Consider the following 87329-nt stretch of genomic DNA (forward strand, 5'->3'; position numbering starts at 1 on the left):
TCCAATGCATATAGCAGCGGCTTATAACGTGCCGATTGTTGCGGTTTTTGGACCTACGAATTACAAAGAAACCTCTCCCTGGAGCAGTAATTACAAAATCGTTACAAAAGATTTGGAGTGTGCTCCCTGTATGAAAAGGGAGTGTCCTTTGGGACATCATGAGTGTATGAAAGAGATAAAAGCCGAAGATGTGTTAAAAGCTGTAAAGGAGCTTGTGTGAAAGCGGCGTTTTTAGATAGAGACGGAGTTATAAATATCGATACGGGATATGTCGGGAGAATAAAAGATTTTAAGTTTAAAGACGGAATATTTGAGCTTTTAAAACTGCTTCAAAATTTTGGATTTACCCTTTTTATAGTGACAAATCAAAGTGGAATAGCCAGGGGTTATTACAGCGAAGAAGATTTTTATAAATTAACTGAATGGATGAAAGAAGAATTTAAAAAAGAAGGCATTGAAATAAAAGACGTCCGGTTTTGTCCTCATCATCCCGACATTACGGGAGAGTGTGAATGTAGAAAACCCAAACCCGGAATGATTTTGGATCTGGCTAAAGAATATGGAATTGATCTAAAAAATTCGATAATGATAGGCGACAGTGACAGGGATATAGAAGCGGCTAAGCGAGCCGGAATAGAAAAAACGTTTAAAGTTGAAGAAAGCTTATATGATATAATTAAAAAAATAAAAAAGGAGTTTTTGTGAAATACTCTGATATAGATTTTAATAATAAAACCGTTGTAGTTACGGGCGGTGCCGGATTTATAGGAAGCAATCTCGCTTTTTATTTTCAGGAAAACTATCCGAACTGTAAAGTTATAGTATTTGATAAATTCAGAAGTGAAGAGACGTTTAGCAACGGAAATCTTAAAAGTTTCGGGCATTTTAAAAATTTGCTCGGATTTAACGGCATTATTATAAGCGGAGATATAAATAATAAAGACGATTTGGCAAGACTTGAAGAGTATGATATAGATTATATATTCCATGAAGCCGCTATATCCGATACTACGGTTGCCGATCAAAAAATAATGATTGATACGAACGTAAACGCTTTTAAGGATTTATGCGATTTAGCCGTTAAAAAAAACGCTTCCATGATTTATGCTTCTTCTGCAGCGACTTACGGAAACAGTGATAAATTTAGCGTGGGATTTGAAAAACCGAACAATGTATACGGATTCAGTAAACTGATGATGGACAATCTTGCAAAAGAATATTACGATAAAATCAGAATAGTAGGGCTAAGGTATTTTAACGTTTACGGTCCGAGAGAGTATTTCAAAAACAAAACGGCATCGATGGTTCTTCAGTTCGGGCTTCAGCTTTTAAGGGGTGAAAGTGCCAAACTGTTTGAGGGAAGCGATAAAATACTTAGGGATTTTATATTTATTGAAGACGTTATTCAGGCAAATATTAAATCGTGTGAAACTGAGAAAAACGGAGTTTATAACGTAGGCACAGGCAAAGCCAGAAGCTTTCAGGATATTGTGGATATTCTCAAAAGAGAGCTTAACATAAAAAGGGATGATACGTATATTCCTAATCCATATATAGGGCAGTATCAGTTTTTCACCCAGGCCGATATAGAAGATACGAAAAAATATTTAGGTTATGAGCCGAAATTTGAACTGGAAGAAGGTATAAAAGCGTATCTGCCTGAAATTATCAGGATATATGAAGAAGAGATTAGATAGTGAGGGTGAAGGTAGAAGAATGAAGGGGAAAAGAAATATCACTTTAGGCTCTTTATATTCATTACAAACGCAGTTGGAACTAACTTATGAACTTGGCTTTGTTAAAAGTATTGATGCAATTGATACTTTATCGATAGAAATAGAAAAAATGACTAATGCATTGATTAATTCTAAAAAGGATAATAATGAATAACAACCTTCAACCTTCAACCTTGGAACTTAAACCTAAAATTGCTGTAATAGGTGATTTTATGATAGACCACTACCTGTGGGGCAGGAGTGAGAGGATTTCACCCGAAGCTCCCGTGCCTGTAGTGGAAGTGCTTAAAGAAGAAGACAGGCTCGGAGGTGCCGGAAATGTCGTAAATAATCTTTTGGCACTCGGAAGCGATGTGCTTGTTTCAACCGTAGTGGGTAAAAATTCTGAAAGGCTTGTTAATCTTTTAAAAGAAAAAAACATAGATACCGCAGGTATATTTACGGATTTAAGCAGGGAGACTATTGTAAAAAGCAGGGTGATTGCAAGTAATCATCAGGTAATAAGATACGACAGGGAAACAAAAACTCCGATAACTTCCGAATATGAAGAAAAAATATTAAATTATCTCAATGAAAATATTGAAAAAATAGATTTGATACTTTTAAGCGATTACGAAAAAGGCGTTTTGACGAAATCATTAACGCAGAAAATAATTAAACTCGCAAACAGAAATAATAAAAAACTTATAATCGATCCTAAAAAAGATTTTTCTAAATATATAAACGCATGGATGATTAAACCTAATAAAAAAGAATTATCAACCGCTGCGGGGATGGAAATAAATTCTGAAGAAGATTTGATTAAAGCCGGATGGAAAGTTAAAAAAGAACTGAATCTAGATTTTCTGCTTGTGACACTCAGTGAAGAGGGAATGGCGCTTTTCGGAGATGAATATATAAAAATCCCTACGATTGCTAAGGAAGTGTATGACGTAACGGGTGCGGGCGATACGGTTTTGGCGAGTCTAGGGTATTATCTGAGTAAAAGCGGAGATTTAAGAAAAGCCATGAATTTTGCAAATGCGGCGGCGGCTGTTGTAGTAAGCAAAATTGGAAGCGCAACCGTTACGCTTGAGGAAATTGAAGAAACAGAAAGAAGAATAGACAACAGTGTGGATTATAAAATAGTGGATTTTGAAAAAATAACCCATATCGCAAATGACTTAAGGGCTCAAAACAAAAAAATCGTTTTTACAAACGGGTGTTTTGACATATTGCATTTGGGACATGTTAAGTATCTTCAAAAAGCAAAAGCCCTCGGGGATAAATTGATAGTCGGGGTAAATTCAAACGCTTCTGTGAGCAGACTGAAAGGGCCTGAAAGACCGGTAAATGACGAATATGACAGGGCTTATTTGCTGGCCAGTCTTGAAGTGGTGGATTTTGTGGTTATATTTGAAGAGGATACGCCATATGAGCTTATAAAACAGATTAAGCCGGATATTTTAGTAAAAGGAAAAGACTACGAAGGCAAAACTGTAGTCGGAAGCGATATAGCAAAAGAAGTAAAACTTATAGATTTTGTAGACGGAAAAAGCACCACGAATATAATTAAAAAAATGAAAAATGAAAAGTGAATTGAAGGATAGAAAATGGAAATGTTAAAAAACTGTTTGGACGAACATATAGAAACGGCAAAAAAAATGGAAGAGCTGCTGCCTCTTATATTAAGAGCCGGAAGCATGTGTGTTGATGCCTTAAAAAACGGGAATAAAATACTTCTTTGCGGTAACGGGGGAAGTGCTGCGGACGCTCAGCATATAGCGGCGGAGCTTAGCGGAAGATTTAAAAAAGAGCGCCGGGGCCTTGCCGGTATTGCACTGACTACCGACACTTCGGCTTTGACCGCAATAGGAAACGATTATGGATTTGAATATATATTTTCAAGACAGGTGGAAGCTATAGCGAAAAAAGGCGATGTACTGATCGGAATTTCTACAAGCGGAAATTCAGCAAACGTGCTAAACGCAATCGATAAAGCAAAAGACATGGGCTGTAATATTATAACCCTTACGGGAAAAGACGGCGGGAAAATGGCAAAAGCCGGAGATGTTAATATTGTAATACCTTCGGATGATACGCCTAGAATTCAGGAAATGCATATAATGGTCGGGCATATGATATGCGCGTTAATCGATAAGGGATTTTAATATTTCATCTACAATAATTTCCGCTCCCTTTTTTTGATTTATATTTTTTAGGTTTTCGGATATTTGATTTAGATCGGCTTCAAATATTAATTTTTCTGTTTTTTCAATGTCAATATCGTTTTGTCTTATTACGAACCCGGCGTTTTTATCGGCTAAAAATTTAGCGTTGTAATACTGGTGGTCTCCTGCTGCATACGGATAAGGTATAAAAAGAGTCGGAATCAGGTTTGCCGCAAGTTCGAACAGAGTCGAGGCTCCGGCCCTTGAGATAGCAAAGTCCGCTGTTGATATTTTATTTACCAGGTGTTTGTCAAAATCAAACACATCTGCTTTTATGTTTTCTTTTTCGTAAAATTTTTTGACTCTTTCAAAGTCCCTTTTGCCTGTCTGATGAATAATACTGATATTTTTTTCTTTTAGTTTTGGAGCGAGTTTCAATGCAAGGTCGTTTATCGCCAGAGCGCCCTGGCTGCCTCCGAGGAAAATCACGGTTTTTAGTTCATTTCTTATCCTTGCCGTATCAAAAAATATATCTTCCACAGGATACGGATCGTTATAAAGAAAAGTGTTAAAAAATCTCCTGCTAAAAGGTTTAAGCAGTCTGTTCAGTGAGCCTATGTGTGCGTTTTGTTCGTGTATAAAAAGAGGGGTTTTTGACATAACCGCCGCGAAACTTGCAGGGGCGGCAGAATATCCTCCTACACTGAAAACAGCCTGAACATTGTGCTGTTTTAACAGTTTTTTGGTCTGGTTTGCAAGCTTTAGAATATGTAAAAATGATGAAATTTTTCCGAGCCCTTTTTTGTTTACGACTCCTCTTGAAGGTAAAAAATAGCTTTTTTCAAATCCGCCGTCGTTTTCAAACCAGTCTTTGTCCGCACCGCTTGTGGAGCCGATATATATTGGTTTTATGCCTCTTTTGTTCAGTTCTTCTTTTATAACTTTTGCGATTTTAAGGTGCCCTCCGGTCCCTCCCCCGGTTATTGCAATTTTTTTAATTTTCAATTCTCCATTCTCCATTCTCAATTCTCAATTCAGTTTGGCTTTTTTACTGATCATTAAAACCATTCCGATTGCGGTGCATAAGGCCACAAGGGAACTTCCCCCGTAACTTAGAAAAGGGACGGTCAGACCTTTGATCGGGATTAAAGAAGTCACACCAAGTCCGTTAAAAATAAACTGAATCATTATAAGCGTTCCTACTCCGAAAGCAAAGAGCTGGTATTCTTTTTTTTCGTTTCTGTTGGCTATTTTGTATATTCTGTAAACGAGAGCGAGCATCAGTATAACGATTACGCTTATGCCGATAATACCCGTTTCTTCCGCTATTCCGGCTAATACGAAGTCCGTATGTACGTCTGAAAGAAATCCCAGCTTAAAAATACCGTTTCCTATTCCCTGGCCGATTATACCTCCGTGGTATATAGCGTTTAATGACTGCTCCACCTGTCCGTAGCTCATTTTGCTTTCCACAGTTACATTCGGGAAAAAGTTGTTTGTCATTAAATGAAGCCATGCTTTAAATCTGGCGTATCTGTATCCGGAAGATAGTACTGCCGCTATGAATACGAAAATACCGCCGGCGAGTATAAGGGTAAATGTCTGAAATCTTCCACCCGCTATTAAAAGCATAAACGCAAACAGCAGCCCCATAACCATTACCTGTCCTAAATCTGACTGGTATGCCAAAATCAGATACCAAAAACCTCCAAGTATAATAAAATAAGGCAGTATAAGTTTAAATTCTTCCTTTAAAGAAGGAATTGCCTCTTTTTTAACTTTTCTCGTAAACGACCATGAAAGAAAGAAAATTACTCCTAGTTTAAAAAACTCTACCGGTGCGAATTTAAAAGGACCGATTTTTATCCATCTTTTGGCGCCGTTAATAATAGGCGCGACGCTTTCAGGAAGAAAAGGCATCGCAATTACCAGTATGGCCGAAGTTATTAATATAAACCAGCCTATTTTCTCAAACCATTTATCAGGATCAAGTTTTGCGAATAAAACCATTATTCCAAATCCCAGTATTCCGAATCCTATGTATCTTACAACAAAGTGGTATTCGCTTAAATGTTTGGCGTGTTCGAGATATACGGGCAGGGAATATGAAAAAAGAGCGCCTATTAACATCAAGATTCCGACAATAATGAATATCAGGGAGTCCACTTTTTGCAAAATTAACCTTTATGAAGTATAATATTGATAGAATTTTAACAAAAATTTATATTAAAAACAGTTATAAAAATACGGAATAGAAATTGCTTGTAAAAATAAAAAGGAGTAAATGTGGCATTTGAAATATCAAAAAGCTTTGATATCTTAGAGCAGTCTTTACATTATCGCAAAATAAGACAGGATATGATTGCCAGTAATATTGCAAATGCCGATACTCCTTATTACAGACCGAAAGATATAAGATTTGAAGATGCGCTTCAGGAAGAAGTGGATCAGAAATTCGGAATTCACAATGGAACGCCTAAACTAAAACTGGCTCAAACAGAACCGGGGCATTTAGCGGGATTTGACGATAGCGAAGATGTGAAACCGGTTGTTTTTTACAGAGACGGCCATTTGGCGAGAAACGACGGCAACAGTGTGGATATTGACGTGGAAACTACCGAAATGGCAAAAAACAATATCGCTTACAACGCTACAATTCAGGCGTTAAGAAAAGATATAGATATTTTCAAAGCGGTAATTGATTCAAGTAAAAATATATAAAGGCTGAGTAATGGGATTTTTTAACAGTTTTGATATTTCGGGATACGGTCTTTCGGCGGAAAGATTCAGAATTAATATAATTTCCGAAAACATCGCAAATGCAAATACAACCAGAACTCCGGAAGGAGGACCGTACAGAAGAAAAGAGGTTATCTTTAAAGCGGTGCCTTTTGAAGATCAGTTAAATCAAGAAATTGATAAAACTGCCGATTTTCATCAGTATGAAAATCCGTTAGATGAGCCGGGGGAAGATAATGCGGTTGCAAAACCTCCTATTGAGACAGTAGTTGTCGATAAGGTGGTAAGGGACGATTCAAAACCTATATTAAAATACGACCCAAGCAATCCGGATGCGAATGCTCAGGGGTATGTGGCGTATCCTAATATTAATCCGGTTATAGAAATGTCCGATTTATTAGAAGCGACAAGGGCTTATCAGGCAAACGTGGCGGCTTTTCAAAGTGCCAAATCAATGGCGAATAACGCTATAAGCATATTACAAAGTTAAGGATAGATAATGGCTTTTATAAACAAAGTTGACAATACTGGCAGTATCGGAAATGTTGCTAATAATAAAAACAAAGCCGACGGCAGTTTTGAAGATCTGTTAAAAAAAGAAATAGATACAACCAATAATATGATGGAAGACGCGGATAAAGCGCAGGCAGATATAGCAACAGGAAATGTCGAAGATTTGGCAAAAGCTTCAATTACAATTCAAAAAGCCGAGATGCAGATGAAAATGGTTTTGGAAGTAAGAAACAAAGCCATTAACGCTTACAAAGAGCTGCTTAAAACTCAGATTTAATGAAAAACAATAAAATCCCTTTAATATACATTCTCTTTTTTCTTCTTGTTATGGCGCTGTTCGGTGCATTTTTGTTTTTCAGCGTAAGCAGACCCAAAAATTATTTTAATCCGAAAATTACTAAAATAGAAAGCGCCGTAAGAGGAAATATTAAAACAAAAAATTTTACTCTCGCAAAAAGCGAAAAAGTATACAGCGTATATATTAACCCGGCTTATATATCAAGCGATAAAAAAAGAATGTTTGTGGATCTTTTCAGTATTTACACCGGAATTGACAAAAGAACTCTTTACAGAAAATTAAGATCCCATAAAAAAAGAGTTCTTCTTGCAAAGGTGGATTTAAAAACGAAACAGCAGCTGGTATATCTCAGACGTATACTGGATCATTACAGGGTATTTAATTCGTTTAACGGTGTAAGAAGGGCATACGATATAGAAAGCGTAATATACGTATCGAAAGATAAAGTTGAGGGACTTTTTAAAAGAATATATCCTTACGGCAATACGTTTGAGCCGTTTTTGGGCAGATACCTTAAGGATCAGGGCAGAGGCGACAACGGTATCGAAGAATATTACGACAATATATTAAGACCTCAAAGAAACGGTAAAATAGAAGGATACAGAGATGTTAGCGGCAATATAATTTACGATAAAAATTCGGTTGTCGTATACCCTGTAAACGGTAAAAATATTACACTTAACATTAACCTGATTTTACAAAAAAGAATAGAAAAACTGCTTGACGAAGCAAAATCTCTGTATCAGGCAAAAGAAGTAATGGCTGCCGTAATGGATTCAAGAACCGGCAAAATTCTGGCAATTGCATCTTCAAACAGATTTGATCCGAACCATATTACGAAAAAAGACATACCGAATATGAAAATAAGCGCCGTAAGGTATCTTTATGAGCCTGGGTCTGTGATGAAACCGATTACTTTTGCGATCCTTTTGGAACACGGAAAGGTAAATCCTTACGAAGTATTAAACGCATATAACGGTAAATGGAAACCGAAATGGAGAAAAACGTATATAAGGGATGACGACCCTTTCCAATGGCTAAGCGCTGAAAACGCCCTTGTTTATTCAAGTAATATCGTAATGTCCCAGCTCGCACTGAGATTAACGCCTAGCGAATTTTATAACGGCCTTAAAAGTTTCGGATTTTCGGAATACAGCGGAATAGATCTTCCTTATGAACTTAAAGGTGTTATCAGAAGCATGAAGGAGCTTCAGTATCCTATATACAAATCAACTACGGCATACGGATACGGTATTATGGTGAATTTCGTTCAGCTTCTCAAAGCATATAACGTATTTAACAATAACGGAATAGAAGTTACGCCGAAAATTGCCGATGTAAAAACTACGTATAAAAGAGTTTTAAAAGCTAAAACGGCAAATGAAATGTTGAGGATTTTAAGAAAAATCGTATTAAAAGGGACTGCTAAAAACGCTTATATAGACGGTATCTTTACAGCGGGTAAAACCGGTACCGCGCACGTAAGCGTTCATAATAAATATGAAAAAATATACAATTCTTCATTTTTCGGTTTTGCTGATGACAATACCCATAAATACACTATAGGAGTGACCTTTTTAGACATTAAAGCCCCTTTTCCGAATTACTTCGCTTCACAGAGCGCTGTACCATTATTCAAAAAAATTGTTATAATAATGAAGGATGAAAAATTAATAGGGGATTAATATGGAAAAAAATCTTCCACAAGCTCTGCTTGATATACTCAATTACCAGTTTCTGTCGTTGCCTTTATATAAGATTTTAACAGCTTTTTTTATATTCTTTTTGTTCCTGTTCGCCAGGAAGTTTTTTACTCTGATAGTTTTGTCTTTTTTTAAAAAACTGGTCTCTAAAACAAAAACTGAAGTTGATGATAAATTTTTAAATGCGATAAAAGAGCCGGTAAGATTTATATTTATAATAGCGGGTATTTATTTTCTGCTTTATTTTTTGGAAATAAACAGTTCATTATTAAATCACGTATTAAAAGGTCTGTTGATCTTTGATCTCTTTTGGATGATTTATAACGTAATTACCGAGTTTGAAGATTATGTATACCGTTTTTTGGGCAAATTCGGCAAAGCCTCAAGAGAACTTGCTTCGTTTTTAATCAAAATAACGAAGGTGTTTGTAGTAACAGTCGGTGTTGTGGCTCTGCTTCAGGACTGGGGCATTAACGTTACCGGATTTTTGGCTTCATTGGGTCTCGGAGGTTTGGCTTTTGCTCTTGCAGCAAAAGATACGGCGGCTAATATTTTCGGAGGCATCGCTATTTTAACGGATAATATATTTAAAATAGGAGAATGGGTAAAAATAGGGAGTGCTGAAGGAATAGTGGAAGATATAGGAATGCGAACCACTAAAATCAGAGCCTTTGACAAAAGACTTATCGTAGTTCCTAATTCCGTAATAGCCAATTCGGATGTGGAGAATTTCAGCCGCAGAGACAGACGCAGAATCATGATGCGTCTCGGGCTTACATACGACACTACACTTGAAACGATGGAAAAAATACTCAATGAAATAAGAAAAATGCTTTTAGAACATCCAGATATTCATAATGATCCTATATTAATTTATTTCGATGAATATCAGGACAGCAGTTTGAGTATTTTTTGTTATTTTTTTACAAAAACTGCGGTTTGGGACGATTATTTAAAAATAAGGGAGGATGTTAACTTTAAAATAAAAGAAATAGTAGAAAAAAACGGTGCTTCATTTGCGTTCCCTTCTAACAGTTTGTATGTTGAAACACCGGTAAGGATCGAACATGTTTAAAAAGTTTAAAAAATTACATAAAAAAACATTAAAATATAAAGTATTGTTAGGTTTTTTGGTAGGTATAGGAATAGCTTTGTTTTTAATAATGTTAATGCTTACACCGGTGGGAAGCGCCGTTTTGAAAAAAGTAATAGAAACGAAAATAGACAAATATATGCCCGGTACGGAAATAACGTATCTGGATTACGGAGTTAATAATTTTTCACTTGTTGCAAAAAAAGGACACAACGTTGTTAAAATTTACGGTGCCTTATTCCCTTTTAATGCAATGTTTGAAGGGAATGTGCAAAAATTAAGTGATTTGTCTCCGTATTTTCAGGGGAAAATGAATTTAAGCGGAAAAATATATACCAACAGAGACAATGTTGTAATAGACGGTATGTCTTTTTTTGCAAACGGATATATGAATTTTAAAGTTAACATTGACGATAAAGTAGATATGGATGCTAAAGGAAGCGATTTTAATCTGCAGAAAATTTTATATATGCTGAAAATAGACTATCCATGGGTAAGCGGACAGACTGATATGCAAATTAACAAACATAATTCAGTTTATAAAGCGGTTTTTAAAACTGCAGGGGAATATAAAAACCGTATAAAAACCGATTTTAGAGCCGTTACCGATTTAAATATTAAAAATCATAATGTTTCTTTTAATTCAAATATAGAGTCCGGTATCGGAAATATTATTTTGAACGGAAGAATTTTTAATGATTACTGGGAGTCTAAATTTAAAGCTGAGAATCTCGATTTAAGCAAACTGCAGCCGATTTTATTATATCCTTTTAAAGAAAAAACCGATATGCACGGTATTTACGAGTCTTCAAACGGCGTTTTGAAATTTAAAGGAGACAACTTTGAAGGATTTGCCGATTCAAGAATAGAATTAACATTTAAAATGAACGGTAAACAGTTTTTCAGGCATATAGGTGTTATGCAGATATTAGATGGAGATATATCCGGAACTGTTAAAATATATGACAAATTAGGCACTTTCGATATTGTCAGCAATAATACGAAATTTCTAAATAATAAACTGATCAAAAAAATATATTACCTGACAGGAATTAATCTTTCCAAAGAAAATACCGGAAAAGTGTTTTTTAAAGGTATGTTTGATAATAAACATGCGGTATTTGATATGCTCAGTACCAATCAGAATATATCAATCAGTATAAAAAAAGGCGAATTTACATATCCTGATAAGTATCACATTATAGTTTATCTCAGAAAAGGAAACAATGTATTTAAACTGTTGTTGGAAAACGGAAAAATAAAAGTATTGGAAAAAAGAGACTTTAGGCAGGTGGATAATAAAATATTAGTCTTTTAATATCAACTTTATTGACAAAATATTGTAAATTTTGTATAATTACAATGTTAAAATTCTTTAAAAGGAGGGGACAATGTGGCCAACAGTGTTCGATCCGTTTAGAGAATTACAAGATATCGAAAGAAGACTCGGAGCTGTATTAAATACAAACAGACCGGTTCAAAAAGTAGAAACCTTTACACCGGCAGTTAATGAAAAAGTAGATGAAAAAGGTTATTATTTAGAAATAGACCTTCCGGGTGTTAATAAAGAAAATATAGAAATTTCTGTAAATGAGGGTATTTTAACAATTTCCGGTGAAAGAAAACTTGAAAGAAAAGAAGAAAAAGAAAACTATACAAGAATAGAGAGCTTTTTCGGAAGATTTGAAAGAAGCTTTAAATTACCTGCGGATGCGGACAGCGAAAATATTGAAGCTAAATATGAAAACGGTGTATTGAAACTATTTATTCCAAGACGCAAAAAACCGGAAGGTAAAAAAATCGAAATTAAATAATCTTTCACCTTCCGCCTTCTGCTTTCATCCTTTAATTCCTTACTAAATAAGACTTTTTTTGTAGCCATTTAATATCAGTTTCATATTTGTTATAATCTCCTTGAAATTAATCAAGGAGTAAAAATGTTTGAAAAACTCTTCAAGCTATCTAAGCATAATACTACCGTGGGGACGGAAGTAAGAGCTGGATTTACAACTTTTCTTGCTATGATGTATATAGTGCCTGTGAATGCGGGTATTATGAGTATTACAGGTATGCCGTTTGACGCGTTGATTACTGCTACGGCGGTAGTGACGATTATTGCTACTATATTAAACGGTTTTTGGTCAAATACGCCTGTTGCAATGAGTGTCGGAATGGGCTTAAACGCCTATTTTACATTCGGTTTGGTTAAAGGAATGGGTATTCCTTGGCAGACAGCTTTAGGTGTAGTTATGATAAGCGGTTTAATCTTCCTTGTGCTTTCTCTAACACGTTTCAGAGCCTGGGTGTTTGAATCGGTGCCTGATGATTTAAGAAGAGCAATCAGTGCCGGTATCGGTGCGTTTATTGCTTTTATCGGACTTAAAGGTATGGGTGTGATTGTTTCAAACAAAGCTACTTTTGTCGCGCTTGGAACAATTCATAATCCGGAAGTTTTATTAGGAATTTTAGGCTTTTTTGTTGCTGCAGTTTTATATGCATACAGGGTAAAAGGAGCTTTTATAATCTCAATTGCGGTGACATCGATTATCGCATGGGTGTTCGGACTTGCCCAAATGCCTCAGGGCATAGTTTCAATGCCTGCAAGTATGGCGCCTATAGCGTTTCATTTTGATATTATGAGCGCTTTAAAACTCTCACTGCTTCCTGTAATAGTAACGTTCTTGGTTACGGATTTGTTTGATACTATAGGAACGCTTGCCGGTATCGGTATGAGAGCCGGACTTTTTAAAGAACCTGTAGAACTTGAGAAAACTCTTCAGGCAGACGCAGCTGCGACAGTTATCGGTGCGACTCTCGGTACATCTACTACAACTTCTTTTATTGAAAGCGCAGCAGGAGTTGAAGAAGGGGGAAGAACAGGTCTTACAGCTATAGTTACCGGATTACTGTTTGTAACAACTCTGTTTTTCCTTCCAATATATAAAGCTATTCCTGATAACGCAATTTACCCGATTCTTGTAATGGTCGGTGTTTTAATGTTCGGTGAGCTTAAAAATATTAATTTTTCTGATACTACAACGGCTGTGAGCGTATTTATTACAGTACTTTTAATGCCTTTAACTTTTTCAATTACTATAGGATTAAGCGCAGGGTTTGTAGCTTATTTCATATTGGCTTTATGCAGAGGAGAAAAAGAAAAACTTACACTCGGAACGCTTTCTATTGCTATAATCGGACTCTTAATGTTTATAGTTCATCCTTAATTTCCTTTAATTAAGGAAATAATAGAACTATTTTTTCTTCTCTTTTTTACTTTTCACTTTTCACTTTTCACTTTCAAACATATTTATATGGTATAATTCCATCCCCCTGAACGTAAAAGAGGTTTTGCAATTAGTAAGTAGTTTAGTTGTGGGGTTGTGAAGTTGTGAAGCTGTTTCACAAACTTTGCAAAATCGCAGCTGACTAATTGCAAGAGCTGGTCTTTGTACCTAAGGGGCGTTTAAACGGAAAACGTATTTTCCTAAAATTTAAGGAGAAGTTATGAAAGTTAGAGCATCAGTTAAGAAAATTTGCCCTAAATGTAAAGTGGTAAAAAGAAAAGGGATTGTAAGAGTTATTTGTGAAAATCCTAGACATAAACAAAGACAAGGATAAAACATGGCAAGAATTGCAGGGATAGACTTACCTAAAAAGAAAAAAATCGAGTATGCACTTCCGTATATTTACGGAATCGGACTTACAACAAGCAGAAAAATTTTAAAAGACACAGGAATTGATCCTGAAAAAAGAGTTTACGAACTTACTGAAGACGAAGTTTCTACATTAAATAAAGAAATTCAGTCAAATTATATTGTTGAAGGTGAACTAAGAAAAATCGTTCAGCTTAACATTAAAGAACTTATGGACCTTGGGTGCTACAGAGGTTTAAGACACAGAAGAGGACTTCCTGTTAGAGGTCAGAGAACTAAAACCAATGCACGTACTAGAAAAGGTAAAAAGAAAACTGTTGGCGCAAAAGCTAAATAAAGGGTGAGAGATGGCTAAAAGAAAAGTAACTAAAAAGAAAAAAATTAAAAAACAGGTTGGTCGCGGGGTTGTTTATATTTCAGCGACATTCAACAACACAATGATTACTGTAACTGATGAAATGGGTAACGCATTATGCTGGAGCAGTGCGGGTGCGCTTGGATTCAAAGGTAGTAAAAAATCTACACCTTTCGCAGCACAGCAGGCAGTAGAAGACGTAATGGCTAAAGCCAAAGAATACGGAATTAAAGAAGTAGGTATTAAAGTACAAGGACCTGGTGGAGGTAGAGAAACTGCAGTAAAAACTGTTGGTGCTATTGAAGGTATTAAAGTACTTTGGATGAAAGACGTAACTCCGTTACCTCACAACGGATGTAGACCAAGAAAAAGAAGAAGGGTGTAACGATGGCAAGATATACAGGACCAGTTGAAAAAATTGAAAGAAGATTAGGTGTTTCACTTGAACTTAAAGGTGAAAGAAGATTAGCTGGAAAATCAGCGCTTGACAAAAGACCTTATGCACCAGGACAGCATGGACAAAGAAGAACTAAAATTTCTGAATACGGCCTACAGCTTAGAGAAAAACAAAAAATTAAATTCTATTACGGTGTATTAGAAAAACAATTTAGAAAATTCTTTAAAGAAGCAAATAGACAAGAAGGTAACACAGGGGAAAACCTAATTAAGTTACTTGAAAGAAGACTTGACAACGTAGTTTACAGAATGGGATTTGCATCTACTAGAAGATTTGCAAGACAGCTTGTAACACACGGGCACGTTTTAGTAAACGGTAAAAAAGTAAACATTCCTTCTTATTTAGTAAAAGAAGGCGACAGAATCGAAATTAGAGAAAAATCAAAAAATAACGTACAAATTCAAAGAGCTCTTGAACTGTCACAGCAAACTGGTATAGCACCATGGGTTGACGTAGACAGAGAAAAACTAGTTGGTGTATTCCAAAGAGTTCCAGAAAGAGAAGAAGTAAATATTCCGGTAGAAGAAAGACTAGTAGTTGAGTTGTACTCTAAATAATAGGGGCTAAAAAATGAATAAAATAAAAACAGAAGTTTTAATTCCAAGCGATGTTTCTTTCAAAGAAGAAGGAAACAAAGCTACAATCGAAGTATATCCTTTCGAAGCCGGGTTCGGCGTTAGCGTTGCTCATCCGATCAGAAGAACGCTTATCGCATCAACTCCCGGTTTTGCACCTATCGCACTTAAAATAGAAGGTGTAAAACACGAGTTTGATTCACTGAAAGGTATGCTTGAAGATGTTGCAAGTTTTATTATTAACCTTAAAAACATCAGATTTAAAATAAAAGAGGGCGATGAAGCAGTAGTTGACTATGTATTTGTAGGTCCTAAAGAAATTAAAGGCAGCGATCTTGCTAATGATTTAGTAGACGTTGTTACACCTGATGAATATATTGCAACATTAAATGAAGAGGCAGAGCTTAAATTAACTTTAATTATCAGAAAAGGTATGGGATTTGTTGCCGTTGAAAACTTCAGAGATGAAATTCCTGAAGGATTTATAGGTCTTGACGCATATTTCAGCCCTGTAAAAAAAGTAGTTTATAATATTGAAAATATTCTTGTTGAAGACGATCCTAATTTTGAAAAGGTAATTTTTGAAGTAGTAACTGACGGACAGATAAGTCCGATTGAAGCATTCAAAAATGCCGTTAATAATTATTTAAATCAATTCAGCGTATTTTCTAAAGAGTTTAAATTAGAACAGAAAACATCACAAAGCGTAGAGCTTGACGAAGTTTACAATGTACTTTTTGAACCTATTGAAAATCTGAACTTAAGAAGCAGAAGCTTTAATGCTCTTGACAGAGCAGGTATCAGATTTGTAGGTGAGCTTGTACTTATGGGTAAAGAAAAAATTTCAAATATTAAAAATCTTGGAACTAAATCTTTAGAAGAGATTTTTGACAAACTTGAAGAAATCGGATTCCCGTTAAACAAAACATTGCCGCTTGATATTAAAAAAGCAATCGAAGATAAATTATCACAACTTAAGGAGAATTAATGAGACATAAACACGGATACAGAAAGCTTGGTCGTGTTAGTGAGCACAGACTTGCGCTTCTTAAAAACTTGGCATGCGATTTAATCGAAAATGAAAAAATCGAAACAACAGTTCCAAAAGCAAAAGAACTTAGAAAATATATCGAAAGAATTATCACAAGAGCTAAAAAAGCTGATTTTAATACACACAGACATGTATACTCAAAACTAGGATCAAACGAAAGAGCAAAAGCGGCTACTAGAAAAGTTATTGAAGAAATTGCTCCTAAGTTTGAAAACAGAAACGGCGGATATACTAGAATTATTAAAACAAGATTCAGAAGAGGTGACGCAGCTGAAATGTGTATAATCGAATTCGTTGGAGAATAATATGGCTGATATTCCTTTTTCTAACGAAGAACTGAAAGAAGCAGTGGCTGGCGTACTTGATGAAGTCAGACCTATGCTTCAGATGGACGGCGGCGATGTAACGCTTATTGATGTTAGAAAACCTGTAGTTTTTGTACAGCTTCAGGGTGGCTGTGTAGGATGTGCAAGTGCCGGTGCAACACTTAAATACGGTATCGAAAAAGCATTGAAAGAAAAAATACACCCTGAACTTGTAGTTATGAACGTACCTCATGGATATGAGGATAAATTGGATGAGCTTGTCAAATATTCATTTTGATTTAAAAGAACTCCTTAAATCTGCAATAGAAAAAAAGGAGTATGAAAAAGTTATGAAGCTTATGGAAAAGCTCGTAACTGATTCTTCTTCTCCTTTTAATTCTGAAGAAATTAACGGTATACTTTTTAGCGATGTCAAGCAGATTGTCAAAACAAAAGAAGATTTGGAAAATATTTTATTATCTACAAAAGTTGTTTTTGAAACAAAAGAGGACTTATTGGAATTTTTTGAAATGCTTTTAAATTACGGCTACAAAGACAGCGCAATAAGCTATTTTGAAGATATGCTTTCAAAAATAAGCGATTATGAATTAATCGAAGGTTTCAATACACTGCTGCAGTAATGTGTGATATAATTTGGTATGAATTATAAAAAACTGTTATTAAACGGATCGATTACAGATAACACACAGGACCTTGATGATAGTAAAATATTTTTAAAAACCGCTCAAAACAGTAAATACGCTGATAATATTCAAAATTTTCTAACACCTGCAGAACTTCTAAAATCATTAAATCTTAAAACCAAATTTATCGGTATAACCGGAACAAACGGTAAAACAACTACCGCATTCGTTTTAGGGTATCTGTTACATCAGCTGGGTTACAGTGTAGGAATACAGGGAACCGAAGGATTTTATTTAAACGGTGAAAAAAAAGAAATCAAAACACTTACAACTCCTCCTATAATCACAACTCTCAAAAGAGCCGTACAATACGAACCGGACTTTTACATTATGGAAGTAAGCTCGCATGCAATAGTTCAGCAAAGGGCTGAAGGTATTGAGTTTACGGCTAAAATACTGACTTCGTTTTCCCAGGACCATCTTGATTTTCATAAAACAATGGAAGAATATAAAAAAGTTAAAGAGAGCTTTTTAAAAGATGATGCTCTGAAAGTGGTTAATGGAAAATTAGAAATTAAAAATGAAAAGTGTAAAGTGAAAAGTGGAGGATATGAATTTAATTTAAACTGTAATAATTTGTATGTTTTAGACAAACCTATTGTCGATGATATTCCTATGGCGGGAGAATTCAATAAAATGAATTTTTCTCTTGCTTTAAAAACCGCTTCGTTACTTACAAATTCTTCACTTTCAACTTTTAACTTTTCATTTTTTGAGGGTGTCCCCGGCAGAATGGAAATAGTGTCGAAAAATCCCATGTCAATTGTTGACTTTGCACATACGCCGGACGGAATGGAAAAAGTGCTAAGCGCCGTAGAAGGCAAAAAAATAGTTGTTTTCGGAGCGGGAGGAGACAGGGATAAAGATAAACGGCCTTTAATGGGCGAGGTTGCCGATAAATATGGCGATTATATAATTATTACGGAAGATAATCCAAGATGTGAAAAAGCGGAAGATATATGTAAAGAAATCGCAAAGGGTATAAAAAGCAAACCGTTTGAGATTATTACCGATAGAAAAGAAGCTGTTAAGAGGGCTGTAGAGCTAGCTAAAGAAAAAGGGTATATTTTAATGGTTTTAGGCAAAGGCGATGAAAATTACATCCAGTATTGCAATAAAAAAGTAGATTATAGCGATAGGGAAGTTATAAAAAGTTTAATAAAAAATTTGTAAAATAAAGAAAAATATGATATAAGTCGCAAAAAATTTAAGGAGCGTAATATGCAAATGCCAAAACCAAAAAATATAATATATATGTGTCAGGTAAAAAGACCGCCTAGTTTTCCAAAACCTAGCTGTGTAAGAGAAGGGAAGGAAGATCTTTTTCCGTATACGCAACAAAAAATGATGGAACTAGGGATTGACCCTATGGTGAACTGGATTGTACCTACAGGATGTCTTAACAGATGTAATTTTGGACCTGTAATGCTGGTAGAGCCGGGTCAGTATATGTATGTTGATCTTGACAAAGAAAAAATAGACAGAATATTAAAAGAACATATAATTGAAGGTAATCCAGTAAAAGAATATTTAATTCCGGAGGAATTCTGGGCATAAGGAATAGCTATGACAATAGAAATGCTTTATTCTAAAATTCACAGAGCAACGGTAACCGATGCAAACCTTAATTATGTCGGTTCCATTACGATTGATGAAGAGCTTATGGAAGAAGCGAATCTTCTTGTTGGACAAAAAGTCGATATAGTGAATATCAATAACGGAGAAAGATTTTCAACGTATGTTATTAAAGGCGAAAGAGGCAAAAGAGATATATGTCTAAACGGCGCAGCTGCGAGGAAAGTACATCCCGGAGATAAAATCATTATAATTGCTTACGCCTCAATGACACCTGATGAAGCCAAAGAATTCAAGCCTTCTGTATTGATTGTAAATGATAATAATGATATAATCGAAAAAACCACATATTTGCAGGAGGGGTAATGCTTGGAAATTTAGATTTGAATGAAATGCTTCAAAAACTTCAGGAACAGATGCAGGAAGCCGATAATAAAACATATACCGCAACCAGCGGCGGTGGATTGGTCGAAGTTACTGTTAACGGCAAATTTGAAGTTATAGATATAAAAATCGACGATTCTCTGCTTGAAGACAAAGAATCTCTTCAGATTTTATTAATGAGCGCCGTTAACGACGCGATAAAAATGGCCGTTGAAGATAAAAAATCTCAGGCTATGAATATGTTTGGAGGTTTGAATTTAGGGCAATGAAAAAACTGTTTTTTTTAATTATTCCTTTTTTTCTTTTTGCTTTTGCCTATCCTGACTTCAGACCGTGCTATAAAAAATATTCTTATATTAAAACCCTTATTCCTGTTGCTAAAGATAAAAGTGTAACTTTTAATAAAAAAGAGTGCTTCCGGTACGATCCTTTTACCGGAATATGCGTTATAAAACATAAAAACAAAAGATATATAAGCTTTTTTACTTCTCCAAAACTGGGATGGTGGGCTGCCAGTATAAAACACAATGAAATTTACGTAGGTAATTTTGCAAAAGACGAAGTGTATTTTATTCCTGCCAAATTAAGCGTGGAATCGGAAAAAAACAGTGTAATAACCGATATGTTCTGCAGGGCTATAGGTGTCGGCACGGGCAACGGGTTTATAAAAGGCGATATGGTAAAACATTTTGTGAAATACGGTTACTGGGGAGATATCGGTATAGAAGTTGATGAAGATATGAATATCGTCAGTTTTGATCCTTTTTATATTAAAGGAATAAAACTGAATGAAAAAATTACATATATAAACGGTAAAAAAGCGACTCCCGCACTCTTTTCAAAATATATTCTGCAAAACACAATCGGCAAAACGGTTAAAATCGTTATAAATTCTAAAAAATACAGTTTAAAAATCAGAAAAAAAATATATGAATATACGCCTTTGGAACATTTTGGAATTAAAGTAAATAAAAACCTTGAAATAACGTCTCTTCCGAAAAAACTGCAGCAGATATACTTTATAAGACCCGGAGCTAAAATTATTAAAGTAAACGGCATGGAAATTAAAACTTTTGAAGAGCTTAAAAAAGCGCTTTCAACCTACAAAAATGTTACAATTTCATTATTACAGCAGGGTATAACAGCTACAATACCATTAAGGTAGGAAATGGAAGAATTTATAAAAAAAAATTTGATAAAAGCGGAGAGTTTTCACCCTTATTATGAAAAAGCTTTAAATGAGATGCTTTTAGCCGGAGGTAAAAGATTCAGGCCAAAACTTTTACTATCTGTAGTAAACGCATATGAGCCTTTACTTGTGGAAAACGCAAAATATGCGGCTTTTGCGCTGGAGCTTATACATACATACTCTTTAATTCACGACGATCTTCCGAGTATGGATAATGCGGATTTGAGACGGGGACATCCTACGCTTCACGTAACTTATGACGAAGTGACTGCTCTTTTAGCGGGAGACGCACTGAACACTTACGCGTTTGAAGTATTAAGCAAAGCGCCATTCAGTAGTGACGTTAAAGTCGAACTTATAAAAGTTCTGGCTCAAAATGCGGGTCCTGCCGGAATGGTGCTCGGTCAGGCAATAGACTGTTATTATGAAAATAAAAAATTAAATCTTGAAGAGCTTAAATTTTTGCATTTAAATAAAACCGGCAAACTTATCGCAGCTTCTCTTAAAATGGGAGCTTTAATCGTAAATAAAAACGATTTAGCCGACAGGCTTTACGATTTCGGTTTAAAGCTTGGGCTTCTTTTTCAGATTCAGGATGACCTTTTAGATCTTTTAGAGAGTGAAGAAACGGGTAAGACAACAGGAGTGGATGAAAACAAAAACACTTTTGTGACACTGCTTGGAGAAAAAGAAACGCATAAAGAAGCGGATGCATTGGCAGCGGAGCTGGAAAATGAGTTAAACGGATTTGACGAAGAGTTAAAAAACGAATTAAACAAAGTTTTAAGCAAATATTTATACCGACACAAAAAATAATAGAAAACAAGGAGCAGACATAATGGAACTTAGAAAAAAAATGGCGGATACGATAAGATTTTTGGCAGCTGATATGGTGCAAAAGGCAAATTCAGGGCATCCGGGTGCAGCTTTGGGATTAGCTGACGTTATGACGGTTTTTAGCGAAATTGTTAACGTTACACCTCATAATCCGGATTTTGTAAACAGAGACAGGGTTGTGTTTTCGGGAGGACATGCTACACCTCTTATTTATTCTCTTTTACATCTTTGGGGATATGACTTGAGTCTTGAAGATCTTAAAAACTTCAGACAGCTAGGAAGCAAAACTCCGGGACATCCGGAATACGGACACACACCGGGTATTGAAGTGACAACCGGGCCTTTAGGGCAAGGTGTGGCAAATGCCGTAGGTTTTGCAATGGCTAAAAAATTTGTTTCTAAAAAATTTCCGGAAATAGATCATAAAGTATGGTGTTTCTGCGGTGACGGAGACCTGGAAGAGGGTATTTCATACGAAGCGTGTTCTTTGGCCGGAAAACATAAACTTGAAGATCTGATTATCATATATGACAGCAACAACATATCAATCGAAGGCGAAGTGACTATCGCTTTTGAAGAAGACGTAAGAGAAAGATTCGAATCTCAGGGATTCAGAGTTCTTGAAATGAACGGACACGATTATGAAGATATAGAAGCGAAACTGACTGAAGCTAAAAACAGTGACGGAAGACCTACTTTAATTATCGCAAAAACCGTAATAGCAAGAGGAGCGGTAGGGCTTGAAGGAAGTGAAAAAACTCATGGGGCGCCTTTAGGCGAGGATGTAATTAAAAAATCAAAAGAAGCGGCAGGCTTTGATCCTGAAAAAACTTTTGTGGTTCCTGATGATGTATTAGTCAGATTCAGATGTGTAAAAGAAAGAGGGGAGCTTTTAGAAGCAGAATTCAATAAAAAAGCTAATTTAGGTGAAATTAAAGCGTTTTTTGAAAAAGACTTCAGCAAAATAGAGTGGCCTGAGTTCGAAGAAGGCGCAAGTATAGCCACCAGAAAAAGCAACGGAGAAATTTTAAACGCCATAGCAAAAGCAGTGCCTAGTTTCTTGGGCGGAAGTGCGGATCTGGCACCTTCAAACAACACAACCCTTAAAGGCGAAGACGATTTTCCTCACGGAAGAAATATTCATTTCGGAATTAGAGAGCATGCAATGGCGGCTATTACGAATGCGTTCAGCGCGTACGGCTTCCTGCCTTTTGCGGCTACGTTTTTGGTATTCAGTGATTATTTAAGAGGCGCTCTTAGAATTGCAGCTCTCAGCAGCCATAAAAACTACTGGATATTCACACATGACAGCATAGTTGTAGGCGAAGACGGGCCTACTCACGAACCGGTTGAACATATTACGTCTCTAAGAGCCGTTCCGAATCTGTACGTATTCAGACCGGCAGATGCGAACGAAAACGTAAATTCATGGAAAGCGGCTTTAAATATCGATGCTCCGGTAGTGTTTGCGCTAAGCAGACAGGGACTTAGAAATATTACGCCAAAAGATATAGATTTAAGCAAAGGCGCATATGTTTTAAGAGAAGGAAACGCCGATATTACGCTTGTTGCAAGCGGAAGCGAAGTAAATCTTGCCGTAGAAGTCGCTAAAAGGCTTGAAGCAAGAGTTGTAAGCGTTCCGTGTTTTGATTTGTTAGACGAGCAGTCAGATGAATTTAAAAAATCTCTTTTTAAAGGAAGAGTGATAGCAATAGAAGCAAACAGAGGGTTTGAATGGTATAAGTATGCGGATGAAGTAATCGGAATGGATACATTCGGCGCAAGCGGAAAAGGAAGCGAAGTATATAAACATTTCGGATTTGACGCAGATGCAATTATAAAAAGGATTGAAAAATGATATTAGCGACTCCGGGACCTGTTGAAATTCCCTATTTCGTGAGGGAGACTTATTTAAAAGATACAATTCATCACAGAACGCCTGAATTTAAAGAAATACTGCTTGATACGCTGAGCAGATTTAAAAATATTACCAAACTGCCTTTCAATGTATTTTTAAGCTCTTCCGGAACGGGGGCCATGGAAGCTGCTCTAATCAATACGGTAAAAAGCAAAGCCCTTACAATAAACGCCGGCAAGTTTGGTGAAAGATGGGGTAAAATAGCTAAAGCCCACGGTATAGAGTTCAGTGAAATAAAATACGACTGGGATACACCGGCAGCCGTTGACGATGTAATTGCTGCAATAAAAGAAGACAGCACTATCGATACGTTTTTTATTCAGATAAGCGAGAGCGCCGGTGGACTAAGACATCCTGTAGAAGAAATAGCGGCGGAAATCAAGCTTATAAATCCGGATATTATAGTGGTGGCCGACGGTATTACCGCTCTTGGAGTGGAAGATCTGGATACTAGCAATATAGATATCGTAGTCGGAGGAAGCCAAAAAGCGTTTATGCTGCCTCCGGGGCTAAGTATGCTTGGAATCAGCGAAGCGGCAATGAACAGAATCGGAAGCGGAAAAGGCTTTTATTTCAACCTTGCAAACGAAATAAAAAAACAAAGCGAGGGAACTACCGCGTTTACTCCGGCAACGGGGCTTATTATAGCGTTAAACGAAGTTCTTAAAAAATTAGAAGAGATAGGGCTTGAAAAACATTATGAAAATACCGCAAAAAGACATAATGCCCTAATTGCTTCAATAGAAGCATTAGGTTTAAGTATTTTTCCTCAAAACCCGGCAAGATCAATGGCTGCGGTTTACAGTGAAAAAGCGGAAGAAATCAGAAAGATTCTTAAAACGAAATATGAAATAAACGTAGCAGGCGGACAGGACCATATGAAAGGCAGACTCTTCAGAATAAACAACATGGGTATTATAGAAGATTACAAAATGGAATATATTCTAAATTCTTTGGAGCTTGCTCTGGATGAGCTCGGAATCAGAGAATATGACGCAACGGCTGTGAAAGTTTACACTAAAGAGAAACTATGATATTAAAACACGACATACCTCAGGGAGCCAAATTATATTTTGGCAAAGAAGCCAAAATAAAAAGAGAAATAGAAAATATAGCGGCGGAAGTTTTCGAAACGCTTGAATACGAAGAAATTATTACGCCGTTTTTTTCTTATCACCAGTTAGAAGCGCTTGATGAAAAAGAACTTATCAGATTTACCGACTCTAAAAACAGAAGTCTTGCTTTAAGGGGAGACAGTTCAATTGACGTTATCAGACTTGTAATTAAAAGATTAAAAAGCGAAGCAAAAAAGTGGTTTTATATACAGCCGGTATTCAGAGCTCCCAGCAGCGAAATGTATCAGATAGGCGCTGAAAGCCTTGGCGGAGATCTGGTTGATACGTTAAAAACAAACAATCTTATTTTTGAAAGACTGGGTAAAAACTACACGCTTCAGCTTTCACATATAAAAATACCTCAAATGGCGGCTGAACTTACAGGGCTTGAACTTGAAGATATAAAAAAGATGAGACTTTATAAATTCAATGAAGAATGGCTGAAAAAACTTGCCTCTGTGCATACGATCGAGGATTTAAATGATCTTAGTGTGTTTCCTGAGGAAATAGCAGTGCACTTAAAAGAGCTAAAAAACATAGCCGTTAACTTTGAAAATGCTATAATTGCACCGTTATATGTAGCAAATCTCAGATATTATACAGGTGTGTTTTATAGATTTATTAAAAATAACACGGTTTACGCAAAAGGCGGAGAATATATAGTCGAAGGCGAAAAAAGCGTAGGTTTTTCAATATATACGGATAATTTATTAAAGGATATAAATGGTTGATTTGATTGTCGGACTTCAGTGGGGTGATGAAGGTAAGGGGAAAATAGTTGATCTGGTTGCAAAAAACTATGATATCGTAATACGAAGCCAGGGAGGACATAACGCGGGGCATACGGTTGTGGTTGACGGCAAAAAATACGCGCTTCACCTGCTTCCGAGCGGTGTATTAAATCCTAACGCTACAAATGTTATCGGAAACGGCGTAGTTGTTTATCCTAAACAGCTTATTAAAGAGATAAACAGTTTCGGGCATGATATTAAAAAAAAGCTTTTGATTTCAGATAAAGCCCATATGATCCTTGATCATCACATAGCCATAGACCAGGCAAGGGAAAAATTAAGAGGCAAAAACGCAATAGGCACTACCGGCAGAGGAATAGGACCTGCGTATGCGGATAAAATAGCAAGAGTCGGTGTAAGAATGGGAGAACTTAAAAATATAGACAAACTTATAGACAAACTTACTCATTATTATGAAATGAATAAGGGTTATTTCGATTATCTTGGTGTTAAAATCCCGAGCACCGAGGATTTAAAGGCGGAACTTCAGGAATGGCAGGACGAGCTGGGAGAACTTATTGTAAACACTACAAATTATCTTTGGGACAATATGGATAAAAATATGCTCCTTGAAGGTGCGCAGGCTACGCTTTTGGATATAGACCACGGAACTTATCCGTATGTTACAAGCTCCAATACAATTGCAAGCGGTGCGCTTACGGGAAGCGGTATTGCTCCTAAAAATCTCAATAAAGTAATAGGAATAGCAAAAGCATATACCACAAGAGTCGGAAACGGACCTTTTCCTACTGAAGATTTCGGTGAAGCCGGAGACAAAATCAGAGAACAGGGCGGAGAATACGGAACAACTACAGGAAGACCCAGAAGATGCGGATGGTTTGACGTTGTGGCCGCAAGATACGCTGTTACATTAAACGGCTGTGACGAAGTGGCTATTATGAAACTTGACGTATTAGACGGTTTTGATAAAGTAAAAGTATGCGTAGGATATGAAATAGACGGCAAAAAAATAGACTATTTTCCAAGTGAGCTTGATGAGGTTAAACCCGTTTATGTGGAGCTTGACGGGTGGAACGGCAGCGCCCACGTGACAAAATGGGAAGATTTGCCTGAAAACGCTCAGAAATATATTGAATTTATTGAAGAAAATATTGGCACAAAAATAAAATACGTTTCAACCGGCGCGGAAAGAAATGCAACGGTAATCAGATGAAAACCAAATTCGACAGCGTTGTTAAAGTAAAAAAACAGGCGGTCGATAAAATAGAAAGAAATCTTCAAAAACTAAACTCAACAATTCAAAAATTAAATTCGACAATAGAAGAGCACAATAAAACTCTTCTTTCTTTTACTTTTCCAAAAGAAGGGAATTTTGCACTTCTTAATCAGATAAAACACCAGCAGCATATTTTAAGGGAAGAAATACAGAAACTCAAAAACCAGATAATGGTTTTGGAAAGCAGAAAAAGAGAGCTTTTGGAAGAGCTTAAAAAAGCAAATATTGAATATGAAAAAATGAAATATCTCCAGGCGGAGGAAATAAAAAAGCTGCTTAGGGAACAAAAGCTCAAAGAATCCAGGGATTTGGACGAAATTGCTATTTTGCTAAGGAAAAATAATGAATCCGAATAAAGTTTATCTGACTCAGACGGATACTACGGTCGGTTTTTTATCGCAAAACAGAGAAAAACTTAACAAAATTAAAAACAGACCTTTGCGTCAGCCTGTATTAAGAGAAGTGGACAGTTTAAAGACTCTTAAAGAATTTGCAAGAGTTCCGGATAAATATAAAAAAATGATAAGAAGAGCAAAAAAAACAACGTTTATTTTTCCAAACGGCGAGAGTTACAGGGTGGTTAAGGATGAGAGACATCTGGAATTTTTAAGGAAATTCAAATGGATGTATTCGACTTCGGCGAATCAACATGGAAAAAAGTTTGACTTAATTTGGGCAAGAGAACAGGTTGATATTATTGTGGAAGATAAAAGAGGTCTGTTTGAAGGAGAACCTTCAAGAATTTATAAAATTTCAAAAAATAGGATAAGGAAACTTAGATAAATGGAAAATTATTCAATAGAAAATGGAAAATTGAATATAAAAACAATCTCATTATTCATTTTACATTTTTCATTTTACATTCTTGTAGTCGGTTGCAGCACAAAAACCACACCCATATATGCCGTAATAAAAACACCGAAATTTAAAGCTGCGGACGAAGGTTTTTTGGAAAAAGGATTCGGATATAAAAAGCTTACCATTTATAAAGCCGGAAACGTACCTGTGGTAATAACGCTGAAAAATTCGTTTGTGTGTCTTAACGGCAGATGTATGGATAAAGAAAAATTTATTAAAGAATATCTGCCAAAAGGCTATCCGAGCGACTTTTTTGATAAAATTTTAGACTATAAATGTCCGAAAAACTTTTTCTGTAAAACGGACGGTCAAAAAATTTTGTTTAAAGATAAAAAAAACAATATACTGATTATGATTAAAAATATTGATAGATTAAATTAATTATTTTAATAAACGGCGTTTGATATAATTTTTTATTTAGGAAAAAGGATATTCATTGAAAATATTAATAACGGGCGGGGCGGGTTATATAGGCAGCCATGTAGTTAAGATGCTTTTGGAAAACAGTGATTATGAAGTGAGTGTGTTAGACAGTCTGGTTACAGGGTTTGAGTCCACTATTGAAGAGCTGGCAAAAATAAGGAAATTTCAATTTATAAAAGAAGATTTAAGCAACTGGAATAAAGTTGAAGAAATTTTTAAAAAAGAAAAGTTTGACGCTGTAATACATTTCGCGGCAAGTCTGATTGTGCCTGAAAGCGTGGAAAAACCTCTTAAATATTATCTGAACAATACTGCAAACACTGCTAATTTAGTCCGCATTGCAAACGAAAGCGGTGTTAAAAAATTTATATTTTCTTCTACGGCCGCTGTATACGGAGAGCCGGATATCAGTGAAATCGGAAGCGGAATAAAAGAAGATTTTCCTGCAAATCCGATTAACCCTTACGGACAGAGTAAGTTATTTAGTGAAAAGATAATACAAGATGTGGCAAAAGCAAACCCAAAATTTAAATATGTGATTTTCAGATATTTTAACGTAGCGGGAGCTGCACCGGATCTGAGTATAGGACAAAAAACGAAAAATGCAACGCATCTGATTAAAGTGGCAAGCGAATGTGCTGTAGGAAAAAGAGACGGAATGTATATATTCGGTACGGATTATCCTACGCCTGACGGGACATGTATAAGAGACTATATACATGTTATGGATCTTGCGGATGCACATATAAAAGCACTTGATTATCTTGATGAAAACGAGAGTGATGTTTTTAATATCGGATACGGCAGTGGAGCAAGCGTAAAAGAAGTGGTTGATACCGTTAAAAAAGTAAGCGGAGTTGATTTTAATGTAGAAACAGCACCGAGAAGAGCAGGTGATCCGGCGATGCTTATAGCTGACAGTTCGAAAATAAAAGAAAAAATGAAATGGCAACCGAAATACGACAATTTGGAGACTATATGCAAAACGGCATATGAGTGGGAAAAAAGGCTAATTTGATATAATTTTAAAAAAGGGCGGGGATGAAAAAGTTTTTTATTTTATTTTTATTTGTAATGAGTTTGTTTGCTAAAATAAATATTAATACGGCAACGATGCAAGAGCTGCATTCTTTAAAAGGAATAGGTCATACAAAAGCCGTGGCGATTATGGAATATAGAAAAAAACATCCTTTAAAAAAAATAGAGGATATTATGAAAGTAAAAGGCATAGGTGTTAAAACATTTGAAAAAATAAAAGATGAAATAGAAGTAAAGGATAACGATTGAAGATAACTATAGCCGGAACAGGATATGTAGGACTTAGTAATGCGGTATTGTTGGCACAGAATAATGAAGTTGTGGCGCTTGATATAATTCCTGAAAAAGTGGAACTTATAAATAAAAGAATCAGTCCTATTGAAGATAAGGAAATTACGGAATTTTTCCAGACAAAAAATTTAAATCTTAAAGCTACAACCGATAAAAAAGAAGCATATGAGGGAGCAGAATATGTGGTGGTTGCAACTCCTACCGATTATGATCCGGTAACCAATTATTTCAATACCAAATCAATAGAAAGCGTAATAAAAGACGTAATTGAAATAAATCCGAAAGCCACAATTGTTATCCGTTCTACTATTCCAATCGGATATACTGAGAGAATTAAAAAAGAATTTAATTATCCAAATATTTTCTTCGTACCGGAATTTTTAAGAGAAGGAAAAGCCCTTTTTGACAGCCTTTATCCAAGCAGAATTATTGTAGGAGAAAAATCAACGAAAGCTGAAATATTTGCAAATTTACTCAGAGACGGAGCTTTTAAAGAAACAATTCCACTGTTGTTTACAAATAACACGGAAGCGGAAGCGGTTAAACTGTTTGCTAATACATATCTGGCTATGAGGGTTTCATTTTTTAACGAGCTTGATACGTTTGCGGAAATGAAAAATCTTAATACCAAAGATATAATCGAAGGCGTATGTCTTGATCCAAGAATCGGAAACCATTACAATAATCCAAGTTTCGGATACGGAGGATACTGTCTTCCAAAAGACACCAAACAGCTTGTAGCAAATTATACAATAGAAAACATTCCTCAAAAACTAATGGAAGCAATTGTGGATAGTAATACGACAAGAAAAGAATTTATTGCTAAAAGAGTACTTGATAAACTATCAACCATCAACAATCAGCCATCAACCGGTACTGTAGGAGTATACAGACTTATAATGAAAGCCGGAAGTGATAATTTCAGAAGCTCTGCCATATTTGACGTAATGGAAATGTTAAAACCGTTCGTAAAACTTGTAATATATGAGCCGATGGCAAAAGGTGATGAAATTGAAGGGGTTGAATTTGTGAGTGATTTTGAAGAATTTGCCAAAAAATCAGATGTGATACTTGCAAACAGAATTGATGAAAACCTTCAAAAAGTAAAAGATAAAGTTTATACAAGAGATATTTATTCAAGGGATTAATATGAAAATACTAATTACAGGAACAGCGGGATTTATTGGGTTTCATTTAGCTAAAAGACTAATCGAAAGAGGTGATGAAGTAGTCGGACTTGATAATATTAGTGATTATTATGATGTAAATTTAAAATATGGAAGACTAAAAGAGACAGGGGTTGATAAAGAAAACATAGAATATGGAAAAATAGTTGAAAGTAAAAAACATCCTAATTACAAATTTATTAAACTAAATCTTGAAGATAAGGCCGGTGTAGATAAACTTTTTAAAGAAGAAAAATTTAATAAAGTTTGTCACCTTGCTGCACAGGCTGGAGTAAGATATTCTATTGAAAATCCGTATTCTTATATTAACAGTAATATTGTGGGATTTATGAATTTATTGGAAGCATCACGATTTAATGATATAAATCACTTGTGTTATGCAAGCAGTTCCAGTGTATACGGACTTAATAAAAAACAGCCCTTTTCAACAGATGACAATGTAGATCATCCGATAAGCCTTTATGCGGCTACAAAAAAATCAAATGAATTAATGGCTCACACTTATTCGTATCTTTATAATATTCCTACTACAGGACTTAGATTTTTTACCGTTTACGGACCGTGGGGAAGACCGGATATGGCACTGTTTAAGTTTGTAAAAAACATACTTGAAGATAAGCCGATTGATGTGTATAACTATGGAGAAATGCAAAGAGATTTTACTTATATTGACGATATAGTAGAAGGTGTGGTAAGAGTGATTGATAATCCTCCTAGGGGTAATCCAAACTGGAACGGAAGAGCCAGTGAAAGTATTGCTCCTTATAAGGTTTACAATATTGGAAACGGAAGTCCCGTTAAACTTATGGATTTTATAGAAGCGATAGAAGAATCTCTTGGTAAAAAAGCTAAAAAGAACCTTCTTCCGATGCAACCCGGTGACGTACCGAGTACATGGGCGGATACTACTGATCTTGAAAAAGATTTGGGATATAAGCCGTATACCGATGTGAAAGTTGGAATTAATAAGTTTATAAATTGGTATAGGAAGTTTTATAGAATATAATTTTTTGTTAAAATATCGAATAATTATGGAGAAAAGAGGAAGAAGAGAATAACTTCATATATTTACTAATGCTTTTAATTAAATCTATTTGTTAAATTAAGGAGAGATGATGAAAGGTATTATTTTAGCAGGGGGTAGTGGTACGAGACTATATCCTATTACAAGAGGTATTAGTAAACAGTTACTACCAATATACGATAAACCAATGATATATTATCCATTATCAATTTTAATGTTAAGTGGAATAAGAGAGATATTAATTATTTCAAATCCAGAGTATATTGATAATTATAAACAAATATTTGGAAATGGAAGTCAATTAGGACTAAAACTAGAATATAAAATTCAAGAAGAGCCAAGAGGGCTTGCCGAAGCATTTTTACTTGGAGAAGAGTTTATAGGTGATGATGACGTTTGTTTGGTACTTGGTGATAATATATTTTACGGACATGGTCTTACAGAACTTTTAAAACGTTCAAGAGAAACTGTAAAGAGCGAAAACAAAGCTGTTGTATTCGGATATTACGTTAGCAATCCTACGGCATACGGAGTAGTTGAATTTGATGAGAATATGAACGCAATAAGTATCGAAGAAAAGCCTAAAAACCCTAAAAGCAATTATGCGGTAGTTGGGCTATATTTTTACCCAAATGACGTAGTAAAAAAAGCTCATGATGTGAAACCAAGTGATAGAGGTGAGCTTGAAATTACTACTATTAATGAAATGTATTTAAAAGAAGACAGATTAAAAGTAGAGCTTATGGGTAGAGGATATGCGTGGCTTGATACCGGTACTCATGAAAATTTACTAGAAGCTAGTCATTTTATTGCTACGATTGAGAGAAGAACAGGGCTTAAAGTAGCATGTATTGAAGAGATTGCATATCAAAATGACTGGATAAGCAAAGAAACTCTTCAAAAATTAGGAGAAGAGCTTAAAAAGACAGGATACGGACAGTATCTTTTAAAAGTTGCGGGAGAATAGTGTGAAATTTATAAAGACTGAAATACCGGAAGTTGTGATAATCGAGCCGAAAGTTTTCGGAGATGACAGGGGTTATTTTATGGAAACATTCCGTCGGGATTTATTTGAAAATAATGTAAGAAAAATAAACTTCATTCAAGATAACGAATCTAAAAGTAAAAGAGGAGTACTTAGAGGTCTTCATTATCAATTACCACCATTTGCTCAAAGTAAACTTGTTAGAGTAATAAAAGGTAGCGTAATAGACGTAGCTGTGGATATAAGAAAAGGAAGTCCGACGTTTGGAAAATACGTAGCGGTAGAGCTTAGTGAAGAAAATAAAAGGCAGCTATTTATCCCAAGAGGATTTGCTCACGGATTTTTAGTAACAAGTGATGAAGCTATATTTGTATATAAAGTAGATAATTACTATTCATCTGAATGTGATAGAAGTATTAGATTTGATGACCCGGACATTAATATCAACTGGAATTTTCCAAAAGATGAAATTCTTGTATCAGATAAAGATAAAAATGCTCCTTATTTGAAAGACGCAGAAATTTTTGAATATATTGATCTATATGGAGATAATAAATGAATATCTTAGTTACAGGCTCAAACGGACAGCTTGGAGGCGAGATAAAATATTTAGTTATGAATTATGAGTTAGGAGTTATAAATAAAGAAAAAAATAAAAATAATTCAAAATTCAAAATTCAAAATTCAAAATTTTTTTTCACTGATGTAAACGATTTAGATATTTCAAAAGAAGCTGATATTAAAAAATATGTAAATAAAAAAGATATTGATTTAATTATAAACTGTGCGGCATATACGGCGGTTGATAGGGCGGAAGAAGAGAAAGAAAAAGCCGATTTAGTAAATCATAAAGCGATAGAGTACCTTTCACATGCCGCAAAAGAAAAAGAAATTCCTCTCATTCACATTTCGACAGATTACGTATTTGACGGGAAAAATTATAGGCCTTACGTCGAAGATGATCCAGTAAACCCTCAAGGAGTTTACGGACTTACAAAACTTAAAGGTGAAGAAGCTTTTAAAGCTTCAGGTGCTAGTGGGATAATAATTAGAACTTCATGGGTGTATAGTTATTTTGGCCATAACTTTGTAAAAACAATGCTAAAACTCAAAGACAGAGGTGAACTAGGAGTTGTATTCGATCAAGTAGGTACTCCAACATATGCAAAAGATTTAGCTTTTGCAATACTAGAAATAATTGATAAAAACCTTGAAAAAATAAAAAATAAAAAAGCTGAAATTTATCACTATTCAAACGAAGGTGTTATTAGCTGGTATGACTTTGCAAAAGCAATATTTGAAATAGAAAATATTGAGATAAAAGTAAATCCAATTGAGAGCAAAGACTATCCAACTCCTGCCAAAAGACCACACTATTCAGTTTTAAATAAAAATAAAATCAAAAATGAATTTAATATAACTATTCCATATTGGAGAGAATCTTTAAAAGAGTGCTTACAAAGGATAAATAATGGATAAGACAAAAAAGACAATATTAATTACAGGTGGTGCCGGATTTATAGGAAGCAATTTTATTCCATATTTTTTAGAAAAATATCCTGAATATAACGTAGTTAATTTAGATTTGCTTACATATGCCGGTAACCTTGAAAACTTAAAAGAAGTGGAAGATAATCCAAGATATAAATTTATAAAAGGCGATATCTGTAACAGGGAACTTGTAGAACATATTTTCAATGAATACGATATAAGAGGAGTTATCCACTTTGCGGCTGAAAGTCATGTGGACAATTCAATTAAAAACCCGGGAGTATTTGTAAAAACAAATGTTGACGGAACATATACATTAATAGATGTTGCAAAAAATCACTGGATGGAAGAGCCATTTAAATATAAAAACGAATATAAAGGATGCAGATTCCATCATATATCAACTGATGAAGTATACGGAACATTACCTGAGGATCCGAACGTATTATTCACGGAAGAAACTCCATACGCTCCAAATTCACCATATAGTGCAAGCAAAGCAAGCTCTGATATGATAGTAAGAAGTTATCATCATACGTTTGGAATGGATACGGTTATTACAAATTGCTCAAATAACTATGGACCAAAGCAGCATGATGAAAAACTGATACCAACAATCATAAGAAACGCACTGAATGAAAATTCTATTCCAATCTATGGAGATGGTAAAAACATAAGAGATTGGCTTTATGTGCTTGATCATTGTAAAGGAATTGATTTAGCTTACCATAAAGGCGGAGCAGGGGAAACATATAATATCGGCGGAAGAAATGAAAGAACGAATATTTATATTGCAAACAAAATATGTGAAATTTTAGATGAGTTATATCCTATTGAAAACAATTCAAAACTCAAAACTCAACACTCAACACTCAAAAGTTACAAGGAACTTATAACTTTTGTATCCGACAGACCTGGACATGACAGAAGATATGCAATAGACGCGAGTAAGATAGAAAACGAGCTTGGGTGGAGAGCGGATGAAAACTTTGAAAGCGGTATAGTGAAAACCATTCAGTGGTATTTAGATAAATATAAAGGATAAAATTGGTTAGATATTTTAAAGAATTTTATAGATTTTTAAAACATATTGTCCAAAATAAAGAATTATTAATTACATTAATAAAAAATGACTTTAAAAAAGAGTATTTAGGGTCTTATTTTGGAGTTTTATGGGCATTTATACAACCAATAGCTTTTATGTTAGTTATTTGGTTTGTATTTCAGGTAGGGTTTAAGCATAAACCGGTAGATAATAACATTCCATTTTTTTTATGGCTAATAGCAGCAATGATACCATGGAATTTTATAGTCAATTCAATAATGTCAGGTGTTAAATCAATAGAAGGTTATTCTTTTTTAGTAAAAAAAGTTTCTTTTAGAGTTAGTATTATACCGATAGTGAAAATTGGTTCAGCATTAATTATACATTTAGGGTTGTTGTTGTTTTTAATGATTTCCTTTCTTATTTATGGTTATGAACCATCAATTTATTGGATTCAAATTATTTATTATCTTTTTGCCGCATTTATTTTGATTCTTGGAATTTCTTGGTTATTATCCTCTATTAAAGTATTTGTAAAAGATGTAAGTAGTGTTGTGGCTATTTTATTGCAATTTGGATTTTGGTTAACTCCTATTTTTTGGAATATAAAAATGATACCTCATAAATATCAAATCATAATAAAAATGAATCCTTTTTATTATATTATTCAAGGATATAGAGACAGTTTTATTTATCATATATGGTTTTGGGAGAGATGGAAAATTTCTATTTATTTTTGGATAGTGGCAATATTTTTTTTTGTTATCGGAGCAATAGTTTTTAAAAGATTAAGACCTCATTTTGGAGATGTTTTATAATGAAAAAGAATATTGCAATAAAAGTTCAAAATATTTCAAAAATTTATAAATTATATTCTAAACCAATTGACAGACTTAAAGAATCTTTAAATCCTTTTGGCAGGAAGTATCATAAAGATTTTTATGCTTTAAAAAATATTTCTTTTGAAATAAAAAAAGGTGAAACTGTTGGAATTATTGGAAGAAATGGAAGTGGAAAATCTACTATACTTAAGATAATTACAGGAGTTTTACAACCAAGTAGTGGTAAAGTTAATGTAAATGGAAAAATTTCTGCAATACTTGAATTAAGTTCAGGACTTAATCCGGAAATGAACGGAATTGAAAATATTTATTTAAATGCTACCATAAACGGACTTACCAAAGAAGAAATTGATCAAAAATTAGCACAGATAGTTGAATTTTCTGAACTTGGTGATTTTATATATCAGCCACTTAAAATGTATAGTAGCGGTATGAAAGCTAGATTAGCATTTTCAATAGCTATAAATGTAGATCCAGATATATTAATAGTTGATGAAGCTTTAGCAGTTGGGGATGCTGCATTTCAAAGGAAGTGTTTTGCAAGGATGGAAGAGATAAGAAAAAAAGGCGCTACAATATTATTTGTATCTCATAGTGCTGAAAGTATTGTGTCTCTTTGCAATAGAGCAATATGGCTTCATAAGGGTGATATGATTTTAGATGGTGAACCAAAACTTGTTACTGGACTATATATGAAGTATAGTAATGAAAATGTAATCGATAAAAGTAAAATATTAGAAGAATTTGAAAATATCAAAAATAAAAAATATGAGTTAAATAATTTAGATAATGTTGAAAAAGTTTCAGATGATAAATCAATAGAAGAATATTTTGACCCAAGTTTGATTCCAACATCCACAATTTCTTATGATGAAAAAGGTGCAAGGATATCTAATGTTGTATTAACAACATTAGATGGAGATAAAGTAAATGTAGTTAAAAAAAACAAAGAGTATATCTTGCAATATGAAGTGGAAATAATGCAAAAACTAGATAATGTGAATTGTGGTTTTGCATTAAAAACAGAAAAAGGTATTGCAATTAGTGGAGGTACGATAAATATTAATAAGTTTTTAGGACAAAAAGTAGTAGATAATAAAAGATTATTATTAAAATGGCAAATTAAATTAAATCTTAATCCGGGCTTTTATTTTTTTAATACTGGTATAAGTAATAATAAAAAACATATTCATAGAATTCTTGATGCATATGTTATAAAGATATTACCTGAAAAGAATGATTATTTAAAAGCTACAGGATTATGTGATATGATAAAGAAAGTTGAGATATGTTAAATTTTCTAGGTATTGGAGCCCAAAAGTCTGGGACGACTTTACTTTATACACATTTAAAAGATGTTAAAGAGATTTGTTTAGGTAAAGTTAAAGAGATACATTTTTTTGATATTGATGAAAAGTTTAACAAAGGAATAGAATTTTATAAAACTTATTTCGAACATTGTAAATATAATAGTATTAAAGGTGAAATAACTCCTGCATATATTTATTTTGATGACATTCCTGAAAAAATTTACAATACTTTGGGAAAAGATATAAAGTTTATAGTTTTATTAAGGAATCCAATTGAAAGAGCATATAGCCATTATTGGATGATGAGAAAAAGAAAAAAAGAGAAATATCCTTTCATTTTAGCTATTGTGTTAGAGTTTTTTAGAATAAAGAAAAATAAAAACTATGCAAGGGATTATAGTTATATATCTAGAGGATTTTATTTTAAGCAGTTAAAACGTTATTTTGATTTTTTTCCAAAAGATAATTTTAAAATTATTCTTTATGAAGACTTTGTTAAGGACCAAAATAAATATATGAATGAAGTATTGGATTTTTTAGAAGTAAAAGAAAAATATTTTTTTAAAAATAAAAAAGTATTTAAAAATGACTATCCAAAAATGAATATAGGTTTAAAATTTATTTTGAAAATTTTATATTTTTTTGAGTTTAGAAGATTAGAAAAAGAACTAAAATTGAATATTAAAAAATGGAAGGAGTAAATTTAGTGAAGAATGCTATTTTTATTCTAGGTATGCATCGTAGTGGTACTTCTGCTTTAACTGGGGTACTTTCTTATTTAGGTGTTGCATTAGGAAGTGAGCTTTTGTCACCACAAAGTGATAATATAAAAGGCTATTATGAAAATAAAAAAATTGTTACTTTAAATGAAGATATTTTAAGCAGTATAAAAAGTTCATGGGATGATATAGGATTTGGTCTAAAAAAGTTAGAAAAGTGTTCATTAGAATATATTAATCGTATATATGAATTGTTTATTGAAGAATTTTCTAAAGAAGATTTGTTTGCTATAAAAGACCCTAGAATTTGTTATTTGTTTCCGTTATATGAAAAAGCTTTAGAAAAGTTAAATTATAATATAAAAATTATTATTCCATATAGAAATCCTTTAGAAGTTGCTATGTCTTTACAAAAACGAAATGGTTTTGATATTGAAAAAGGGTTACTTTTATGGCTAAAATATTTTGTATTTGCAGAGAAGTTTAGTAGAGATTATGAGAGAATATTTGTAAGTTTTGATGAACTTTTAAATAATACAGAAGAAGTAATTAAGGTAATAGATAAGAACTTAAGTTTAAATCTTTTAGATAATTATCATAAAAATAAAGATTTAATTAAAAATTTTTTAGAACCAAGTTTAAAACATCATAATATTCAATCGAATTATGAAATGCCTAGGGTGATTTTAAGTTTATTAGATGCATTGAAAAGAAATAATATTGAACAAATAAAAAATATCAGTGATAATGTATGGGATATAGATAATTTATATAATTTATTTGTAAGTGATTTAGATGAAAAATTAGAAAAAGCAACAAAAAAGATTAATTTTCTTGAACATGAGAATAAATTACTTGAATTAGAATTAAAATTAAAGTCAAAAGAAATTAGTGCTTTAGAAGAACACATTAAAAATTTAGAAGAAGAATTAGCAACTATTTATTCTAGTAATAGTTGGAAAATTACAAGACCTTTGAGAAGAATTAAAAAAGGTTAATTGATGATAAAAAAATTAAAAGAATTAAAGTGGAAAAGAATAATTGAAAAAAGTGATTTATTTGATTATAGATATTATTTATTTGAGTATCCGGATGTAAGAGCTATGGATATAGAACCTATTATACATTATATTAGACATGGTGCACAAGAGTTTAGAAATCCAAGTGATAAATTTGATACAAAATTTTATATTGAAAGCAACGAAGGTGTTGATTTTAGTGAAATTAATCCTTTAGTACACTATATTTTATATGGTAAAAAATTTGGAAAAAAAGCGGTTGATAATTTAAATGAAGAAGAGTTTGAAGAGGTATTAAAAAATTTACAAAAAGAGTTTAAAAATGGAAAAATAATATTAGCTTTTCCAATAATTTCGTGGCATTTTAGATGGCAAAGACCTCAACAAATTTTTAGTCGTTTAGCAAAAAAAGGTTATAAAATTATATATCTTTCAAATAGCTTTTATAAAAATAAATTACAAAAACTTGATGAAAATATTTATGAACTTAGCTTGAAAAGCAGGGGATTTAATATATATGAAAAATTTTTAACATTAGAAAAAATTGAAGAAATGTATTCTCAAATAAAAAGAGTAATAGATAATATCGATTTATCAAATGATTTAGTATATTTTGTTCAATTTCCAAATTGGTTAAAATTAATAAAAAAATTAAAAAAAGATTATAATGGTAAAATAATTTTTGATTGTATGGATGAACATTCAGGGTTTGATAATATTGATGATTTTATGGAAATATTAGAAGAAGAGTTATTTGAACTTTCTGATAAAATAATAGTATCATCTAATAAACTTTATTCTAAAGCTATTAAATATAATAAAAATGTATATTTAGTGAAAAATGGAACTGATTATGAGTTTTTTTCAAAACAACCAAAAGAACTTTTACCAAATAATATTAAAAAACCTATCATAGGATATTATGGTGCAATTTCAAGTTGGTTTGATGTAGATATCATAGAATATTGCGCTAAAAATAGACCAAATTATAGTTTTGTTTTAATTGGAACAGTAAATAGAGATATTACTAAATTAGAGAAGTTATCAAATGTGTTTTTATTGGGTGAAAAAAAATATGAAGAATTACCAAAATATTTGTATAATTTTGATGTATGTTTAATTCCTTTTAAACTAACTCCTTTAATTGAAGCTACAAATCCTGTAAAATTTTATGAATACATTAGTGCAAAAAAGCCAGTTGTTTCTACTATGCTTCCTGAATTAAAAGAATATGAAAACGTTTGCTATTTAGCTAGTAATAAAGAAGAATTTTTGGATAATATAGACAAAGCTTTAGAAGAAAAAAATAGGTCAGATTATAAAGAGTTGTTAGAAAAAAGGGAAAAAGTTGCAAAAGAAAATTCATGGGATGAAAGAGTTAATATAATTGAAAGGATAATAAATGAATAAAAAAGTTTTTTTTGTATGTGGAAGTCCAAGAAGTGGTACTAGTGCATTAAGTTGGGCTTTAGCAGAACATGAAAAAATTGAAACATCTGCAGAAAGTAATTTTTTATATTATTTATTAAGAAATGAAAATGATAATCCATATAAAGCTTTTGATATAGCTAAAAAAGTTGAAGATGGGTGGTTTAATAAACACAAGATATCAAAAGACCAATATTTGTATTTTTTAGGAGAAGGTATAAAAAGTATGTTTTTTAAAGTACATAAAGCAGAAATTTTTATAGAACAATCTCCTGAAAATGTATTAATTATTGATAAATTATTAAAAGTTTTTCCTGATACTAAAATTATAAATATTATGCGTGATGGAAGAGAAGTTGTTAATAGTATGGTAAATAGTGGTTTTCCAACTATTTGGTCCAATGATTTTAAAAAAGCATGTGAGACATGGAGTTTTTATGTTGAAAAGGGATTAATGTTTTCTAAAATGTTTCCAGAGAATGTTTTAAATATTTATCATAAAGATTTGGTAGATAACCCTGAAAGTGTTGTTAGAGAAATTTTAGAATTTTTTAATTTAGATTATGATGAAAGAATTGTTGATTATTTAAAAAATAAAAGAGTAAATTCAAGTTATGAAAATAAAACTAAAGAAGATTTTAAAAAAGCAAAAGATACAAAATTATTAAAAGTTCCAATGTGGAAAAAAATGTGGTCAAAAAAGCAAGTTAAATTATTTGATAAAATTGCAGGGAAAACATTGGAATTATTGGAAAAAGAATACAAAAAAAAAAATAATAAAGTAAGTGTGATTATTGTTACATATAATAATTTAGATTTGACAAAAAGATGTTTATATAGTGTAGAGAAATATTCTAATTATGAAAACTTAGAAGTTATAATAGTAGATAATAATTCCCAAGATGGCACAAAAGAGTATTTAAAAGAATATGCTAAAAATAAAAAAAATGTAAAAGTAATCTTAAATGAAGAAAATTTAGGTTTTTCGGCTGGTAATAATATTGGCATTAAAAATGCAACAGGAGATTATATTGTCTTATTAAATAATGATACATTTGTTACCCCTAATTGGATTGAAAGATTAATGGCCCATTTTGAATTAGATAACAAGATCGGATTAGTTGGACCAAGAACTAATAATATAGGAAATGAAGCAAAAATTGAAACAAATGTAAAAACTGAAGAAGAGATTGTTTCTTTTGCAGAAAAACTATATAAAGAAAATAGGTTAAAACAATATGATAAAGTAAGAGTTTTAGCATTTTTTTGCGTAATGATTAAAAAAGAAGTTTTTGACAAAATAGGACTTTTAGATGAAGCTTTTGGTATAGGTATGTTTGAAGATGACGATTTTTGCGAAAGAGCAAAAAAAGCTGGTTATAAGCTAGTTTGTGCAGATGATGTTTTTATTTATCACCATTTAAGTGCGACATTTGATAAAGAACCGTCAGAATGGAAAAAGAAATTATTTGAAAAAAATAAAAAAATTTATGAATCAAAACACGGGAAGTGGATACCTCATAAATATAGGAGATAATCTTGAAGAAGATATTATTAGTATTTGGGACGAGACCGGAAGCGATAAAAATGGCGCCCCTAGTAAAAGTGTTTGAAAAGAATAAAGAGTTTAATGTAAAAGTATGTGTGACCGCTCAACATAGAGAGATGCTAGACCAAGTATTAAATTTATTTGATATAAAACCAAATTATGATTTGAATATAATGAAGAAGAATCAAACATTATCAGATGTTACTGCTAATATAATACAAAGTATGGAGGAAGTATATAAAGAGTATAATCCAAATATAGTATTAGTACATGGGGACACTACAACTACTTTTGCGACTTCTTTGTCTGCATTTTATCATAAAATTCAAATAGGGCATGTTGAAGCAGGGCTTAGAACAGGTGATTTATATTCTCCATGGCCAGAAGAGGCAAATCGTAAGTTAACAGGAGTATTAGCAAATTATCATTTTGCTCCAACATTAAAAGCATATACAAATTTAATAAAAGAGGGGATATCAGAAAAAAATGTATTTATAACAGGTAATACTGTAATTGATGCATTATATATGATTCTTGAAAAAATAGAATTAAATCCCAAGATGGAAGAAGATATATTAAAAAAAATATCTAATAAACTAGATATTAGTATTATAAATAAAAAATTTATTTTAGTTACAGGACATAGAAGAGAAAATTTTGGAGAAGGTTTTTTAAATATATGTGAAGCATTAAAAGAAATAGCATTAAAAAATCCAGATATTAAGATAATATATCCTGTACATTTAAATCCTAATGTAAGAAAGCCAGTTTTTGAGATATTAAGTGGAGTGAAAAATATTTATTTAATTGAGCCGTTGGAATATTTAGAGTTTGTTTATTTAATGAATAAAAGTTATTTAATTCTTACAGATAGTGGAGGAATTCAAGAAGAAGCTCCAGCATTAGGAAAGCCAGTATTGGTATTAAGAAATATTACTGAAAGACCAGAAGCAATAGAAGCAGGTACAATAAAGTTAGTTGGGACTGATAAAAAGAAAATAGTGAATGAAACAAATAGACTTTTGATTAATAAAGAAGAGTATGAAAAAATGTCAAAAGCAAAAAATCCATTTGGAGATGGAACTGCTTGTGAAAAAATTATTAATATTTTAAAGAGAAAATTATATGATTAAAAATAAAATTTTTTATTTTATGCATATTCCTTGGGGGTGGATAAAACAAAGGCCGCATTTTTTAGCCTTGGAATTACAAAAATATTTTGATGTGGATATTTATATGCCCAAATTTTATAAAGAAATTTCATATAATACGGCAGATAATGTAAATATATATTATTTGTATAAATTTCCTTGTGAAGAAAAAAGTATTTTAATTGGTGAAATCAATCTTAGATTGATGAAGTTGCAACTTAAATTTATATTAAAAAAATATAAATATATTTGGTTAACGGATATTAGATTATATCCTTATATAATGGATGTTATAAATGAAGACCAATTTTTAATATATGATTGTATGGATGATGTGATAGAGTTTTCAAATATGGAAAGTCAAAAAAACTTTTTAAAGAAAATAGAAGAAGAATTATTTAAAAGAGCAGATTTGGTTTTATTTTCATCAAAATATTTAGCTAATAAAAAAACTAAAGAATTTAATTGTCAAAATTATGAAATAATTTATAATGCTTTAGATAAAAATATGATGCAGGAAAAAGTATATAATAATTTTGACGAGTTTTTTTTTAAATATAAAAATTTTAAAATTCTTACATATATTGGTACTGTAGCAGAGTGGTTTGACTATGATGTAATAAAAGCGAGTTTAGAAAAATATGAAGATATAGTGTACTTTATTGTTGGACCGGTAGAAGGAAAAAAATACAAGCATGAAAGAGTAATATATTTTGATGGATTAGAACATAAATATGTTAAAACTTTTATTTCAAAATCAGATGCAATGATTATGCCTTTTAAAATTAATGAGTTAATTAAGGCAGTAGACCCAGTTAAATTATATGAATATATTGCTTTTAATAATCAAGTTATTAGTGTTTATTATGAAGAACTAGATAAGTTTAAATCATATATTAGAATATACAAAAATATCGATGAATATTTAAAAGTTTTAGAAAATATTCGCAAAAGAAATGATGAGTTTATTAATGTCAATTTTATATTGGAAAATAGTTGGGGACAAAGAATAAAAAAATTACATAAAATAATTGGTTTAAGGTGAATATATGAGTGAGTTAAATTTTAAATTAAATAAAAATAATTTTATTAAATATTTTATTTTTTTTGTTATTACTTTAATTATTCTAAATGCAGTTTTTTTTGGTTTTGAAGTACATTCTAAATATATTAGGTCAGATATGTGGAGATATGTGGAGATGTATTTATATCCAATTTATCAAAATGGGAATTTTAATTGGAGGTTATTATGGGAAGATCAGCATTCGCAACCATTAACAGCTTTAACGTTTATTATTAATAGTTTATATTTTAACCTTAGTATTAATTTATTTTTTTATATTGGTATAGTATCCAAAATATTAGTAGGAATATTATTAATTTGGATTTCAAATAAAGTTTTATTAAATTATAAATGGAAATATATAGTTTTTTTAGTAATTATATTACATTTTTTTAGTATTAGAAGTGTAGTGGAATATGGTTGGCCTTTGGTATTAAGAGCAAATTTGTGGTATTTTATTATGTTAATTATATTATTAATGGTAGATAAAAAAAATTTAAAAATATTTTTCTTATTAACATTTTTATTAGTATTTATTAACAAAAGTTTTTCGTTAGTATTTATAATTGCTTTATCATTTGTTTTAATTATTATTTATTTAATCGAGAAAAAAAATTATATATTTAAATATATAATTTTAATGTTTATTGCTATTTTGTCATTAAAGATATTTTTTTTATTATTTGATATTCAGCCACATTCTCCTACATTTAAATTTAATATTAATAATCTTAGTTTAAAAAACTATATAGATTTTTTTTCATTAGGTTTGGCTAGTGGAGTTATTAATGTGATGTATTTCAAAAAAATTTTTGGTGAAGAATTTGTGAAAGTTTTTGGATATATTTATTTTGCTTTTTATATTTTTATAATTATTTTTTATTTCAAATTGAAGCTTTATAAAAAAACAATTGTTCCAATTAGTTTAATGTTTTTTTCTTTATCTTTTATTTTAGCAGTGAGTTTATTTAGGTATTTTCCAAATGAAAAAAATTTATGGTTAATTGTTTCGCCAAGGTATACTAAAGCATTTGAAATAGGTTTTATAGGGTTTTATTTATCATTTGTATTGATTTTGTTAAATATTAATTTTTCATATCTTAAAAGAGTAAAAAATCTTATTATTTTATTGTTTTCATTGTTTATGATTTTTGTAAATATCTATAATATAATTCAAGCATGGAGGATGAAACCATATATAATACGAGCTCAAAAAAAGGCTCAAGAAGAGATTTATAAAAATTATTTTAATCCAAAAATAATACCTCCAAAGTTTGCAGTTGGAAAATCTTTTTCACATAAAAAAGTAGAGTTTTTATATAAATATAAATTGAATGTATTTTCAAATAATTATTTTAAGGATCAAAAATGAAAAAATTATATTCGATAGTTATTCCTGTCTATAACAGTGAAAAAATTGTTAATAAAACAGTTGAAGAAATATTAAAAATATCTAAAATAAATAATTTAAATATTGAAATTATATTAGTAAATGATGGTAGTAAGGATAATAGTTGGGAAGTTATAAAAAATTTAGCTAAAAAATATAAAGAAATTATTGCTATAAATCTGATTAAAAATTTTGGACAACATAATGCCATATTGTGTGGTTTTTCTCATACAAAAGGTGACTATGTTATAACAATGGATGATGATATGCAAAATCCTCCTTCAGAAATTATACATCTAATTAAAAAAGTAGAAAGTAATCCTGAATTAGATTTAGTTTTTGGGAAATTTAAAGAGAAAAAACATCCTTTTTATAGAAAAATGGGAACAAAATTAATTAATTATTTAAATGAAAAAATTTTTAATAAACCTAAGGAAATAGTACTTACAAATTTTAGGATTATAAGAAGAGATGTTATAAAAAGGGTTCTAAATCATAAAACTTCTTATCCATATATTCCTGGATTATTACTTATGTATGCTTCTAATATAGAAAATGTATTAGTTGAACATAAAGAGAGATTAGAAGGTAAATCAAATTATACTTTCAGAAAAATTTTTGCTTTAATGAGCAATTTATTAATTAATTATTCATCTTATCCTATAAAAATTTTAAGTATATTTGGGATGATAATATCATTAATAAGTTTAATAATAGGATTATATTATCTTGTACATGGAATTATATATGGTAGTAAAGTGGAAGGATGGACAACATTAGTTGTGTTAATGTCATTTTTAGGAGGATTTATTATATTATTATTAGGAGTTATTGGAGAATATTTATCTAGGATTCTTGATCAGATTTCTAATAAAAAAAGTTATTATATCAAGGAAATAATCAATGAATAAAAATCAATTTTTTATAGTAGGAGCGCAAAGATCTGGAACTACTTATTTATATACAGTATTAGATGAACATCCTGAAATTTGTATGGCTAAACCTTTGAGACCTGAACCTAAATATTTTTTAAATGAAAAAATTGATATTAGTGAATATAGACAAAAATTTTTTAAAAACTGTACAAAATTAACTAAAATTTTTGGTGAAAAAAGTACAAGTTATTATGAAAATGAAGAAGTGGCAAAAAGAATAAAAAAATATTTTCCTTTAGCTAAAATAATTTTTATTTTAGCTAATCCTGTAGAGAGGGCAATATCAAACTATAAATTTAGTGTTGAAAATGGACTTGAAAAAAGAAGCTTAAGAGAAGTTTTTTTAGAAAAAAAACAAAAACCTAAAATTAATATTAATACATCAGTCGATCCTTTTGATTATATTGGTAGGGGAATGTATTATAAATATTTAGAAAAATATTTAAAGTATTTTCCTAAAGAGCAAGTTTATGTTTTAATTAAAGAAGAATTTATTGGTAATATAACTGAAATTAAAACTTTATATAAATATTTAGAAGTAAATAATAATTTTATTCCTCAAACTTATGACAGGAAAATAAACTCTTCAAAGTTACAAGTTGAATTAGATAAAGAAGTAATTGATTATTTAAAAGAAGTGTATGAAAAACCTAATAAAATTTTAGAAGAAATAATACAAAAAGAAGTAAAATGGTAGTAAGAAATTTATTAGTTTTTTCTACAGTTTTACTTACTATATTGAGTGCTTATTTATTAAATTATTATGCAAAATCAAATTATTCTGATAATTTTTTATTATTTGTTTTTATTGTTATTGTAGTTTTATTAATAAATATCATAAAATTTTTACTATGGGGTAATATTCATAAAAAATATTTATTAAGTGATTCATATCCAATTACAGCAATTTTTTTTCCATTGATATATATAATAGCTATATTTAATGGTGAAACACAAATGGAAATAAAAAAGACATTTGGAATTGTTTTAATTTTATTTGGAATATATTTAGTTAATTTATCATCAAAGAAACAAAATTAAAATGATTTATTATATTTTTTTATTCTTAGCCGTGGTTTTAACTGCATTGGGTCAAACTTTTTATAAATTATATAAGGTAAAACAAAAAAGAATTTTTTTTGTTAGTACTATAATAACTTTTTTAATGATACCCATATTTAGTATTTTAGCATTAAAACATTTATCAATAGATGTAGTTTATATTTCAACTGCTTTTGGTATTATTTTAGTTGTCTTTTTTTCAAAAATTTTGTTAAATGAAAAAATAACTTTTTTGAAATTATTAGGGCTAATAATTATATTTTTAGGAGTTTTAATTTATGTTTCTTAGTAAAAACTTTTTGAGAGTACTATTTCTTTATTATTCTTACTTTTGGAATTTATTTTTATTTTTTCTTAATATATTACCACCATTTATGAGAAATTTAATTTATAAATTATTATTCAAAACATATGGCAAAAGAATACTAATTGATTATGGAGTTTATTTTAGATTTCCCAAAAAGATTTATTTAGGAAGTGATATTACTATTAGTACGGGTGTTAAGATTTTTCCTTCTTTTCACAATAAAGACTCTAAAATTGTTATTAAAAATAATGTAAGAATTGGTCCCAATGTAATGTTTTTAGGTGCAGGACATGATTATCATTATTTGAACCTTCCTGATATAGGAGGTGATATAATTATAGAAAAGAATGTTTGGATAGGAGGAGGAAGTATAATATTGCATAATGTAACAATAGGAGAAGGAAGTGTGATTGCAGCAGGTAGTGTGGTTACGAAAGATGTAGAACCGTATACAATTGTTGGAGGAATACCTGCAAAGTTAATAAAAAAAAGACATATTAAGGGTTTATAATGATTTTTTTTAATAAAGCTCCATATACAGGTAATGAAGACAAATATATAGCTCAAGCAATTAAAAAAGGAAAACTAAGCGGTGGAGGATATTTTAATCAAAAATGTGAAAAATGGTTTGAAGAAAGTTTTGGAAGTAAAAAAACTTTATTAACTCCATCATGTACAGCAGCATTAGAAATGACAGCGATTTTAATTGATATTCAGCCAGATGATGAAGTTATAATGCCTTCTTATACTTTTGTATCAACTGCAAATGCATTTGTATTGAGAGGTGCGAAGATAGTTTTTGTAGATATTCGCCCAGACACTATGAATATAGATGAAAACAAAATAGAAAATGCCATTACAGAAAAAACAAAAGCTATCGTGCCAGTACATTATGCGGGTGTTGGATGTGATATGGATAAAATTATGAGCATAGCAAATAAGTATAATTTATATGTAATAGAAGATGCAGCTCAAGGAATGATGAGTACTTATAAAAATAAGTATTTAGGGACATTAGGTCATTTTGGGTGTTATAGTTTTCATGAAACTAAAAATTATACTAGTGGAGGAGAAGGTGGGTTGTTATTGATAAATGATGAAAAATTTATAGAAAGAGCTGAAATTATAAGAGAAAAAGGTACTAATAGATCACAGTTTTTTAGAGGAATGGTTGATAAATATACTTGGGTAGATGTTGGAAGCAGTTATTTGTTAAATGAAATAAGTGCTGCATATCTTTGGGGACAAATTGAGATGGCTAAAGAAATAAATGAAAATAGACTTAAATCATGGAATATTTATTACAAAGGTTTAAAAGAACTAGAAGAAAAGTCTTATCTTACGTTACCAGTTATTCCTAAAGACATTAGTCATAATGCGCATATGTTTTATATAAAGGTAAAAAATTTGGAAGAAAGGACAACTCTTTTAAATTATTTAAATGAAAATGATATAAAAGCAGTTTTTCATTATATTCCTTTGCATTCTTCACTAGCAGGTATTAAATTTGGAAAGTTTGTAGGAAAAGATGAATATACTACAAGAGAAAGTGAAAAATTGATTAGATTACCTTTGTATTACGGTATAACTAAAGAAAATTTAGAGTATATTATTAGTACAATTAAAAAGTTTTTTAAATGAAAGTAACAATATTACTATCAACATATAACGGCGAAAAATATTTACAGGAACAATTAGATTCATTGTTTAGTCAAACATATAATGATTTTGTATTGATAGTAAGAGATGATAGTTCAAGTGATAATTCTTTGGAAATATTAAAAAATTATAAACAAAAATATTCTCAGAAAATAATCTTATTAGAAGAAAATGATAATAAAGGTGTCATAAGAAGTTTTTCATATTTATTGGAATATGCTTTAAAAAATACCAATGCCAATTATTTTATGTTTTGTGATCAGGATGATGTTTGGAAACCTAAGAAAATTGAAAAAACTTTATTAAAAATGTTAGAGCTTGAAAAAAATAAAAATAAACCAGTATTAATTCATACAGATTTAGAATTAGTAGATGAAAATTTAAATCTTATTCATCCATCGTTTTGGAAGCATGAACATATTTTTCCAGAGCATAAATCATTTAATAGGTTGATAATGCAAAATAATATCACAGGATGTACTGTAATGATAAATAGAGTATTGGCTCAAAAATCACTACCTATTCCTGAAAATTCAATAATGCATGATTGGTGGATTGCATTGGTAGCAGCGTATTTTGGTGAAATTGATTATATAAATGAGTCAACAATAAAATATAGACAACATGGAAGTAATACTTTAGGAGCAAAGGGATATAAACAGGAGTTGTTAAAAAATATTGGAAGAATAATTAATAGTGTTTTATTTAAAAGGGGAGAATTTTATAAACATCACTATATAAATATTCTGCAGGCAAAAGAGTTTTTAGAGAGATATAAAGATGAACTGGATATTTCAACTATTAAAATTCTGGAAGATTTTATACATCTTGAAAAAAAATCTTTTTTTGAAAGAAGAAAAATTTTGTTAAAAAACAGAATATTAAAACAGGGTATTTTAAGAAATATAGGGTTGATGCTAAACGTATGAAAGTATTGGTTTTTATTCCGACTTTAAATGCGGAAAAATATTTGGAAAAACAGTTGCTGATGTTACAGAAACAAACGGTAAAACCGGATGTTTTTATAATTGATTCAGGCTCAGAAGACAAAACTATTGAGATTTTAAAAGAATATAATATAGAGTTTGAGCAAATTGACAAGTCAAAATTTAATCATGGGATGACAAGAAATAAAATATTAAAATTTGATGGTTATGATTATTATCTGTTTTTAACTCAGGATGCAGTTCCATGTAATGAATGTTTAATTGAAAATATGGTCAATGCATTTGATGAAAATATCAAAATAGTTTATGCAAGACAGATTCCGTATGATGATTCAAACGATATTGAAAAATTGGCCAGAAATTTCAATTATCCAGGCAGCAGTATTATTAAGTGTAAAAGAGATATTGAAAAATTAGGGATAAAAACGTTTTTTACTTCCAACAGCTGTTGTATGTATGAAGCGGAATATTTTAAAAAACAAAAAGGTTTTTCAAACACAAATGTAAGTGAAGATATGGAATTTGCATATAGAACAGTGATGAATGGATTCTGTATAAAATATGAAGCTGTGGCAAAAGTTTGTCATTCACATAGTTATACATTAAAATCACTATATAAGAGATATTTTCAAATCGGTTGTTTTTTCGGAAGAAATAAATATTTGGCTGGTTATAAAGCTGGTAAAGAAGGAAAAAAACAGACAAAGTTTATATTGTATAATTTGATTAAAAGAAATCCTTTTTTAGTGCCTAGATTTATTGCGGAAGTGGCTGTAAAGTTTATCGGGTTTAAGCATGGCAAAATTAAGTGTAAAAATTAGGTGATATAATGAAAAATGTCTTTTATAAAATTTTATTGATGTGTTTGGATTTGATTTTTTTTATTGCTGTCTTTTTTTTAGCTTCATTTATTAGAAAAAATATAAACATTCAATATGAGGTAATTACTCTAAAAGAATTCGGATTTGTGTTTTTTATTTTATTGTCTCTGTTGTATTATGAAGGAATTTATAAATACCGATATGACTTTTGGCAGGAGAGTTATAAAATAATAAAAGTTATAATTATTGCATATTTAATTGTTTTGGCCATTTTAACGTTGACAAAAACCAATATTCACTATTCGAGATTATTTATAAATATTTATATTTTACTATTAATTTTATTGTATCCTACATTTAAAAGACTCGAAAAGTTTGTTTTGTTTAAAAAATTAAAGTTATTTAGAGAAAAAGTTTTAGTAGTCGGAAATAAAAATCAAAAGAAAAAGCTAATAAAAGAGATACGGGATAACTGGTATTTAGGTATGCAAAGCAGTAATTATGTTTATGATTATGTATTTATAGCCACACAGAATTTAAGTGTTGAAAAAGTAAACGAGTTATTTGAACAGTATTCAAATGTAAACAAAAGAATGTATTTAATTCCTTATGTTACAAATATAAATTTCGCACATTCAGATGTTTTAGAGTATACCAATTTAAGGCTGAATTCCATTGTTGTTGAAAATAAATTGTTAAATAAACTGAATATTTTGATAAAAGATTTATTTGATTATTTAATTGCCGTATTACTTATGCCCTTTTTTTTACTTGTTCATTTAATAATATCAATTCTTATAAAATTTGATTCTCCTGGAAGCGTTTTTTTTAAACAAAAGAGAGTCGGTAAAAATGGAAAAATATTTTATGTGTATAAATACCGAACGATGTATGAAAATTCTCAAAAACTCCTTGAAGAATATTTAAAAAAACATCCGGAAGAAATAGAGTATTATGAAAAGTATCATAAATATAAAAACGACCCCAGAATTACAAAGATAGGTAAATTTTTAAGGGCTACATCTATTGATGAACTTCCTCAGATAATAAATATTTTGAAAGGAGAAATGAGTTTTATAGGTCCGCGTCCTTATATGTTAAACGAAATTGAAAAACTTGGAAACCATAAAAATTTTATTTTATGCGTAAAACCTGGCCTTACAGGACTTTGGCAGGTAAGCGGGAGGAATAATTTAACATTTAGAGAAAGAAATGAATTAGAAACCTGGTATATTAAAAACTGGTCTTTATGGTTGGATTTTGTGATTTTAATGAAAACAGTTAAAGTGGTTTTATTGAAAGTGGGTGCAAAATGAATATGGTAAAATTACGTTAAAATTTAAATTTGAGGAAAAACAATGATTAACAAAAAGAGACTGACACACCTAAAACAGTTAGAAGCGGAAAGTATATATATTTTAAGGGAAGTAGCTGCTAATTTTAGCAATCCCGTAATGATGTATAGTATCGGAAAAGACAGTTCAGTTATGCTTCACCTGGCTATGAAGGCGTTTTATCCCGCAAAACCTCCTTTTAAATTTTTACATGTGGATACTCTTTGGAAGTTTAGAGAGATGATAGAATTTAGAGATAAAAGGGCAAAAGAATTAGGACTTGATTTAGTGGTTCATACTAATTCCGAAGGGATAGAGATGAATATCAATCCTTTTATACACGGAAGTAAAGTTCATACCGATATTATGAAAACACAGGCACTAAAACAGGCTCTTAACGCAGGAGGATACGATGCTGTAATAGGCGGGGCGAGAAGAGATGAGGAAAAATCACGTGCAAAAGAGAGAATATTCAGTTTTAGGGATAAAAATCATAGATGGGACCCTAAAGCACAAAGACCGGAGCTTTGGAACTTATATAACACACATATCCATAAAGGTGAAAGTGTCAGGGTGTTTCCTATAAGCAATTGGACGGAGCTTGATATATGGCAATATATTTATTTGGAAAACATTCCTATTGTACCGTTATACTTTGCAAAAGAAAGACCGGTAGTAGAATATGAGGGGGCAAAAATTATGGTTGATGATGACAGAATGCCGGAAGAACTTCGAAAAAAAGCTAAAATGGAAAAAGTAAGATTTAGAACACTCGGATGTTATCCTTTAACAGGAGCTATTAACTCTGACGCCGATACACTTCCAAAAATAATTGAAGAGATGCTTCTTAGCAAAACAAGTGAAAGACAGGGAAGACTTATAGATAAAGATCAGGAAGGCAGTATGGAAAAGAAAAAAATTGAGGGGTATTTTTAGTAGATAGACTATAAACAAATATACAAAATTTAATAGATCATAGATATGATATAAAGAGAAAAATGGAGTAAGGATGTTAAATGACTGAAATAAAAAATAATATAGAAAATTATCTAAAACAGCATGAAAATAAAGAGATGCTGAGATTCATTACATGTGGCAGCGTGGATGACGGGAAATCAACATTAATAGGGAGGCTTCTTTACGACAGTAAAATGATATTTGAGGATCAGCTTGCGGCTGTAAAAAATGAAACTAAGAAGTACGGAACTGTTAAAAACGAAGAAATCGACTTTGCCCTTTTAATAGACGGACTTCAAAGTGAAAGGGAACAGGGCATTACAATCGACGTTGCATACAGGTTTTTTGCCACCGAGAAAAGAAAGTATATTATTGCCGACACACCGGGACATGAACAATATACAAGAAACATGGTTACAGGCGCATCAACTGCTGATTTGGCGGTAATCTTAATCGATGCAAGAAAAGGGGTTCTGACCCAGACAAGAAGACATTCGTTTTTAGTGACTCTTCTCGGAATCAGAAACATAGTAGTTGCTATAAACAAAATGGACCTTGTGGGTTACAGTGAAGAAGTATTTGAAAAAATAGTTAACGATTACAATAAAATGTTTGCCAAACTCAGAGAGTCGCTTCCATATAAAAAATATCAGGCAAAAATAGATTTTATACCGATAAGCGCCCTTAAAGGCGACAATGTAGTTGATATTTCGAAAAATATGAACTGGTATAAAGGGTTGCCTCTTCTTAAATATCTTGACAATGTTGAAATTCAAAAAAGTGAATTCAAATCATTTAGATATCCCATTCAATATGTAAACAGGCCGAATCTTGACTTCAGAGGTTTCTGCGGTACTGTTGGCAGTGGTGAAATCAATGTGGGCAATAAAATAAAAGTTTATCCTTCTCAAAAAACATCTACCGTTAAAGAAATAATTGATAACGGTAAATGGAATGAAAGATTACTATCGTCTGATGACTGTAGTCTATCGACTGATTCCGCTTTTGCTCCAATGGCGGTGACTTTAACACTCAATGATGAAATAGATATAAGCAGAGGTGATTTAATCGTAAAAGAAAATGAAATTGAACCCAGGTTTAACGACTCTTTTGAAGCTTTTATTGTATGGATGGATGAAGAACCGTATAAAAACAGGGAATATTACATTAAACTTTATACCAAAGAAACGAATGCCGTTATCAGTAAAATTTTGTTTAAAAAAGACGTAAATACATGGGAAAAACTTGAGGCAAAAACATTGGAACTCAATGACATAGCCAGAGTACAGATAGATTTGACTGAAAGAATTGCGTTTGATTTTTATGAGGACAATAAAAATACAGGGGCTTTTATATTAATAGATAAAATTACAAACAATACAGTGGCGGCCGGAATGATTGTGGGTGAATCTACGAAAACAGCTAAAAAAAGAATCTATACAGAAAGTGAAATAGCACTTAATAAATTTATAAGAGAGCATTTTCCTGAATGGGGGTGTAAAGATATTAGTGAAATATAGGTGCAAGGTAAGAGGTACAGGGTATTAGGTGATAGGTGTTGGTATAATAATATAAAGGATGGAAATGGGGGATTTTAGGAAATTAAATGTTTGGAAAAGATCTAAAGATATAGCCGTTAAAATATATCAAATAACAGAAGATATCAATTTTAAAAAAGATTTTGGATTAAAAGATCAAATGAGAAGAAGTGCAGTTTCGATATCAAGTAATATTGCTGAGGGAGATGAAAGATTTACAAATAAAGAGGCAATTAGATTTTTATATATTGCTAATGGATCTGTAGCTGAATTGATTACTCAGGTAATTATTGCATATGAAATAGGATATATAACTTTAAAAGAGAATAATTTAATCGTTAACGAATTAGAAGAAATTTCAAAGATGATAAAGGCATTAATAAATTACAGGAATAAAAATGGTTAAAAAATATTGGGTTTTGGGCAATGGGTGTTGGGTTTTAGGTATTAAGTGTCATCTTAAACCTAAAACCTTTTACCTAATACCTAATCTCATCCAAAGGATGAGATATGTATAAAGAAACAAATATCCGCTCAATCTTTAAAGGTGTAACTTGGAGGATTGTAGCAACCGGAACCACAATGACAATAGTCTATGTTTTTTTTGGAAATCTTGAACTTGCCGTGGCAACAGGGCTACTTGAAACAGTTGCCAAGATAGGTTTGTACTGGGGGCATGAAAAGGTCTGGCAGAAAGTCAGATGGGGTAAAAAAAGAATAGAACCGTTTAACTTATGGTTTACTGGGCTGCCTCTGTCGGGTAAAACCACCATTGCCGATAAAGTATATGAAAAACTGCAAAAACTTGATATTCCTTTGGAGAGAATTGATAGTAAAGATATAAGGGAACTTATTCCCGGTATAGGATATTCAAGGGAAGACAGAATACGCCATATCAAAAGAATAGGCCATCTTATCCAGACTCTTCAGAAAAACTCAATTTCAACAGTCTGTAGTTTTGTCTCCCCTTACAGGGAAGCCAGGAAAATGATACGTCAGATGGTAAAAAACAATATTGTGGTTTATGTAAAAGCCGATATAGAAACGTGTAAAAAAAGAGACTATAAAGGCGTATATGAAAAGGCACTAAAAGGCAAACTTCAGAATTTTACCGGTATCAGTGATGTGTATGAAGAACCTGAACATGCCGAAATTGTAATTGATACCGAGAAAACCTCACCTGATGAAGCGGCTGAGATTATAGTAAAATATGTTAAAAAGCACTATATAAAATAAGGATAAAAATGAGTGAAAATATTGTTTGGCATCCGCATAAAGTAAATAGAAATGACAGGGAAAAAATAAAAGAACAAAAAGGTGTTGTACTTTGGTTTACAGGACTTAGCGGTAGCGGTAAAAGTACAATAGCCAATGAAGTTGAGTATATATTAAATCAAAAATATTATCATACATATCTGCTTGACGGTGATAATATAAGGCATGGACTTAATAGTGATTTAGGATTTAGTGAAGCAGACAGAAAAGAAAATATAAGAAGAATTAGTGAAGTTGCCAAACTTTTTGTAGATGCCGGAATAATTACCTTAACCGCTTTTATTTCTCCTTTTATTGAAGATAGAAAGCATGCAAGAGAAATAATAGGCGATTTTATAGAAATATATATTGATACTCCTTTTGAAGAATGTGCAAAAAGAGATCCAAAAGGTCTTTATAGAAAAGCTAAGAAGGGTGAAATTAAAAATTTTACCGGTATTGACAGTCCGTATGAGAGACCTATTAATCCTGAAATTCATATAAAAACTACTGAAATGAATCCAAAAGAAGCTGCTGATACTATCATAAAATATATGAAAGAAAAAGGCTATATAAATGTATGATAAACTGTTTAAAACAAGTAATTTAAAATTTAAAATTGATGATATTTTAAAAACGGCATGTAAAGCTGGTCAGGAGGTTATGAGAATTTATAATAAAGATTTTCAAATAGAATTTAAAGATGATGCGTCTCCTATTACAGAGGCGGATAAAGCAGCACATAATATAATAATTGAAGGATTAAAAAAATATGATTTGCCCATATTAAGTGAAGAAGGGAAAAGTATTTCATATGAAGAAAGAAAAAATTGGTCTTTTTTTTGGCTAATTGATCCTCTTGACGGAACTAAAGAATTTATAAAAAAAAATGGAGAGTTTACAGTTAATATTGCTTTAATTAAAGAAAATATACCTGTGTTTGGTATTGTATATGCACCTGCACTTGAAGAAATTTATTTTACTGATAATAAAAATTCCTATAAAGCGAGTTTAAGTATAAATGAATTCAAATTAAAAAATATAAAAAAACTTCCTTTAATAAAAGAAAAAAATAAATTTGTAATAGTCGCAAGTAAATCTCATTTAAATGAAGAAACAAAAAATTTTATTGATAACATAAACATTGATAAAGAAAAAAAATTTATAAGCAAAGGAAGCAGTTTAAAATTATGTATGGTAGCCGAAGGTACAGCCGATATATATCCAAGACTTGCTCCAACAATGGAGTGGGATACAGCAGCTGCTGATGCAATTGTGAGAAAAGCAGGGAAAATGAGCTATAATTTTGAAAATAACATACCATTAATTTACAATAAGTGGGATCTTTTAAATCCCTGGTTTATAGTTAAATGATAAAAAAAGTTTTTAATACAGAAGAAAAAAAGAGACTATTAGGTAATTTTTTTTCATTGTTAATATTACAAGGAGCAAATTATATTTTACCACTAATTACTTTTCCATATCTTGTTAGAGTATTAGGAGTAGAAAAATTTGGGCTTTTAGCGTTTGCTAATGCAACAATTGTTTATTTTAATATATTATCTGATTATGGTTTTAATCTGACGGCTACAAGAGAAGTAAGTATTTATAAAGATAACAAAAAAAAATTAAACGAAATATTTAGTAGTGTAATGACAATAAAATTTTTTTTGATGTTTATATCTTTTATTTTGCTTTTAATTTTAGTTTTTAGTATCGAAAAATTTAGAACTCATTATGCAATATTTTTATTAACTTTTGGTGTTGTTATTGGACAAGTTTTATTTCCTCAATGGCTTTTTCAGGGAATGGAAAGAATGAAATATATTACTTTTCTTAATATTTTAGCAAAAGTAATATTTACAATCGCAATATTTATTTTTGTTCATAAAAGCAGTGATTATTGGAAAGTCCCTTTGGTTAATTCTTTGGGATTTATAAGTGCTGGTATAATTGCTTTATTGTTGATTAAAAAAGAATTCAATATAAGATTTAAAATTCAAAATATAAGAACTGTCAAAAATTATTTAATAGATGGGTGGCATGTATTTATATCAGGAATATTTACATTAGCATATACAAATTCTGTACCAGTTATATTAGGGTTTTTTACTAATAATTTAATTGTAGGATATTATTCTATTGCTGATAAGATTACAAAAATTGTGATTTCCTTATTTTCGCCAATTCAAACTGTAATATTTCCTTATATTAGTTCTTTATTAAAAAAATCTAAAGAAAAAACTATTTGTATTTTGAATAAATTTTTAAAAATAACATTCATTGTTATGTTATTAATTTCTAGTTGTTTGTTTATTTTGGCAGATAAAATTATATATATAATAAGTGGACAATATGTTGTTCAATCAATAATAATTTTAAAAATACTTTCTTTCTTACCATTGATAATTTCTATTGCTCGGATCTTATCGATGGATTATATAATAATTTTTAAATTAGAAAAATATTTAACCAAAATTTATTTATTGTCTTCTATTATAGGGATATTAATTATAATATTTTGTATATATTTTTTTCAAGGAATAGGTGCTGCTATATCTGTAATAATAATTGAAACTATAGTTACTATTTTATTATTTAGTATTGTTAAAAGGAAAATATTGTATGAAAAATAAATTAGTTTCAATAGCAATGGCAACTTACAATGGCGAAAAGTATGTTAAGGAGCAGTTAGATTCAATATTAAATCAAACATATCGAAATTTAGAAATAATTATTTGTGATGATAATTCAACTGACGATACGTTTAAAATATTGGAAGATTATTCTAAAAAAGATAAAAGAATAAAATTATATAGAAATAAAAAAAATTTAGGGTTTGTAAAAAACTTTGAGAAAGCCATTTTTTTATGTAAAGGTGAATATATCGCATTAAGTGATCAAGATGATATATGGATGGAAGATAAAATAGAAATATTATTAGATGAAATAAATAATTTCGATTTAATTCATACAGATGCTTATTTAATTGATGAAAAAGGAATTATTATAAGTAAAAGTTTTAGTAGAAGTTCTAATAAAATGATTTATCCCGAATCCATTGTAGATTTAGTTTTAAACGGATGTGTTACAGGATGCACATGTATGTTTAGTCGAAAATTAAGAAATTTTGCATTGCCTTTTCCAGAAGATTTATACATACATGATAAATGGTTGGGAATAAATGCATATTATTTAAATAGTATCAAGTATTTAGATAAACCTTTAATTAAATATAGGCAGCATTCAAATAATCAGATTGGTGCAGGTATAAACAAATTAAATTTAGAAAAAGTAATAAAATTTTTTACTATTAAAAAGAATAAATGTGAATTATTTAAAAATCTAATAAAATTAATAAACATTATTTTGTCTAATTTACAATTAGATACTAATGAGAAAGAAAAGTTAATTTTGAGTGAAAAGTACTATAATTATCGTATAAAAAACCAGATATTGTTAAGCTTTATTTATCATATATATTTATTTAATTTTTTTGATAAGAATAAATCAAAATTGAATAAATTTTTTAATTTAATAAATATATTTAGAATAAGGTGTGTTGATAAATGAAAATATGTAATGTAATTGTAACTTACGGAGATAGATTTCATCTACTTAGACAAGTCATAACCGCATGTTTTAAAGAAGGGGTAGATAAAGTAATAGTAGTGGATAATGCATCGGCAGAAAACAGTAAAAAGCAGTTAAAAGAATTTGAAGAAGAAAAGAAAGAAAAAATAAAAGTTATATATTTGGATGAAAACACAGGTTCAGCTAGCGGATATAAAAGAGGACTTGAAGAAGCATATAAATGTAAAGAATGTGAGTTTATATGGCTTTTAGATGATGATAATGAACCGCAGAGAAATAGTTTAAAAATTTTAAAAGAATATTGGAATAATATAGATGAAAGGAATAAAGAAGAAAAAATTACTTTATTATCTTATAGACCTGATAGAATTCAATATAAAGAAGCTGTAGTGACAAATAATCCGAATTTGGTTTTAGGTAGAAAAAACAGTTTTTTGGGATTCCATATATTTGATTTACCTAAAAAAATTATGAGAGTTATTAGAAGAAAAATGGGATTACCTATGTTTAAGGAAAAGTATAATGTTAAAATTGGAAAAGTTGCAGTTGCTCCATATGGAGGTATGTTTCTTCATAAAAAATTATTAGATAAGATAGGGTATCCAAAAGAAGAATTTTTTGTTTATGCTGATGATTACGAGTGGAGTTATAGAATCACAAAAAAAAACGGGTCAATATATCTAGTATTAGAAAGTATAATAAAAGATATTGATATATCATTAGGTTTAAGAGGTAAAAAAACTTCTTTTATGTATTCTTTGCTTAATAAAAGTGAAGATGAACGAGTATATTATTCTATTAAAAACAGATTAATTTTTGAGAAAAATTTAAACAAAAATTATTTTATATATAAATTAAATTATTTGATATTTAAATATATTTTAATATTATATAGAAATAAGAAAAATAACAAGAGATATAAAATCATTAAACAAGCTATAAAAGAAGGATTATATGATAAATAAAGTTTATATTCTTCATGAATATGGCGATACAAATCATTATCAAGCTTTAGAATATTTATGTAAAAAATTTAACATTCAAGTAAAATATTATGAATTTAGTATAGTTAAAAATTTTTTAAAAGGATTATTAAAAAGAGATTTTTCTTTAATAAAAAAACAGCTTTATAATTTAAAATTTTTATTAAATTTATTTTTTTCATCAAATAAAAAAATTGTATTAGGAATTGCTCCTTATGATTATAGATTATTGTTTTTAAAACAAATTTTAAGAAAACATAAAGTTTATTATCATACTTCTTGGGTTGATTGGGATGGTTCTTTTTATCCTAAAAAGTTGTTTGTGAATTTATATGTTAAAAGTGTGTGGAAAAAATTTTTAGAAAATGAAGTAGAATATGTTTTTTGTGTAAGTAAGGTTACTAAAGAAAGTTTATTAAAAAATTATGATATTAAGAAGAATAAATTAGAAGTTGTATATCATTCGTATGATGAGAATATTTTTAAATATAAAGAAAGGGATATAAATAGAAAATTTATTTTTGTTGGTAGGTTAGAGAAAGAAAAAGGAATAGAAGAATTATTAGAATTTTTTGCAAAACATAAACAGTTTGAATTTATAGTAGCAGGGAATGGAAACTTGTTGAAATTAGTTGAACGATATGCAAGAACATATACAAATATTAAATATCTAGGATTTTTAAATAAAAGAGAATTGGCTAAATATTATAATCGAGTGACTTTTTTGTTGTTAAATTCTAAAAAGCAGGATTTTTGGGAAGAATTATTTGGAATGGTTATTATTGAAGCTATGGCATGTGGTGTAATTCCTATTACAACAGATCATGTTGGTCCAAAGGAAATTATAAGACATAAAGAAAATGGTTTTATTTTTAAAGAAGATGAGTATTTGAATAATTTAAAAGATTTGATAAGTAGTTTATCAATAGATTTTTCTAAAATTAGAGATAACGCTATTAGTAGGGCAAGATATTTTACTAAAGGAAATTTAAGTAAAAAATGGGAGAAAATTTTAGATGAGTAGTAAGGTATATATAGTAATATTAAATTATAACGGTTGGCAGGATACCATAGAGTGTTTGGAAAGTGTATTGAAAAGTGATTATAAGAATTATCAGATAATAGTGGTGGATAATGATTCTCCCGACGATTCAATGGAATATTTAATAAAATGGGCAGAGGGTAAATTAGATTTATGGTTGCCTGACAGTAATCCATTAAAATGTTTATCGTTTCCATTAAGAGAAAAGCCGTTAGATTATGTATTGTATAATAAAAAAGAAGCCTTAGAGGGAGGAGATAGAGAAAAAGAAAGGAAGTTAAAAAACCATATTGTTTTTATTCATGCTGGGGAAAATAGAGGATTTTCTGCGGGTAACAATGTCGGTATTAAATACGCTCTTGCTAAAAATGATTTTGAATATATATGGCTGTTGAATAACGATACCGTCATTGAAAAAAACACTCTTAAAAATCTGGTTAATTATGCGAATCAAAATAAAACAGGAATAAGCGGAAGCGTATTAAAGTATTACAACGAACCTGATAAAATCCAGGCTTATGGAGGAAAAATAAATAGGTTTTTAGGAACCGGCAGGCATATAATCCGTAAAGATGAGGTTAAAACTATTGATTATGTAGTCGGAGCGTCAATGTTGATTCACAGAAATGTTATAGAAAAGGCGGGTTTGCTGCCGGAGGATTATTTTTTGTATTATGAAGATGTTGATTATTGTTTTAACGCCAAAAGGAATGGTTTTAAACTTGGGACTGCATTATACAACCCGGTATATCATAAAGAGGGAAGCTCGACTAAAAAACATTCCGAATTTGTAGATTGTCTGTATCTGAAAAATAAAATAAAATTTCATAAAAAATATATAAACAATTCATTGGGACTTATAATTACCGTAATTATTTCTCTGGCGAAAAGACTGAAAAATTTTAAAAAAAGTATACAGTGCATAAAAGGTGTGTAATTTGAAAAAAATACTCATAATCAAACTCGCAAGTCTGGGGGATGTGCTGGCGAGTACACCTTTTTTTTCTCTGCTTAATAAGCGGGGATATACAGTGGATCACCTTGTCGATGAAAACTGCAGGATTATAACGAAAAACAACCCTTTTATTGATTGTGTAACCGAACTTGATACGAAAAATAAATTTAAACTGTTTATACAGCTTATAAAACTTGTGTTTACCAGACGTTACGATGCGGTGTTTTGTTTTCACAGAAGCAATGTATTGGGACTGTTTGCCCGTATGATAGGAAAAAAAGTTTACGGGTTTGACAACAGGGTTTCTTTTTTATATACGGATTCCATACGGTATGAATATCAGGGAATAAACAGGACTGTTCAGGAATATAATCTTATAAAAAAGTTTGATTCTCAAATAAGCAAACCGGAAAAACTTGAATTTTACCCTGAAAATACGGATATTAAACACAACCTTCCGGACAGATATATCGTATGTAATCCGGGAGGCGGCGTTAATCAGCACTCGGAAATGAAAAATAGAAGATGGTTGCCAGAGTATTTTAACGAGGTTATTGAAAAACTCTCTTTGCCTGTGGTGCTGGTGGGTGCCGGGGAGGTTGACGTACGGATAGGTAAAAAGATAACCTCGCAAAATGCAATAAATTTAATTAACAAAATGTCTTTTGACGAAACGGCTTTGATTATTAAAAACTCTCTTTTGTATTTCGGCAATGACAGCTCTTTAATGTTTTTGGCAGCTTCTCAGGATGTTCCTACTTTAGGTATATTCGGTCCGACCCAGCCTGAAGCCGCAAATCCTATTGGACAAAAACAGTATTTTATTGCTTCTGAGGCACAGTGTGCACCGTGTTATAATCCTTATGAAGGAATTAAAGGCAGGGCATACACCTGTAAGGACAATATATGTATGAAAGAGATTAAATCCGAAAAAGTATATGAAAAAATTAAATTTATCATAAAAAACCACTACGGACTTGAAATATGAAAACTGTAAGTTTGATAAAAAAATATATTAATAAATATTTTTTAAAACGTGAAATAAAGAAATACAGAGTTTTTGACAATTTATATTATTCAAAAGTCGACAATAAAAAGGAAAAAATACTCTTTTATTTTCCGGATTACGAGTTTATGCACTTAGGGGACTATTTTTTCTTTGAACCTGCTATGAGGGAGCTTAAAAAACACGGATTTGAAGTGGCTGTGTCGCCGGTAAAACTGATGGAGTTTTATGTTGAAAACTATTATATAGAAAACAAAGAATCATTTGAAAAATATGATTTAATAATAACAAAAGCCGAATTTTACGATAAATTTAAAGATAAATTAAAAAGACATAATGTCATTTTTATAGATACTTCTTATCCATATATAAAAGAGCCGATATGCTTGGATATCACCAAAAAAATATTTTATATTTTAAATATTGATACCGAAGAAATAAATGACAAACCGACCGTTTTGGAAACGTTTGAGAGCAGTATTAAACTGGATAAAAACAGTAAATATATTTTGTTTAACAATTATGTGGATTCGGGGTTTTTCAGAATAAATCAAAAAAAATTAAATGATTTGAATAAAAAAATATTAGAATTGAAATCTGAAACTGGGGCAAAAATTATTCATACGGGTAGTAAAAATGATAAATTAAAAGATAAAAATGTATATGATTTCGTTGATATTGATTTGAGAGGTAAAACGACCGTAAAAGATATTTTTTATCTACTATCACAGCAAGACGTTTTATATAACGTTTCATTTGATGCTTTTCAGATGCATGTGGCTTTTTTATATAACAAAAAATCTTTTATTAAATTCAGGGGTAGGTTTTTAAAGAAGAATACTGATTTTATAATTAATTATGTCAATCCTCCGTTTAGAGTTAAAAACAAAAAAGATTTAATTGATTATATTTAAATACCTTTTTTACCGAACATTACCAAGATTGTTTTAAAAATAGTTTTCATTTCAAGAAGAAATGACCAGTTTTTGATATAGTAGAGGTCGTAAAGCAGTTTCTGATAAGCGTCTTCCTCGTTTGCTCCGTACGGGTAGCATACCTGGGCCCATCCCGTAATACCGGGTTTAACTATATGCCTTAGGTTGTAATAAGGAATATTTTTTTCAAATATATTAATCCAGTATTTTCTCTCGGGTCTAGGTCCTACTATATGCATATCGCCTTTAATTACATTCCAAAGCTGGGGAAGTTCGTCAATGCGTGTTTTTCGCATAAAAGCCCCCCATTTGAATACTCTTGGATCGTTTTTGCTTGCAAACTTTGGTTTACCTTTTTCTGCATCAGGTACCATGCTCCTAAATTTATAACATACGAATTCTTTTCCGTTTGCTCCTACCCTTTTTTGTTTAAATATTACAGGTCCTTCAGGAGATTCTTTTTTTATTCTATAAAAAGAATACAACATTAAAGGAATAGATAATACTCCTAATGGAATAGCAATTATAAAGTCCAAGATTCTTTTTATTAAATATTGAATTTTTGTATAAGGTTTAATCTTTTCTAAAAAATCAATATTGCTTCCGTCTTTAGAAATATATACTTTACTTAAATATTGTTCAAGAAAATGTTCAATTGTTAAAAACTTAATCCCTTTTAGTTCTAAAGCAGTAAGATGTTTTACTAGTTTATCAGATACATTTGTTTGCGTATTTAATACTATTAATTTATATTTTTTATTTTTATATAAATTTGATAACTCATTAATAATCTGTTCAGTTGATTTGTTTTCTAATGAAATATGTTTAGGATTGTATTTTTTTTCAATCTTGTTTAATTCAATTTTATTAAACTTGTATTTATTTCCTAAAATTATCAATCGTATCCTTTAGATATATAAATTAGTGCTATAATAACAAATATTTAAACAAAGGGCTATAATGAATGAATATATAAATATTCAGGAAATTAGATTTTCAAATAAAATAGCATTTTTTATGATATTGACGGCTTATATTTTTTCAATTGTTGTAAGACTTTATTATTATAACTGGGCAAGTCATATAAAAGAATTTTTATGGCATGGAACGTTAATGATTAATAATGTTGATGGCTATTCTTATGCGGCAGGTGCTAAGGAATTTTTAAATCATTCGCATATCATTGGCGATCTTAACCCTTATCATTCACTGCCGAGTATTATTACGGCGTTATTTGTGAAAATTTTCCCGTTTTTGACACTTGATCAGGTTATTCTTTGGCTTCCGGCTGTTTTTGGTTCACTGGTGGTGATTCCGCTGTTTTTGATAGGCAGAAGTCTTAAAAACGATATATTGGGATTTGTAGCTACAATGATCGGCGGAATAGTATGGAGTTATTATAACCGTTCTATGATAGGGTATTATGATACGGATATGCTCGTAATACCTTTGCTTGTGTTTGTATTTTGGGGGCTGGTTGAGTTTTTTGTTAATGACAATAAAAAAATGATGTGGATAGTTCCTCTTATTATTGTTTTTTATGAAGGCTGGTATCCAGGCTGTAGGACTGTATTGCTTGCTATTGTGGCTTTTGCCTTTGTATATGCGTATTTTTTCAAAAGAGAAAAACAGTCATTTTTGTTTTTAACAATAGTAATGATAACTCTTTCAAAATTTCCTTATTATATAAACTTACTTATATTTATTGTTTTGTATATTGCTGTGTTAAAAAAAGAAGTTTTTTTTACTAAAAAAAATATATGGTTTTTATTTATATTTGGAGTTATATTACTTGCATTTAGCGGTACTTTTGACCTTCTTATCGGGAAATTTTTGGCTTATTTTAACAGGTCGAATAAAGATTTAGGCGGATTGCATTTTTATAATGTTGCTAAAACCATAAGAGAAGCGTCTCATATATCATATACTGTAGTTGCCCACAGGGTAAGCGGCAGTTGGCCGCTGTTTATACTTTCAGGCATAGGGTATCTGCTTATGATTATCAGATATCCGGTAATGGCGATTTCGGTTCCTTCTGTGCTTATAGGTTTGTTGGCTCACAAACTCGGTCTTCGTTTTACAATTTACGCGGTACCGTTTTTTGCTCTCGGATTTGCTTATTTGGCTCTTTTAACAGCTGAATATATTTCAAAACTGTTTATTAACGATAAAATAGCAAAAGTATCTAAATATATTGTTGTTGCATTGTTTTTGCTAGGATCGTTGTATGCAAATATCAGCCATGTACTGGTATATAAAACTCCTACTACGTTTTTAAAACAGGAAGTTGCCGCGTTAGATAAACTTTCAAAAATAGCTTCAAGGGAGGATTATACGGTAACATGGTGGGATTACGGATATCCTATCAGATATTATGCGGGAACCAAAACTCTTATTGACGGAGGAAAACACAGCGGGGAAGTGAATTTCCCTGTAAGCTTTGCTCTTACGAGAAATCAGGTGGCTGCAGCCAATATTGCAAGACTTGATGTAGAATATACAGATAAAATAGAAGTGGCAAAAGAACTTGGCAAAAAGTTAAAAACAAAAGGCTTCCTGCCTGATATGATGAAAAAATACGGGTATAAAGACGTTAATGATTTCTTAAACGCTTTAAATAATCCTAATTTCAAACTGCCAAAAAAAACAAGGGATATTTATTTTTATCTGCCGTTTAGAATGGCGGATATCTATCCTACCATTGCAGTGTTCAGCTATATTGATTTAAATACCGGGAAAGTGAAACAGCCGTTTATTATTCCTTCAAGTGTTTTAGGCGGCAATAATAAAGGAGTCCAGTTTGCAAACGGTATGTGGATGGATATGAGAGGCATGCTTCATATAGGCAATAAAATGGCTCCGATTAATACGTTTTACATAAGTACCTATGACAAAACAGGTAAATTCAGGCTTTTAAAACAAAGCTTTAATCCTGATTCTAATATTTATATCGTATGGTATAAACCTTTAAATAAACTTCTGATAGTAGATAAAAATATTTTTAACTCTACATATGTTCAGATGTTCTTTTTAGGAAATTATGACAAGAATTTATTCGAACCGGTAATAGAAAATCCTTTCGTGAGAATATATAAATTAAAAAAATAAAATATTCTCCCTTCTCTTTTATTGACATATCAACACAACTCTGCTAAAATACTCTAAATTACTCGAAAAGGTTAGTTTATGAAAAAGAAAATCGCACTTTTTACTTTTATTATTTTGATACTTGCAGGTGTTTTTGGATTGTATAAATATATAGTTTTTAACAAAAATTATGCCGAAAGCAATGCCGTATTTGTGAAATCGGATTCTCTTACGTTTTTGAGCTTTAAACTTCCGGGAAAAATAGAAAAAATATACGTTAACGAAGGCGATAATATTAAAAAAGGACAGCTTCTTGCTAAGCTTGAAACAAAAGAGCTTATATTTCAAAAAAAAGAACTGCAAAATAATATAAATGTTTTAAAAGACAAAATAAAAGCGACCGTTATACAAAAAGAAAAACTTTCTAATGATATAAACACTAATTTAAATCTTTTGAATAATGAAAAAGACAAACTGCAAAAAAACATAGAAGCAATGGCATTTTCTATTGACGCAATGAAATACAAACTTCAAAAACTAAAAAATGACTATAAAAAATTTAAAAGATTGTACATGGAACATAAAGTTTCAAAAGAAAAATACGATACCGTAAAAGTGGCTTTTGATTCATTAAAAGATCAGATTAAAGCAGAAGAGAGAAAACTTGAAGCGTTGATGTTGAATAACAAAACGCTTGATCTGAAAATTAAACTTGTACAAAACAATAAAAAAGAGCTTTTAAGACTTCAAAAATCAATAGAAGCTCAGCAAAATCAGTTAAAAGCCCTGCATGATAAGTTAGGACTGGTAAATCAAAATATAAAAAATTCATATATTTATTCTCCTATAAACGGCAGGGTTGCTAAAAAATTTGCAAATAACGATGAGGTTGTAGATGCCGGAACAAAGGTTTTAAGTGTTGTAAATCCTAAAGATTTATATGTTTTGGATTTGTTGGAAGAAACAAAAATGAAAGGTATCAAACCCGGATGTAAAGTTAAAATCCATATTGATGCATTGGATAAGGATATTGAAGGATATGTAAGTAAAATTCTGCCTGCAAGCGCCGCAACTTTTGCACTTGTCCCAAGGGATATCAGCAGCGGGGAATTTACAAAATTAGCTCAAAGATTTTATGTAAGAATAAAATTTAATAAAGTTCCTCAAGGCGTTCTTGTGGGAATGGGGGGAGAAGTTGAGATTGCAAGATGCAATCTCAAGTGAAAGTGAAAAGTTGAAAATGCAGGATAAAAAACTTTTCACTTTTAATTTTTCACTTTTAATTCTACTTGTAGTAGTAGGTGCTTTCATGGCGGTGCTCGATACGACGGTGGTTGATATTATAGTCCCTCGTCTGAAGGGTCCTCTTTCAACCGATATGTACGGTGTGCAGTGGGTAATTACCGCGTATATGATTGCCGCTGCGGTTGGGCTTTTGCTTGTTGAGTGGATGATTAAAAAATTCGGAAACAAGTGGATATACATAACAGCCGTGGGTGTTTTTACGGTGGCTTCTTTTTTATGCGGTATATCAAATTCGCTTTCTTTTATAATAGTCGCCAGGGTGATTCAGGGGTTTGCCGAAGCGCTTATAATGGTTACGGCCCAGGCGATGCTTTTTGGCTTTTTCCCGCCTGAAAAAAGAGGGATTGCCATGGGTATATTTGCCCTTGGAGTTGCCTTTGCACCGGCTATAGGCCCGACACTCGGAGGGTATCTGACGGAATGGTTCAGCTGGAGGGCGGTATTTTTTGTAAATGTTCCTATAGGTATTGTTCTGGTTATATTCGGTTCACTCCTTCTTCCGGACAGGGATGAAAGAAAAGATGAAAAGCTGAACTTCATATCCGTTGCGTTTTTGACTGTCGCAACTGTGGCACTTTTGATACTGCTTAGCAAAGGACAGCAGTATGGATGGTTTAATTCTTCTTTAATTGTATATCTTGCTTTTGCTACGTTTTTTGGGGCATTGTTTTTTATTATGAGCGAATATTATTCTAAAGAGTCGCTGTTTGATTATACATTGTTTAAAAATCCTAATTATTCTCTGGGAATTCTTATATATTTTGTACTGCTTGGATTTTCAATGTATCAGTATTTTTATCTGATTCCGATGTTTTATGAGCATATTAAAGGGCTGAGTTCCATTCAGACAGGGCTCGGTGTTTTGGGATTTGGTATATGGATAGGTGTGTTTAGTATGATAGCCGGGGCTTTAAGTGATAAATTCTCTCCCGTGCCTGTACTGATTGTGGGGGCTGTAATATACCTTTACAGTTCGTTTGTGCTCTTTCCGACTCTCAATTATTATACGCCGTTTTATGAAGCTGTGCTTAAAACAATGCCTTTTGGAATAGCAATGGGTCTTTTCTTTGCTCCGATTACCGTGCTTGTTATGAATAATTCTAACGGAAAAATAGAGCAGGGTATTATGACTATGGATTATGTAAGATTTATAGGAGGCAGTTTCGGAACTGCTATTGCTACTAACAATTTAGTATATTACAGCAATAAAGAGTTTGACGGGATGGTAAGTATTCAAAATCATCATATAGTCAGTGATTTTGTTTCTGCGCTTGAGAGTTATTTCGGAAAAGCCGGAATAGAGATATTCAGAAAGCTCGAATCTTTTATGAGTGCCAATTACGGGTATAAATACGTTTGGCTTGATGCAGGATTTTGGGGATTTGTAGGAAGTTTGTTTGTTTTTATGTTACTATTAGTTAAAAGGAGAAAAAATGTTAGTTAAAAAAATAGTGATTATGAGTATTCCTTTTTTATTATTTGCAGAATCTTTCAATGAAATAAGACTCAGTATCGAAAATTCATTAAAATATAAACTTGCCGAGCAAAAGGTGAAAATCTACGAACAGAAATTAAAAACCGCAAAAGCAAACAATTACGGAGTTTTAAGTGCTGATTATACTGCTGTTCATATGTTTACCCAGCCTGTAATGAAGCTGAAAACTGTACAGCCTGTGGCTGTTGCTCCTGACGGAGTCCATCTTGTGTATCAGTCATTTGACAGTGAGCTGCCTATGAGTGATAAGAATCATTTTGTTGGTGAAATAGCTTATTCATATCCTTTATTTACAGGCTTTGCTATAAGTAATTTAATAGAAAAGTCAAAACTGGAACTTATAAAAGAAAAACTGAACCTTCAAAACGTAAAAAGAGAGCTTTTACTTACTTCAGCCGAGCTTTACAGCAATATATACGCTCTTAAGCATCAGGTTATGGCTCTTGAATCGGCAAAAAAAGCGCTTTTGAGTGCAAAAGACAAAGCAGAAGCTCTATATAACGAAGGTCTTATTAACAGGTCGTCTTTAGATGAAATAAATGCAAAATATTATGAGGTAATTGCGGATATCAAAAATATAAAATCTCAAAAAAATTCTTTGCTTCAGACTTTAAGTTATCTTATAAATAAACATATAAAAGAAATTGACGGAATAATTGATCTTAATAAACTAAGTTTTAAACCTGATTTCAATAACAGACCCGATGTGAAAGCTATAAAAGAAACTCTTAAAATTGCAAACGAAGATGTAAAACTTGCCAAATCAGCTAATTATCCTCAAATAGCCCTTAAACTCGGTTTAAAAAGGGAAGCAGACAATTTAGTTTTAAGCGATAATGATTATCAAAATATTGATAAATCATATATAGCTTTAGGCTTTAAATACGATATTTTTAACGGCGGAGAAACAAGGGCAAAAGTACAAATGGCCAAAATAGCAAAACTAAGCAGTACAATTTTTTTTAAAGACTATCTTAATAAAATAAAAACTGATTACGATAACGACCTAAACACTTACAATGCACTTTTTTACAGACTCAAAGCCGCCCAGCAGGAAGTAAAAGCCAGAAAAAGTTATTATGAGTATATAAAAGCTAAATTTAATGAAGGTCTTGCGGATAGCAGCGATTTAAACGATGCAATAGCGAAACTTGCCGAAGCAAAGGCAAAAAGAGATGCTATAAAAGCTAAAATATTCTTTTTAAACATTAAATTAAAATTAAACGGAGGCGAATATGAGTTCTAAAAAAGCAATTCCAATTATAATTATTGTATTAATAGTAATAGCCGGATATTTTATATACAAAAAATTAAATCCTAAAAAAGTGCCTCCTTATTTGGTTGAAGCGGTCGGAAGAATTGATGCTGATGTTGTGAATTTGAATACGAAATATCCCGGAAGAGTCGTTAAGTTAAATGTTGATACCGGAGATAAGGTAAAAAAAGGCGAAATTATTGCCAAATTAAATTCAAAAGAGTTTCAGGAAAAATTAAATGCCCTAAACGAACAGATAAATGCAAAAACAAATGAATTTAAAGCCATGAAATCCAACATTGAAAATACAATAAAAAAAGCGGAGCTTAACATCAAAGCCAAAACGGCAGAAATTAATGCTCTAAATGCACAAATCGACGCGCTTGAAAAAGTGATAAACCAGGATGTGAAAGATGAAAAAAGAATTGCTTCACTTGTAAGAAGAAACCTTGCAAAAGAGCATGAGCTTGAAATGGCGCGTCTAAAAACCCAAACTGACAAAGATAAATTAAAAGGCTTAATTGCAAAAAAAGAAGCGCTGAAAACTGCGCTTGAAGCAGCTAAAAAAGATTTAAACATAGCACTATCACAGCAGAATAATTTAAAAGCTTTTGAGCATTCTATTAAAGCTCTTGAATATAACAAAGCCGAACTGCAGACAATGATAAATGAAATGATTCTGAAATCTCCGGTAAACGGATTTGTAGATACTAAAATAGCAAACACCGGTGAAGTAATAGGTGCGGGAATGCCTGTAGTTTCAATAATAGACAACAGCTCTTTTTATCTAAAAATATATGTGGATGAAATTACAAACGGTAAAATCAAACTTGGAGATAAAGCGGAAATTTTCCTTGATTCTTTTCCGAATAAACCTATTATGGCTGAAGTTGTAAAAATAGCAAAAAGAGCTGAATTTACACCAAAAGAGGTAGCTGTCAGAAGTGACAGAATTACAAGGGTTTATGAAGTTCACTTAAAGCCGGTAGTTCCTAACAAATACTTAAAACTCGGTCTTCCGGCTACGGGTGTGGTGCTTATAGGAAACGGCAGTTTGCCTAAATCTCTTGATGAACTGCCGGAACTGTAAAGAAGTGAAAAATGAAAAGTGAAAAATTAAATGGGGTCCCTGGAAAATCGAAAGATTTTTTGGGGTATAGAGAGAGAATGGAGAATGGAGAATTAAATAACCAATATACCAATAAACCAATAACCAATACACCACTATGTTAGCAGTAAAAAACATCACGGTAAAATATGGAGAAAAAGTAGCGGCTAAAAACATAAATTTTGAAGTAAAAGAAGGGGAGATAGTCGGTCTTATCGGAGCGGACGGTGCCGGGAAAAGTTCAACGCTTCATGCAATAGCGGGAGTTAAAGGTTTTGAAGGTGAAATAGAATATAACGGGTATAAATACCATTCACCCAAAGAAGCGGAAAAAATAAAAGACAAACTCTCCCTGATGCCTCAGGGGCTTGGGCTTGTTTTATATGATCTTTTGAGTGTAAGGGAGCATTTTGATTTTTTTAGAGGTCTTAGGGGTATAAAAAAAGACCCGGAGTACGAAAAAAGACTGCTTAAAATGGCCGGACTGTATGAGTTTCAGGATAGACTAGCAGGAAATCTTAGCGGAGGAATGAGGCAGAAACTCTCACTCATTCTTGCACTTCTTCACAGACCGCAGCTTCTTATTTTAGATGAGCCGACAACCGGTGTAGATCCTATAAGCAGGCGGGAGCTTTGGGATATTGTAGACAATGAAAGAAAAGAAAACGGAATAATCGCGCTTATTTCAACCGCTTATATGCAAGAAGCCGCTTTGATGGATAAGATTATGCTTTTTGACGAAGGCGAGATTATTGCAAAAGGTACAAACGAAGAACTTATCCAAAGCATTAAAGATTACACATATGAAGGAGAGATTGAGTGTGACGAATGCATGAGTTTTGCGGGCAAAACGTATTCATTAAAAGATCTAAACCTTAAAAAAACAATACCGACTCTTGAAGGGCTGTTTTTCGTAAACGCTCTTAAAAAAAACAGAAAAATGCCTAAAATAAAACTTGAACAAAAGCATACAGACACTCCTGAAACTGTTGTAAAAGCCGTAGGACTAACTAAAAAATTCGGTAATTTCATTGCCGACGATCATATCGATCTGGAGCTTAAAAAAGGTGAAATCTTAGGCCTTCTTGGGGCAAACGGTGCAGGTAAAACCACGTTTATGAAAATGCTTCTCGGGCTTTATCCTATAGATGAGGGTGAACTTTATTTATTGGGTGAGAAAATAAACTCATATAAAGACAGGATTAAACTCAAAAGCAAAATCGGTTACGTTTCTCAAAGGTTTGCACTGTATGATGATTTGACTATTTATGAAAACATAAGGTATTTCGGCAAAATGCACGGGCTCACTTCCGAAGAGATTGAAAAAAAAGCCGAATTTTTTTCAAACCTGCTTGATTTTAAAGACTATCTAAATTTCTTTCCGACAGACGTGCCGCTTGGAATAAACCAGAGATTTTCTGTAGCGGTTGCACTGCTTCACGACCCTGTTGTTCTCTTTTTGGATGAGCCTACAAGCGGGGTTGATACGATAGCGAGGGCGAGTTTTTGGAAATTTATGAGGGAACTCAAGGAAAAATGGCAAATTTCAATATTAATCACCACGCATTATATGAGTGAGGCGGAATACTGTGACAGGGTTGTGGTGCTTAAAAGAGGTAAAAAAATACTTGATGATACGATGTCAAACATTCATAAAAATTATCCGGGAATGAGTTTTGAAGATGTGTTTATCAAACTGGTAGGAAACAACAATGAGGATTAGTGTAATAAAAGCGTATCTCAAAAAAGAATTTTTGGATTTAATACGTTCAAAGATGATTATTTTAGTCTATTTTATGCCAACACTCATAATATTTCTTTTCGGTTACGGTCTTAAACTTGAAATCACTCATGCAAGAACAGTAATTATTGACAGGGATAATACAAAACTAAGCACTGAAATAATAAATAAATTTGAGCATTCCAAATATTTTGATACAAAGCTTATGTCTATTGACGACAACGATGCCCTGGATCTAATCAAAAAAAACAAAATAGATCTTTTCATTGTAATCCCTAGCGGGTTTACACGAAGTCTTCTGCATAGAAATCCCGCCGAAATCGGAGTCTATATTGACGGTTCGTTTCCTTTGAGAGCCACAACGCTTGAGGGATATGTGCAAGGGATGTTTGTAAATATACTCGCCAAAAACGGAATAAAAGAACCGATAAAAGTTAACCAGAGAAATTTGTTTAATGAGTCTTTACGGGATGAAAACGCTATTATTCCCGGTATTATCGGTTTGACGCTGTTGTTGGCACCTTCTATCCTTGCTGCACTTATGATTGTAAAAGAAAAAGAAATCGGAACGATTTTTAACTTTTATTCATCTCCTATTACAAAAGGGGAGTTTTTAATCTCAAAACTTATACCTCCTTTTTTATTGCATTCTGTTAATATTTATATACTTTTTTTGTGGGCTGTTTATTATTTTGATGTACCTTTTAAAGGCAGTTTTTTACTGTATGTGATAGCCAGTGAAATATACGTAATGGTAAGTGTCGGAATAGGGCTTTTGGTTTCGGCGATTACCAAAACTCAGGTAAGTGCGCTTGTATTGAGTATTATTATTACAGTTATTCCGGGATTTTTATATTCGGGGATTATGATGCCTATAACCTCTATGGATAAGTTTAGTTTAATAGAAGCGCATCTGTTTCCTATAATGTATTACAATCATATCGTTTATGATACATTTTTGGTGGGTGAAGGGTTTAATTCTATGATCAATCTTTTATATCTTGGTATTTTGCTTGTTTATGCATTTGCTTTGCTTTTTATAGGCAGTCTGTTTATAAAAAAGGCTTTTAAATGAGAGCGTTTAAAGCAATATTTTTGAAAGAAATTTTAACGTTTTTAAGAAACGTAGGGCTTGTGTTTTTTATTTTGTATGCGTTTACGCTTGAAGTTTATACGGCCGGAAACGGTATCAAAATTAAGCCTCAGCATGTCAGTATCGGATACGTAAACTACAGCGGGAAAAAACTTCCGGATGAAATTCTAAGCCATTTTCATTATCCCGAGTTTGAAAATCCGAAAGTGTTTTTGAGTGAAAAAGATCTTAAAAAAGCGATTTTTGATAAAAAAATAATGGTGGGGCTTATATTTGATTCTGATTTTACGAAAAACTATTATAAAAACAAAACTACTACGATAAATGTGCTTGTTGATGCCACGGCTTCCGCCCAGGCACAGGTCACGCTTATATATTTAAATCAGATACTTTTGCGGCTTAGTAATCAAAAAAGTCCGGTTGATTTCAGAATACATAAACTTTTCAATCAAAATTCAACCTCCACATGGTTTATGGGACTGACAGAACTTATAAACGTCGTAACGATGCTGATACTTATACTTGTGTCAATTGTGTTTGTAAAGGAAAAAGAAAAAGGCACGTGGGATATTATGCTTTTAATGCCGGTTGATGGTAAAGTTATTATTTTTGCAAAGGTTCTTTCTCAGATAGTGATTGTAATGGTGGGGATTGTAATAAGTGTCGGAATAGTAATATTTGGAGTGTTTAATACGCCTATAAACGGTAATTTATGGCTTTTTTTTGTTCTTAGTTTTATTTTTTCTTTTGCACTTGGCGGAATTGCCCTTGTAATAGCAGCATACAGCAAAAGCGTTATGCAGGTTGCTCAGATAAGTATGCTCGTTATGCTTCCTCTACTCTTTTTAAGCGGTGCATGGACGCCTATAACTTCTATGGCGCCGTTTTTACAGAAAATGACACTGCTTTCACCTGTCAGGTATTATATACAGGGAAGTGAAGCGATATTTTTTAAAGGAACAAGTTTTGTAGATCTTTTACCATATTTTACGGCTGAAACCGTAATTGCGATAGTGCTTTTTTATATCGGGTTTAGGAAAATAGGTAGACTGTTTTAGAAATGAAAAATGAAAAATTAAAAATTTAGAAGTGGGGTTCCTGAAATCCTTTGATTTTTTGAGTATACAGAGAAAATTTAAGTTTTATAATTGCTATAATTTTAGTAGATGACAATATAGTACCTCAATTAATAAGGATTAACATGAGAGATATACAAAAAGAATTTCTGGACAACAGAAACATAAACAAAGACGTATGGAGAATATTCAGGGTAATAAGCGATTTTACTGATGCGTTTGACGAGCTTGAAGATATTCCTCCTGCAGTATCTATATTTGGTAGTGCAAGAGAGAAACCAGGGCACTATTATTATGAAAAAGCAACGGAAATATCGAAAGGTCTAAGTGATAAGGGATATGCGATTATTACAGGCGGGGGACCCGGGATTATGGAAGCCGCAAATAAAGGCGCGAAAATAAGTATAGGTTTGAATATTGAACTGCCTCATGAGCAGCATACAAACCCTTATGTAAAAACACCTTTGAAATTTAAATATTTCTTTACAAGAAAAGTAACATTCCTTAAATACAGCGTTGCAACGATAATGATGCCTGGAGGCTTTGGAACGCTTGACGAGCTAAGCGAAGTGCTTACACTCGTTCAGACAAAGAGAATGAGTCAGATTCCGATAGTTTTTTTCGGAAGTGAATTTTATAAACCTCTTTTGGATTTTTATGAAAAAATGCTTGAAATGAAATATATCTCTCTGGAAGACAAAAATCTTTATTTAGTTACTGACGATGTGGAAGAGGCTGTTGATTATATTTTTCAAAATGCTCCTATTTCGGAGATTCTAAAAAATAAATAACCTTTCCTTTTCCTTTTTTTAAGGAAAAAATACTCCCAAAAATCTTGCATTTACAATTAAAATCATTTATAATTTCAGTCCACAAAAGCGTGGAAAAACCACGAGATCTTTAAAAAGGAAGGCTATGGAGAAAATCAGAATCAAACTTCAAGCATATGACCATAGAGTGCTTGATAAAGCTGTTAGCATTATTACAGATGCTATTAAAAGAACTGGAGCGGAAGTAAAGGGACCAATTCCTCTACCTACAAAAATCAGAAGATATACGGTATTAAGATCACCTCACATTAACAAAGATTCAAGAGAGCAATTTGAAATCAGAATTCACAGAAGAATTGTTGATGTTGTGAACGCATCGCCTGAAACTGTTGATCAACTTATGAAGCTAGAGTTGGCACCAGAGGTTGATGTAGAAGTTAGGGCATTAAGTTAAGGAGAATTGAATGGAATTTATAGTTGAAAAAATAGGAATGAGTAGGACGGTAGGAATCCCAAGTATTCCGGTAACTTTATTAAAAGTAGTTCCGGCTAAAGTTTGTGAAATAAAAGATGACAAAGCGTTAGTTGCATACGCAAACGGTAAAAAAATCAATAAACCGATTGAAGGTATGCAGAAAAAATACGGATTAAGCAAAGAATTCAACAGATTCGTTGAATTAAAAGTTGCAAACACTGAACCTGGAGACCTAAGTGTTGAACCACTTAAAGAAGCTAAAAAAGTAAAACTTACTTTCAAAAGCAAAGGTAGAGGTTTCCAAGGTGTTGTAAAAAGACACGGATTTGCAGGTGGACCTGGTGGACACGGTTCAAGATTTCACAGAGCACCGGGATCAATCGGTAACTGTGAATGGCCTGGTAGAGTTATGCCTGGTAGAAAAATGCCTGGGCATTACGGTAACAAAAACATTACTGTTAACGCAGAAGTATTAGAGTATGACGAAAACATGGGTGTACTTGTAATTAAAGGAAGTGTTCCTGGAGCTAACGGAAGTTTAGGAAAAGTAAGGATTGTGAAATGAGTATAGAAGTAATTAAGCAATTACCTGAGGATTTTCAAAACATCAATCCGCATAACCTTTATTTGTATGTAAAAGCATACCTTGCTAACCAAAGAGCTGGTACTGCACATACAAAAACTAGAGGCGAAGTAAGCGGTGGTGGAAAAAAACCTTTCAGACAAAAAGGTCTAGGTAGAGCTAGACAAGGTAGTATCAGAGCACCTCAATTCGTAGGTGGTGGTGTAGCTCACGGGCCAAGAAACGAAAGAGACTGGTCTCAAAAATTAAATAAAAAACAAAAAAGAGTTGCGCTTAAATACGCACTTAATGAAAAAGCTGAAAACGGAAAACTTTTCGTTGTAGATGCAATTAAAATCGAAAGCGGTAAAACAAAAGACGCTGTTAAATGGCTAAATGAAGTAAACCAAAGAGATTACTTAATCGTAGTTGACGAAATGGATGAAAAAACATTTTTAGCATTTAGAAATATTCCAAACGTGTATATCATTACACCAGAAGAATTAAACGCTTATTATGCGAGTGTATTCCACAGCATTATTTTTGATAAAGCGGCTTACGAAAAAGTTATAAAGGGCTAAGCGATGGCGGATATTACAGATATTAAATCAATTGTGTATACAGAAAAAGCACTTAACCTTCAAGAGCAGGGTGTGCTAGTAGTTCAAACTACACCAAAAGTGACTAAAAATCAACTTAAAGAGATTTTTAAGGAATATTTCGGAGTAACTCCGCTAAAAGTAAATTCACTTAAACAAAAAGGTAAAGTGAAAAGATTTAGAGGAATCGAAGGTAAAAGACCGGATTATAAAAAATTCTATGTTAAATTACCTGAAGATGCAAAACTTGAAAGCCTAAGTGTATAAGGATAGAAGATGGCAGTAAAGAGTTATAAACCATATACACCGTCAAGAAGATTTATGACAACACTTGATAACAGTGACATAACTTCAAAACCGACGGTAAAAAAATTATTAATTAAACTTCCGCAAAAAGCGGGTAGAAACAATCACGGAAGAATTACATCTAGACATAGAGAAGCTGGAGCAAAAAAACTTTACAGAATCATCGATTTTAAAAGAAATAAATTCGGAGTACCTGGTAAAGTTGTAACAGTAGAATACGATCCGTACAGAAACTGTAGAATTTGTCTTATCAGCTATGTTGATGGGGACAAAAGATATATCATTCAGCCTGAAGGTTTAAAAATAGGTGACACTGTTTTAGCAGCTGAAGCCGGACTTGATATTAAACCTGGTAACGCAATGAAACTTAAAAACATACCTGTTGGTACTGTTGTGCATAATGTTGAAATGAAGCCTGGTAAAGGCGGTCAGATCGCAAGAAGTGCCGGAAACAGCTGCCAGATTATGGGACGTGAGGGTAAATACGTTATCTTAAGATTACCAAGCGGTGAGATGAGATATATTCTTGGTGAATGTATGGCGACTATCGGTACAGTCGGAAACGCTGATTTCCAAAATATTACAATCGGTAAAGCTGGTAGAAGCAGACACCTAGGTATCAGACCTCAGACAAGAGGTATTGCAATGAACCCGGTTGACCATCCACACGGTGGGGGTGAAGGTAGAAGTAAAGGTAACCATCCTGTTACACCTTGGGGTATGCCGACTAAAGGTTACAAAACTAGAAAGAAAAAACAATCTGATAAATATATCATCTCAAGAAGAAAGAAATAAGGATAGCTCATGGCTAGAAGTTTAAAAAAAGGTCCTTTTGTAGATGACCATTTAATGAAAAAAGTTCTTAAAGCAAAAGAAGAAAAAAATCCTAAACCAATTAAAACTTGGTCAAGAAGAAGTACTATTACGCCTGATATGATCGGGCTTACAATTAACGTACACAACGGAAGAGATTTCGTTCCGGTATATGTTACTGAAAGACACGTTGGATTTAAATTAGGTGAATTTGCACCTACCAGAACTTTTAGAGGACATAAAGGTTCTGTTCAAAAGAAAATTGGTAAGTAAGGATAGGTGATGAGTAAAGCAGTATTAAAATTTATAAGACTATCCCCAACTAAAGCAAGATTGATTGCTAAAGAAATTCAAGGTATGAATGCTGAAGAAGCGCTTGCTAAATTAGAATTTATGCCTAATAAAGCGGCAAGAGTTATCGCTAAAGTTGTTGCAAGTGCGGTTGCAAACGGCGGATATGATGCAAATGAAGTAGTTATTACTTCATGCAGAATCGATAGAGGTCCGTATCTAAAAAGATTCAGACCAAGAGCTAGAGGTATGGCGAGCAGAATCCAAAAACCTACAGCACACATTTTTGTAGAAGTTGAAAAGGAAAGCTAATGGGTCAAAAAACGAATCCAATCGGACTAAGACTAGGGATAAACAAAAACTGGAGAAGTAGATGGTTCATTAATTATAACACTATGCCTGAAAACGTATTAGGTGATTATGAACTAAGAAAATTTCTTAAAAAGAAACTTTATTACGCAGGTGTAAGTGATATTATTATTGAAAGAACAGCCAAAAAAATCAGAATTACTATTTTTGCAGCAAAACCTGGTATCATCATTGGTAAAGGTGGAAGCGAAATAGAAGCTCTAAAAGCTGAACTTCAAAAAAGAATTGGCGGAAAAGAACTTATTCTTAATATTAAAGAAGAAAGAAAACCTCAAATTTCAGCTCAGCTTGCAGCTGAAAACGTTGCTACTCAGATAGAAAGAAGGGTAGCATTCAGAAGAGCTATGAAAAAAGTTATTCAATCAGCACTTAAATCTGGTGCAAAAGGTATTAAAGTTCAGGTTGCTGGAAGACTTAACGGTGCTGAAATGGCTAGAACTGAATGGTATCTTGAGGGAAGAGTTCCTCTTCATACATTAAGAGCAAAAATTGATTACGGTTTTGCTGAAGCTTTAACTACATACGGTATTATCGGTGTTAAAGTATGGATATTCAAAGGTGAAGTTCTTCAAAGAAAAATGAATTCTGACGATACTCAAGCGCCAGAAAGAAAAGCTCCAAGAAGAAGAAAAGGACGCAGAAATGTTAATGCCAAAAAGAACTAAATACAGAAAACAACAAAAAGGTAGAAACAGAGGTAAAGCCTACAGAGGTAGTACTCTGTCATTCGGAACATACGGTCTTAAAGCCGTAGAACTTGGAAGAATCAACTCAAGACAAATTGAAGCGGGAAGGGTTGCGCTTTCAAGAACTATGAAAAGAACAGGTAAAATCTGGATTAGAGTATTCCCAGACAAACCTCTAACAGCAAAACCTGTTGGTGTGAGAATGGGTAAAGGTAAAGGTAGTGTTGAAGAGTGGGTTATGAATATTAAACCCGGAAGAATTATTTTCGAAATTACTGGTGTTAATAATGAAACTGCCGTTAGGGCATTAACTCTTGCAGCTGCTAAATTGCCGTTCAAAACAAAAATTGTAAGCATGGAGAGTGAAAATGAGCTATACTAAACTTAACGTAGCGGAACTTATTGAAAAAACTGAAAAAGAGCTTCAGGATCTTTTAAAAGAGAAAAAAATGGAGCTTTTTGAAACAAGAATGAAATTAAAAACTATGCAGCTACAAGACACATCTCTTGTTAGAAAAATTAGAAAAGACATCGCAAGAATTAAAACTGCGATGAGAGCAAAAAGGGGTAACTAATGCCTAAAAGAATTATTACTGGAAAAGTTATCAAAAAAACTGGAGATAAAACTATCAACGTATTGGTTGAAAGAAAAGTTTTACATCCTAAATATCATAAAATTGTTAAAAAATTCAAGAAATACCTTGTTCATGATGAAGAAAATGCGGCTAACGTTGGTGATGTTGTTACCGCAATTGAACACAGACCAATTTCTAAAAGAAAATCTTTCGTTCTTAAAGATATTCTTGAGAGAGGAGAATAAGAATGATTCAACCATTTACAAGATTAAAAGTTGCTGATAACAGCGGTGCTAAAGAAATCATGTGTATTAAAGTTTTGGGAGGGTCTAAAAGAAGATATGCTTCAGTAGGTGACATTATTGTCGCTTCTGTAAAAAAAGCCCTTCCAAACGGTAAAATTAAAAAAGGTCAAGTTGTAAAAGCGGTAATCGTTAGAACTAAAAAAGAAGTTCAAAGAGAAAACGGTTCGCTAATCAGATTCGATGATAACGCGGCAGTTATCATTGATGCTAAAAAAGAACCTGTAGGAACTCGTATTTTCGGACCAATCGCGAGAGAAGTTAGATACGAAGGTTTCCAAAAAATTACATCACTTGCTCCGGAGGTGCTATAATGGGTGCTAGAAAAAATTTACCTCCTAAATTCAAAATTAAAAAAGGCGATAGCGTAAAAGTTATCGCAGGAGATGACAGAGGAAAAACTGGTGAAGTTTTAAAAGTACTTGTTAAAGATTCAAAAGTACTTGTTAAAGGTGTGAACGTAGTTAAAAAGGCTGTTAAGCCTACTGAGCAAAATCCAAAAGGTGGATTTGAATATGTTGAAAGACCAATTCACATCTCAAATGTAAAAAAAGTAGAAGGCTGAGAAGATGTTTGAAGTACAAAAAAAATATAAAGACGAAGTTAGGGCAAAACTTGCAGAAGAGTTTGATATTAAAAACCCTATGCTGATTCCTAACATTGAAAAAATCGTTGTTAGTGCTGGTGTTGGTGAAGGAAGCAAAGATAAAAAATTCCTTCAAAGCGTAGCTGATACATTAACAATTATTACTGGTCAAAAAGCGGTAATTACACCTGCTAAAAAATCAGTTGCAGGATTTAAAGTTAGAGAAGGTATGCCTGTAGGTGTTAAAGTAACACTTAGAGGTGAAATGATGTGGAATTTCCTTCAAAAACTTATCTCAATCGCACTACCGAGAGTTAGAGACTTTAAAGGTGTGAAAAGAGACGGTTTTGACGGAAGAGGTAACTTTAACTTCGGTCTTACAGAACAGTTAGTGTTTACTGAAGTTGATTACGACAGTATTATCAGAGTACATGGTATGAATATTAATATTTCCACAACAACTGAAGACGATAAACTGGCTGAAAGAATGCTAGAACTTATCGGATTCCCATTCACAAAAGGAAAGTAATATGGCGAAAAAAAGTATGATAGCTAAAGCTAAAAGAAAACCAAAATTCAAAGTAAGAGCATATACAAGATGCTCTATCTGTGGTAGAGTTCACTCTGTTTACAGAGATTTTGGTATTTGTAGAATTTGTCTAAGAAAAATGGCAAACGAGGGATTACTCCCTGGTGTTAAAAAAGCAAGTTGGTAAAAGGATGCCAAGATGATGAACGATATTATTGCAGACGGATTAACAAGAATCAGAAATGCCGCTATGAGAGGTTTAGAAGTGACTAAACTTAATCACTCTAAACTTATGGAAGCGGTATTGAAAGTTTTTGAAGAAAAAGGTTATATTGAAAGTTTTAAAGTAATTGAAGATGGTAACAAAAAATTCATCAACGTGACTTTAAAATATGATGAAAACGGCAACTCTGTTATCAGAGAAGTTAAAAAAGTGTCTAAACCTGGTAGAAGGGTTTATAAAGGATACGAAGACATTAAAAGATTTAAAAACGGATACGGTACTCTAGTAGTATCAACTAGCAAAGGCGTTTTACCTAATGACGAAGCTTACAAAGAAAAAGTAGGCGGCGAAGTAATCTGTAGTATTTGGTAAGGAGATAATTTATGAGTAGAATAGGTAAACAACCCGTAAAGTTGGCTTCTGGCCTTGAAGCTAAACTTGAAGGGAATAAATTAATTATTAAAAAAGGCCAAGATTCAAAAGAAATCGACACTAAAGGTGTTGTAAAAGTTAATATCAACGGTGATGAATTAACTTTTGAACCGGCAGAAGAAACTAAATTTGCAAAAGCTATGTGGGGAACTGTAAGAGCTTTAGCTAATAATGCTGTTATCGGATTAACTCAAGGATTTGAGAAAAAACTTGAAATCAACGGTGTTGGTTACAGAGCAGCTGTAAAAGGTAATATTTTAGAATTACAACTTGGATATTCACACCCTATAAATTTTGAAATTCCTAAAGGAATTACTATTACTGTTGAAAAAAATATTATTACAGTAAAAGGTAGCGATAAACAACAAGTTGGTCAAGTTGCTTCAGAAATCAGAAGCTTTAGAAAACCTGAGCCTTACAAAGGCAAAGGTGTTAAATATGTTGATGAACATATTATTAGAAAAGCTGGTAAAACAGCTAAAAAATAAGGGTGAGAGATGAGAAGAAGTAAAGCATTAGCTAAAAGAGATTTAAGAAGATTAAAAAGAAAAAGAAGAGTGAGAGGTAGAATCAGTGGTACTGCTGATATGCCTAGAGTAACTATTTTTAAATCAAATAGATACTTAGTTATTCAAGCTATTGATGATGTTGCTGGTAACACATTAGCATTTTTAAATACTGCTCATTTAGAAAACAAATTACCGTCAAATATTAACGGTGCAAAAGAAGCTGCTAAAATTTTTGCTGAAAAATTAAAAGCAGCTGATATTGATGCTATTAGATTTGATAGAAATGGATACAAATATCACGGTGTAGTTGCAGCGTTTGCAGATACTCTTAGAGAAAACGGTATAAAATTATAAGGAAGGCAAATGGCTAAAAAAGCTCAAGTAATTAGAGATTATAACAGAGAAGATTTTGAAGAAGTAGTTGTTAACATTGGAAGAATTACTAAAGTTGTTAAAGGTGGTAGAAGATTCAGATTTAACGCTTTGGTAGTTGTTGGAAACAAAAAAGGTATTGTTGGAATCGGAACTGGTAAAGCTAAAGAAGTTCCTGATGCTATCAAAAAAGCAATTGACGATGCATTTAAAAACTTAGTTGAAATTAACGGTATTCACGGTAATACAATTAATCATGACGTACAAGCTAAATATAATGCATCTAAAATTTTACTTAAACCGGCAAGTGAGGGTACAGGGCTAATCGCCGGTGGTGCGGTGAGACCGGTACTTGAACTTGTAGGTATTAAAGATATTCTTTCTAAATCATTAGGTTCAAACGAACCTCACAACTTAGTTAGAGCTACAGTAGAAGCTCTAAAAATGATTAAAAGCAAAAAGGCGTAATCATGGCGTTAAATAATTTACAACCGGCATGCGGATCTACTCATAAAACAAAAAGAGTAGGACGTGGAGCAGGTTCAGGATACGGAAAAACTAGTAGCAGAGGACAAAAAGGTCAGAAATCTAGAACTGGTTATTCTAAAAAAAGAGGTTTTGAAGGTGGTCAACAGCCGCTTCAAAGAAGACTTCCAAAAGTTGGATTTAAAAGTAGAGTTGTAAAACCTCAGGCGATTAATGTAGACAAGTTTCCTGCAATTGTAGAACTTGAAGAAATTACAATGGAAGCTTTAGCTAACATTGTAAAAATTAAAGCAAAAAAAGTAAAACTTATTGGAACAAAAGCTAAAGAGCTTAAAGATAAAATAAAAGATGCTAACATAACTACATCTGGAAAGTAAGGGTATGAATCCGATAGCAAAAAAAATCTTAATTACCCTTGGTTTCCTTCTCATTTATAGAGTTCTAGCATATGTCCCGGTACCAGGGGTAAATATAGATGTAATTAAAGACTTTTTTTCAGGACATCAGCACGATGCATTAGGTTTACTTAATATGTTCAGTGGTAATGCTGTGAGCAGAATGAGTATTATTGCTCTTGGTGTTATGCCATACATTACCGCGTCAATTATTATGGAGCTTCTTGCTGCAACATTCCCAAAACTTGGCGAGATGAAAAAAGACTCTCAGGGCTTTCAAAAATATATGCAAATAGTTAAATATTCTACGGTAGCAATTGCTTTTGTACAGGCTATTGGTATTGCAATCGGTCTTACGTCTTTAACGGGCAAAGCGGGCGAATCTGCAGTTATGATAGATACTTCTACATTTGTAATATTAACCGCATTTTCTATGATGGGCGGTACAATGCTCCTTGTATGGATCGGTGAACAGATTACTGAAAGAGGTGTAGGTAACGGTATCAGTTTAATTATCTTTGCAGGAATCGTAAGTAGAATTCCGGCAGCGATTGTAGGTACACTTAACCTCGTAGACGTAGGAGAACTGTCTGTTATAGGACTGATCTTTATTCTGTTAATCGTAGTAGGAACAATAGCGTTTATTATATATGTTGAACTTGCTGAGAGAAGAGTACCGATTTCATATCAGAAAAAAGTATTAATGCAAAACAAATTCAAAAGAGTTATGAATTATATTCCTATTAAAGTAAACTTGAGTGGTGTTATTCCTCCAATTTTTGCTAGTGCGATATTAATGTTTCCTCTAACTGTTTTAAGTGGAGTATCCAATCCTGTATTAGTAACTATTAGAGATTATTTAAATCCAAACGGATATTTATACCATGTACTATTGTTTGCTTTTGTTATATTCTTTGCTTATTTTTATGCATCTATTGTATTTAATGCAAAAGAAATTGCAGAAAATCTTAAAAAACAGGGTGGATTTATTCCTGGGATCAGACCTGGAGAACAAACTGCTAAATTTTTAAATGAAGTTGCAAGCAGACTTACATTCTGGGGTGCGTTGTACTTAGGTGCAATTACAGTAATGCCTTGGCTGCTTGTAAAACTTATAGGTATTAATTTTTATTTTGGTGGTACAGCTGTACTTATCGTTGTCCAAGTTGCAATCGATACAATGAGAAAAATACAGGCTGAGCTTCAAATGCAAAAATATGATACTTTATCAGTTACAGGGCTTTAAGCCCTTTTTATTTTAGGAGAATAAATGGCAATAGCAATTAGAAAACCTCAAGAAATTGAAAAAATCAAAATACCGGCACAGCTTGTTGCTAAAACGTTAAAATTGTTAAAAGAAAATACGAAA

At 31.8% G+C, this 87329-nt stretch carries 108 protein-coding genes and 1 pseudogene (2 of these 109 cut by a window edge); 106 read left to right on the plus strand and 3 right to left on the minus strand.

Annotation, left to right across the window (positions count from 1 at the left end):
- The 6 genes from waaF to gmhA all read left to right on the plus strand — a co-directional run.
- Window positions 1–220, plus strand: partial view of a lipopolysaccharide heptosyltransferase II gene (gene waaF, locus ACZ5EP_RS08285; protein WP_464508735.1) — the 3' end only. It extends 662 nt beyond the left edge of the window; only the last 220 of its 882 coding nucleotides appear in the window; its start codon lies beyond the left edge, outside the window; the stop codon is at window positions 218–220.
- On the plus strand, window positions 217–705 hold the full coding sequence (gmhB, locus tag ACZ5EP_RS08290; protein ID WP_464508736.1) for a D-glycero-beta-D-manno-heptose 1,7-bisphosphate 7-phosphatase: 489 nt from the start codon (window positions 217–219) through the stop codon (window positions 703–705). The genes waaF and gmhB overlap by 4 nt, the downstream gene beginning before the upstream one ends.
- On the plus strand, window positions 702–1697 hold the full coding sequence (gene rfaD / locus ACZ5EP_RS08295; RefSeq protein ID WP_464508737.1) for an ADP-glyceromanno-heptose 6-epimerase: 996 nt from the start codon (window positions 702–704) through the stop codon (window positions 1695–1697). Before gmhB ends, rfaD begins: the two co-directional genes overlap by 4 nt.
- Window positions 1678–1890, plus strand: a complete 213-nt coding sequence (locus ACZ5EP_RS08300) for a four helix bundle protein (RefSeq protein WP_464508739.1) — start codon at window positions 1678–1680, stop codon at window positions 1888–1890. The genes rfaD and ACZ5EP_RS08300 overlap by 20 nt, the downstream gene beginning before the upstream one ends.
- The gene (gene rfaE1, locus ACZ5EP_RS08305) at window positions 1883–3313 is read left to right on the plus strand and encodes a D-glycero-beta-D-manno-heptose-7-phosphate kinase (RefSeq protein ID WP_464508740.1); all 1431 of its coding nucleotides are present in this window, start codon (window positions 1883–1885) and stop codon (window positions 3311–3313) included. The genes ACZ5EP_RS08300 and rfaE1 overlap by 8 nt, the downstream gene beginning before the upstream one ends.
- Before the next feature lie 66 nt (window positions 3314–3379).
- Window positions 3380–3886, plus strand: coding sequence for a D-sedoheptulose 7-phosphate isomerase (gene gmhA, locus ACZ5EP_RS08310; RefSeq protein ID WP_464509644.1), 507 nt, complete (start codon window positions 3380–3382; stop codon window positions 3884–3886).
- On the opposite strand, the gene murG is transcribed toward gmhA, so the two are convergent.
- Together murG and ACZ5EP_RS08320 are read right to left on the minus strand one after the other, a co-directional pair.
- Window positions 3866–4906 (minus strand): undecaprenyldiphospho-muramoylpentapeptide beta-N-acetylglucosaminyltransferase, encoded by a 1041-nt coding sequence (gene murG, locus ACZ5EP_RS08315; RefSeq protein WP_464508742.1) that lies wholly within the window; start codon window positions 4904–4906, stop codon window positions 3866–3868. The two genes, gmhA and murG, sit on opposite strands and share 21 nt — an antisense overlap.
- A 9-nt stretch (window positions 4907–4915) precedes the next feature.
- Window positions 4916–6052: an FtsW/RodA/SpoVE family cell cycle protein gene (locus tag ACZ5EP_RS08320; RefSeq protein ID WP_246831120.1), complete on the minus strand. Its 1137-nt coding sequence runs from the start codon at window positions 6050–6052 to the stop codon at window positions 4916–4918.
- A 120-nt stretch (window positions 6053–6172) separates the two neighbouring features.
- On the opposite strand from ACZ5EP_RS08320, the gene flgB reads away from it, so the two are divergent.
- The 68 genes and pseudogenes from flgB (at window position 6173) to ACZ5EP_RS08660 (ending at window position 64499) form a co-directional block, all read left to right on the plus strand.
- Complete coding sequence (gene flgB / locus ACZ5EP_RS08325; protein WP_464508743.1) at window positions 6173–6607, plus strand: flagellar basal body rod protein FlgB; 435 nt, start codon at window positions 6173–6175, stop codon at window positions 6605–6607.
- A 10-nt stretch (window positions 6608–6617) separates the two neighbouring features.
- Window positions 6618–7115 (plus strand): flagellar basal body rod protein FlgC, encoded by a 498-nt coding sequence (flgC, locus tag ACZ5EP_RS08330; protein ID WP_464508744.1) that lies wholly within the window; start codon window positions 6618–6620, stop codon window positions 7113–7115.
- Window positions 7116–7124: 9 nt separating this feature from the next.
- On the plus strand, window positions 7125–7415 hold the full coding sequence (fliE, locus tag ACZ5EP_RS08335; RefSeq protein ID WP_127681858.1) for a flagellar hook-basal body complex protein FliE: 291 nt from the start codon (window positions 7125–7127) through the stop codon (window positions 7413–7415).
- Window positions 7415–9121 carry a peptidoglycan D,D-transpeptidase FtsI family protein gene (locus ACZ5EP_RS08340; protein WP_464508745.1) on the plus strand — a complete coding sequence of 569 codons (1707 nt, stop codon included), beginning with the start codon at window positions 7415–7417 and terminating at the stop codon, window positions 9119–9121. Before fliE ends, ACZ5EP_RS08340 begins: the two co-directional genes overlap by 1 nt.
- A 139-nt stretch (window positions 9122–9260) precedes the next feature.
- Window positions 9261–10214 (plus strand): mechanosensitive ion channel family protein, encoded by a 954-nt coding sequence (locus ACZ5EP_RS08345; protein WP_464508746.1) that lies wholly within the window; start codon window positions 9261–9263, stop codon window positions 10212–10214.
- Window positions 10207–11550: a hypothetical protein gene (locus ACZ5EP_RS08350; protein WP_464508747.1), complete on the plus strand. Its 1344-nt coding sequence runs from the start codon at window positions 10207–10209 to the stop codon at window positions 11548–11550. The genes ACZ5EP_RS08345 and ACZ5EP_RS08350 overlap by 8 nt, the downstream gene beginning before the upstream one ends.
- A 73-nt stretch (window positions 11551–11623) precedes the next feature.
- The gene (locus tag ACZ5EP_RS08355) at window positions 11624–12046 is read left to right on the plus strand and encodes an Hsp20/alpha crystallin family protein (protein ID WP_127681850.1); all 423 of its coding nucleotides are present in this window, start codon (window positions 11624–11626) and stop codon (window positions 12044–12046) included.
- 123 nt (window positions 12047–12169) lie between these two features.
- Entirely contained in the window at window positions 12170–13456 is a 1287-nt protein-coding gene (locus ACZ5EP_RS08360) for an NCS2 family permease (protein ID WP_464508748.1), read from the plus strand.
- A gap of 280 nt (window positions 13457–13736) precedes the next feature.
- On the plus strand, window positions 13737–13850 hold the full coding sequence (gene rpmJ, locus ACZ5EP_RS08365; RefSeq protein ID WP_041361679.1) for a 50S ribosomal protein L36: 114 nt from the start codon (window positions 13737–13739) through the stop codon (window positions 13848–13850).
- 3 nt (window positions 13851–13853) lie between these two features.
- Window positions 13854–14222 carry a 30S ribosomal protein S13 gene (gene rpsM, locus ACZ5EP_RS08370; protein ID WP_127681846.1) on the plus strand — a complete coding sequence of 123 codons (369 nt, stop codon included), beginning with the start codon at window positions 13854–13856 and terminating at the stop codon, window positions 14220–14222.
- A 10-nt stretch (window positions 14223–14232) separates the two neighbouring features.
- The gene (rpsK, locus tag ACZ5EP_RS08375; RefSeq protein WP_012663886.1) at window positions 14233–14625 is read left to right on the plus strand and encodes a 30S ribosomal protein S11; all 393 of its coding nucleotides are present in this window, start codon (window positions 14233–14235) and stop codon (window positions 14623–14625) included.
- Between the two features lie 2 nt (window positions 14626–14627).
- Window positions 14628–15254, plus strand: a complete 627-nt coding sequence (gene rpsD / locus ACZ5EP_RS08380; RefSeq protein ID WP_127681844.1) for a 30S ribosomal protein S4 — start codon at window positions 14628–14630, stop codon at window positions 15252–15254.
- A gap of 13 nt (window positions 15255–15267) precedes the next feature.
- On the plus strand, window positions 15268–16260 hold the full coding sequence (locus tag ACZ5EP_RS08385) for a DNA-directed RNA polymerase subunit alpha (RefSeq protein ID WP_127681842.1): 993 nt from the start codon (window positions 15268–15270) through the stop codon (window positions 16258–16260).
- Window positions 16260–16628 carry a 50S ribosomal protein L17 gene (gene rplQ / locus ACZ5EP_RS08390; protein WP_127681840.1) on the plus strand — a complete coding sequence of 123 codons (369 nt, stop codon included), beginning with the start codon at window positions 16260–16262 and terminating at the stop codon, window positions 16626–16628. Before ACZ5EP_RS08385 ends, rplQ begins: the two co-directional genes overlap by 1 nt.
- A gap of 1 nt (window position 16629) precedes the next feature.
- Window positions 16630–16926 carry a NifU family protein gene (locus ACZ5EP_RS08395; protein ID WP_127681838.1) on the plus strand — a complete coding sequence of 99 codons (297 nt, stop codon included), beginning with the start codon at window positions 16630–16632 and terminating at the stop codon, window positions 16924–16926.
- On the plus strand, window positions 16901–17269 hold the full coding sequence (locus tag ACZ5EP_RS08400) for a hypothetical protein (RefSeq protein ID WP_246831063.1): 369 nt from the start codon (window positions 16901–16903) through the stop codon (window positions 17267–17269). Before ACZ5EP_RS08395 ends, ACZ5EP_RS08400 begins: the two co-directional genes overlap by 26 nt.
- 18 nt (window positions 17270–17287) lie before the next feature.
- Complete coding sequence (locus ACZ5EP_RS08405) at window positions 17288–18505, plus strand: UDP-N-acetylmuramoyl-L-alanyl-D-glutamate--2,6-diaminopimelate ligase (protein WP_464508750.1); 1218 nt, start codon at window positions 17288–17290, stop codon at window positions 18503–18505.
- A 48-nt stretch (window positions 18506–18553) separates the two neighbouring features.
- Window positions 18554–18889, plus strand: coding sequence for a (2Fe-2S) ferredoxin domain-containing protein (locus tag ACZ5EP_RS08410; protein ID WP_127681834.1), 336 nt, complete (start codon window positions 18554–18556; stop codon window positions 18887–18889).
- 9 nt (window positions 18890–18898) lie between these two features.
- On the plus strand, window positions 18899–19273 hold the full coding sequence (panD, locus tag ACZ5EP_RS08415; protein ID WP_127681832.1) for an aspartate 1-decarboxylase: 375 nt from the start codon (window positions 18899–18901) through the stop codon (window positions 19271–19273).
- Window positions 19273–19560 carry a YbaB/EbfC family nucleoid-associated protein gene (locus ACZ5EP_RS08420; protein ID WP_127681831.1) on the plus strand — a complete coding sequence of 96 codons (288 nt, stop codon included), beginning with the start codon at window positions 19273–19275 and terminating at the stop codon, window positions 19558–19560. The genes panD and ACZ5EP_RS08420 overlap by 1 nt, the downstream gene beginning before the upstream one ends.
- Complete coding sequence (locus tag ACZ5EP_RS08425; RefSeq protein WP_464508753.1) at window positions 19557–20456, plus strand: DUF7488 domain-containing protein; 900 nt, start codon at window positions 19557–19559, stop codon at window positions 20454–20456. Before ACZ5EP_RS08420 ends, ACZ5EP_RS08425 begins: the two co-directional genes overlap by 4 nt.
- 3 nt (window positions 20457–20459) lie before the next feature.
- Window positions 20460–21296 (plus strand): polyprenyl synthetase family protein, encoded by an 837-nt coding sequence (locus tag ACZ5EP_RS08430; protein ID WP_464508755.1) that lies wholly within the window; start codon window positions 20460–20462, stop codon window positions 21294–21296.
- A gap of 22 nt (window positions 21297–21318) precedes the next feature.
- Window positions 21319–23175, plus strand: a complete 1857-nt coding sequence (tkt, locus tag ACZ5EP_RS08435) for a transketolase (RefSeq protein ID WP_464508756.1) — start codon at window positions 21319–21321, stop codon at window positions 23173–23175.
- Window positions 23172–24269: a pyridoxal-phosphate-dependent aminotransferase family protein gene (locus ACZ5EP_RS08440; RefSeq protein WP_464508758.1), complete on the plus strand. Its 1098-nt coding sequence runs from the start codon at window positions 23172–23174 to the stop codon at window positions 24267–24269. Before tkt ends, ACZ5EP_RS08440 begins: the two co-directional genes overlap by 4 nt.
- The gene (locus ACZ5EP_RS08445) at window positions 24266–25081 is read left to right on the plus strand and encodes an ATP phosphoribosyltransferase regulatory subunit (protein ID WP_464508759.1); all 816 of its coding nucleotides are present in this window, start codon (window positions 24266–24268) and stop codon (window positions 25079–25081) included. The genes ACZ5EP_RS08440 and ACZ5EP_RS08445 overlap by 4 nt, the downstream gene beginning before the upstream one ends.
- On the plus strand, window positions 25074–26315 hold the full coding sequence (locus tag ACZ5EP_RS08450; RefSeq protein ID WP_464508761.1) for an adenylosuccinate synthase: 1242 nt from the start codon (window positions 25074–25076) through the stop codon (window positions 26313–26315). Before ACZ5EP_RS08445 ends, ACZ5EP_RS08450 begins: the two co-directional genes overlap by 8 nt.
- On the plus strand, window positions 26312–26734 hold the full coding sequence (locus ACZ5EP_RS08455) for a flagellar export protein FliJ (RefSeq protein ID WP_464508763.1): 423 nt from the start codon (window positions 26312–26314) through the stop codon (window positions 26732–26734). The genes ACZ5EP_RS08450 and ACZ5EP_RS08455 overlap by 4 nt, the downstream gene beginning before the upstream one ends.
- Window positions 26721–27161, plus strand: a complete 441-nt coding sequence (locus ACZ5EP_RS08460; RefSeq protein WP_464508764.1) for a Sua5/YciO/YrdC/YwlC family protein — start codon at window positions 26721–26723, stop codon at window positions 27159–27161. Before ACZ5EP_RS08455 ends, ACZ5EP_RS08460 begins: the two co-directional genes overlap by 14 nt.
- Window positions 27162–27617 carry a hypothetical protein gene (locus tag ACZ5EP_RS08465; RefSeq protein WP_464508766.1) on the plus strand — a complete coding sequence of 152 codons (456 nt, stop codon included), beginning with the start codon at window positions 27162–27164 and terminating at the stop codon, window positions 27615–27617. It begins immediately after the preceding gene.
- 55 nt (window positions 27618–27672) lie between these two features.
- Entirely contained in the window at window positions 27673–28677 is a 1005-nt protein-coding gene (gene galE / locus ACZ5EP_RS08470) for a UDP-glucose 4-epimerase GalE (RefSeq protein WP_464508767.1), read from the plus strand.
- A gap of 23 nt (window positions 28678–28700) precedes the next feature.
- Window positions 28701–28946, plus strand: a complete 246-nt coding sequence (locus tag ACZ5EP_RS08475) for a ComEA family DNA-binding protein (RefSeq protein WP_464508768.1) — start codon at window positions 28701–28703, stop codon at window positions 28944–28946.
- Window positions 28943–30136, plus strand: a complete 1194-nt coding sequence (locus ACZ5EP_RS08480) for a nucleotide sugar dehydrogenase (protein ID WP_464508769.1) — start codon at window positions 28943–28945, stop codon at window positions 30134–30136. Before ACZ5EP_RS08475 ends, ACZ5EP_RS08480 begins: the two co-directional genes overlap by 4 nt.
- Window position 30137: 1 nt before the next feature.
- Window positions 30138–31181 carry an NAD-dependent epimerase gene (locus tag ACZ5EP_RS08485; RefSeq protein WP_464508770.1) on the plus strand — a complete coding sequence of 348 codons (1044 nt, stop codon included), beginning with the start codon at window positions 30138–30140 and terminating at the stop codon, window positions 31179–31181.
- Between the two features lie 109 nt (window positions 31182–31290).
- A complete protein-coding gene (gene rfbA, locus ACZ5EP_RS08490) occupies window positions 31291–32166 on the plus strand; it encodes a glucose-1-phosphate thymidylyltransferase RfbA (RefSeq protein WP_464508771.1) in 876 nt (291 codons plus the stop codon).
- A 1-nt stretch (window position 32167) separates the two neighbouring features.
- Window positions 32168–32743, plus strand: coding sequence for a dTDP-4-dehydrorhamnose 3,5-epimerase (gene rfbC, locus ACZ5EP_RS08495; RefSeq protein ID WP_464509645.1), 576 nt, complete (start codon window positions 32168–32170; stop codon window positions 32741–32743).
- Entirely contained in the window at window positions 32740–33663 is a 924-nt protein-coding gene (rfbD, locus tag ACZ5EP_RS08500; RefSeq protein ID WP_464508773.1) for a dTDP-4-dehydrorhamnose reductase, read from the plus strand. The genes rfbC and rfbD overlap by 4 nt, the downstream gene beginning before the upstream one ends.
- The gene (gene rfbB, locus ACZ5EP_RS08505) at window positions 33656–34720 is read left to right on the plus strand and encodes a dTDP-glucose 4,6-dehydratase (RefSeq protein WP_464508774.1); all 1065 of its coding nucleotides are present in this window, start codon (window positions 33656–33658) and stop codon (window positions 34718–34720) included. The genes rfbD and rfbB overlap by 8 nt, the downstream gene beginning before the upstream one ends.
- Window positions 34721–34722: 2 nt before the next feature.
- A complete protein-coding gene (locus tag ACZ5EP_RS08510) occupies window positions 34723–35538 on the plus strand; it encodes an ABC transporter permease (protein ID WP_464508775.1) in 816 nt (271 codons plus the stop codon).
- A complete protein-coding gene (locus tag ACZ5EP_RS08515) occupies window positions 35538–36857 on the plus strand; it encodes an ABC transporter ATP-binding protein (protein WP_464508776.1) in 1320 nt (439 codons plus the stop codon). Before ACZ5EP_RS08510 ends, ACZ5EP_RS08515 begins: the two co-directional genes overlap by 1 nt.
- Window positions 36851–37573 (plus strand): sulfotransferase domain-containing protein, encoded by a 723-nt coding sequence (locus ACZ5EP_RS08520; protein WP_464508777.1) that lies wholly within the window; start codon window positions 36851–36853, stop codon window positions 37571–37573. The genes ACZ5EP_RS08515 and ACZ5EP_RS08520 overlap by 7 nt, the downstream gene beginning before the upstream one ends.
- 5 nt (window positions 37574–37578) lie before the next feature.
- Window positions 37579–38589 (plus strand): sulfotransferase family protein, encoded by a 1011-nt coding sequence (locus tag ACZ5EP_RS08525; RefSeq protein WP_464508778.1) that lies wholly within the window; start codon window positions 37579–37581, stop codon window positions 38587–38589.
- Between the two features lie 3 nt (window positions 38590–38592).
- A complete protein-coding gene (locus ACZ5EP_RS08530; RefSeq protein WP_464508779.1) occupies window positions 38593–40020 on the plus strand; it encodes a glycosyltransferase in 1428 nt (475 codons plus the stop codon).
- Window positions 40013–41575, plus strand: coding sequence for a glycosyltransferase (locus ACZ5EP_RS08535; RefSeq protein WP_464508780.1), 1563 nt, complete (start codon window positions 40013–40015; stop codon window positions 41573–41575). The genes ACZ5EP_RS08530 and ACZ5EP_RS08535 overlap by 8 nt, the downstream gene beginning before the upstream one ends.
- Window positions 41576–41577: 2 nt before the next feature.
- Entirely contained in the window at window positions 41578–42720 is a 1143-nt protein-coding gene (wecB, locus tag ACZ5EP_RS08540; RefSeq protein ID WP_464508781.1) for a non-hydrolyzing UDP-N-acetylglucosamine 2-epimerase, read from the plus strand.
- Window positions 42713–43783: a glycosyltransferase family protein gene (locus ACZ5EP_RS08545; protein WP_464508782.1), complete on the plus strand. Its 1071-nt coding sequence runs from the start codon at window positions 42713–42715 to the stop codon at window positions 43781–43783. Before wecB ends, ACZ5EP_RS08545 begins: the two co-directional genes overlap by 8 nt.
- A gap of 4 nt (window positions 43784–43787) precedes the next feature.
- Window positions 43788–45173, plus strand: coding sequence for a hypothetical protein (locus ACZ5EP_RS08550; protein WP_464508783.1), 1386 nt, complete (start codon window positions 43788–43790; stop codon window positions 45171–45173).
- Window positions 45170–46102, plus strand: coding sequence for a glycosyltransferase family 2 protein (locus ACZ5EP_RS08555; RefSeq protein ID WP_464508784.1), 933 nt, complete (start codon window positions 45170–45172; stop codon window positions 46100–46102). The genes ACZ5EP_RS08550 and ACZ5EP_RS08555 overlap by 4 nt, the downstream gene beginning before the upstream one ends.
- Window positions 46095–46823 (plus strand): sulfotransferase family protein, encoded by a 729-nt coding sequence (locus tag ACZ5EP_RS08560; RefSeq protein WP_464508785.1) that lies wholly within the window; start codon window positions 46095–46097, stop codon window positions 46821–46823. Before ACZ5EP_RS08555 ends, ACZ5EP_RS08560 begins: the two co-directional genes overlap by 8 nt.
- Window positions 46817–47167, plus strand: coding sequence for a DMT family transporter (locus ACZ5EP_RS08565; RefSeq protein WP_464508786.1), 351 nt, complete (start codon window positions 46817–46819; stop codon window positions 47165–47167). The genes ACZ5EP_RS08560 and ACZ5EP_RS08565 overlap by 7 nt, the downstream gene beginning before the upstream one ends.
- A gap of 1 nt (window position 47168) precedes the next feature.
- Window positions 47169–47477, plus strand: coding sequence for a DMT family transporter (locus ACZ5EP_RS08570; RefSeq protein ID WP_464508787.1), 309 nt, complete (start codon window positions 47169–47171; stop codon window positions 47475–47477).
- 358 nt (window positions 47478–47835) lie between these two features.
- Window positions 47836–48006: pseudogene (locus ACZ5EP_RS08575) on the plus strand (DapH/DapD/GlmU-related protein); the annotation flags it as partial.
- The gene (gene rffA / locus ACZ5EP_RS08580; RefSeq protein ID WP_464508788.1) at window positions 48006–49136 is read left to right on the plus strand and encodes a dTDP-4-amino-4,6-dideoxygalactose transaminase; all 1131 of its coding nucleotides are present in this window, start codon (window positions 48006–48008) and stop codon (window positions 49134–49136) included. The pseudogene ACZ5EP_RS08575 and the gene rffA, both read left to right, overlap by 1 nt.
- The gene (locus tag ACZ5EP_RS08585; RefSeq protein WP_464508789.1) at window positions 49133–50083 is read left to right on the plus strand and encodes a glycosyltransferase family 2 protein; all 951 of its coding nucleotides are present in this window, start codon (window positions 49133–49135) and stop codon (window positions 50081–50083) included. Before rffA ends, ACZ5EP_RS08585 begins: the two co-directional genes overlap by 4 nt.
- Window positions 50080–50922, plus strand: coding sequence for a glycosyltransferase family 2 protein (locus ACZ5EP_RS08590; protein ID WP_464508790.1), 843 nt, complete (start codon window positions 50080–50082; stop codon window positions 50920–50922). The genes ACZ5EP_RS08585 and ACZ5EP_RS08590 overlap by 4 nt, the downstream gene beginning before the upstream one ends.
- A gap of 8 nt (window positions 50923–50930) precedes the next feature.
- Complete coding sequence (locus ACZ5EP_RS08595) at window positions 50931–52238, plus strand: exopolysaccharide biosynthesis polyprenyl glycosylphosphotransferase (protein WP_464508791.1); 1308 nt, start codon at window positions 50931–50933, stop codon at window positions 52236–52238.
- Window positions 52239–52280: 42 nt separating this feature from the next.
- Window positions 52281–53192: a sulfate adenylyltransferase subunit CysD gene (gene cysD, locus ACZ5EP_RS08600; RefSeq protein ID WP_464508792.1), complete on the plus strand. Its 912-nt coding sequence runs from the start codon at window positions 52281–52283 to the stop codon at window positions 53190–53192.
- Window positions 53193–53272: 80 nt separating this feature from the next.
- The gene (gene cysN / locus ACZ5EP_RS08605) at window positions 53273–54733 is read left to right on the plus strand and encodes a sulfate adenylyltransferase subunit CysN (RefSeq protein WP_464508793.1); all 1461 of its coding nucleotides are present in this window, start codon (window positions 53273–53275) and stop codon (window positions 54731–54733) included.
- 64 nt (window positions 54734–54797) lie between these two features.
- Entirely contained in the window at window positions 54798–55157 is a 360-nt protein-coding gene (locus ACZ5EP_RS08610; RefSeq protein WP_464508794.1) for a four helix bundle protein, read from the plus strand.
- A 104-nt stretch (window positions 55158–55261) separates the two neighbouring features.
- Window positions 55262–55987 (plus strand): adenylyl-sulfate kinase, encoded by a 726-nt coding sequence (cysC, locus tag ACZ5EP_RS08615; RefSeq protein WP_464508795.1) that lies wholly within the window; start codon window positions 55262–55264, stop codon window positions 55985–55987.
- Between the two features lie 8 nt (window positions 55988–55995).
- Window positions 55996–56589 (plus strand): adenylyl-sulfate kinase, encoded by a 594-nt coding sequence (gene cysC / locus ACZ5EP_RS08620; protein ID WP_464508796.1) that lies wholly within the window; start codon window positions 55996–55998, stop codon window positions 56587–56589.
- A gap of 79 nt (window positions 56590–56668) precedes the next feature.
- A complete protein-coding gene (gene cysQ / locus ACZ5EP_RS08625; RefSeq protein WP_464508797.1) occupies window positions 56669–57379 on the plus strand; it encodes a 3'(2'),5'-bisphosphate nucleotidase CysQ in 711 nt (236 codons plus the stop codon).
- Window positions 57376–58641 carry a flippase gene (locus ACZ5EP_RS08630; protein WP_464508798.1) on the plus strand — a complete coding sequence of 422 codons (1266 nt, stop codon included), beginning with the start codon at window positions 57376–57378 and terminating at the stop codon, window positions 58639–58641. The genes cysQ and ACZ5EP_RS08630 overlap by 4 nt, the downstream gene beginning before the upstream one ends.
- Window positions 58631–59578, plus strand: a complete 948-nt coding sequence (locus ACZ5EP_RS08635; protein ID WP_464508799.1) for a glycosyltransferase family 2 protein — start codon at window positions 58631–58633, stop codon at window positions 59576–59578. The genes ACZ5EP_RS08630 and ACZ5EP_RS08635 overlap by 11 nt, the downstream gene beginning before the upstream one ends.
- Window positions 59575–60564: a glycosyltransferase gene (locus ACZ5EP_RS08640; RefSeq protein WP_464508800.1), complete on the plus strand. Its 990-nt coding sequence runs from the start codon at window positions 59575–59577 to the stop codon at window positions 60562–60564. The genes ACZ5EP_RS08635 and ACZ5EP_RS08640 overlap by 4 nt, the downstream gene beginning before the upstream one ends.
- Window positions 60554–61606, plus strand: coding sequence for a glycosyltransferase family 4 protein (locus tag ACZ5EP_RS08645; RefSeq protein ID WP_464508801.1), 1053 nt, complete (start codon window positions 60554–60556; stop codon window positions 61604–61606). The genes ACZ5EP_RS08640 and ACZ5EP_RS08645 overlap by 11 nt, the downstream gene beginning before the upstream one ends.
- Entirely contained in the window at window positions 61599–62561 is a 963-nt protein-coding gene (locus ACZ5EP_RS08650; RefSeq protein ID WP_464508803.1) for a glycosyltransferase family 2 protein, read from the plus strand. The genes ACZ5EP_RS08645 and ACZ5EP_RS08650 overlap by 8 nt, the downstream gene beginning before the upstream one ends.
- A gap of 1 nt (window position 62562) precedes the next feature.
- Window positions 62563–63567 (plus strand): glycosyltransferase family 9 protein, encoded by a 1005-nt coding sequence (locus ACZ5EP_RS08655; RefSeq protein WP_464508804.1) that lies wholly within the window; start codon window positions 62563–62565, stop codon window positions 63565–63567.
- On the plus strand, window positions 63564–64499 hold the full coding sequence (locus ACZ5EP_RS08660; protein ID WP_464508805.1) for a hypothetical protein: 936 nt from the start codon (window positions 63564–63566) through the stop codon (window positions 64497–64499). The genes ACZ5EP_RS08655 and ACZ5EP_RS08660 overlap by 4 nt, the downstream gene beginning before the upstream one ends.
- Here ACZ5EP_RS08660 and ACZ5EP_RS08665 read toward each other — a convergent pair.
- Window positions 64496–65419: an exopolysaccharide biosynthesis polyprenyl glycosylphosphotransferase gene (locus tag ACZ5EP_RS08665; protein ID WP_464508806.1), complete on the minus strand. Its 924-nt coding sequence runs from the start codon at window positions 65417–65419 to the stop codon at window positions 64496–64498. The two genes, ACZ5EP_RS08660 and ACZ5EP_RS08665, sit on opposite strands and share 4 nt — an antisense overlap.
- Window positions 65420–65480: 61 nt before the next feature.
- Here ACZ5EP_RS08665 and ACZ5EP_RS08670 point away from each other — a divergent pair, with 61 nt between their 5' ends.
- The 32 genes from ACZ5EP_RS08670 to map all read left to right on the plus strand — a co-directional run.
- Window positions 65481–67628, plus strand: coding sequence for an STT3 domain-containing protein (locus ACZ5EP_RS08670; RefSeq protein WP_464508807.1), 2148 nt, complete (start codon window positions 65481–65483; stop codon window positions 67626–67628).
- A 78-nt stretch (window positions 67629–67706) separates the two neighbouring features.
- The gene (locus ACZ5EP_RS08675) at window positions 67707–68831 is read left to right on the plus strand and encodes an HlyD family secretion protein (RefSeq protein ID WP_464508808.1); all 1125 of its coding nucleotides are present in this window, start codon (window positions 67707–67709) and stop codon (window positions 68829–68831) included.
- A gap of 16 nt (window positions 68832–68847) precedes the next feature.
- On the plus strand, window positions 68848–70356 hold the full coding sequence (locus ACZ5EP_RS08680; RefSeq protein WP_464508809.1) for a DHA2 family efflux MFS transporter permease subunit: 1509 nt from the start codon (window positions 68848–68850) through the stop codon (window positions 70354–70356).
- Complete coding sequence (locus ACZ5EP_RS08685; protein ID WP_464508810.1) at window positions 70346–71653, plus strand: TolC family protein; 1308 nt, start codon at window positions 70346–70348, stop codon at window positions 71651–71653. Before ACZ5EP_RS08680 ends, ACZ5EP_RS08685 begins: the two co-directional genes overlap by 11 nt.
- Window positions 71643–72752 (plus strand): HlyD family secretion protein, encoded by a 1110-nt coding sequence (locus ACZ5EP_RS08690; protein WP_464508811.1) that lies wholly within the window; start codon window positions 71643–71645, stop codon window positions 72750–72752. The genes ACZ5EP_RS08685 and ACZ5EP_RS08690 overlap by 11 nt, the downstream gene beginning before the upstream one ends.
- Window positions 72753–72763: 11 nt before the next feature.
- Window positions 72764–72895 carry a hypothetical protein gene (locus ACZ5EP_RS08695; protein WP_464508812.1) on the plus strand — a complete coding sequence of 44 codons (132 nt, stop codon included), beginning with the start codon at window positions 72764–72766 and terminating at the stop codon, window positions 72893–72895.
- A complete protein-coding gene (locus ACZ5EP_RS08700) occupies window positions 72889–74493 on the plus strand; it encodes an ATP-binding cassette domain-containing protein (protein WP_464508813.1) in 1605 nt (534 codons plus the stop codon). The genes ACZ5EP_RS08695 and ACZ5EP_RS08700 overlap by 7 nt, the downstream gene beginning before the upstream one ends.
- Window positions 74483–75586 carry an ABC transporter permease gene (locus ACZ5EP_RS08705; protein WP_464508814.1) on the plus strand — a complete coding sequence of 368 codons (1104 nt, stop codon included), beginning with the start codon at window positions 74483–74485 and terminating at the stop codon, window positions 75584–75586. Before ACZ5EP_RS08700 ends, ACZ5EP_RS08705 begins: the two co-directional genes overlap by 11 nt.
- The gene (locus tag ACZ5EP_RS08710) at window positions 75583–76662 is read left to right on the plus strand and encodes an ABC transporter permease (protein WP_464508815.1); all 1080 of its coding nucleotides are present in this window, start codon (window positions 75583–75585) and stop codon (window positions 76660–76662) included. The genes ACZ5EP_RS08705 and ACZ5EP_RS08710 overlap by 4 nt, the downstream gene beginning before the upstream one ends.
- A 143-nt stretch (window positions 76663–76805) precedes the next feature.
- Window positions 76806–77471, plus strand: a complete 666-nt coding sequence (locus ACZ5EP_RS08715; protein ID WP_464508816.1) for an LOG family protein — start codon at window positions 76806–76808, stop codon at window positions 77469–77471.
- 124 nt (window positions 77472–77595) lie between these two features.
- Window positions 77596–77904 (plus strand): 30S ribosomal protein S10, encoded by a 309-nt coding sequence (gene rpsJ, locus ACZ5EP_RS08720; protein ID WP_012663777.1) that lies wholly within the window; start codon window positions 77596–77598, stop codon window positions 77902–77904.
- 10 nt (window positions 77905–77914) lie between these two features.
- Window positions 77915–78490, plus strand: a complete 576-nt coding sequence (gene rplC / locus ACZ5EP_RS08725; RefSeq protein WP_127681735.1) for a 50S ribosomal protein L3 — start codon at window positions 77915–77917, stop codon at window positions 78488–78490.
- Complete coding sequence (gene rplD, locus ACZ5EP_RS08730; RefSeq protein ID WP_127681733.1) at window positions 78487–79068, plus strand: 50S ribosomal protein L4; 582 nt, start codon at window positions 78487–78489, stop codon at window positions 79066–79068. The genes rplC and rplD overlap by 4 nt, the downstream gene beginning before the upstream one ends.
- A gap of 3 nt (window positions 79069–79071) precedes the next feature.
- Complete coding sequence (locus ACZ5EP_RS08735; protein ID WP_127681731.1) at window positions 79072–79353, plus strand: 50S ribosomal protein L23; 282 nt, start codon at window positions 79072–79074, stop codon at window positions 79351–79353.
- 9 nt (window positions 79354–79362) lie between these two features.
- On the plus strand, window positions 79363–80187 hold the full coding sequence (gene rplB, locus ACZ5EP_RS08740) for a 50S ribosomal protein L2 (RefSeq protein ID WP_127681729.1): 825 nt from the start codon (window positions 79363–79365) through the stop codon (window positions 80185–80187).
- A gap of 9 nt (window positions 80188–80196) precedes the next feature.
- Window positions 80197–80478 (plus strand): 30S ribosomal protein S19, encoded by a 282-nt coding sequence (gene rpsS, locus ACZ5EP_RS08745; protein WP_015902442.1) that lies wholly within the window; start codon window positions 80197–80199, stop codon window positions 80476–80478.
- 9 nt (window positions 80479–80487) lie between these two features.
- Complete coding sequence (rplV, locus tag ACZ5EP_RS08750; RefSeq protein WP_012663770.1) at window positions 80488–80808, plus strand: 50S ribosomal protein L22; 321 nt, start codon at window positions 80488–80490, stop codon at window positions 80806–80808.
- Window positions 80808–81530, plus strand: coding sequence for a 30S ribosomal protein S3 (gene rpsC / locus ACZ5EP_RS08755; RefSeq protein ID WP_127681727.1), 723 nt, complete (start codon window positions 80808–80810; stop codon window positions 81528–81530). Before rplV ends, rpsC begins: the two co-directional genes overlap by 1 nt.
- On the plus strand, window positions 81508–81933 hold the full coding sequence (gene rplP, locus ACZ5EP_RS08760; protein ID WP_127681725.1) for a 50S ribosomal protein L16: 426 nt from the start codon (window positions 81508–81510) through the stop codon (window positions 81931–81933). The genes rpsC and rplP overlap by 23 nt, the downstream gene beginning before the upstream one ends.
- The gene (gene rpmC / locus ACZ5EP_RS08765) at window positions 81920–82126 is read left to right on the plus strand and encodes a 50S ribosomal protein L29 (RefSeq protein ID WP_127681723.1); all 207 of its coding nucleotides are present in this window, start codon (window positions 81920–81922) and stop codon (window positions 82124–82126) included. The genes rplP and rpmC overlap by 14 nt, the downstream gene beginning before the upstream one ends.
- Window positions 82126–82371, plus strand: coding sequence for a 30S ribosomal protein S17 (rpsQ, locus tag ACZ5EP_RS08770; protein WP_127681721.1), 246 nt, complete (start codon window positions 82126–82128; stop codon window positions 82369–82371). The genes rpmC and rpsQ overlap by 1 nt, the downstream gene beginning before the upstream one ends.
- A gap of 2 nt (window positions 82372–82373) precedes the next feature.
- On the plus strand, window positions 82374–82742 hold the full coding sequence (gene rplN / locus ACZ5EP_RS08775) for a 50S ribosomal protein L14 (protein WP_127681719.1): 369 nt from the start codon (window positions 82374–82376) through the stop codon (window positions 82740–82742).
- Complete coding sequence (gene rplX, locus ACZ5EP_RS08780) at window positions 82742–82993, plus strand: 50S ribosomal protein L24 (protein WP_127681717.1); 252 nt, start codon at window positions 82742–82744, stop codon at window positions 82991–82993. Before rplN ends, rplX begins: the two co-directional genes overlap by 1 nt.
- 4 nt (window positions 82994–82997) lie before the next feature.
- Window positions 82998–83543 (plus strand): 50S ribosomal protein L5, encoded by a 546-nt coding sequence (gene rplE / locus ACZ5EP_RS08785; RefSeq protein ID WP_464508817.1) that lies wholly within the window; start codon window positions 82998–83000, stop codon window positions 83541–83543.
- Window position 83544: 1 nt separating this feature from the next.
- Complete coding sequence (locus tag ACZ5EP_RS08790) at window positions 83545–83730, plus strand: type Z 30S ribosomal protein S14 (RefSeq protein ID WP_007475795.1); 186 nt, start codon at window positions 83545–83547, stop codon at window positions 83728–83730.
- Window positions 83731–83742: 12 nt separating this feature from the next.
- Window positions 83743–84138: a 30S ribosomal protein S8 gene (gene rpsH / locus ACZ5EP_RS08795; RefSeq protein WP_464508818.1), complete on the plus strand. Its 396-nt coding sequence runs from the start codon at window positions 83743–83745 to the stop codon at window positions 84136–84138.
- An 11-nt stretch (window positions 84139–84149) separates the two neighbouring features.
- A complete protein-coding gene (gene rplF / locus ACZ5EP_RS08800; protein WP_464508819.1) occupies window positions 84150–84686 on the plus strand; it encodes a 50S ribosomal protein L6 in 537 nt (178 codons plus the stop codon).
- A gap of 9 nt (window positions 84687–84695) precedes the next feature.
- Window positions 84696–85061 (plus strand): 50S ribosomal protein L18, encoded by a 366-nt coding sequence (rplR, locus tag ACZ5EP_RS08805; protein ID WP_464508821.1) that lies wholly within the window; start codon window positions 84696–84698, stop codon window positions 85059–85061.
- Window positions 85062–85070: 9 nt separating this feature from the next.
- The gene (gene rpsE / locus ACZ5EP_RS08810) at window positions 85071–85547 is read left to right on the plus strand and encodes a 30S ribosomal protein S5 (RefSeq protein ID WP_127681707.1); all 477 of its coding nucleotides are present in this window, start codon (window positions 85071–85073) and stop codon (window positions 85545–85547) included.
- 2 nt (window positions 85548–85549) lie between these two features.
- Window positions 85550–85942 (plus strand): 50S ribosomal protein L15, encoded by a 393-nt coding sequence (rplO, locus tag ACZ5EP_RS08815; protein ID WP_464508822.1) that lies wholly within the window; start codon window positions 85550–85552, stop codon window positions 85940–85942.
- 4 nt (window positions 85943–85946) lie between these two features.
- The gene (gene secY, locus ACZ5EP_RS08820) at window positions 85947–87206 is read left to right on the plus strand and encodes a preprotein translocase subunit SecY (protein WP_127681703.1); all 1260 of its coding nucleotides are present in this window, start codon (window positions 85947–85949) and stop codon (window positions 87204–87206) included.
- 24 nt (window positions 87207–87230) lie between these two features.
- Window positions 87231–87329: the start of a type I methionyl aminopeptidase gene (gene map, locus ACZ5EP_RS08825; RefSeq protein ID WP_464508824.1), read on the plus strand. It continues 660 nt past the right edge of the window; the window shows 99 of its 759 coding nt (coding positions 1–99); its start codon is at window positions 87231–87233; the stop codon falls past the right edge of the window.

It is taken from the genome of Nautilia abyssi (assembly GCF_055388085.1).

Excerpts from the sequence above, each read along its gene's own strand:
- rplN (WP_127681719.1), top strand. The coding sequence starts at position 82,374 with ATGATTCAACCATTTACAAGATTAAAAGTTGCTGATAACAGCGGTGCT.
- rplF (WP_464508819.1), top strand. The coding sequence starts at position 84,150 with ATGAGTAGAATAGGTAAACAACCCGTAAAGTTGGCTTCTGGCCTTGAA.
- ACZ5EP_RS08550 (WP_464508783.1), top strand. The coding sequence starts at position 43,788 with ATGAGTGAGTTAAATTTTAAATTAAATAAAAATAATTTTATTAAATAT.
- ACZ5EP_RS08650 (WP_464508803.1), top strand. The coding sequence starts at position 61,599 with ATGAGTAGTAAGGTATATATAGTAATATTAAATTATAACGGTTGGCAG.
- ACZ5EP_RS08695 (WP_464508812.1), top strand. The coding sequence starts at position 72,764 with ATGAAAAGTGAAAAATTAAATGGGGTCCCTGGAAAATCGAAAGATTTT.
- ACZ5EP_RS08645 (WP_464508801.1), top strand. The coding sequence starts at position 60,554 with ATGATAAATAAAGTTTATATTCTTCATGAATATGGCGATACAAATCAT.
- cysQ (WP_464508797.1), top strand. The coding sequence starts at position 56,669 with ATGAGAATTTATAATAAAGATTTTCAAATAGAATTTAAAGATGATGCG.
- ACZ5EP_RS08635 (WP_464508799.1), top strand. The coding sequence starts at position 58,631 with ATGAAAAATAAATTAGTTTCAATAGCAATGGCAACTTACAATGGCGAA.
- ACZ5EP_RS08410 (WP_127681834.1), top strand. The coding sequence starts at position 18,554 with ATGCAAATGCCAAAACCAAAAAATATAATATATATGTGTCAGGTAAAA.
- ACZ5EP_RS08610 (WP_464508794.1), top strand. The coding sequence starts at position 54,798 with ATGGGGGATTTTAGGAAATTAAATGTTTGGAAAAGATCTAAAGATATA.
- ACZ5EP_RS08675 (WP_464508808.1), top strand. The coding sequence starts at position 67,707 with ATGAAAAAGAAAATCGCACTTTTTACTTTTATTATTTTGATACTTGCA.
- rplO (WP_464508822.1), top strand. The coding sequence starts at position 85,550 with ATGGCGTTAAATAATTTACAACCGGCATGCGGATCTACTCATAAAACA.
- rpsS (WP_015902442.1), top strand. The coding sequence starts at position 80,197 with ATGGCTAGAAGTTTAAAAAAAGGTCCTTTTGTAGATGACCATTTAATG.
- ACZ5EP_RS08300 (WP_464508739.1), top strand. The coding sequence starts at position 1,678 with ATGAAGAAGAGATTAGATAGTGAGGGTGAAGGTAGAAGAATGAAGGGG.
- ACZ5EP_RS08640 (WP_464508800.1), top strand. The coding sequence starts at position 59,575 with ATGAAAATATGTAATGTAATTGTAACTTACGGAGATAGATTTCATCTA.
- rfbD (WP_464508773.1), top strand. The coding sequence starts at position 32,740 with ATGAATATCTTAGTTACAGGCTCAAACGGACAGCTTGGAGGCGAGATA.
- rpsK (WP_012663886.1), top strand. The coding sequence starts at position 14,233 with ATGGCTAAAAGAAAAGTAACTAAAAAGAAAAAAATTAAAAAACAGGTT.
- ACZ5EP_RS08700 (WP_464508813.1), top strand. The coding sequence starts at position 72,889 with ATGTTAGCAGTAAAAAACATCACGGTAAAATATGGAGAAAAAGTAGCG.
- rplE (WP_464508817.1), top strand. The coding sequence starts at position 82,998 with ATGTTTGAAGTACAAAAAAAATATAAAGACGAAGTTAGGGCAAAACTT.
- ACZ5EP_RS08340 (WP_464508745.1), top strand. The coding sequence starts at position 7,415 with ATGAAAAACAATAAAATCCCTTTAATATACATTCTCTTTTTTCTTCTT.
- ACZ5EP_RS08735 (WP_127681731.1), top strand. The coding sequence starts at position 79,072 with ATGGCGGATATTACAGATATTAAATCAATTGTGTATACAGAAAAAGCA.
- rplQ (WP_127681840.1), top strand. The coding sequence starts at position 16,260 with ATGAGACATAAACACGGATACAGAAAGCTTGGTCGTGTTAGTGAGCAC.
- ACZ5EP_RS08545 (WP_464508782.1), top strand. The coding sequence starts at position 42,713 with ATGATTAAAAATAAAATTTTTTATTTTATGCATATTCCTTGGGGGTGG.
- rplB (WP_127681729.1), top strand. The coding sequence starts at position 79,363 with ATGGCAGTAAAGAGTTATAAACCATATACACCGTCAAGAAGATTTATG.
- ACZ5EP_RS08515 (WP_464508776.1), top strand. The coding sequence starts at position 35,538 with ATGAAAAAGAATATTGCAATAAAAGTTCAAAATATTTCAAAAATTTAT.
- ACZ5EP_RS08705 (WP_464508814.1), top strand. The coding sequence starts at position 74,483 with ATGAGGATTAGTGTAATAAAAGCGTATCTCAAAAAAGAATTTTTGGAT.
- rplC (WP_127681735.1), top strand. The coding sequence starts at position 77,915 with ATGGAATTTATAGTTGAAAAAATAGGAATGAGTAGGACGGTAGGAATC.
- ACZ5EP_RS08385 (WP_127681842.1), top strand. The coding sequence starts at position 15,268 with ATGAATAAAATAAAAACAGAAGTTTTAATTCCAAGCGATGTTTCTTTC.
- ACZ5EP_RS08405 (WP_464508750.1), top strand. The coding sequence starts at position 17,288 with ATGAATTATAAAAAACTGTTATTAAACGGATCGATTACAGATAACACA.
- rfbA (WP_464508771.1), top strand. The coding sequence starts at position 31,291 with ATGAAAGGTATTATTTTAGCAGGGGGTAGTGGTACGAGACTATATCCT.
- ACZ5EP_RS08710 (WP_464508815.1), top strand. The coding sequence starts at position 75,583 with ATGAGAGCGTTTAAAGCAATATTTTTGAAAGAAATTTTAACGTTTTTA.
- rpmJ (WP_041361679.1), top strand. The coding sequence starts at position 13,737 with ATGAAAGTTAGAGCATCAGTTAAGAAAATTTGCCCTAAATGTAAAGTG.
- ACZ5EP_RS08685 (WP_464508810.1), top strand. The coding sequence starts at position 70,346 with ATGTTAGTTAAAAAAATAGTGATTATGAGTATTCCTTTTTTATTATTT.
- ACZ5EP_RS08420 (WP_127681831.1), top strand. The coding sequence starts at position 19,273 with ATGCTTGGAAATTTAGATTTGAATGAAATGCTTCAAAAACTTCAGGAA.
- ACZ5EP_RS08465 (WP_464508766.1), top strand. The coding sequence starts at position 27,162 with ATGGAAAATTATTCAATAGAAAATGGAAAATTGAATATAAAAACAATC.
- rplV (WP_012663770.1), top strand. The coding sequence starts at position 80,488 with ATGAGTAAAGCAGTATTAAAATTTATAAGACTATCCCCAACTAAAGCA.
- ACZ5EP_RS08455 (WP_464508763.1), top strand. The coding sequence starts at position 26,312 with ATGAAAACCAAATTCGACAGCGTTGTTAAAGTAAAAAAACAGGCGGTC.
- rplD (WP_127681733.1), top strand. The coding sequence starts at position 78,487 with ATGAGTATAGAAGTAATTAAGCAATTACCTGAGGATTTTCAAAACATC.
- ACZ5EP_RS08440 (WP_464508758.1), top strand. The coding sequence starts at position 23,172 with ATGATATTAGCGACTCCGGGACCTGTTGAAATTCCCTATTTCGTGAGG.
- fliE (WP_127681858.1), top strand. The coding sequence starts at position 7,125 with ATGGCTTTTATAAACAAAGTTGACAATACTGGCAGTATCGGAAATGTT.
- cysC (WP_464508795.1), top strand. The coding sequence starts at position 55,262 with ATGTATAAAGAAACAAATATCCGCTCAATCTTTAAAGGTGTAACTTGG.
- rplP (WP_127681725.1), top strand. The coding sequence starts at position 81,508 with ATGTTAATGCCAAAAAGAACTAAATACAGAAAACAACAAAAAGGTAGA.
- ACZ5EP_RS08450 (WP_464508761.1), top strand. The coding sequence starts at position 25,074 with ATGGTTGATTTGATTGTCGGACTTCAGTGGGGTGATGAAGGTAAGGGG.
- ACZ5EP_RS08690 (WP_464508811.1), top strand. The coding sequence starts at position 71,643 with ATGAGTTCTAAAAAAGCAATTCCAATTATAATTATTGTATTAATAGTA.
- cysC (WP_464508796.1), top strand. The coding sequence starts at position 55,996 with ATGAGTGAAAATATTGTTTGGCATCCGCATAAAGTAAATAGAAATGAC.
- ACZ5EP_RS08430 (WP_464508755.1), top strand. The coding sequence starts at position 20,460 with ATGGAAGAATTTATAAAAAAAAATTTGATAAAAGCGGAGAGTTTTCAC.
- murG (WP_464508742.1), bottom strand. The coding sequence starts at position 4,906 with ATGGAGAATGGAGAATTGAAAATTAAAAAAATTGCAATAACCGGGGGA.
- ACZ5EP_RS08590 (WP_464508790.1), top strand. The coding sequence starts at position 50,080 with ATGAAAGTATTGGTTTTTATTCCGACTTTAAATGCGGAAAAATATTTG.
- ACZ5EP_RS08400 (WP_246831063.1), top strand. The coding sequence starts at position 16,901 with ATGAGCTTGTCAAATATTCATTTTGATTTAAAAGAACTCCTTAAATCT.
- rpsC (WP_127681727.1), top strand. The coding sequence starts at position 80,808 with ATGGGTCAAAAAACGAATCCAATCGGACTAAGACTAGGGATAAACAAA.
- ACZ5EP_RS08445 (WP_464508759.1), top strand. The coding sequence starts at position 24,266 with ATGATATTAAAACACGACATACCTCAGGGAGCCAAATTATATTTTGGC.
- ACZ5EP_RS08585 (WP_464508789.1), top strand. The coding sequence starts at position 49,133 with ATGAAAGTAACAATATTACTATCAACATATAACGGCGAAAAATATTTA.
- cysN (WP_464508793.1), top strand. The coding sequence starts at position 53,273 with ATGACTGAAATAAAAAATAATATAGAAAATTATCTAAAACAGCATGAA.
- gmhA (WP_464509644.1), top strand. The coding sequence starts at position 3,380 with ATGGAAGAGCTGCTGCCTCTTATATTAAGAGCCGGAAGCATGTGTGTT.
- cysD (WP_464508792.1), top strand. The coding sequence starts at position 52,281 with ATGATTAACAAAAAGAGACTGACACACCTAAAACAGTTAGAAGCGGAA.
- rpsM (WP_127681846.1), top strand. The coding sequence starts at position 13,854 with ATGGCAAGAATTGCAGGGATAGACTTACCTAAAAAGAAAAAAATCGAG.
- panD (WP_127681832.1), top strand. The coding sequence starts at position 18,899 with ATGACAATAGAAATGCTTTATTCTAAAATTCACAGAGCAACGGTAACC.
- ACZ5EP_RS08530 (WP_464508779.1), top strand. The coding sequence starts at position 38,593 with ATGATAAAAAAATTAAAAGAATTAAAGTGGAAAAGAATAATTGAAAAA.
- rpsJ (WP_012663777.1), top strand. The coding sequence starts at position 77,596 with ATGGAGAAAATCAGAATCAAACTTCAAGCATATGACCATAGAGTGCTT.
- ACZ5EP_RS08520 (WP_464508777.1), top strand. The coding sequence starts at position 36,851 with ATGTTAAATTTTCTAGGTATTGGAGCCCAAAAGTCTGGGACGACTTTA.
- ACZ5EP_RS08555 (WP_464508784.1), top strand. The coding sequence starts at position 45,170 with ATGAAAAAATTATATTCGATAGTTATTCCTGTCTATAACAGTGAAAAA.
- ACZ5EP_RS08570 (WP_464508787.1), top strand. The coding sequence starts at position 47,169 with ATGATTTATTATATTTTTTTATTCTTAGCCGTGGTTTTAACTGCATTG.
- ACZ5EP_RS08560 (WP_464508785.1), top strand. The coding sequence starts at position 46,095 with ATGAATAAAAATCAATTTTTTATAGTAGGAGCGCAAAGATCTGGAACT.
- ACZ5EP_RS08595 (WP_464508791.1), top strand. The coding sequence starts at position 50,931 with ATGAAAAATGTCTTTTATAAAATTTTATTGATGTGTTTGGATTTGATT.
- ACZ5EP_RS08460 (WP_464508764.1), top strand. The coding sequence starts at position 26,721 with ATGAATCCGAATAAAGTTTATCTGACTCAGACGGATACTACGGTCGGT.
- rpsD (WP_127681844.1), top strand. The coding sequence starts at position 14,628 with ATGGCAAGATATACAGGACCAGTTGAAAAAATTGAAAGAAGATTAGGT.
- ACZ5EP_RS08355 (WP_127681850.1), top strand. The coding sequence starts at position 11,624 with ATGTGGCCAACAGTGTTCGATCCGTTTAGAGAATTACAAGATATCGAA.
- ACZ5EP_RS08360 (WP_464508748.1), top strand. The coding sequence starts at position 12,170 with ATGTTTGAAAAACTCTTCAAGCTATCTAAGCATAATACTACCGTGGGG.
- ACZ5EP_RS08670 (WP_464508807.1), top strand. The coding sequence starts at position 65,481 with ATGAATGAATATATAAATATTCAGGAAATTAGATTTTCAAATAAAATA.
- rpsQ (WP_127681721.1), top strand. The coding sequence starts at position 82,126 with ATGCCTAAAAGAATTATTACTGGAAAAGTTATCAAAAAAACTGGAGAT.
- ACZ5EP_RS08425 (WP_464508753.1), top strand. The coding sequence starts at position 19,557 with ATGAAAAAACTGTTTTTTTTAATTATTCCTTTTTTTCTTTTTGCTTTT.
- ACZ5EP_RS08395 (WP_127681838.1), top strand. The coding sequence starts at position 16,630 with ATGGCTGATATTCCTTTTTCTAACGAAGAACTGAAAGAAGCAGTGGCT.
- rfaE1 (WP_464508740.1), top strand. The coding sequence starts at position 1,883 with ATGAATAACAACCTTCAACCTTCAACCTTGGAACTTAAACCTAAAATT.
- ACZ5EP_RS08485 (WP_464508770.1), top strand. The coding sequence starts at position 30,138 with ATGAAAATACTAATTACAGGAACAGCGGGATTTATTGGGTTTCATTTA.
- tkt (WP_464508756.1), top strand. The coding sequence starts at position 21,319 with ATGGAACTTAGAAAAAAAATGGCGGATACGATAAGATTTTTGGCAGCT.
- rplR (WP_464508821.1), top strand. The coding sequence starts at position 84,696 with ATGAGAAGAAGTAAAGCATTAGCTAAAAGAGATTTAAGAAGATTAAAA.
- rplX (WP_127681717.1), top strand. The coding sequence starts at position 82,742 with ATGGGTGCTAGAAAAAATTTACCTCCTAAATTCAAAATTAAAAAAGGC.
- ACZ5EP_RS08715 (WP_464508816.1), top strand. The coding sequence starts at position 76,806 with ATGAGAGATATACAAAAAGAATTTCTGGACAACAGAAACATAAACAAA.
- rpsH (WP_464508818.1), top strand. The coding sequence starts at position 83,743 with ATGATGAACGATATTATTGCAGACGGATTAACAAGAATCAGAAATGCC.
- ACZ5EP_RS08535 (WP_464508780.1), top strand. The coding sequence starts at position 40,013 with ATGAATAAAAAAGTTTTTTTTGTATGTGGAAGTCCAAGAAGTGGTACT.
- rffA (WP_464508788.1), top strand. The coding sequence starts at position 48,006 with ATGATTTTTTTTAATAAAGCTCCATATACAGGTAATGAAGACAAATAT.
- ACZ5EP_RS08475 (WP_464508768.1), top strand. The coding sequence starts at position 28,701 with ATGAAAAAGTTTTTTATTTTATTTTTATTTGTAATGAGTTTGTTTGCT.
- ACZ5EP_RS08680 (WP_464508809.1), top strand. The coding sequence starts at position 68,848 with ATGCAGGATAAAAAACTTTTCACTTTTAATTTTTCACTTTTAATTCTA.
- secY (WP_127681703.1), top strand. The coding sequence starts at position 85,947 with ATGAATCCGATAGCAAAAAAAATCTTAATTACCCTTGGTTTCCTTCTC.
- rpsE (WP_127681707.1), top strand. The coding sequence starts at position 85,071 with ATGGCTAAAAAAGCTCAAGTAATTAGAGATTATAACAGAGAAGATTTT.
- ACZ5EP_RS08660 (WP_464508805.1), top strand. The coding sequence starts at position 63,564 with ATGAAAACTGTAAGTTTGATAAAAAAATATATTAATAAATATTTTTTA.
- flgC (WP_464508744.1), top strand. The coding sequence starts at position 6,618 with ATGGGATTTTTTAACAGTTTTGATATTTCGGGATACGGTCTTTCGGCG.
- rpmC (WP_127681723.1), top strand. The coding sequence starts at position 81,920 with ATGAGCTATACTAAACTTAACGTAGCGGAACTTATTGAAAAAACTGAA.
- rfbB (WP_464508774.1), top strand. The coding sequence starts at position 33,656 with ATGGATAAGACAAAAAAGACAATATTAATTACAGGTGGTGCCGGATTT.
- ACZ5EP_RS08790 (WP_007475795.1), top strand. The coding sequence starts at position 83,545 with ATGGCGAAAAAAAGTATGATAGCTAAAGCTAAAAGAAAACCAAAATTC.
- ACZ5EP_RS08565 (WP_464508786.1), top strand. The coding sequence starts at position 46,817 with ATGGTAGTAAGAAATTTATTAGTTTTTTCTACAGTTTTACTTACTATA.
- ACZ5EP_RS08630 (WP_464508798.1), top strand. The coding sequence starts at position 57,376 with ATGATAAAAAAAGTTTTTAATACAGAAGAAAAAAAGAGACTATTAGGT.
- ACZ5EP_RS08350 (WP_464508747.1), top strand. The coding sequence starts at position 10,207 with ATGTTTAAAAAGTTTAAAAAATTACATAAAAAAACATTAAAATATAAA.